Here is a 112,203-nt window from a genome sequence, read left to right as displayed (position 1 = left end):
CCATCGCTTTGATCGTCTCCAGACCGGCCCGCCCCCACCGCCGGGGCTCAGTGTCGACGACACAGATGGTGCCGAGCACCAGGCCCGTGCGGTCGATGAGCGGAGCGCCCATGTAGGAACGGATGCCGATCTCGTCGACCACCGGGTTGCCCGCGAACCGCGGATAGTCGCAGACGTCCTCCAGGACGAGCGCCTTGCGCCGGGCCACGACGTACGGGCAGTAGCCGTGGTCGCGGGCGAGGAACCGGCCGATCTTGCCCGCGGCGGCGACCGCCCCCAGGTCCGTACCGGTGTGCGTACCGGTCGGGGTGTGCAGACCGGCGAAGAACTGCCGGTTCTCATCAATGAAGTTGACCATCGAGTACGGGGCTCCGGTCACTTCCGCGAGCCGGTCGGCGAAGGTGTCGAATGCCGGTACGGCCCGGTCCCCGATGCCCAGTTGGAGGAGCCGTCGCACGCGGGCCGGCGCCTCACGGTCGACGGGAGTGAGCAGCAGATGACCGATCCTGTCGTACGTCATGTGGACGCTCCGTAGCTCGGCGAGGCCGGGGTGAGGGTGAGCAGGTGCCGGACCAGGGTGACCAGCGTCCGGATCCCGGAGCTGGCGATTCGGGCGTCGCAGATCACGACAGGGGTCTCCTGCCTGAGGTCCAGCGCGGCCCGTACCTCGTCCGGTTCGTAGCGGTGGGCGCCGTCGAACTCATTGACGGCGACGACGAATTCGATGCCGCGCCGCTCGAAGAAGTCCAGGGCTGAGAAGCAGTCCTGAAGGCGGCGGGTGTCGGTGAGCACAACGGCGCCGAGCGCCCCCTTGGAGAGCTCGTCCCACATGAACCAGAAGCGTTCCTGGCCGGGTGTGCCGAAGAGATAGAGGACATGGTGTTCGTCGAGGGTCATCCGGCCGAAGTCCATGGCGACGGTCGTGCTGGTCTTGTCCTCGATGCCCTCCAGACTGTCGGTACCCACGCTCACCTGGGTGAGCAGTTCTTCGGTACTCAGCGGTGCGATCTCGCTGACCGCCCCCACGAAGGTCGTCTTTCCGACCCCGAACCCACCGGCCACAAGGATCTTGAGAGCGGTGGGAAACAGATCAGAGCCGTCGTCGTAGGCCATCGAGGACTGCCTCCAGCAGGGAGAGGTCGGTGGGTTGGTCGTCGAAGCGGGGCGCGTGAGTGGTGATCGCCCCGCAGTCCAGCAGGTCGGACAGGAGCACCTTGGTGACGACGGCGGGGAGCTTCAGGTACGCCGCGATCTCCGCCACCGAGGTGGGTCTCTCGCACAGGTCAAGCGCCTGCAGATGCTCTGGACCGAGGTGCGGCTGGGCGGGCGTGCCCGTCGCCAGCACCATGGACAGCAGGTCGAGGACGGCCGTGGGGCGGGTGCGGCCGTCGATCACCGTGTACGGGCGGATCAGCCGGCCCGCCGCGTCGTCGAGCCATGGCCCGTCCTGCGGGGTCGGCACGCTCAGCGCCCCGGGGCGCCAGGTGCGCCTGCCCGCTGCCTCGCCGGTGTCATCAGGTACGGCCGGACGCTCTTGACGAGCATCGCCATTTCGTAGCCCAGCACCGCGGCGTCCGCCTCCCGCCCCGCGAGCACCGCCAGACAGGTGCCGGAGCCCGCGGTGGAGACGAAGAGGAGGGTGGAGTCGAGCTCCACCACCACCTGGCGGACCTCGCCGCCGTCGCCAAAGCGGGCCCCGGCGCTGCGGCCGAGTGAATACAGGCCGGAGGCCAGGGCGGCCATGTGGTCGGCGCTGTCGGTGTCGAGGCCGTGTACGGACTTCACCAGGCCGTCGGCGGAGAGCAGGACCGCGTGGCGCGTGAAGGGAACACGCTGGACCAAGCCGCTCAACAGCCAGTCGAGATCGGATACTTGATCGGTCGGCGCATCGCTCGCCATGGTGCATCTACTCCTTGGAGGTACTGCGGGACAGGGACGGGGCGGGGGCGGAGCAGGAGGGCAGGCATGCGTCAGCCTGCGTCGCCCTCCTGCCGCGAGGGCGTGGGTGTGCTCGGGAACCGCTGGGGAAAGGACTCGAAGGGCGCGAGCAGCTGGGCCACTTCCGATGCCTGGGGCGGTGTCAGCGACTCCAGGTACGGGTCGGGCTGGGCCTCCGCCAGACCGATGCCCCGCTGGAAGGCGGCCATCAGACCGGGGTCGTGGATGGCGGGGTGTTCCTCGTCCTCGCGCACGACAGGGGCTTCCCTGAGCTGCGGCGCCAGGTGTTCCTGACTGCGGCGCCTGGGCAGGAGGGGGCGGCTCGTGCTTCCGCGCACATATCCGTTCGCGCGCGGCTGGGTCAGGGAGTGCGCGGGGGGCTCGGCCGGCGGGTCGGACAGGGCGTCGCGGCCCGCCAGGTCCGCCTGGCCGTCGCTGTGGCCGTTCCCGACGCTGTGGCCGTTCCCGTCCGGGTGGCCGTTCCGGTCCGGGTGGCCGTGCCCGTCCGAGTGGCCGTGCCCGTCCGGGTAGCCGTCGGTGTGGCCGGCGTCGTCCTGCCCGGTGTAGCCGTTGTGGACGGCCGGGCCGGGCCGGCCGTTCCGTGCCGTCGCAACGATCTGCACCGTCGGAGCGGTCGGGATGTCCTGGCCGTTGGGTACGTGTCGGCCGTTCTGGCTGGTCGGGCCGATGCCCGGCCGGGCATCGGCCGGGGTGGACCGGTCTCCCTGCGCGCCGCGTACCGGCAGCGGCGGGGCGCCGCCGGTGGCGCCGGCCGGGGCAGCAGGCGCGGGTACCGGAGCGGCGGCGGGGGCGGGCGGGGGCTGCCGGTGCGCCGCAGTCTCCGGCTTGCCCAGACTGCCCTCGTCGCCGGTGCCGAGCAGTGCCTGCGGCAGTACGAGTACCGCCTGCACACCACCGTAGATGTTGGCCTGGAGCCGGACGTTGATGCCGTGTCTGCGGGCCAGCGCGGAGACCACGAAGAGGCCGATGCGCCCGTCCTGCAGAAGGTGACCGACGTTGACCTGGTCCGGGTCGCAGAGCAGGGCGTTCATCTTGTTCTGCTCGGTGAGGGACATGCCGAGCCCCCGGTCCTCGACCTCGATGGCGAGACCCGAGGTGACGCGCTGGGCGCGCAGCAGCACCGTGGTGTGCGGGGCGGAGAACACTGTGGCGTTCTCGACGAGCTCCGCGAGGAGATGGATGACGTCGGCGACCGCGTGGCCGCGCAGGGTGCCGTCGACCGGCGGCACCAGCTTGACGCGTGAGTACTGCTCGACCTCGGCGATCGAGGAGCGCAGCACTTCCGTCATGGTGACGGGGTTGCTCCACTGACGCCGGGAGATCGCACCGCCGAGAACGGCCAGGTTCTCGGCGTGCCTGCGGATGCGGGTGGCCAGGTGGTCGACGTGGAAGAGGCCCTTGAGCAGCTCGGGGTCCTCGACCTCGTTCTCCAGCTCGTCGAGCAGCTGGATCTCCCGGTGTACGAGCGACTGGAGGCGGCGGGCGAGATTGACGAAGACTTCGACCTTCTGGTCGGTGCCCGCACTGCTGGACAGCTGCGCCGCCTGCACGACGGCGCCCACGGCGGACTCGTGCGCCCGCCCCAGCTCCAGGGCGAGCAGATCGAACTCGTCACCGCCCTGGCTGCCGGTCGGCGGTGTGCGGCGGGCCGGCGGGCCCTCGCCCCGGCGCAGCTGCTCCACCACGCCCCGCAGGTCGGCCTGGCCGCGCGCGCTGGCCCTGCGCAGGGCGTTGCAGCGGTCGAGCACGGACTTGGCGGCGCGGTCGGCGCCCACGACGGCCGCCGCCAGCGAGACGACGGCCAGTGCGGCGGCCGCGGCGAGCGCCACCCATAAGTTCCGTGTCGGCGCGGTGGCGGTGGCGTGCAGGGTGAAGACCACCGCCCCGGCGCCGCTCAGCGCGACGACGACTGCGGGCAGCACCGCGGCGCGCAGGAGCTGGGGGCGTATATGGACTTCGGGCGTCGACTGCGCGGGGTGGGGGCGGGAGCCCGGCCGTCCGTGCCGCCCGCCTTCGCGGCGGTCTGCGCGCGCTGCGGGTGCTCGAAGTTGAGACATCAGCGTCCTTGGTACGTGGGGCCCCAGGCATCGGCGTGCTGCGTCCGTTCCGGACCTTGGTCGGCCAGGAATCGGGCTGGAGTCGGTCTGGGTTCAACTCGGGTGATGTGGCCCCATGTTGATCACCGGACACTCACAGTAGTCGGCAACCTTTCATGATCGACGGGCAGTTGCCAAACTTGCCCACGCAGCGTCCCGCTCTGGTATGACGTCTCGTACTGCAGACCGATATCCCGAGGGCTCCCCGGGCGCCCCGCGTCAGCCCTGGACGGCGGGCGCGGTCTCCGGCTCGCCGGAGGTGACGGGCCGCTCGGGCGGCGCCGGGCGGCCCGGGGCCGGGGTCACGGCGACGGGCGGCACCGCGACGGCGCGCCACCACGGCGCGACCGGGACGGCCTCCGAACCGGGCTCGAACGGCAGTCCGGGGTTCGGCAGTGCCAGGGCGACGCCTGCCTCACCGGCGGCCGTGAGGGTGCCCTCGCCCGGCTCGGACCACGGGTGGGGGGCGAGATTGAACGTGCCCCAGTGGATCGGCAGCATCGGGGCGCTCGACGGGCCGCCCTGAAGGTCGAGGTGGGCCCGGACGCCCTCGGCGGGGGTCATGTGGATGTCCGGCCAGTACTCGCTGTACGCGCCGATCTGGATCATCGTCGCGTCGAACGGCCCGTGCTCCGCCCCGATGTCCTTGAAACCGGGGAAGTAGCCCGTGTCACCGCTGTGGTAGACCCGGTGCTCCGGGCCCGCGACGGCCCAGGACGCCCAGAGGGTGTGCTGCTGGTTGCGCAGCCCGCGGCCGCAGAAGTGGCGGGCCGGGGTGGCGGTCAGGCTCAGGCCTGCCACCTTGACGGTCTCGTTCCAGTCCAGCTCGTGCACGCGCTCGGCGGGCACACCCCAGCGCTCCAGGTGGGCGCCGACGCCGAGCGGCACCGCGAAGACCGTGCGGGTGCTCGCGAGGGCGCGGATCGTGGGCATGTCGAGGTGGTCGTAGTGGTCGTGGGAGATCACCACGACGTCGACCGGGCCGAGCGAGCCGAGCGGCACCGGGACGGGGTGCAGTCGCTTGGGTCCCGCGAAGGCGAAGGGCGAGCAGCGGTTGCCCCAGACCGGGTCGAACAGCACCCGGCGGCCGTCGATCTCGGCGAGCACACTGGAGTGCCCCATCCAGGTGAGGCGCAGCCCCGTGGCGGGCGGTGCGGCAAGGTCGGCGAGGGTCGTGGCATGAACGGGCACGGTGCCCGAAGGGGCCCTGCGGAGGCGCTGCTCCTTGCGGAAGTAGATCTTCGCGAATTCGACCGTCGATCCGGACGGTCTGGTCCGCGCGCCCACCGGGTTCTGGAAGACACCGTCCACGAAGTTCGGGGAGCGGCGGATGCGCTCCATGCGCTCCCCCGCCGGATCGGCGCCGAAGGCGGCGGCCCTCAGCGCACGCGCCCGGGAGCGCAGCGATTGCAGTTGGTCGGCGCCGGTCACAGGACCTCCAGAAGCTCAGTGTCCCTTCCATTATGTGCGGCCGGTACGACAGCGCAGGAACGGGCTCGTTACGGAAGCGGTTACGGGGCCCGGCGACCCGGTGGACGGCTCCGCCGCGCCGTGTCCGGCCACCGGCCGGGCGGGCTGCTCCTTCCGGGGCAGCGGTCCGGCATCGTGCACCGCGCGCACGACCGGCGCCGCCCGCCCGTCGCCGCAGCGCACCCGGGGCCGGTATCGCGATTGACGGGGCCCCGCCGGGTCCAGATACTGACCGACGGTTCAGCCGAGACCCGGCAGGGCCGTCGGCACCGTTTCGGAGGAGACCACCGCATGAGCGCCCCCCTGATCTCGCTGAGCTGGACCGACCACGTCACGGGGCGGCAGGGTTTCCTGGTCGTCGACCGGCTCGTACGCGGCGTCTCCAGCGGTGGGCTGCGGATGCGTGCGGGCTGCACGCTGGACGAGGTCGCGGGCCTGGCCCGCGGCATGACGATGAAGGAAGCCCTGCACTACAACCCGGCGGGCCGTTACATCCCGCTGGGCGGCGCCAAGGGTGGCATCGACTGCGACCCGAGGGATCCGGAGGCGTACGACGTCCTGGTGCGCTACCTGCGCGCCGTGCGTCCGTACATCGAGAGTTTCTGGACCACCGGCGAGGACCTCGGCCTGACCCAGGACCTCGTCGACAGGGCGGCGGCCGAAGCCGGTCTCGTCTCCTCCGTCCAGGCCGTCCATCCGCTGCTCGACGACGAGGAGGCGGCGCGCCGGCGGCTCACCGACGCGTTCGCCGTCGAGGTCGACGGCATCGGGCTCGACGAGCTGGTCGGCGGCTGCGGAGTCGCCGAGTCCGTGCTCGCGGCGCTGGACCGCGCCGGGGTCGGCCACCGCGGGACGCGTGTCTCCCTGCAGGGCCTGGGCACCATGGGCGGGGCCACCGCGCGCTTCCTGTCCCGCGCCGGGCTGAGCGTCGTCGCCGTCGCCGATGTGCTGGGCACCGTCGCCAACGAGCAGGGGCTGGACGTCGACGCGCTGCTCGCCGCCCGGGACGCGTACGGGACCGTGGACCGCTCCGCGCTGCGCCCCGGCGACCGGCAGCTGCCTGCCGACGCCTGGCTGGCCGCCGACGTGGAGGTCCTGGTCCCGGCGGCCGTCTCGTACGCCGTCGACGCCGGCAACCAGCACCGCGTCACCGCCCGCTGGATCGTCGAGGCGGCGAACATGCCGGTGCTGCCCGACGCCGAGCTACTGCTGGCGGCCCGCGGGATCGTCGTCCTGCCGGACGTCGTCGTCAACTCCGGGACGAACGCCTGGTGGTGGTGGACCCTCTTCGGCGACATCGGGGCCGACGCGGACGAGGCGTTCGCGTACACCCGTCGCTCGATGCGCGCCCTGATCGACCAGGTCCTGGCGCGCGCCGAGGCCGAGGGGAGCACACCGCGGGCCGCGGCCCACGCCATCGTCGCCGATCGTCTGCCGGTCATCGCGGAGCGCTACGGCTGGTACCGGTAGCCACCGTGGGGGCAGCGCCCGCGGTCGGTCAGACCCCGGTCCTTGCGGTCACCAGCCGGTGGCCGTCGAGTACCGCGGAGAGTTCCGCGAGGAAGGCCCCGGCCAGCGGCGGCCAGTTCCAGAAGATGAGCCCCAGATGGGCGACCGCGATGGGCGGGTCGATCTTCCAGTCGAGGAAGTCGGCCTGCTCCCCGCAGCGCACACAGGCGGCCCCGCCGGGTCCCGTGCCGCCGAACCAGGCGTACAGCGCGTCGAGCAGCGGCGACCAGGTGTCGCTCCACATCTCGGCTCCGCTGTCGGGCGGTTCGGTCGTGGCGCCGCAGTGCGGGCAGGTGGCGGTCCACAGGTCGACGCACACATAGACGCGGCGCTCGACCTCCATCCCGACCCCGGACGTCAGCACATCCGCGACCTCGTCACCGGCGACGGCGCGTGCCGCGTGCGGGCCCGGCGCCCTACCCAGCTCGTCCCCGAGCAGGCACTGCGTCAACTCGCTCCGGACAACGCCCCGCCCCTCCAGCCAGTCCATGGCCCGGCCGGCCAGCACCGCGGCTTCCTCCGGCCGGGCGTCCACGTCGGCCACCCATACGTACGCATCGCCCATGCCGCGCACGCTATCCCGTGGACCGCTGTCGCGCTGTTGCCCCACTCGGCAAGATCACCGTTCCGGCCCTGGTCAGCCGACCCGTGTGTAGGGTTACCAGGTGGTCAGAGTCCGGTTGAGTGTGGCGGAACGGCGTGAGGACATGCTGCGTGCCGCCGTCCAGCAGATCGAGGCGCGGGGTGTGAGCGCCGTGCGTATCGCCGATGTCGCCTCGGCACTCGGCGTGAGCAACGCGCTGGTGCTCTACCACTTCTCGACCAAGGAGAAGCTCGTCGCCGCGGCCTTCCGATACGCCGCCGAGGGCGATCTCGCCCAGTTGCGCAAGCTGTTGGGCCGTCGTACCTCCGCCGTCCGCAGGCTGCGCGCAGCCGTCCGCTGGTACGCGCCGACCGGGGTGGCCAAGGGCTGGAAGCTCTGGATCGAGGGCTGGGCCGCCGCGCTGCGCGAGCCCGTGCTCCGCGAGGTGGCGGGCGACCTCGACCAGCAGTGGAAGGCGGCGCTGATCGAGGTCATCACGGAGGGGGTGGCGAGCGGGGAGTTCCGGTGCGAGGACCCGGTGTCCGCGGTCTGGCGGCTGACCGCCCTGCTGGACGGTCTCGCCGTCCAGATGTCGTCGTACCCGGGGACGCTCTCCCGTACCACCGTGCTGGAGTGGACCGATGACGCGCTCGCCCGCGAACTGGGCATCGAGCGCACGGCTCTGACGGCCGCCACCCGCTGATGACCGCCGGAACAGACCCACTTCGGGCCGGCAACGCTCAAGCCCGTTCGGACCATTTCACTTCAGGACGCCCAAGCCCCCTTCGGATTCAGCCCACTTCAGGAGGTCCGAGCACGTTCGGGATCAGTCCAGCTCGTATACGACCGTGACGGTGACCTGCTCCTGGACCTCGCCCGGCGCCACCGGCACCTTCGCGTCCGCCAAGGCGCTCGGCTGCACAGCGAGGGGGCTGTGCTGTCCGCCCGCATCCTCGGTCAGCGAGACCAGCCTCCCCAACTCGTGTCCGCTGAGCCGCACGTACTGTTCGGCCTTCTTCCGCGCGTCGGCGTAGGCGGCCTCGCGGGCCGCCGCGCGCAGGGCAGCCGGGTCGGAGACGTCGAAGGCGACGCCGTTGATCCGGCCGTCCTCGCCCGTCGCGTCCGTCACGGCCTTCAGGAGCGCGCCGGCCCGGTCGATGTCGCGGACCTTGATGGTGAAGGTCTGCCCGGCCTGATAGCCGGTCAGCTTGGCGGCGCCGCCCTCGTATTGGTGGACGGGGTTCAGGAAGATGCCCGCGGTCTGTACGTCGCGGTCGGCGACGCCCTGCTTCCGTACCGCGTCCAGCAGCTTCTTCGCCGCGGCGGACTGGCCGGCCATGGCGGCCTCGCCGGTGGGCCTCGTGACCTCCACACCCGCGTTGGCGACGGCCAGGTCGGGGGTCGCGGACGCGCTGCCCTCACCGGCGACCGAGACGGTGGACGCGGCGGGCGCGGGGGCGGAGAGCGGCGCGGTGGCCGCTGCGGTCGCGGGCGCCGCACCGGCGGCCAGCAGCCCGCCGGCCAGCACGGCCGCGGCGAACGACCTGGCCATGGTCGAAGTGGCGGGCGGCCCGGCCGGGGCCGAAGACGTATGTGCGGGCATGGGGGTGTTCCTTCCGGAAGTCGAAGGGCCATCCCAGCACCGACCGCCGCCGGACGAGTGACGCCACTCCCACCCTGGGCCATCTCCATGCGGCCATACTGAGGTTCGGGGGACACGAAAGGGGATGCCTTGACGCACCAACAGGCTGAGCACGAGGCGCATACGGGCCCCGCGCCGTACGACGTCCTGGTCGTGGGCGGCAGCGGCGTGGACACGGTGGTCCGCGTCGACTCGCTGCCGGTGCCGCTCGCCGATTCCGTCGGGGTGCCGCCCATTCGCGAGTGGCCGGGCCACACCGGCGGCAATGTCGCCCTGGGCTGCCGCGCCCTGGGGCTCGGCGTGAAATTCATCGACTTCATCGGCGACGACCGGATCGGCGAGCAGGTCCGTGAGCGGCTCACCAAGGGCGATGTCGACTTCGAGCCGCTGATCTCACCGGCGGGCACCCGCCGCGCGGTGAACCTGGTCGACGGCTCGACGGGCCGCCGCATGTCGTTCTACGACGCCCGCGACCCGGGGGACCTGCGGATGCCCCGCTCTTTCTACCTGCCGCACCTGCGGCGGGCCCGGCACGTGCATCTGTCCATCATGGATTTCTCCCGCCACCTCCTGGACGACATCGAGGAGCTCGGCGTGTCCGTCTCGACGGATCTGCACGACTGGGACGGACTCACCGACCACCACCGGGAGTTCGCGCTCCGCTGCGACCTGGTCTTCCTCAGCGCGGCGGGCGCGGGTGAGCGGATCGCCGATGTGATGCGCAAGATCCTGCGCGAGGGACGCGCCGGGACGGTGGTCGCCACGGCGGGCGCGGGCGGCTCGTACCTGATGACGCGGGGCGGCAGCCGCACCCCGCGACCGGTCCCGGCCACGGCGGTGCCGGGCCCCGTGGTGGACTCCAACGGCGCCGGGGACGCCTACGTCTGCGGTTTCCTGTACGGGCGGCTGGCCGGCCTGGCCCCCGACGAGTGCGCCCACCTGGGCGCGGTGGCGGGTGCCCACGCCTGCACGACCGAGGGCAACACGGACCCAATCCCCCTGAGCTCTCTGCTGCCCGCCCGGACCTGACCCGGCGCGGGCCCGGGAGGACAGGCCGGGCCGTCAGATCGGGTCGTCAGGTCACAGCGGGAGCAGATCGGGCCGCTTCGCCGCGGCGTGGTCCCCCGAGGACTCGCCGCGCAGCCGTCGGCCGATCCACGGCACCAGGTGTTCGCGCGCCCACTGGATGTTGTCCCGGCGGACACCCATCGTGCCGCGCGGCATCTGCGGCGGCCACTCCTGGTCCGGGTCGGCCGGTACGTCGAGGCCAAGCACCTGGCCGGCGCGCAGGGCCACCCTGGTGTGACCTTCCGCGGACAGGTGCAGCCGGTCGGTGTCCCAAGCACGCATGTCCTGGACGGACTTGAGCGACCACAGGTCGAGCACCGGGCAGTCGTACGTGTCGGCGATGGACCGTACATGCGCCGTGAACGTCGCGATCTTGCCCCGCAGATGGCGCAGCACCGGCATGTGCCGAGTGTCGAAGCCGGTCGTCACCAGGACGGTGCCGACCCTGCTGGTGAGGTCGGCGACGGCCCGCTCGTAGCGCTGGGCGACGTCGTCGGGGTCGCTGCCAGGCCGGAGGATGTCATTGCCGCCGGCGCAGAAGCTCACCAGGTCGGGGGCCAGTTCCATCGCCCTGGGGACCTGCTCGGCCACGATCTGGTCGAGGAGCCGGCCGCGCACGGCGAGGTTGGCATAGCGGAATGTGTGCTCGGGGACACGATCGTCGAGGAGTACGGCCAGCCGGTCCGCCCAGCCGATGTACGCACCGCCGGGTCCGGGGTCACCGACCCCCTCCGTGAAGCTGTCCCCAATCGCCGCGTACGACCCTATGGTCCCTGTCCTGAATGATCTCGCATCGTCTCCCACGTCGGCCCATGCTCCACTGGATCAAGTGACCTACGCCACCGTAGGGAGGGGGTTGACGCCGGTGAGAAAGGACACCGGTCAAGTTTGGGTCAACCCCGGAATATGCCTGGGCCGGCCTGGACGGACCTGGTTCAACGCGTACGCCCCCTTCCGCGGCCGGTGTGCGGCGCGGAAGGGGGCATACGAAGGCGATGCCCGTGGCCCGGAGAGAGGGCGTGTGTCAGACGGAGACGCCGTGACCGCGCAGGTAACCCAGCGGGTCTATGTCGGAGCCGTAGCTCGGGCCGGTCCTGATCTCGAAGTGCAGGTGCGGGCCCGTGGAGTTGCCGGTACTGCCGGAGAGACCGATCTGCGTGCCGCCGGTGACGCTCTGGCCGGACGAGACGGACAGCGAGGACAGGTGGGCGTACTGCGAGTAGCGGCCGTCGTTGTGCTGGATGACGACCTCGTTGCCGTACGAGCCGCTCCAGCCCGCGGAGACGACGGTGCCGGCGCCGACGGCCTTGACCGAGGTGCCGCTGGACGCGGAGAAGTCGACGCCCGTGTGGTAGCCGCTGGACCAGCTGCCGCCGGAGGCGCGGTAGGAGGTGGTGATGCCCGCGGAGACCGGGGCGGTGAAGCCGGAGGACGACGCCGTCGATGCGGAGCCGGCCGACTCGGACTTCTCCGATCCGCTCGCGGAGGAGGAGGACTGCGAGGAGGACGACTTCGGCTGCGCGGCGGGTGCGGCGGCCTTGGCCGACGACTGCGACGCGGACGACGGGGCGGAGCCGGCCGCCTTCGCGCCGATGCTGAGCTTCATGCCCGGCATGATCAGCCCGGGGTTGTCGCCGACGGTCGACCGGTTGTCCTCGTACAGCTTCTGCCAGCCGCCGCGCACGTTCTGCTGGTCGGCGATCTTCGACAGGTAGTCGCCGGAGACCACGGCGTACGTCTTGCTGCCGGCCTTCTTCGGCTGCTGCTTCTGCTGCGAGACGGCTGCGGCGGACGCGGCCTTCTCGGGGGCCACGGCGGGCGCGGCGGCCGGTGCGGCGTTCTCCGCGGCGTTCGCGCCGGTGGCGGCGATGAACGGAAGTGCGAGTGCGGCTCCGCCCGTTCCCGCGGCGACGAATCCACGGGTGATCGAGTTGGACCTCGGGCGGCGGTGCTTACCCTTTGCGGGCATGGCGAATTTCCTCTCCGGCGCCTACGAGGTGAGCTGTCGGGTTCGGGCTGGAGATGCCCGGCCGCGCAACCGCGCGACTTAACCCCGAGCCGGTCCGGAGTTCCGGATGACGGCGTACTACCTGGGTCCCCCGCTCCTGCCACACGTGAGTGTCGTGGGGTTTCCGGGCGGTGGCAGGATTCGGCGATCCACCCGGATTGACGGTGACCGTAAGCCGCCGAGGCGTCCTCGAACAAGCCGATCAGGACAATCGGCCATGGCTGATCATCGCTCTGCGGCAATCCCGTGGGGATTTGTCGTCACACTCCGTGGATTACCGATCTTCACGCCCCGCCCACGACCTGGTATTCGCTTCACGACTTCGCCACGCACCGTCACGAATATGATCCTGCTCACCAGCAAGCACACCATCCCCCTTGCCCACAAGGGGTGTTACCCACAAATAGCCCGATTCGCCCCAAGTGCTACTCGCCGCCCGAAGTCGGTGATCCTGACCTCCGCGCAGTCGACGACCAGGGCCCGCGCCGGACACCCGGAGCACCACCAGCTTGTACGCCGGCCCCACGCCAGGTCCGGCGAGGTGTCCGGATCATCGGCGCGCGGACCGGCGAAGGTGGTCACACCCGCCTCGGCCGGCTCGCCGCTCAGCCACTCCCCTGGTACGCGCCGCGCGTCCGAACAGTGGGGCCCCTCGGGTGCAGCCGGTAGCCGGCCAGGAACTCCCCGGTGAGGGCGACCGGGACACCGCGGTGGTCGGCCTTCCGCCCGGTGTACCGCGAGGCCCTCCAGTTGGCGCGCGGGGCGGTGGCGATGGTGGGGTCGGGCACGCGCCCCCCCTGGCCCCAATCGGCACACGGGGGCGTGGAGTTCATGGCCAGGTACGGGCAGCTCCCGCTCGGCCCGGGGCGACGGCCGCGCGTGCACGGCCGAGACAATTGCCTCAGGTACTCATGTCGTATCGTCGAACGGTGCCCAGATCGGCGAGCAACGCCGACGGCAGACACTTCAGGAGTCACCGTGACACAGCAGCTGCCGCAGGTCCCGTCGACAGAGCCCGACCTTGCCGGAGTGCGCAACTTCCGCGATGTGGGCGGCCTGCCGACCGTGGACGGCCGGCAGGTGCGGCACGGCGTGCTCTTCCGCAGCGGGCACCTGGCACACGCCACCGTCGCCGACGCGGTCTTTCTCGACTCCCTCGGCCTGCACACGATCTTCGACTTCCGCAATGAGGCGGACCAGAAGCTGGAGGGTCCGGACGTCGAGCTGGCGGGTGTACGCAATGTGAACCTGCCGCTGACCGACCCGGCCGACGGCGCGGTGTTCTGGAAGATGGTCCGCGACGGAAACCTCGACGAGCTGCGCGAGATTCTCGCGGACGGCAAGGCGGCGGGGCGGATGTCCGACACCTACCGCGAGATCATCAAGGAGCGCACCGGCGAGCACAGCCAGGTGCTGCACGCCTTGGCCGAGGACAGCGTCCCGGCGCTGATGCACTGCGCGGCGGGCAAGGATCGCGCGGGGCTCTCGATAGCGGTGTCGCTGCTGGCGGTCGGCGTCGAGCGCGAGGCCATCGTGGCCGACTACCTCAAGTCGAACGACCCGTCGCGCCGCTACAAGGTCAGCCGCAGCGACAACTCCCCCGTCGGCATGTCCCCCGAGGTCATGGAACTGCTCAGCCCGCTCTTCGAGGCCCGCGCCGAGTACCTCGACGCCGCCTTCGAGACCATCGAGGAGGTCTGGGGCGGCGCCGAGCGCTACCTCACGGAAGGCCTGCGGGTCACCCCCGAGACGCGCGAGCGGCTGCGGCTGCGGCTCCTCGACGATGCCTGAGCGACATCGCGGCCCGGGCCTGCTCCCGCACCCCGGGCCGGCCCCTCGCCCCGGCGCGCGGCGCGGTCAGCGCGCGTCGCCCAGCGTGAAGAGCAGATAGACGAAGGCCGCGAAGAGATGGCCGGCCACGACGTACACGAAGAGCCGGATCATCAGCCCCCTGGGGAACTTGTCCTCGACGATGCCGCGTCGGGCGGGCCTCACGTCCGCCTCTTCGCCGGCCTTTTCGCCGATCGTCTCGTCCGGCATGTCAGGTCTCCTGGGGTAGGCAGAGCCCGGCGGCGGCGCTCTGCAGCAGCGTATGGACGAACAGAAGATCGACCCCGTCCGCGGTGACGGCGGCGATGCGGTGCGGGGTCAGCGAGTCGAAGTGCGCGCTGTCCCCGGCGGCCAGCCGGTGCACGCTCTCGCCGAGCACCAGTCGCAGCTGCCCCGACAGCACATACAGCCACTCCTCACCGGGATGCACGCGCACCAGGTCGCCCTGTGCGCCGTGCGGCACATGCAGCCGCAGGGCCTGCATGGCACGGCCGGGCCCACCCGCCCGGTGGTACGTCCAGCCGTCGGCCTCCGTGGCCTGCGCCTCGCCGGCCCGCAGCACCGCGTCACGGTCGGGCGCGCTCTCCCCGAGCAGCGCGGAGACCGTCGTACCGTAGATGCGGGCCAGGGTGAGCAGCATCGGCAGCGAAGGCTGGCGGTGTCCGGTCTCCAGGCGGGACAGGTGCGCGGGCGAGAGCCCGGCGCGCCGGGCGGCGGCCTCCAGGGTGAGGGCACTGTGCCGCCGCAGGTCGCGCAGCTGCGGAGCGACCGACGGCAGCCCGTCGGGCGCGTCCTCTTCGAGGCGTGGGGTCATGCCGTCCATTGAGCCAGGCACCTTGCCTGAGAGGCAAATCTTTTGCCTCTCAGGCAAAAAGGGGGTTTCCGTCGCTCCGGCTACCGGTTGGCGACCGCCTGTTTCACCAGTGTCCTGCCGAAGTCCCACATGAGGCCCCCGCCGCTGTGCGCGTCGTCCATGACGGCGGTGAAGGCGTCGACGAAGCGGTCGACCTCCTTCTCCCCCACGGTCAGCGGCGGAATGAGTTTGATGACTTCGAGGTGGTCGCCGGAGACCTGAGTCAGGATGCGGTGCTTCTGGAACAGCGGTACGACGACCATCTGCGCGAAGAGTCCCTTGCGGGCCGCCTGCAGCATCGTCCAACGACTGCGCAGCTTCAGCGAGTTCGGCCGGCCGAACTCGATGCCGATCATCAGCCCCCGGCCGCGTACGTCGTGCAGCAGCTCGTAGCGGTCGACCAGGGCGGCCAGTCGCTCCCGCAGCAGATCACCGACGCGCCGGGCGTTCGCGACGGTCTCCTCGTCCTCCATCACCGACAGAACGGCGAGCCCCGCGGCCATGGCCTGGGCGTTGGAGCCGAAGCTGGCCGAGTGGACGAGCACCCGGTCCATCGACGAATAAACCTTCTTGAAGATCCAGTCCTTGCCGAGGGTGGCCCCCACCGGCACATAGCCTCCGGAGAGCGCCTTGGCGACGCACAGCAGGTCCGGCTCGACGCCCTCCTCGTGCTGGTACGCGTAGAAGTCGCCCGTCCTGCCCAGGCCCGTCTGGACCTCGTCGGCGATCAGCAGCGCCTTGTGCCGGCGCAGCAGCTGCTGCGCGGCGAGCAGGAACCCGGGCGGGGACGCGTGCACGCCCTTGCCCTGGATGGGCTCGACGACGAAGCCCGCGACGTCGCCGCGTTTCAACTCCCGCTCCAGGGCTGCCAGGTCGCCGAGCTCGATGGCGGTGTCGGGCAGCAGGGGCGCGAAGCCGTCGCGGAAGCCCGCCTCGCCGTTGACCGACAGCGAGCCGGTCGTCAGGCCGTGGAAGGCGTGCGTGCAGTAGAGAATTCTGGGTTTCCCCGTGGCGTACCGGGCGAACTTCAGCGCGGTCTCGACGGCCTCGGTGCCGCTGTTGCCGAAGAACACCCGGTCCAGGTGCGGGCTGTGCGTGAGCAGTTTCTCGGCGAGCAGTCCGGGCAGCGGCTGACAGTCGAAGCGGGTCAGGTCCGCGAGCGAGGCGTCGAGGACGTCGTGCAGCGCCTTGCGTACGACCGGATGGTGCCGGCCGAGGCCCATCACACCGAAGCCCGCGAGCATGTCGAGATAGTCGTTGCCGTCCGCGTCCCAGAAATACGCGCCCTCGGCCCGTTCGTAGACCTTGTCGAAGCCGATGGTGTGCAGCATGCGCGGCAGTTGGTGGTTGAGGTGCCGTGCGTGCAGCTCGTACCGTTCGGCGCCACGCTCGGCCAGGAGCGTCGCCAGATCGAACCCCTTGGGCCCGTCGTCCGTCATGGGCCGGTCTCCTTCACCAGTGGGGCCTCCTTGGTCGCCAGGGTGGCGCCGATGTGGCCCGCGATCTCTACGGCGGTGAGCCCGATGTCGGCCAGCACCTCGCCGCGTTTGGCGTGTGCCAGGAACTGCTCGGGGATGCCGTACGTCCGCAGGGGTACGTCCACGCCCGCGTCGCGGAGCGACTGCCCGACGGCCGAACCGACGCCGCCACTGCGGCTGTTGTCCTCGACTACCGCGACGAGGCGGTGGCGCGCGGCGAGGGGGGCGAGCTGTTCGTCGACGGGCTTGACCCAGCGCGGGTCGACGACGGTGCACCCGATGCCCCGGCCCGTCAGCAGGTCGGCCGCCTGGAGGCAGACCGGCGCCATGGCGCCGACGCAGACCAGCAGCACCTCGGGGTCCTCGGCCCGGTGCAGCACATCCATGCCGCCCACCCGGTCGATCGGCTCGATCGCGGGGCCCACCGACTCCTTGGGGAAGCGCAGCACGGTCGGGGCGTCGTCGACGTCGACGGCCTCGGGCCTCGTCCTGCTCGGCGGCGGCGTATCCGCGGCCCTTCTCGTCAATCTGACAACCCGAAGCCGTCAACTCCGCGATCTGCTGCAGCGTCGCCCCAATGTCCGACGTCCGCGTCGTCGTCATCGACTGCACCGAAACAGGCGCATCCCCGCCAACCGCCACCGACCCGACCTGGATGCGCCGCGAAGTGCGGCGCACCGCCAGCGGCCGGGCCGGCAGCTCGGGGAGCCCCAGTACGACGGGCTCACCAACGGTCATCACGTCACCCGCGGTTTCCCGAGACGGTCTCACGCACCGCACGCAGGGACTCCTTGAGCGAGCCCATCGTGGCGAGCACGGCCGTCGGCTCGTAGCCGCAGTGCGCCATGCAGTTGGCGCAGCGCGGGTCCTTGCCGCGGCCGTACTTGCTCCAGTCGGTGTCGTCGACGAGCTCCCGATAGGTGGGGACGTATCCGTCGCTCATCAGGTAGCAGGGCCGCTGCCACCCGAAGAGCGAGTAGTTGGGGATCGCCCACGCCGTGCACGGGAAGTCCGCCTTGCCCTCCAGGAAGTCCAGGAAGAGCGGCGAATGGTTCAGGCGCCAACGGCTCCTGTTGCCGCCCGAGAAGGCCTTCTTGAAGAGTTCGCGGGTCTGCTCCACGCCGAGGAAGTGCTCCTGGTCGGGAGCCTTCTCGTAGGCGTACGCGGGCGAGATCATCATCTCGTCCACGTGCAGGTCGTCATTGAGGTAGTTGAGGACCTCGATGATGGTCTGCGGAGTATCGGTGTTGAAGAAGGTGGAGTTGGTGGTGACCCGGAAGCCGAGCCTCTTGGCCTCCTTGATCGCCTCCACCGCCTCGTCGAACACCCCCTCCTTCGCCACGGATTCGTCGTGCCGCTCACGCAGCCCGTCGATGTGCACCGCGAAGGCGAAGTAGGGCGAGGGGGTGAATTTCTTGATCTTCTTGCGCAGCAGCACCGCGTTGGTGCAAAGGAACACGTACTTCCTCTTCGCCACCAACTGCCGCACGATCTCGTCGATCTGAGGATGCATCAGCGGCTCGCCACCCGCGATGGAAACCATCGGGGCGCCGGATTCCAGCACCGCGCCCACGGCCTGGGCCACAGGCATGCGCTGCTTCAGCACCCCGGCGGGGTGCTGGATCTTTCCGCAGCCCTCGCATGCGAGGTTGCACGCGTAGAGCGGTTCGAGCTCAACGATGAGCGGGAACTTCTCTCGCTTGCGGAGCTTCTGTTCAAAGAGGTATGTCCCGACCCTGATGGTCTGACGAAGCGGCATGGCCATCTAGCTCACCTCCTGGGGAGCAGCAAAGAACGGTGCCATTCATGAAAAGCCGGTAGGACGGCGCGGAGAACACGAAAGGCTGATATTCCACTCCGGACCGTCCCAATGCGGACGAGCTCATGCTCTGGAGCGTCCACGACCACCCGTACGGCCGCAACCGGGCGCGGCCCCGCGCGCAGAGCGCTCCACAGCGTCGCGGCGGATTCCATGTCCACCGCGATTGCTCCCGTGGCCCGCAGATCGGCCCGTTCCGCGCCGCGTACGACGTGGTCGGAGCCGACCAGCGGGCCGGTGTGTACGGTGCGCCCGGGCACCGCTCTGGCCAGTGCCTCCGCGAGCAGCGCATGGCCCGTGCAGGCCGTGCTGCCGCGGAAGTCTCGGGTCTCCTCGGCGACGATCAGGTCCCCGGGGTGCATCCCCGGCGCGAGACCGGCGCAGAAGCCCGCCGCGATGACGGCCGTGCCCCGGTCCTGGGAGCTGCCGAGCATCCGGGTGACGGCCGCTTCCGCGGCCCTGGGCCCCATGCCCGTACGGAGCACGGTCACGGGCCCCGGCGCGCCCCCGCGGTGGCCGCCGCGCAGGGCGAACCGCTCGATGCCCAGCGCGCAGGCGATCAGCAGGGGTGTGGGTGCGTGGGGCGCGCCGAGGTCGGTCATCGGCCCCCCTCGCGCAGGTCGCAGAAGGTGGGCTCCCCATGGACGTACCGCCCGAGAGCGGTGAGCGGGAAGACCTGCCGGTAGAGGTTGTAGTTGATGGAGAAGTCCCAGGGGAAGCCGGTGCCCGTGAAGTACGGCTCGTCCCAGGACCCGTCCTCGCGCTGGGTCTCGGCGAGCCAGCCGACGGCCCGCTCGACGGACTTGCCGTCCCGCTCCCCCGCCGCGAGCAGCGCGAGCAGCGCCCAGGCGGTCTGTGACGCGGTCGACGCGCCGCGCCCGGCCCACTCGCTCTCACGGTACGAGCGGAGGTCCTCGCCCCACCCCCCGTCGTCGTTCTGGACGGATTCGAGCCAGCCGATGGCGCGCCGGATCGCGGGGTGGGCCTCGGGCAGCCCGGCCGCGGTCAGCGCCGGCACCACCGACCCTGTCCCGTATACGTAGTTGACGCCCCAGCGGCCGAACCAGGAGCCGTTCGTCTCCTGGTTGGCGAGCAGCCATTCGATGCCGCGCCTGGTGCCCGGGTGGTGCGCCTGTCCCTCGATGGCCAGCATCTCCACCACATGCGCGGTGACGTCGGCGGACGGCGGGTCGATGACCTCGCCGAAGTCGCAGAAGGGCAACCGGTTGGGGAACGCGCTGGTGTTGTCCGCGTCGAAGGCCCCCCAGGCGCCGTTCTTGGACTGCATCCCGAGGTTCCAGCGGACCCCGCGGTCGATGGTCGCCTCCATCCGCGCACGGTCCGGGTGGGCGACGCGGCGCAGCGCGAGGACGACTTCCGCGGTGTCGTCGATGTCCGGGTAGTTGTCGTTGTGGAACTCGAACGCCCAGCCGCCCGGTTCGAGTCCGGGCCGGCGCACGGCCCAGTCGCCGGGGCGCACGATCTGCTCGGTCATCATCCAGTCGGCCGCCTTGACGAGCGCCGGGTGACCGGCGCCCACACCCGCGTCGGCGAGCGCGATGGTGGCCAGGCAGGTGTCCCAGACCGGCGACTGGCAGGCCTCGACCATGCGGGCGCCGTCCTCGCGCCATACCGCGAACCGGTCCAGGGACTCCAGGCCGGCGCGCATCACCGGGTGGTCCAGGTCGTACCCGAGGAGGTGCAGCGCGATCAACGAGTACACGGCGGGCGGCTGGATGCCGCCCCAGCAACCGTCGTTCTCCTGCCGCTCGACGATCCAGCGCGCCGCGCTCTTCATCGCCGCGCCGCGCAGCAGACGCGGAGCGAACCGGTGATAGACGTGCAGGACCTTGTCGAGCCGCTGGAACGCGCCGTCCCAACTGGTCGGCGGCGCAAGGCGCCTGGGCGGGTTGGGCACCCGCGGATTGGTGTGCAGCTCGTCGATCGCGAACGGCGCGGCCCGCACCGGGCGCTTGGCTGAGACGACCGTCAGCGGCACGATGGTCTGCCGGGCCCAGCAGCCGAAGTCATAGATGTTGAGCGGCACCCACTTGGGCAGCAGGATCAGCTCGGGCGGCAGCTCGGGCAGGTCGTCCCACTTCCACCAGCCGAACAGCGCCAGCCAGATCCGGGTGAAGACCCGGCTTGCCGCGATGCCGCCGTGCTGCCTGACCCAGGCGGCGGCGCGCGCCATGTGCGGGTCGTCCGGCAGGTCACCGGCCAGTCGCAGGGCGACGTACGCCTCGATGGTCGTGGAGAGTTCACCGGGACCGCCCTGGAACGTGGCCCAGGTGCCGTCCTCGCGCTGCTCGCCTCGGATGAACAACGCGGCGGCCTGGACGGTCTTCTCGTCCTGGATGCCGAGGAACTGACGGAGCAGCAGATCCTCGGCGTCCATCGTCACGTTGGTTTCGAGGTCGCCCTTCCACCACCCCTGGGCATCCTGCGCGGCGAGCAGATGCTCGACCGCCCGATCCGTGGCCCGCCGCGCGGCGTCAAGGACGTCCGCGGTGGCGGCGGGTTCGGTGGTGTGGCTGGCCGCGGCTGCCCCGGGCCCCATGGCCCCGGTGCTTCCGTCGGTCGTCGCTGTCATGGCTTCCCCTCCCTTGCAGTTGGTCATCTGCTGTGCTGGGGGTCCGGGAGGCTAGGCCCCGGAGAGAGCGGTTATGAGCCGGGGGGTCATCATCTCTTCCGTACGACGACGAAGTCCGCGAGCGCGGTGAGCTGCGCCCGTACCTGGTGCGGCATGTCGACGCCGTCGAGTGCCTCGATCGCGACGGCATGCTGCCTGCGGGCCTCCTGGGAGGTCCACCCCCGGCCGCCGGCCTCTTCGATGAGCGCCGCCCTGACGGCGAACTCCGCCTCGGAGAAGCTGTCGAAGTCGTTGCTCTTGGCGTCGGCGGCGAGCAGCTCACCGAGCTGCTCGGAGGCCGGGCCGCCCGCGGCGAGCGCGGCGACGACCGGCAGGGACTTCTTGCGCTGACGCAGGTCGCTCCAGGTCTGCTTGCCGGTGGCCACCGGGTCGCCCCAGATGCCGAGCAGGTCGTCGACGGCCTGGAAGGCGAGACCCAGGTGGTAGCCGTACGCCTCCAGGGTGTCGGCCGTCCTGTCGTCGGCGCCGCCGAGGACCGCGCCGATGGAGACCGCGCAGGCGAGCAGCGCGCCCGTCTTGTTGCCCTCCATCTCCAGGCATTCCTCGACGGTGACCCGCTCGCGGTGCTCGAAGGAGATGTCCTGCGCCTGGCCGTCGATCAGCTTGCGGCTCGCGGTGGTGAGCCGGCGCGTCGCGCGCCCCGCCTCGACGGTGCCGATCTCCAGGAGCACCTCGTTGGCGAGCGCGAAGAGCGCGTCGCCGACCAGGATCGCCTGGGCCGGGCCGTGCACCTTCCACACGGTGTCGCGGTGGCGGCGCTGCTCGTCGCCGTCCATCAGGTCGTCGTGCAGCAGGGAGAAGTTGTGTACGAGCTCCACCGCCACGGCGCCGGGCACACCGGTCTCGGGCGTCGCGCCCGCGGCCTCGGCGGAGAGCAGGGCGAGCGCCGGGCGCACGGCCTTGCCGCCGTCGCCGTCCGCGGGCCTGCCCTCCGCGTCGATCCACCCGAAGTGGTAGGCCGCGACGGTGTCCATGGGCGGCGCGAGCCGGTCCACGGCGGCCTTCAGCACCGGCGTGGACAGGGTGCGGCCGCGCTCCAGAAGCGCGGCGATGTCCACCGTGGTGTTGCCAGCCGGATTCACCGGGGTCACAGGCTCTCCTCTTGTTCCAATACCAGTGCTCATGCCGCCTCCTGCAGCGGATGTACATGGGGGCGGCCGAGTTCGGAGAGCGCTGCGCCCGCGGCACTGAAGCCACTGCGCACGGCGCTCTCCATGGTTGCGGGCCATCCGGTGTCGGTCCACGCGCCGGCCAGGTAGAGGCCGGGGGCGTGGGTACGGGCGCCGGGGCGCAGCCGTCCGACGCCGGGGGTGGGGGCGAACGTCGCTGTCCGCTCCCGGGTGACGAAGAAGTCGCGCACGCCGGCACCGCGGGCGGCGGGCAGCAGTCGCTCCAGCTCGGGGAGGTACCGGGCGCGCAGGGTGGCGACCGGCTCGTCGATCTCGTCCTGGGCGGCGGACTGCGACAGGGCGAGGTACTGGCCGCCGCCGCGCAGACCCGAGGCGTCCGTGCGGTCGAAGACCCACTGCACGGGGGTGCCGAGCGCGGCGAAGAAGGGCCGGCGCAGCACCTTGCGGTCGTATACGACATGGATGTTGAGGATCGGCGCGGTGTCGATGTCCAGCAGCTTGCCCGGGTCGTCGAGTGCGCCGTCGGGCAGCAGCGCGTGGGTCTCGTGCTGGGGTACGGCGAGGACGACGGTGTCGGCCTCCAGCTGCTCGCCCTCCGCCTCGACGGTCCAACGGCCGTCGCCGGTACGGGAGACGGCGCCGACCTTGGTGCGCAGTTCGGTGCGTACGCCCGCGGAGTCGAGTGCCTTGCGGGCGAGCGTGTCGTGCAGGTCGCCCAGTGGTACGTGCGACCAGCCGATGTCGGCGGCGCCGGGCTCGGAGAGCAGCCCGGTCTTGAAGACCATCGCGGCGAGCCCCATCGAGGCGTGCGGCGCCCGCGCGTTGAGCGTGGCGACGCCGACCAGGTCCCAGAGCGCTTCGATGGCCCGCTCGGACTGGCCGTGGCGGCCGAGCCAGGTCGCGAAGTCCACGCCGTCCAGCGCCGGATCGGCCGGGTCGAGCTGCTTGAGGGCGAGGGCGGCGCGGCCCACGCTCGCGCGTTCGGCGAGGGAGAGGTGCGGATACGTCGCGAGGCCGGCGGCCAGGTGCAGGGGGACGGGCAGATCGGTGCGGCGCAGGCGGCCCAGCCTGGGTCCGGAGGCCCGGCCGACGTCCAGTACCGGCACGTCGAGGCGTCGTTGCAGCGGGGCCAGCTCCGCTCCTTCGACGCGGTCGAGGAACCAGCGGTACGCGGTGCAGCAGCGCAGATAGACATGCTGCCCGTTGTCGACGGTGAGCTCGCCGCGGCGGAAGGAGAACGCGAGGCCGCCCAGGCGCGGGCGGCCCTCGAGCAGTGTCACGCGCATGCCGGCGTCGGCGAGCTGGAGCGCGGCCGTGACACCGGCCAGGCCCCCGCCGACGACGACGGCGTGGGCCGGCGCCCCTGCGGGCGCGGTCGGCCTGCTGTCTGTCATGCGCCCTCCCCCTGTGCCGCGCCGCCGGCGTACTCATGGCGGGCCGTCGCAGTCAGGGACGCGTCAGCGCACGGCAGGGTTGCGCGCCGCTTCTGCTCGTTCGTCCCTCTGGCCGCTTCGCAGCACATCAGACACGCCTCCTGGCGGTCTGCCGGGAAACGTTCCGGGCGTCGAGGCCGGAGAGGCCGCGCACCGCGACGTACGCCTTCTCGCGGCCGGGCAGCGAGACCCGTCCGCGCAGTACGGCCTCGGGGTCGCGCTCGATGCGGTCGAGGAGCCGCCGGTAGATGCCGGCCATGGCGGCGACACAGGCTCCGCTGCGCCGGTCGAGCAGGGGCAGCAGCCGGTAGCCCTCGGCGAACAGGGCGCGGGCCCGCCGGACCTCGAAGTGGATGAGGCCCGCGAAGTCGGAGCCCTCGGGGGGCGTCGAGCTGTGGAACCCGGCGGAGCAGCCGAACTTGGCGAGATCGTCGGCGGGCAGGTAGGTGCGCCCGTTGTCCGCGTCCTCGCGCACGTCCCTGAGGATGTTGGTGAGCTGGAGGGCGAGGCCCAGCGTATCGGCGTACTCGGGGGCGCGTTCCGCCCCGCGTGCGCCGGTCTGCGGGCCGAACACGCCCAGCGAGAGCCGCCCGATGGCGCCCGCGACGCACCGGCAGTAGACCTTGAGGTCGTCCCAGGTCTCATAGGTCTCGCCGCGAACGTCCATGAGGACGCCGTCGATGAGCTCGTCGAGGCCACCGAGCGGGAGCGGGAACCTCCGTGCGGCGTCGGCGAGCGCCACCGCCACGGGGTCGGTGTCGTCCTCGTCGACGGCATCCGACCGGACCCGTCCCAGCAGGGTCCGGGTGTCCTCCAGCCGCACCTGCTTGACCTCGGGCGCGAGCGGACCGTCGCCGATGTCGTCGACGCGCCGCGAGAACGCGTAGAGCGCCGACATCGCGTGCCGCTTGTCCGTGGGCAGCAGGCGGATGCCGTACGCGAAATTGCGCGCCTGTTGTCCCGTCACGGCCTCGCAGTAGCTGTATGCGGCGAGTACCGGTGCGGACACCTGTGCGGTTTCCTCCATGATCCGGCTCACCCCTCTCTTCGGTCTCATCGCCAGACAGCTCCCACTGCGCGCAGCAGGCTGAGCTTGGTGGGCTTGGGTGGTCCGGGCAGTACGTCGTAACCGGCGGCCGCGACCGCCGTGAGGGCGGCACGTCCGCCGGCCACGAAACCGGCGAGCAGCAGCTTGAGTCTGCCGTGGACGCTACCCACCAGGGGGGTGCCTTCATTCAGAAGGCACCCGGCGCGTTCGGCTTCGAATGCGACCAGAGCGCGCACCGATGCGCCGGCGCTCGGAGCGGCCAGGTCGGCCTCGGTGACGTGGAAGCGTGCCATGTCGTCGGCGGGGAGGTAGATCCGGTCGCGGCCGAGGTCCTCGCTGACGTCCTGGAGATGTTCGACGATCTGCAGCGCGGTGCAGACCGCGTCCGAGTGCCGGATGCGCTCGGGGCTCGAGGTGCCGGTGATCGCGAGGACCAGCCGGCCCACGGGGTTGGCGGACAGTGCGCAGTACGCGAGGAGTTCGTCGTACGTCGCGTAGCGCCGCACCACCTGGTCCTGCCGGTTGGCCTCGATGAGGCCGAGGAAGGGCTCGGGGGTGAGGTCGCAGCGCCGCACGGTGGGGACCAGCGCGCGCAGCAGCGGGTGGCGCGGGCCGTCCCCGGCCGTCGCGAAGACGCGGCGCAGGTCGGCCTCGAAGGCGTCGAGCATCACCGGGCGGTCGTCGGCCTGCGCGGCATCGAGGCCCAGCAGGCGGGCGTCGGCGCCGCCCGGTGCGAGATCGCCGTCGCCGATGTCGTCCACCAGGCGCGCGTAGCCGTACACGGCCATCAGGTCGTCGCGCCAGGCGCGCGGCAGGAAGAAGGGGGCCACCGGGAAGTTCTCGTCGGCTGCCTTGGAGAGGGTTTTGCGCGTGTGGGCGTCGGAGCGCCCGTGCCTGACTCCGGTCATCGCGGGCTGCCGGGCGCGGGAACGGCGGAGGCCTCGCGGAGCCGGAGGGATTCCATAGCCATTGCCGTCACAGCTCCCGTTCTACACTGCCGATCCAATACATCCCATTTCGGACACGCCGCCGGTCCTCGCGAGTGGCGGACCACCTCTCGACCGGGGCCCGAGGAGGTATCGCCCCACTTGCCGCGAATCAGCACCGTTACAGCTTACGTTGTACAACGCTCAGCACCATGTCGGGGTGGAGCGCGCATTACAAGACGGCACCGATCAGTCCCAACCTTCCCCAAGCGGGCCGGAGTTGATGATTCCGGGGCGTTACGCCGCGACGCGGGTGCTCGGCCGCCACGCCTGGTACGCGCCGCGCTCCCTGCGCAGGCTGCACGCGCGCGTCGGGCTCGATGAGGCCCCCGGCGCCCCAGGAGCGCTCGCACGCCGGGGTGTGAACGCGAGTGAGCCCCCGCCGGATGTGTTCGGCGGGGGCTCACTGCTGTGCGGGGAGGCGACCTAGCGGCCGGTCTCCTTCTCGTACGCCTTGATGACCTCGTCCGTGGGGCCGTCCATGAGCAGCTCGCCCTTCTCCAGCCACAGCACGCGGTCGCAGGTGTCCCTGATCGACTTGTTGCTGTGACTGACCAGGAAGACCGTGCCGGCCTCCTTGCGGAGCTCGCGGATGCGCTGCTCGGAGCGGATCTGGAACTTGCGGTCGCCGGTGGCGAGCGCCTCGTCGATCATCAGTACGTCGTGGTCCTTGGCCGCGGCGATCGAGAACCGGAGCCTCGCCGCCATGCCGGAGGAGTACGTGCGCATCGGCAGGGTGATGAAGTCGCCCTTCTCGTTGATCCCGGAGAAGTCGACAATCTGGTCGTAGCGCTCACGCACCTCCTCGCGCGTCATGCCCATCGCCAGGCCGCCGAGGATGACGTTGCGCTCACCGGTCAGGTCGTTCATCAGGGCGGCGTTCACGCCGAGCAGCGAGGGCTGGCCGTCCGTGTAGACCTTGCCCTGCTCGGTCGGGAGCAGGCCCGCGATGGCCCGCAGCAGGGTCGACTTGCCCGAGCCGTTCGACCCGATCAGGCCGATCGCCTCACCGCGGTAGGAGGTGAAGGAGACCCCGCGCACCGCGTGCACCTTGCGCACGCCGGGCGACTCGCGCTTCCCGCCGCGCACGATGCGGCTCAGCGCCGCCGTGGCGCTGCCCCGGCCACCGGCTCCGCCGTTGACGCGGTACACGATGTGCACGTCGTCGGCGATGACCGTGGGGATGCGTGCCGGATTCTTGTCGTTCGAGTCATCAGCCACGGCCGTAGCGCTCCTCAGCCTTCCAGAAATACACGAAGCCGACGACGCCGAGGACGATCGCCCAGCCCAGCGCGACCAGCCACACGTGCGGGGGCAGGTTCGAGCGGCCGTACCCGTCGATCAGAGCGAAGCGGATGAGGTCCATGTAGACCGCCGCCGGGTTCCACTGGAGCGCGTCCGTGACCCAGGGCGGTACGTCCTTGTCGGCCAGCATGATCGGGATGCTGAACATCACGCCGGACGCGTACATCCACGTACGCATCACGAAGGGCATCAGCTGGGCCAGGTCGGGCGTCTTGCTGCCGAGCCTGGCCATGATGAGGGCCAGGCCGATGTTGAAGACGAACTGCAGGGCCAGCGCGGGCAGGATCAGCAGCCAGGACAGCGAGGGATAGCTGCCGAACGCGACCACGATGATCAGCAGCACGATCATCGAGAACAGCAGCTGCTGGAGCTGCTGGAGGGCGAACGAGATGGGCAGCGAGGCCCTCGGGAAGTGCAGCGCTCTGACCAGCCCGAGGTTCCCGGAGATCGCCCGTACGCCGGCCATCACCGAGCTCTGAGTGAAGGTGAACACGAAGACGCCCGTCACCAGGAACGGGACGAAGACGTCGTGCGGAATACCTCGCTTGGAATCCAGCAGGATGCCGAAGATGAGGTAGTACACGAGCGCGTTCAGCAGGGGGGTGGCTACCTGCCACAGCTGGCCGAGCTTGGCCTGGCTGTACTGGGCGGTCAGCTTCGCCTGGGAGAAGGCGAGGATGAAGTGCCGCCTGCCCCAGAGCTGACGGACGTAGTCCATCAGCCCCGGTCGGGCGCCGCTCACCGACAGGCCGTACTTGACGGCGAGCTGCGCCGGGGTAAGTGCGTCGTCGGGAGACGGCGGGGCGCTGGTCGCGACCGCGCCGTCTTGGGTTGTCTCACTCACAAGTTGAAACTTTCGTGTTCAAGATGCGCAGGCAGTGGGGGCGCAGGCTCTGGCGGCAGTCCGCGTACGCCCAATGCTTTCAGACCCGAGCTTGTCAGACGACAGGAGGTCGTCCCAGCCGGGTCAGGCGCCAGACGGTACGCCACTTCATCGGACGGCGGGGTCCCGCGGAAGTCGTCCACCCTTCCTTGAAACCGCCGAACCATGCTTTCAGCGCGGGTCCCGAGGGCCGTCGCGCCAGCGTGAGCAGCAGCCACACGCCGAGGTAGACGGGGACCAGGGGGGCGGGCAGATTGCGACGCGCCAGCCAGACCCGGTTGCGGGCCACCATCCGGTGGTAGACGGCGTGCCGGGACGGCGCGGTCGTCGGGTGGTACAGGACCATGTCCGAGCGGTAGTCGATCAGCCAGCCGGCGTCGAGCGCCCGCCAGGCCAGGTCGGTCTCCTCATGGGCGTAGAAGAACTCGTCGGGCAACCCGCCGACCTCGGCGAAGACCTTCGTGCGCACGGCGTTGGCGCCGCCGAGGAAGGTCGTCACGCGCGAGGAGCGCATCGGGTCCGCGGCGCGCAGCCGCGGCACGTGGCGCCGCTGCGTCTCCCCGGTGTCCGGGTCGGCGATCCGGAAGCTGATGATGCCCAGCTCCGGGTCGGCGGCGAACGCCTGGCGGCACAGCTCGGCGGTGTCGTTGTTCGGCAGCAGACCGTCGTCGTCGAGGAAGAGCAGCACGTCGACGTCGGCGCCCGACGGACCGAACGCCTCGATGCCGACGTTACGGCCGCCGGGGATGCCCAGGTTCTCGGGCAGCTCGACGGTCCGCGCGCCCGCGGGGACGTCCGGCACGGGTGCGCCGTTGCCGACCACGACGACCTCGACACGGTCGCCGTCCTGCTTGGCCACCGAGTCCAGGAGGGCACGCAGCTCGTCGGGGCGGTTGCCCATGGTGATGATCACCGCGCCGACCTTCACCGGCGTGCTCACTTGAGCCTGCTCGACGCGAGGATGGACACGAGATGGAGCACCGACTGCAGGAGCGCGATGCCTGCCAGCACGGCGACACCGAGCCGGGAAAAGAACATGTCTTCCCTGACCGTGTCGAGGATCGCCAGGAGAAGGATCAGCAGGGTCGCCTCGATCCCCATGACGAGCCGGTGGAACTTCAGAGCTCCGGCGGCCTTGCGGGCCAGCGCCATGCCGGAGGTACGCGGTTCGGACGCCGTCTCCTTGACCGGAGGCATGCCCTGCTGATGTCGGGCGACACCGACGAGGTCGGTCTCCGACTTGATCATGATGGCGCCGAGGGCGGCGAGGGTGCCGAGGAAGGCCCACAGCCAGTCGATCCGCCCCGAGCCCCAGATGTCGGAGGCGCGCAGACCGAAGCCGACCAGGACCGCCGCGTCCAGCACATAGGCCGCGACACGGTCCACATAGACCCCGACCATCGAATACTGCTTCTTCCAGCGCGCGACCTCACCGTCGACGCAGTCGAGCAGCAGGTAGAGCTGGGCCATCACCACGCCGAGCAGGGCGCCCCAGATGCCGGGCACCAGCAGGACCGGGGCGGCGAGGGCAGCGGCGAGGGTCATCACGTAGGTCAGCTGATTGGGCGTGATCCGCGTGTTCACCAGGTGCCGGTCGACGCGCAGGGAGACCTCGCGCATGTAGAGGCGGCCTCCCCAGTGCTCGCCGCTCCGCCGGTCCTTGACGCCCGGAGGGTGCACGACCGGGCGGAGTTCAGCTACCGATGGCTTTTGCATAGTCGGCGTAAGCGTCCTTGATCTGGTCTGCGGACAGGTTGAGGTGCTCCAGGATCGTGAAGCGTCCCGGGCGGGTCTGCGGTGCGTACTCGACGGCCCGGACGAACTCGTCCACGCTGAAGCCGATCTCCTCGGGGAGCACCGGCAGGCCGTGCCTGCGCAGTACGTCGGCGAAGAGAGCGGCGTCGTCGTGTGCCCCGCGCAACTGCATCGCGAAGGCCGCGCCGAGACCGACCTGCTCACCGTGGCTCGCGGCCCGCTTGGGGTACAGCAGGTCGAAGGCGTGGCTGATCTCGTGACAGCCGCCCGACGACGGGCGGCTGTCACCACTGATCGACATCGCGATGCCGGACAGGACGAGCGACTCGGACAGGACCGTCAGGAAGTCGTCGGTGCCGACCCCACCGGGGTGGCGCAGCACGGCCTCTCCGGCGGTACGGGCCATGGCGGCGGCCAGTCCGTCGATCTGCTCGCCGGTGACGCGGTGGGACAGCTCCCAGTCCGCGATCGCCGAGATGTTGGAGATGGCGTCGCCGATGCCGGAACGGACGAAGCGGACCGGGGCGTCCCGGATCACATCGAGGTCGACGACCATGGCGATGGGCATGGGCACGCCGTAGGAGCCGCGGCCGTTGTCGTTGTCCAGGATGGACACCGGCGAGCAGATCCCGTCGTGCGCGAGGTTCGTCGCGACGGCGACCATCGGCAGGCCGACCCGCGCCGCCGCGTACTTCGCCACGTCGATGATCTTGCCGCCGCCGAGGCCGACCACGGCGTCGTACCGCTTGCCCTTGATGTCGTCGGCCAGCTTGACGGCGGAGTCGATGGTGCCGTCCGTGATGGCGAACCAGTCCGCGCCCGGCAGGACCGGCGCGAGCCTGTCGCGCAGGGCCAGACCGGAGCCGCCGCTGGTGGCGATGGCGAGCTTGCCGGACGCGGAGATCCGCTGGTCGGCCAGCAGGCCGGCCAGGTCGTCCATGGCGCCGCGGCTGATGTCGACGACGACCGGCGACGGGATGAGCCGGGTCAGTACTGGCACGCGATCTCCCGGCCCCTCGCGAGGTCGGCGTGGTTGTCGATCTCCACCCACGTCACTTCGCCGATGGGGGCCACGTCCACGGTGAACCCACGGTTCACGAGCTCCTGGTAGCCGTCCTCGTAGTAGAGGTCGGGGTCCCGCTCGAAGGTCGCCTTCAGCGCGTCGGCGAGCTCTTCGGCGGCCTCGGGCTCGATGAGGGTGACACCGATGTACTCACCGGTCGCGGTGGCCGGGTCCATCAGCTTGGTGATGCGCCGCACACCCTGGTCGCCGTCTGTGATGACCTTCATCTCCTCGTCGGCGAGGTTCTTCACCGTGTCGAGGGCAAGGATGATCTTCTGGCCCTCGCCACGGGCGGCGAGCAGGGTCTTCTCCACCGAGACCGGGTGCACGGTGTCGCCGTTGGCGAGGATCACACCCTGCTTGAGCACGTCGCGGGCGCACCACAGGGAGTAGGCGTTGTTCCACTCCTCGGCCTTGTCGTTGTCGACGAGGGTGAGCTTGAGGTTGTACTTCGCCTCGAACTCCTCCTTGCGTGCGTACACGGCTTCCTTGCGGTAGCCGACGACGATCGCGACCTCGGTCAGCCCGACCTCGGCGAAGTTGGCCAGCGTCAGGTCGAGGATCGTGATGTCCCCGTCGACGGGCACGAGGGCCTTCGGAAGCGTGTCGGTGTAGGGACGCAGACGCCGTCCGGCGCCGGCAGCCAGTACGAGGCCGATCATGCGAGTTCTCCTTCGTCGTGTACCGCGGGCGCTCCGGAGGACACCCAGAAACGGATGGACTCCGCGAGCACCACCAGCGCCACGGCCACAGCAAGGGCCGTCAGCGCCACGGTGAAGTGGTTCTGCGTCGAGAGCACGGCGGCGAGTACGGCCACCACCAGGGTCCGGCCTTCGTGGCCGCCGATGGTCCGCACCAGCCACTGGGGCGGCGCGCCGGTGCCGCCGCGAATGCGATACACCGTGTCGTAGTGATGGTAGGCGACCGCCGCGACGAGGCCGAAGGCCGCGGGCAGCGCCCCGTCCGCGTCGGTCCGGGCCGCCAGCACCAGGACAGTGCAGTACTCGGCGGCCCTGAACACCGGCGGGACGAGCCAGTCGAGGGGGCCTTTGAGGGGCCGCCCGACCGCGAGGCCCGAGGTGACGACGTACGCCAGGGCGGCCACGGCGGGCCAGAGCCCGCCGAAGGGGGCGTAGGCGGCGGTCGCGACGACGGCCGCGCCGCCGAGCACGGCGATCGCCAGGGGGACGTAGGTGGGAAACCGGCGCACCGCGCCCCTGGTGGCGGCTGCCACGCCCTGGGCGAGCGGTCCGCTGTCGGCGAGTTCGGCGAGCGCACGCGCGGCCCGGTCGGTGCGGCGCGCCTTGCGGGTCAGGGAGCGCAGGACGCGGCCGGCCGTCGTGTAGAGAGCGGCCAGCGCGCAGCCGACAAGCAGGGCGTAGAAGACGATCCTGGGCGTGGTCACGGCGGTCAGCACGGCGATCATGGCCCATCGCTCGCCGATCGGCAGCACGATCATCCGCCGCACCCAGACCGTCCAGCCGCGGCTGTCGAGCCGGTCGGAGAGGGCGGCGGTGGGGCTCGTGTTGGACTGCGCGTCGTGGTTCGCCTCATTGAAGGAGAAGTCCACGACATGGCGGGTGATCTGGAGCACCATCGCGCCGAGCGCCAGCTCCCATACGTCGTCCCCGCCCCGGGCGGCGCCGAGCGCCAGACCCGCGTAGTACGCGTACTCCTTGGCCCGGTCGAAGGTCGCGTCGAGCCAGGCGCCCATCGTCGAGTACTGCAGCGAGTAGCGGGCGAGCTGCCCGTCGGTGCAGTCCAGGACGAAGGAGAAGAGGAGGAGCAGACCGGCCGCGATGTATCCGCCGCGGGTACCGGTCGCCGCGCAGCCAGCCGCGATCAGCGCGGTGATCAGCGAGGCGGTGGTGACCTGGTTCGGGGTGAAGCCCCGGCGGGAGCACCAGCGGGCGAGGTGGCGCGAGTACGGGCTGATGAAGAAGGTGGTGAAGAAGCCGTCGCGGGACTTGACCGCGGTGCGCAGCCGTACGGCCTCCTCGTCGACGGCTTCGACCGCGACGCGGGCCCGGTCGCGTTCGGCGTCGTCCGTGGGGACGGCGGCGATCAGCGAGCCGAGCTCGATCCGCTGCACGGCGGTGCCCTCGGCGTCGAGCGCGGCGGCGACGGCGTCGGGCCCGGCGGGGGCGGTGCGCACGACGCGGGCCAGTGCGGCGCGGGCCTCGGGCTGCGCGGTGAGCGCGCCGGGGGCGGCGGCCGCGGCGAAGCGGGGGTCGGTCAGCGCGAGGCGCAGGGAGTGGACGTGGCCGACGAAACGCGGGTCGACGAGCGCGACGCGCTCACCGGTGGGCGTCGCGTCGAGCAGTAGAGCTGTCTCCGCCGCGTCGGCGGCGGACCGTACATCGAAACCCAGCGACCGGAGGTCGCCTTCGAGCGGCGATCCGGGTACCGGCGGGCCGATGAGGATGGCGGTCGACAGACGGACTCACTCCTTGGAACTGACCTGGGCGGCATGCGAGATTCCGGCCCGGTCACGGGCAGGGGGCATGTCGGCAGAGGCTATCGGATGAACGGAAGCGAGAATTCACGGCCCGTTCACGCCCCGATCGGACGGGTACGGGGCGCGGGCAACCCGCCGCGATCATCTTGGTCGATCAATGCCCCGGCCGACAAACCGTGTTCCCGCCGACCACCGCCCGGGGGCTGCGCCACGCAGGCTCTAGGGTGAGCGATATGACATGGCTGATCACAGGTGGTGCGGGTTATATCGGGGCGCATGTGGCGCGAACCATGGCGGCGGCCGGTGAGCAGGTCGTCGTACTCGACGACGTCTCGTCCGGCATCCCCGGCAGGCTGCCCCCCGGGGTGCCGCTGGTACGCGGTTCGGTGCTCGACCGTGAGCTGCTCGACCGCACGCTCGCCGAGCACGCCGTCACCGGTGTGCTGCATCTCGCGGCGAAGAAGCAGGTCGGAGAGTCCGTCGAGCAGCCGCTGCGCTACTACCGGGAGAACGTGCATGGCCTGACCGTGCTACTGGAGGCCGTCGTCAAGGCCGGGGTGCGGCGCTTCCTCTTCTCCTCCACCGCCGCCGTGTACGGAGTGCCCGAGGACGAGCTCATCTCCGAGGACACCCCGTGCAACCCGATCAACCCGTACGGCGAGACCAAGCTGGCCGGCGAGTGGCTGGTCAGGGCCGCGGGGCGGGCGCACGGCTTCTCGACCGCCTGTCTGCGGTACTTCAATGTGGCGGGCGCGGCCGAGCCGGAGCTGTCGGACATCGGTGTGTACAACATCATCCCGATGTTCTTCGACCGGATCACCCGCGGTGAGCCCATGCGCATCTTCGGGGCCGACTATCCGACCCCGGACGGCACCTGCGTACGTGACTACATTCATGTCGCCGATCTCGCCGACGCCCATCTGTCCGTCGCGCGGTCGCTGGCCACGCGGGACGGCGTCGGGGATCTCACGGTGAACATCGGCCGCGGCGAGGGTGTCTCGGTGCGTGAGCTCGCCGATCTGGTGAGCGAGGTCACCGGTTTCGACCAGCCGCCGGTGATCGAGGCGCGGCGCCCCGGTGATGCCGCGCGGGCCGTCGCGTCGTCGGAGCTGATCGCCAAGGAACTGGGCTGGACGGCCGGCATCGGGGTGCGCGAGATGGTGGAGTCCGCGTGGGAGGGCTGGCTGCTGCACCACCCGGACGCGGGCCGTAACTGATCTTGCCAAGGCTCTGACCTGCGGTCATTTCCGCAGGTCAGAGCACATGACAACGGTGTTCAGTCTCGTGTTGCCTCATACCCCCCACCAGTAGTTCACTGGCCCCCGTCAGACCATTCACGGATCCGGGAGGCGTCCCTCATGGGGGCTGGGCACGATCACGGACACACCCACGGACCACCGCCCACGGGCACGGCGGCCGCCGCCTACAAGGGACGGCTGCGCATCGCCCTGGGCATCACGCTGACCGTGATGACGGTCGAGATCATCGGTGGGCTGGTCTCCAACTCGCTGGCCCTGGTCGCGGACGCGGCCCACATGGCGACGGACGCCCTCGGGCTGGCCATGGCCCTGCTGGCGATTCACTTCGCCAACCGCCCGGCCCGCAAGAACGCCACCTTCGGCTATGCCAGGGCGGAGATACTCGCGGCGCTGGCCAACTGTCTGCTGCTGCTCGGGGTCGGCGGTTTCCTGCTGTTCGAGGCCGTCGAGCGGTTCATCACGCCGGCCGAGACCAAGAGCGGCACGGCGATCGTCTTCGCGCTGATCGGCCTCGTCGCCAACATGATCTCCCTCTCCCTGCTGGCCAAGGGGCAGAAGGACAGCCTCAATGTGCGCGGTGCCTTCCTGGAGGTGGTCGCGGACACGCTGGGATCGGTGACCGTGCTGATCTCGGCGGGCATCATCATGGCGACGGGCTGGCAGGCCGCGGACCCGATCGCCTCGCTGCTGATCGGCCTCATGATCGTGCCGCGCACCTGGAAGCTGCTGCGCGAGACGCTGACGGTTCTGCTGGAGGCCGCACCCAAGGGCGTGGACATGGACGAGGTGCGCGCGCACATCGTGGAGCTGCCCGGGGTGGAGGACGTACACGATCTGCACGCCTGGACGATCACCTCCGGGATGCCGGTCCTGTCCGCCCACGTCGTCGTCAGCCAGGACGCCCTCGACTCGGTGGGGCACGAGAAGATGCTGCACTCCCTGCAGAACTGCCTGGGAGACCACTTCGACGTGGAGCACTGCACGTTCCAGCTGGAGCCCAGCGGTCACGCCGAGCACGAGGCGAGACTCTGCCACTGACCCGGCGGGCCGGTGCTAGGTTTCCGAGGAGACATTCGGGTCTCGGGGACATCATGAGGGGAGCTGGGTCGATGACCGCCACGGTCGATGCTGCTGCGAGCAGTGTCCGGTTCATCCTCGGTTCCCGGGCTCTCGGCTGACCCTTTTCGCGCGTCGGCCGAAGCACGCACACACAAGGGTTTCTCACGTTGACCGACAACGCCTTTCCTGACGGCGCCGTTTCCGAAAGCGCCGCTTTTGAAGCATTCATGACCCTGCACCGCGGGCTCCCGCGGCAGGGCCCCGGCTCGGACGCCACCACTCGGCACCTGTTCTCCCTCGCCGGACCACTGCCGCCCCGCCCGCGCGTGCTCGACCTGGGCTGCGGTCCGGGCCGGGCCTCGCTCCTGCTGGCCGCCGAGTTCGACGCCGAGGTGACCGCGGTCGATCTGTACGAGCCGTTCCTCGCCGTACTGCGGCGGTCCGCCGAGGCTCGCGGGCTCGGTGGAGCGATCCGCACCGAGCAGGCCGACATGGGCGAACTCCCCCACCCCGACGGCTCGTTCGACCTGGTGTGGGCGGAGAGCTCGGCCTACAACCTCGGCTTCGACACCGCGCTGCGCGGCTGGCGGCGACTGCTGGCGCCCGGCGGGGCCGTCGTCCTCACCGAGGCCGAGTGGACGGTGGAGAAGCCGTCCGCGGGCGCGCGGGCCTTCTGGGACCAGCTGTACGCGCTGCGCTCCCGGGCCGAGAACGCCGCCGGGGCGATCGCGGCCGGGTACCACGTGCTCGGCTCGTACGGGCAGCCGCCGAGCGACTGGGACGAGTACTACGTCCCGCTCGGCGCACGCGCCGACGCGGCGGATCCCGCCGTGCCCGGCATGGAGCAGGCCGTCGCCGCCACCCGGGAGGAGATCGCGGTGCGCCGTGCGCACGGCGCCGAGTACGGATACACCGGCTATGTGCTGCGTCCCGTGGACGGCCGATGGCCGACCCGGCCGGAGACGGACGCCGACATCGCGGCCGTCCACGCGGTCAACGCCGCGGCCTTCGAGACTGGGGCCGAGGCCGATCTGGTGGACGCCCTGCGCGCCGATGCGGCCGCCTGGCTGCCGGGGCTGTCCTACGTCGCCACCGCGCCGGACGGCGAGGTGGCCGCGTACTCCCTGCTGACCCGGTGCCGGGTCGGGGACGCCCCCGCCCTGGCGCTCGCGCCGGTCGCGGTGGCCCCGGGGCATCAGCGCCGGGGCGCGGGCGCGGCGGTCGTCAGGGCGGTGCTCGACGCGGCACGCGCGCGTGGCGAGCGGCTCGTCCTGGTGCTCGGGCACCCGGAGTACTACCCGAGGTTCGGCTTCCGGCGTGCTTCGGCGTACGGGATCCGGCCCGGCTTCGACGTGCCCGACGAGGCCATGATGGCCCTGGTGCTCGATGATTCGGGGCTGGTCCCGCAGGGCACGATCCACTACCCGACGGCCTTCGGAGTCTGACGCACGGTCCGCCCCCGTCGCGTGCGCGCGGCGGGGGCGGACATGCGGCAGGCCGTCGAAGTACGGACAAGACGCTTTTGTGCGGCAGACTTGAGGCCGGGAATCGAAGCGAAGGATGGTTATGCCGACCACACCAGTCACCGCGGCGAACAGCTCGTCGAGCGGCACAGCGGAAGAGATCTTGCTTGAGCTGGTCGACGAGGACGGCAATACCATCGGCACCGCGGAGAAGCTCTCCGCCCACCAGGCTCCCGGCCGGCTGCACCGCGCTTTCTCCGTCTTCCTCTTCGACGAGGCGGGACGGCTGCTGATCCAGCGCCGCGCGCTCGGCAAGTACCACTCCCCCGGCGTCTGGTCCAACACCTGCTGCGGGCACCCGTACCCCGGGGAGTCGCCGTTCGCCGCCGCCGCCCGGCGTACGTACGAGGAGCTGGGGATCTCCCCGTCGCTGCTCGCCGAGGCGGGCACCGTCCGGTACAACCACCCGGACCCGGATTCGGGCCTGGTCGAGCAGGAGTACAACCACCTCTTCGTCGGGATGGCGCAGTCTTCGCTGCGGCCCGACCCGCAGGAGGTCGGCGAGACGGCCTTCGTCACCGCGGGAGAGCTGACCGAGCGGCATGCGCAGGCGCCGTTCTCCGCGTGGTTCCACACCGTGCTGGACGCGGCGCGCCCCGCGGTCAGAGAGCTGACGGGGCCTGCGGCGGGCTGGTGAAGGACCCGGCCAGCGGCAGGGTGACCCGGATGGCCTTGCCGCCGCTCGCGGTGTGCTCCATGGAGCACACCCCGCCGGCCTCCGCAGTGATCTCCCGTACGAGCAGCAGCCCCCGGCCGCCGGTCTGCGCGTAGTCCCTCTCCAGGGCCTTGGGCCGGTAGGGGTGGTCGTCCTCCACGGACACCCTGATCCAATCCGTGCCGATCGCGACCTCCACGGCCAGCTCGGGCGAGAGCAGAGCCGCGTGCCGTACGGCGTTGGTGACGAGCTCGGAGACGATGAGCAGGAGCCCCTGCACCAGCTCGTCGCGCGCCGGGATGCCCTGACGGTTCAACAGATCGCGGACGGCGTGTCGGGCCTGGGGAACCGATACGTCGACCGCCGGGGCCGTGAACCTCCAGACCCCTTCGTAGCCGGCCGGGGCAGTCGGGACTGCCGGGGCATGGTCGGTGGAACCGTGTTCGCTCATCACCACTCTTCGAGTGTTGGGCAACGAGCTGGTCCGGACCGGGGATCTGAACACAAGTCAGCAGCAATCGACGGAGTATGACCGATCCGCTGGCGAGAACGTCAGTTGTGTGGCTGTTCCTGATCTTCTCGTGGTTCGATCGGCGCACGGTCCCCCTGCGTCTCCGGCTTCTCCGTTGCTGCCGGTACCGTGGCGTCCGAAGTCATGCTGTCCGAGACCATGGTGACGATCCGGCGGCCACCCGTGCCGATGGCGACCAGGCCGAGCCCGTCGAAGAGCAACGCGAGCGAGAAGAAACAGCCCAGGACGTAGAGACTGCTGTGGGGCCAGTCGAAGAGCACCAGCAGGCCAAGCAGTACCCCGAAGGCGCCCTGCACGAGCGTCCAGCCGAACTGCGGGCCGCGCACGACCACGGAGCCGACCAGCCGGAAGACACCGCCGGTCAGGAACAGCAGCGCGGCGAACATCGTGAGCGCCTCCGCCGTCCCCTCGGGGTGCCGGATGACGACGATGCCGGCCGCGAGATTCAGCGCGGCGACCACCACGCCGAGCCAGAAGAAGTTCGAACCGCGCGACTGGACCGCCTGCAGCAGTCCGACGAGGCCGCCGATCAGCAGCAGCCAACCGAAGAGAAGCATCGAGGTCAGCGTGGCGACGCCCGTGTACACAAGGCCGACAAGGCCTCCCAGCACGAGGATCACCCCGAGCAGCGTCAGCCAGCCGAAGCCGCGCTTGAGCTTCTTGCCCTCACCTGTCGGACCGGCCATGACCACTCCTCAGACAGCTGCGTCCACTTCTCGGCCCCTCATCGATCATAGGTTCGTACCGGCCGGATAGCATCCGGCGCATGGAGCCGCATCTGAAGCACAGCGTCGTGGACGGCGTCGCCACCGTCGTCATCAGCCATGCGGCCAAGCGCAATGCCATGACCGCGCAGATGTGGCGGACGCTGCCGGTACTGCTGGAGCGGTTCGCCGGCGACCCGGAGGTACGGGCGCTGGTGCTGACCGGCGACGGGGACACCTTCTGCGCCGGCGCGGACATCTCCTCGCTGCGCGCGCCGGAGCGAGGCCCCGGGGACGGCCGGGCGCCGGACGAAGCCCCGCAGGATCTCGCGGTGCGGGCCGAGGAGTCCCTGGCCGCCTTCCCCAAACCGACACTCGCCGCCGTCCGCGGCTACTGCGTGGGCGGCGGCTGTCAGCTCGCCGCGGCCTGCGATCTGCGATTCGCCGAGGAGGGCGCCTCTTTCGGCGTCACTCCCGCGAAGCTCGGGATCGTCTACCCCGCGTCGTCCACCCGGCGGCTGGCAGCACTGGTGGGACCGTCGGCCGCCAAGTACCTGCTGTTCTCCGCCGAGTTGATCGACACAGAGCGGGCGCTGCGCACCGGCCTGGTCGACGAGGTGCTGCCCGCCGGGCAACTCGGCAAGCGCGTCGAGGAGTTCACCCGGGTGCTGGCCGGACGCTCGCAGCTCACCCAGGCCGCCGCGAAGGAGTTCGTCTCCGGCCGGGCCGGCCGGGAAGCCCACTGGGCCGAGGAGGCGCGCGGCAGCGGCGACACCGCGGAGGGGGTCGCCGCCTTCCTGGAGCGCCGCGCGCCCCGCTTCACCTGGACTACTTAGGAACGAAGCGGCTCCGCTCCCGCCACCACTGGACAATCTCGGCCGGCGCCTTCTCGGGCGACCCGGCGTCGTAGGGCGGCTGGGGGTCGTACTCCACCAGCAGCTGCACGGTCTGGGCGTGCCGGTCGCCAGCGATCCTGCCGCTCAGGGTGAGACCCATGTCGATGCCGGAGGAGACTCCCGCCGCGGTGACGTACTTCCCGTCGATGACGACCCGCTCCCCGGTCGGCTCGGCGCCGAGGGCCTTCAGGTCGTCGAGGGCGAGCCAGTGCGAGGTGGCCCGGCGGCCGGTGAGCAGCCCGGCCGCGGCGAGCAGCAGCGAACCCGTACAGACCGAGGTCGTCCAGGTGGTGGTGGCGTCGACGGCGCGCAGCCAGCCGAGCAGCGTCTCGTTCCCCATCTGGTCGCTCTGGCCGGGGCCGCCCGGTACGACGACGATGTCCGAGCTCGGGACGTCGGCGAAGGTGTGCGTCGCGACCAGCGCCAGCTCACCCCGGTCGTTGGACACCGGTCCGGTCCGTTCGGCGACGAAGACCACCTCGGCGTCCGGCAGACGGCAGAGGATCTCGTAGGGGCCGACGGCGTCCAGCGAGGTGAAGCGGTCGAAGAGCGGGATGGCGAACCGGGTCATGGGTTCTTTCTCCAGGGCTGGTCGGGGTGGTTCCGGTCGGTCGGCCGGCCGCGGAAGCGCCGGCGGTATTCGGCGGGCGCGGTGCCGAGCGATTTCACGAAGGCGCGGCGCATCGCTTCCGCGGTGCCGTAGCCGCAGGTGCGGGAGATCTCCTCGATGCCGTCCGCGCAGTCCTCCAGGAGCCGTCTGGCGTGCTCCAGGCGTACGCGCTCCACGTACCGGCCGGGGGTGCTGCCGGTCTCCGACCTGAAGGCGCGGGCGAAGTGCCGGGGTGAGAGGCGGGCACGGTCGGCCAGCGCCTCCACCGACAGATCACCCCCGGGGTGTTCGATGATCCACTGCTGAACCTCCCGCAAGGGTTCGCGCTGCGCCGTCTGGGCGGCGAGCTGGGCGCTGAACTGAGCCTGGTTTCCCGGGCGCCGCAGGAACACGACGAGATGGCGGGCGATGGTCAGCGCCATGTCCCTGCCCAGGTCCTCCTCGACCAGCGCGAGCGCGAGGTCGATCCCCGCGGTGACACCGGCGGAGGTCGCCACCCTGCCGTCCCGCACATAGATCGGGTCCGGGTCGACCTCGACGGCCGGGTAGGTGCGGGCGAGGTGGTCGCAGACCATCCAGTGGGTGGTCACCCTGAGCCCGTCGAGCAGCCCCGCCTCGGCGAGCAGCAGCGCGCCGGTGCAGACGGAGACCAGCCGCTCGGCGCCCGCGGCGTTCGCCCGCAGCCAGTCGGTCAGGCACGGGTCGGGGTCGCGGGTGCCCCACCCGCCCGGGACGACCAAGGTGTGCGGCGCGGGCTCGTCGGCGAGGCTGCCGTCGGGGACGATCGTGAGTCCGCTGGTGGTGCGGACCGGAGAGCCGTCGAGGGACGCGGTACGGATGCGGTACGCGGCCGATTCGCCCCCGGCGTGGGCGGCGCCGGCGAATACCTCAACCGGGCCGGTCACATCGAGGCTCTGGACGTCGTCGAAGAGCACGACGAGTACGGATCGCTGCGTCATGGGTTCCATCCTTCGGCGCTCCGCCGTTGTCCGCAATGACGAATACCCCTCCTTTGCTGCCATTGGGGCCCGCCACTTCCGGGCGTACCGACCAGTCGGTAACGTACGGGTATGACCTCTCTGCCCGCGCGCGCCGGCCGCCGCTGCCACAACGCCCTGAACCCACTGCACTCGACGGTGTACTTCTCCCCGGACTTCGCCAAGGAGCTCGCCGGAGTGGGCGTCGAGGACAACAACGCCGCCTACTTCGCGGGCCGCGCCGCCGCCATGGGCGCGGTCGGGCCCGGCGTGATCACCGCCACCTTCTACAACTTCAACCAAGAGCTCGTGGCCCGCCACGTCCCCGCGGTGTGGCGGACCGCCTCACCCGAGACCGTGCTCGCGGCGCGGCTGCGCGCCGCCGACAGCACGCTGCGGCGGCTGCTCGGCGAGGAGGCCGCGGCCTCCGACCTGATGGCCGAGGCGGCCGGGCTCGCCCTGCGGGCCGCCGAGGCCTGCACCCCGCACGCCCGCCCGCTGTACGCCGCGCACGCCGACCTGCCGGTGCCCGAGCAGCCCCACCTCGCGTACTGGCACGCCGCGACGCTGCTGCGCGAGCACCGCGGCGACGGTCACCTGGCCGCCCTCATCGGCGCCGGGCTCGACCCGCTGGAGGCCCTGGTCAGCCATACCGCGACGGGCAAGGGCATGTCTCCCCGCTGGATCCTGGCCACCCGCGGCTGGCGCCGGGCGGACTGGGACGCGGCGTCCGGGCGACTGCGGGGACGCGGACTGCTGGACGGCGAAGGCGCCCTGACCGAGGCCGGCGTAAAGCTGCGGCAGGAGCTGGAGGAGACGACGGACCGGCTCGACGCCGCCCCGTACGAGCACCTGGGCGCGGCGGGCGTCGAGCGGCTCACCGAGGTGGGACGCGTCTTTCTCGGAGCCGCGCTCGGGGCGGGCGCATTCCCCGCCGATCTGAACGGCTGACGACCCGGCCCGTGGCCGGGTAATGGGACAGTGCCATGTCGGGGGAGTTTGCGCGCCGCCACCGTCCCGGCAACCCGTACCGATGTCGGAAACGAGACACCGAGACTCCGAAATAACAGGAGGTCCAACGTGCTTCGTGCGACAGGAGACGGATTCCGTATGGCTGGCTCGGCCATCGCCACGGTGGTGACATCGCCCTTCCGGCTGGTGGCAAAGCTGTTCGGCGGCGCGTCGAGCACCGCGTCGCGCGGAGGGCGCCGGGCCTGACCGGCCGGTGGGCACGCGACAGAGGACCCGACAACCCTGCACAATGCAGGCTCAAGCACAGCCCGCAGGAGAAGGCGAGTCGGGAACATCGTGACGACGTCCATCGAAGGCAGTATCGCCGAGGAACTCGGCGTCAAGGAGCGGCAGGTCCGGGCCGCCGTCGAGTTGCTCGACGGCGGTTCGACCGTGCCGTTCATCGCTCGTTACCGCAAGGAAGCGACCGAGGAGCTCGACGATGCGCAGCTGCGCACCCTTGAGGAGCGGCTGCGGTATCTGCGCGAGCTGGAGGAGCGACGGGCCGCGGTCCTGGAGTCCGTACGCGAACAGGGCAAGCTGGACGAGGCCCTTGAGGCGCGGATCAGGGCCGCCGACACCAAGGCCCGACTGGAAGACATCTACCTGCCGTTCAAGCCCAAGCGCAGGACGAAGGCACAGATCGCGCGCGAGGCCGGACTGGAGCCGCTCGCCCGTGGCCTGCTCGGCGACCCGGGCCGCGACCCGCTGGCCGAGGCCGCCGCGTTCGTGGACGCCGACAAGGGCGTCGCGGACTCCGCAGCCGCGTTGGAGGGCGCGCGGGCGATCCTCACCGAGCACTTCTCGGAGGACGCCGACCTGATCGGCGAGGTCCGTGAGCGCATGTGGTCGCGCGGCCGGCTGGCCGCCAAGGTCCGGACGGGCCAGGAGGAGGCGGGCGCCAAGTTCGCCGACTACTTCGACTTCGCCGAACCCTTCACCGCCCTGCCGTCGCACCGGGTGCTGGCCATGCTCAGGGGCGAGAAGGAAGACGTACTCGACCTGGTCCTGGAGCCGGAGGAGCCCTCCGAGGAGCCCGGCCCTTCCACGTACGAGGCCATGGTCGCCCACCGCTTCGGGATCACCAACCAGGGCCGCCCCGGCGACAAGTGGCTCGGCGAGATCGTGCGCTGGGCGTGGCGAACCCGGATCCTGGTGCACCTCGGGATCGACCTGCGGCTGCGGCTGCGCACGGCCGCCGAGGACGAGGCGGTCAAGGTATTCGCGTCGAACCTGCGTGACCTGCTCCTCGCGGCCCCGGCGGGCAGCCGCGCCACGCTCGGACTCGACCCGGGCTTCCGCACGGGCGTGAAGGTCGCCGTCGTGGACGCGACCGGCAAGGTCGTCGCACAGGACGTGATCCACCCGCACGTCCCGCAGAACAAGTGGGACGAGTCCCTCACCAAGCTGGCGCGCATCGCCAAGGACCACAACGTCGAGCTGATCGCGATCGGCAACGGCACGGCGTCCCGCGAGACCGACAAGCTCGCCGGTGAACTGTGCGACAAGCACCCCGAGTTGAAGCTGACGAAGGTGATGGTGTCGGAGGCCGGCGCGTCCGTGTACTCGGCGTCCGCCTTCGCCTCGCAGGAGCTGCCGGACCTCGACGTCACGATCCGGGGCGCGGTATCGATCGCGCGCCGTCTCCAGGACCCGTTGGCCGAGCTGGTCAAGATCGACCCCAGGTCGATCGGTGTCGGCCAGTATCAGCACGACCTGTCCGAGGTGAAGCTGTCACGTTCACTCGACGCGGTCGTCGAGGACTGTGTGAACGGGGTGGGAGTGGACGTCAACACCGCGTCCGCGCCGCTGCTTTCGCGGGTTTCCGGCATCGGGTCCGGGCTCGCCGAGAACATCGTCTCGCACCGGGACGCCAACGGTCCATTCCGCTCCCGCAAGGGTCTCAAGGACGTGGCACGGCTCGGCCCGAAGGCGTACGAGCAGTGCGCGGGCTTCCTGCGGATCCAGGGCGGCGAGGACCCGCTCGACGCGTCGAGCGTGCACCCCGAGGCGTACCCCGTGGTGCGGGCGATGGTGAAGGCCGCGGGCAGCGGCGTCGGCACGCTCATCGGCAACGCGCCGGTGCTGCGCTCGCTGAAGCCGACCGACTACGTGAACGAGAAGTTCGGGCTGCCCACCGTCACGGACATCCTGCGGGAGCTGGAGAAGCCCGGTCGCGACCCGCGGCCCGCGTTCAAGACGGCGACCTTCAAGGAGGGCGTCGAGAAGCTCGGCGACCTGGCGCCCGGGATGGTGCTCGAAGGCGTTGTCACGAACGTCGCGGCGTTCGGTGCGTTCGTGGACGTCGGCGTCCACCAGGACGGCCTCGTGCATGTGTCGGCGCTGTCCAAGACCTTCGTCAAGGACCCGCGGGACGTCGTCAAGTCCGGCGACGTCGTGAAGGTCAAGGTCATGGACGTGGACATTCCGCGCAAGCGGATCTCGCTGACGCTGCGGCTGGACGACGACGCGTCGCAGCCGGGCGGTGGCGGTGGCGGCCAGAAGCGTGAGCGGAGCCCCGGCGGCTCGGGCGGCGGCCCGGCCGTCGGCGCCTCGGGTGGCAGGCCGCCGCAGCAGCGGCAGGGGCGCCCTCAGCAGCAGCGTAGCGGCGGGAGCGGCGGGAGCGGCGGAGGTGGCGGCGGCCGTCCGGCCCCTGCTCCGGCGAACAGCGCGATGGCGGACGCACTGCGCAAGGCGGGGCTCACGGACCCGAAGCGGGGCTGAGGCGAAGGCGGGGGCGGGGGCGGGCTTGTTTCCCACCCCGCCCCCGCCCGTGAGCCCGTACCCCTCAGTGGGGGCAAGTCTCCAGGCCCCCGGAGCGCCCTTCGGGCATGTCCTTGGGCGCGGTCCGAGGCGGGGCCCACGCTTCGGGAAGGGGCGGGTGAGGGACAGCGCCGCAGGCGACCCCACCCGTCAGTGCTCGTGCACCTTGCCGTCCGTGACCTCGACGCGTCGCGTCGTGCGGACCGCGTCCAGCATCCGGCGGTCGTGCGTGACCAGCAGCAGCGTGCCCGCGTAGGAGTCGAGAGCCGACTCCAGTTGCTCGATCGCCACCAGGTCCAGGTGGTTCGTCGGCTCGTCCAGGACGAGCAGGTTCACGCCCCGGCCCTGCAGCAGCGCCAGTGCCGCCCGGGTCCGCTCCCCCGGTGAGAGCGTCGTGGCGGGGCGCAGCACGTGATCCGCCCGGAGGCCGAACTTGGCCAGCAGCGTGCGCACCTCCGCCGGTTCGGTGTCCGGGACCGCCGCGCAGAACGCGGCGAGGAGCGTTTCCGTACCGTAGAAGAGACCACGGGCCTGGTCGACCTCGCCGACCACCACCCCGGGGCCGAGCGTCGCGTATCCCGCGTCCGGTGTCAGCCTGCCCAGCAGGACGGCGAGCAGCGTGGACTTGCCCGCGCCGTTGGCTCCGGTGATCGCGACCCGGTCCGCCCAGTCGATCTGCAGCGACGCCGGGCCGAAGGTGAAGTCGCCGCGGCGCACCTCGGCCTCGCGCAGGGTCGCCACGACCGCCCCGGAGCGCGGCGCCGTCGCGATCTCCATCTGCAGCTCCCACTCCTTGCGGGGCTCCTCGACCGTGTCCAGGCGCTCGATCATGCGCTGGGTCTGGCGGGCCTTCGCCGCCTGCTTCTCGCTGGCCTCGCTGCGGGCATTGCGGCCGAGCTTGTCTCCGTCGGTCGCCTTACGGCGGGCGTTCTTGACACCCTTGTCCATCCAGGAGCGCTGCATGTGGCCGCGCGCTTCGAGACCCGCCTTCTTGTCGGCGTACTCCTCGTACCCCTCACGGGCGTGCCTGCGGGCGGTCTCCCGCTCTTCGAGGTACGCCGTGTAGCCACCGCCGTAGAGCGTGATCTGCTGCTGGGCGAGGTCGAGCTCCAGGACCTTGGTGACCGTGCGGGTGAGGAACTCCCGGTCGTGGCTGATGACGACGGTGCCGGCGCGCAGTCCGGCGACGAAGCGCTCCAGGCGCTCCAGGCCGTCCAGGTCGAGGTCGTTGGTCGGCTCGTCGAGCAGGAAGACGTCGTAGCGCGACAGGAGCAGCGAGGCGAGGCCCGCACGGGCGGCCTGGCCACCGGAGAGCTCGGTCATCGGCCGGTCGAGACCGACGGTCAGACCGAGCGAGGCGGTGACCTCCTCGGCCCGCTCGTCGAGGTCGGCGGCGCCGAGGTCGAGCCAGCGCTCCAGGCTCGTGGAGTACGCGTCGTCCGCGCCCGGTGTCTCGTCGACGAGTGCCTGCGTCGCCTCGTCCAGCGCCAGCTGCGCGCCGGCGACGCCGGTGCGCCGGGCGAGGAAGGCCCGTACCGTCTCGCCCTCGCGGCGTTCGGGCTCCTGCGGGAGGTGACCGACGGTGGCGGTGGGCGGGGAGAGCCTCAGCTCGCCGCCCTCGGGGGTGTCGAGCCCGGCGAGGAGGCGCAGCAGCGTGGATTTCCCCGCACCGTTGACTCCGACGAGACCGATCACGTCGCCGGGTGCGACGACCAGGTCGAGGCCGGAGAAGAGCGAGCGGTCGCCGTGGCCCGCGGCGAGATCTTTGGCGACGAGAGTTGCAGTCATCAGGCCACGGATCCTATCGAACGGCCTCCGGGGCTCAGCGCACCATGGGGGCGACGAGCACCCCGCCCATCGTGCGCGCCACGATGAAGGACCGCCCTCTCGTCGCCTGCTCGTCCAGCGCGATCCGGTGTTTGCCGGGCTCCAGCTCGGCGTCGAAGACGTCATGGGTGTGGGCCCGGTGGAGCCGGTCCAGGCGGTACGAGATCAGCTGTACCCGGCAGGTCGAGGTGACCTCCACGCCGGCTTCGCCCTCGACGGCCACCAGCCGTGTCAGTCGGCGCTGCTCCGGTGGGCTGCGGTCCAGGGCCTGCTCGATCTGGGCGACGAGCAGCGGCACGATGGGCGCCAGCGCGTCGATGTAGGCGACGTCCGCACCGGCCCGCGCGAAGGCGGCCTGTACGGCGGTGCGTTCCTGCTCGTCGACCGACTGTCCGAAGGCGACCACGCCGTACTCCCGCAGCTCCTCGTCGGGGGCGTTCGCCGCGTCGTGGGTGATGTCCGCGCCGATGTTGATGGTCCGCAGGGCCGCGGCGAGCTTGGCCAGGAGCGCGACGCGTGCGCCGATCAGCAGGACGCGGCGGCGGGCGGGCGGCTCGTCGGCGCCGGTCGCCAGCCGTTGCAGAGCGGCGCGATACTGCTCGCCGTCGAAACGGAAGGGACCTATCCCGTGGTAGCCGTTCAGCTCCAGGTCGGCCACCTCGCTGGTCTGCCAGGCGAAGTCGCGCCAGACGAAGTCCTCCCCCGCCCGTTCGATCACGGCGGTGACCGCTCCGCACTCCAGACCCTCGCACTCGGGGCAGCCGTATATGATGTACCGGCCGTCGGCCAGGGGTGCGTCCGCTTCGAGCAGCAGGCTGCGCACGTGCTCGGTGAAGATGGCGGGCGGTACGTCGGAGGCGAGCGGGGAGACGGCGTCGAGGTCGGAGAGCCGGTAGAGCAAGGGGCGGCCGTCGACGACGAAGTCCATGAATTCACGGTGCACTTGGTAGGCGCCGTCGCTGAGGACTCCCCCGGCGCGCATCGCAGGAGCCAGCCCGAAGGTCGCGTACTCGGCAGACATGTCCTGAGTATCCCCACTGATGACGTGTCGTGAGCGTGCCATCACACATTCGATTGTCGGCCGCCCCCGGAGAGCGTCCGGGACAGCGCTTAGGGTCCGTCCATGGGCAGCGAAGTGATCGTGGTGGGTGGCGGGGTGATCGGGCTGACGACGGCCGTCACTCTCGCGGAGAGCGGAACTCCGGTACGGGTGTGGAGCAGGGAGCCGGTGGACGCGACGACGTCCGCGGTGGCGGGCGCGCTGTGGTGGCCGTATCGCATCGAGCCCGAGGAACGGGTGGGCGCCTGGTCGCTGGCCTCACTTCGAGTGTACGAGCGACTGGCCCGCTCCCCCGACGAGACGGGCGTGCGGCTGATGCCGGGGGTCATGGCGGGCACCGCACTGGCCGGTCTGGGGCCGTGGGCCGCCGCAGTACCGGGGCTGCGTGCGGATCCGCAGGGCCTGCGGGCCTCGCTCCCGCTGATCGACATGCCCACGCATCTGCGGTATCTGCGCCACCGGCTGGAGACGGCCGGAGGTGTGCTGGAGCTGCGCGCTGCCGAGCGCCTCGACGAGGCGGGTCCCCTCGTCGTCAACTGCACCGGCCTCGGGGCGCGCGAGCTGGTGCCGGATCCCGAAATGGGTTCGGTGCGCGGCCAGTTGGTGGTGGTCGAGAATCCGGGCGTCGACACCTGGTACGTGGCGGCCACGCACGGCGCGGAGTCGGTGTATCTCTTCCCGCAGCCGTACGGTCTGGTCCTGGGCGGCACCGCGCAGGAGGACGACTGGGTCACGGAACCCGATCCGGCTGTGGCGCGGGCGATCGTGGAGCGCTGTTCCCGGGTCCGGCCCGAGGTGGCGGGCGCCCGGATCCTGGAGCACCGCGTCGGGTTGCGTCCGGCGCGCGCGGGCGGGGTGCGGCTCGCCGCGGAGCGGTCGCCGTCCGGGGCGCTGTGTGTGCACAACTACGGGCACGGGGGCGCGGGCGTCACCGTCGCGTGGGGCTGCGCGCGGGATGCGGCCCGGCTGGTCGCGAGCTGAGGAGCGGTGGGACCGAGCTGAGAAGCGGTGCGACCGGGCGGGGCCGCCGGCCGCGCCGCGCGAGCGGCACTGCGCGGTCGGCGGCAACCGTCTCAGGGGCGCCCTACGGGCTCTTCCACCCCGGTCGTGCCCGATTCCCCGTTGGTGTCGGTGTCGCCGGTACCCGGGCCGATCTGCAGCTCGAAGTCACCGTCGTACTGCTCGTGGCCGGCGATCACGGCCGTCTCGATGGCTTCCAGGCCCTTCTCGCCGCGCACGATCAGCGGGTCCTTGTGCAGGTCGCGCATCAGCGCGAAGCACATCCCGATCATCACGACGGCGAATGGCGCCGCCACGAGGATCGTCAGATTCTGCAGTCCGGCCAGTGCGTCGCTCTCACCGTCGCCGATGAGCAGCATCACGGCCGCGACCGCGCCCGTCACCACACCCCAGAAGACGACCACGAACTTGCTGGGCTCGAAGGAGCCCTTCTGCGAGAGCGTGCCCATCACGATGGACGCCGCGTCGGCGCCCGAGACGAAGAAGATGCCCACCAGAATCATGACGAGCAGGCTCGTCGCGGTGGCGATGGGGTACTCCTGGAGTACACCGAAGAGCTGGCCCTCGGGGGTCGCCTCGTCGGAGAGCTTTCCGGCCACCTGCAGCTTCATGGCCGTGCCGCCGAAGACGGCGAACCAGAGCAGGCTGACGGTGCTCGGCACCAGGATGACGCCGCCGACGAACTGACGGATCGTACGGCCGCGGCTGATCCTGGCAATGAACATGCCGACGAACGGCGTCCAGGAGATCCACCAGGCCCAGTAGAAGACGGTCCAGCTGCCCAGCCAGTCCGCGACGTCCTTGCTGCCGGTCGCCTCGGTCCGGCCGATGAGTTGCGGCAGATCACCCAGATACGCGCCCAGGGAGGTCGGCAGCAGGTCGAGCATGAAGATGGTCGGGCCCACGATGAAGACGAACAGGACCAGGAGTCCGGCCAGCACCATGTTGATGTTGGACAGCCACTGAATGCCCTTCTCCACACCGGAGATGGCGGAAGCGACGAACGCGACCGTGAGCACGGCGATGATCGTGACGAGCAGGCCGGTGCCCACCGTCTTCTTCCAGTCCAGCTCCTGGACTCCGCTGCCGATCTGGAGGGCGCCGAGGCCCAGCGAGGCGGCGGAGCCGAAGAGCGTGGCAAAGATCGCGAGGATGTCAATCGCCCGGCCCACACCGCCGTTGGCGTGCTTCTCACCGATGAGCGGGGTGAAGACCGCGCTGATCGTCTGGCGCCTGCGGCGCCGGAAGGTGCTGTACGCGATGGCGAGACCGACCACCGCGTAGATCGCCCACGGGTGGAGCGTCCAGTGGAACAGAGTGGTGGCCATCGCCGTCTGCATGGCCTCCGCCGAGGTGGCGGGGTCGCTGCCGGGCGGGGGCGAGCTGAGGTGTGAGAGAGGCTCGCTGACGCCGAAGAACATCAGGCCGATACCCATGCCGGCGCTGAACATCATCGCCACCCAGGACACCGTGCGGAACTCGGGCTTCTCCCCCTCCTCACCGAGGGTGATCTTCCCGTAGCGACTGATGGCGAGCCACAGGGCGAAGACGACGAAGCCGGAGGCGGCGAGCATGAAGGCCCAACCGCCGTTGTGCATCAGCCCCTTCAGGAGCCTGCCCGAGACGCTTTCCAGCTGCTCGGTCGCCACGGCGCCCCAGACCACGAACGCCACCGTGAAGACGGCGGTGACGCCGAACACGATGCGGTCGGTCTGGGGAGCCGGGGTCAGATGAGGACTGCCGGGAAGGTGGACAGGTACTGACCCTGCCCCCTTCCCCGCGTCGCTCGTAGTTGGTCCGTCGTGCGTCACAGGCAGTACCTCTCACAGGGGTTCGTTTCAGTCACCGCTACCCCATACCACAAGTGCTGCACATCACAACTGTCTAACAGCGAGTGTCAGGCCGACCGATAGCGATGTGATACGCCGCACGCTCGTCCAGGAGCAGAACGACCAGGTCACGCAGAGTCTGACGCAACGAAACAAACGCCCCCGCGCCGTCACGCTCCGACACGACACCGTGCAGCTCCAGTTCATCCTTGATGTCCGCGTACTGCGCCCCGGTGAGCCGGTATCCGCAGGGCGGGTCCTGGATGATCTCGGCAGGCTCGGCCGGGTCGTTGTCCGCGCCACCGAGGTACACGGGACCGCGGTCGGCGAAGCCCGCCAGCCGCGCCAGGGTGGTGGCCGCCTCGATCCGGCCACGTCGTTCCTCGGCGAAGGTGAACGCGCCGTCGAGGGCGGCCAGGTGGGAGTCGACGCGGCGCCGGTTGTTGCGGGCCGGATCCTTCTTCTCCGCGTCGGTGAGTGCGTCGACCCGGGTCTCCACCAGGAGCCCCACGGAGTGCTTGGCGCCCGCCGTGTTGCGCAGGATGCGCTCCTGGCCGTCGCCCGCCACCTGCTCGATCGGCTCCCCCGTCTCCGGGTCGGTCCAGATCCCGTAGATGCCGGTGCTGAATCCGGCGTCCTCGGTCCCGGGGCGCACATACGACTCCGAGAGCGTACGGGCCTCCGTGTGCACCCGGTCGTCGGTGTTGAGGTTGCGTGGCCACAGCGCCAGCAGGTCCTTGTCGTAGTACGGCACGGTCGCGCCGTACTCGTGCAGGTCGTAGACGAGGTCCGGGCGGTGGTCCCGCAGGACGGCCGCCATCGCACGGCTCTCCGCGGTGCGCAGGGCGATGTGGTCCCTGTTGATGTCGACCCCGTCGGAATTGCCGCGGGTGTCGGCGGCCCGCCCGTCGGGGTTGGCGGTGGGGATGACCAGGACGGTGGTGCGCTTGAGGAAGTCGCGGGTCTGCTTGTCCTTGGCGTACGCGAGGTCGCGCACCGTCGTCAGACAGGCCTCGCGGCCGGAGGGTTCGTCACCGTGCTGGGAGCAGATCAGCAGCGCGGTGTTGGCGGTGCGGTGCGTGCCGATGCGTACGAGCTGGAGCGGGCGACCCTGTTTCGTGGCGCCGATCGCGGACATCGTGACGCGCTCGCTGCCGCGGTCGACTGCCTTCAGGAAGCTCTGCTCCTCGGGCTGGGTGGTCCAGCGCGCGCGGTCGCTGGTCTCGAACCCGCTGCGGGGCGGGGCGGGCGTCGCCTGCGCGGGCGCCGCGAGGAGCGGGGCCGCCATTGCGACGGCCGTGACTCCGAGCGCGAGGGCGCGGATACGGGCGGGCATCAGGGGGTGCCTCCCGGGATCGGACGGAGGGATCGCGGTTCGGCGACGCCGTCGAGGAGGGCGCCGGACGGAGTGTGCGCGCCGGAGCCCGCGGTGGCGCGGGCAAATGCCTTGTCGCCGCCGACGAACGGGAGCTTCGCAGCCGTGCGGTGCAGGTCGATGCCGAGGGTCGGGGTGGTGGACGGCGGGTCGATGAGCCCGGCGTCGGTGCCGCCGACGATCAGCGCGAGCCGGTGGCCGGCCGGCACGACGTGGTCGCTCGCGGCGAGGTCCAGGGTGATCGTGTACTGCTTGCCTGGAGTGAGCGGGCGGCCCTTGCCCGGGTCGGCGTAGGTGCCCAGGTCGGCCCAACCACGGCTGAAGACCGTGTAGTCGACGTCCGCCGTCTTGGCGGCGGCATCCTTGAAGCAGGAGCTGTCACCGGCGGTGCTCGGGCCCCAGCAGGTGCGCTCGAGGAGGGTGGTGATGCCTTCGCCCGCGTCGGCGTAGTCCCGGATGGTCGCGGGGCCCAGGTCGACGAGAACCGCGGAGAGGTGGGCGGTCGGCGTCGAGGGCGTCGCGGTGACCGTCACCTTGGAGGAGCCCGAAAGCCGCAGGTCGCGGGTGAGCGGCTGGGTGGTGAACCCGGCCTTGGACGGGGTGGAGCGGTCGATCTGCGCGGCCCAGTCGGTCTCGCTCAGCTTGGGGTCGTCGGTGAAGGTCTCGGTGGCGCCGGGCTTGGCGCGCTTGACGCCGAGGGTGCCGACGCCGGGCGCGGCGCCCTTGCCGGGGCGCACGGTGGTGGCGTCGGTGGAGCGGGGCGGCCAGACCTTGTCGGTGGACCACTGGTCGGGGGCGCGCTCGATGTCGGCCATCGGTTCGCGGTCGATGCCGTTGTCGTAGCCCAGGAGTTCATGGTCGAACCAGCGGTGCAGGGTCTTGACCCAGTCTCCGCGGCGGAATTCGAAGGGGTCGACGTGGCCGGTCTGGGACAGCCAGATCTTGCGGTCCACGCCCTCGTCGGCGAGGGCGTCCCACCACTGACCGAAGTGCTTGGTGCGGACGTTGAGGTCCTGCATGCCGTGGACGACGAAGACGCTCGCCTCGACCTTGTCCGCGTCCGGCACGTGATCGCGCTCGCTCCACAGCCGGGTCAGGTCACCGGTGCGCGGCGCCCCGTCGATCAGCTTCTGCTGGACGGCCTTGCAGCGTTCGCGGGCCTCGGGGCTCTCCACGTAGTCCGAGAGCCACTCGGGGCCGCTGTCGTAGAGCGGGGCGCCCTGGGCGAAGTAGTAGTCGTACCAGGAGGAGATCGCGCCGATCGGGACGATGGTCTTGAGGCCCTCGACGCCGGTCGCCGCGACGCCGTTGGCGACGGTGCCGTCGTAACTCTTGCCGATCATCCCGGTGTTGCCGTTGGTCCAGCCGGCCTTGGCGGGCGCGCCACCGGTGCGGGTGGTGTATGCCTTGCCGCGCCCGTTCAGCCAGTCGACAACGGCCTTGGCGGACTGGACGTCGGAGCGGCCTCCGACATCGACGCAACCGTCCGAGCGGCTGGTTCCGGCGAGGTCGACGGCGACGAAGCCGTAGCCGCGGGGCACGAAGTAGTTGTCGTAGTAGAGCGGGAACTGGACCGGTTTGCCGTTCGCGTCGTACGTCTTCTTCTGGCTCTCGTTGCCGCGCCCGCAGCATGCGTAGTAGGGGCTGGCATCCATGATCACCGGTATTTTGCGCCCCTGCTGGGCGGGTTCCCTGGGCCGGACGATATCGACGGCGACCCGGTCGGTCTTCCCGTCCGAGTCGCCGTCGATTCTGGTGTCCACCCATACGGATTCGCGTATCGCGTCGTCGTAGGAGTAGACGGGTTTGCTCTCCTTGGGTCCGGCCGCGGCGCCCTGGGCGCCCGCCGGGGAGATCATTACGGCCATCAGGGCGGCCGCGGCCACCGGTATGAGTCTGTGCCACTTCATTCGGGTGCCCCGCGCAGGTATCGGCATGGCCGGAAGGTACTCCGGTCAACTGCCGTGGAAAAGAGGGCAGCAGAGCACAGTGGGACGATCGCACACTCCTTAACCGGGCGAGAGGTGACATGTCGGCCACATGGCAGTCATGTGACAGGAGCGACCATGGACATGACTGGTGGCAGGGGGGCTGAATAGAGTGCGAACAGATCCTTCGGACTGACCACTTGGAGCATCCGTGCACCGCAGACTCATCGCCCCGAGCGCACTCGCTGCCTCTTTGCTGCTGGCGATCCCGGCATCGGCCGCAGCGAGGGGGCCTGGGGGAGTTTCCCCCGGAGAGCACAGCACTCCGGGCGCCCCGGGTATCGGCGACCCCTATTACCCGGCCAGCGGCAACGGCGGATACGACGTATCCCATTACGACCTGCGCCTGAAGTACCAGCCCAAAACGGACCTGCTGGAGGGTACGGCGACGATCCTCGCCACCACCAAGCAGAATCTTTCCCGTTTCAATCTCGACTTCGGCCTCAAGGTGAGCGAGGTTCGGGTCAACGGCAAGAAGGCGACGTTCGTCAAGGAGGGCGACCAGGAGCTGGTCGTCACCCCGGCGTCGCCGGTGGAGAAGAACAAGACACTTTCGGTCGTCGTCCGCTATGCCGGGAAGCCCTCCGAGCTCAAGATCGGCGGCTACACGGCCTGGCACCGCACCCCGGACGGCGGTGTCGCCGCCCAGGAGCCCGACTCGGCCGTGTGGTGGTTCCCGAGCAACGACCACCCGCTCGACAAGGCGACGTACGACGTGTCGGTCTCGGTGCCCGACGGCACCCAGGCGATCAGCAACGGCGTGCTCCAGTCGCAGAGCTCGAAGATCGGCTGGACGCGCTTCGCCTGGCGCTCGAACAAGCCGCAGGCCAGTTATCTCGCGACGCTCGCGGTCGGGAAGTTCGACATCACCACCGACAAGACCGAGAGCGGTCTGCCGGTGCTCAACGCGTACAGCAAGGACCTCGGTGACAACGCGGGTGCCGCACGCGCCAGCATCGAGCGCACCGGGGAGGTCGCCGACTGGCTGACTGAGGTCTTCGGCCCCTACCCCTTCAACGCGCTGGGCGGTTACGTCCCGAACGTGACCAGCGGATACGCCCTGGAGACCCAGACCCGGCCGTTCTACAGCCCGCGCCAGTTCGCGAACGGCTCGAACGTCTCGGTCGTCGTCCATGAGCTGGCCCACCAGTGGTACGGCGACAGCGTCTCGGTCAAGGGCTGGAAGGACATCTGGATCAACGAGGGCTTCGCCCGCTACAGCCAGTGGCTGTGGTCGGAGAAGGAGGGCGAGGGCACCGCGCAGGAGCTGGCGGACTATGTCTACGAGACGAACGCCGCCGACTCCCCGTTCTGGACGGTCAAGCCGGGCGACCCGGGTGCGGACAAGCAGTTCGACATCGCCGTGTACGACCGGGGCGCGCTCGCCGTGCAGGCGCTGCGCAACGAGGTCGGCGACGAGGACTTCTCCAAGATCCTCAAGGGCTGGACCGCCAAGTACGCCTACGGCAACGCGAATGTGGGCGACTTCGTGAAGTTCGCGGAGAAGACCTCGGGCAAGCCGCTCGCCGAGCTCTTCGACACCTGGCTGTACGAGCCCTCGAAGCCGGGCACTCCGGCCGCGGCCGACGCGCGGGTCGCCCGCGCGAGCGGAGCGGACGCGAAGCCGGCGCAGCCCAAGTCGTGGAAGAAGATCGCCGCGACCAACTCGGTCCATGACCATGGCCAGGGTCACGGGCACGGCCACCGCTGACCGGTGACAGCCCGCGCCGCCCCGCCGGGGTGGCGGCGCGGGCTGTCGTCGTGACACCCGCTCCCCGCCACGCACCCGGTACGCCCAGCCGCGTACCGTGGGCGGCAGGCTACTGAAAGCGCTCTCTGAAGATCCGCGCGACCCGGTAGCCTGCCATCCGGCAGCCCTCTCCCGCTGCCGCCCCGAGCAGCCGAGGAGCGTTCGCAGTGCCCGAGCAGTCCGCTGGGTCCCGCCCCACTCTGGAAGCCGTCGCGGCCCGTGCCGGTGTCTCCCGCGCCACGGCCTCCCGCGTCGTCAACGGCGGCGCCGGTGTGCGGCAGCCGCTGGTCGACAAGGTCCGCCGGGCCGTCGACGATCTGGGGTACGTCCCGAACCACGCGGCCCGTTCCCTGGTCACCCGGCGCAACGGCGCGGTCGCCGTGATCATCGCCGAGCCGGATTTCCGGATCTTCTCCGATCCGTTCTTCGAGCAGCAGCTGCGCGGGATCAGCAGGGAACTGACCGCACACGACTCACAGTTGGTGCTTCTGTGGGTCGAAGGCCCCGGCGACTACGACCGCATCGCCCGCTACCTCGGCGGCGGCCACGTCGACGGTGCGCTCGCCTTCTCGCTGCACAACGACGACGAACTGCCCGCCGTCATCCGCCGGGTGAAGCTCCCGACCGTCTTCGGTGGGCGCCCCGGCTGGTCGGGCACCGACTCCGAGCGCGCGGTCCCGTACGTCGACTGCGACAACCGCGGCGGCGCCCGGCAGGCCGTGCACCATCTCGTCGGCCTGGGCCGCGAGCGCATCGCGCACATCGCGGGCCCGCGCGACCAGACCTCCGCCCTCGATCGCATCGACGGCTACCGCGACGTGCTGCTCGACGCGGATCCGGGGCTGATCGCGCAGGGCGCCTTCACCGTGGAGAGCGGGGCCCTCGCCATGACGGAACTGCTGGAGCGACGCCCGGAGTTGGACGCGGTCTTTGCCGCCAATGACCTGATGGCCGCGGGCGCCCTGCGGGTGCTGCGCGAGCGGGGCCGGCGGGTGCCCGAGGATGTCGCGCTGGTCGGCTTCGACGACGTGCTGTCGCTCGCCGAGTCGGCGGATCCGCCACTGACGACGGTCCGTCAGGACATCGAGGGCATGGGCCGGTTGATGGTGAGGCTGCTGATGCGGGTACTGAGCGAGGACGGCGGCCCGGAATCGGGCGCGCCGGCCTCGGTGATCATGCCGACCGAACTGGTGCGGCGGGCCTCGGCCTGACGACCGGGACCCGCCGCGTGGCCCGCCACCGGTCACCGGACCGGCGGCGGACGGTTCACTCGTTCACCGATTCACTGATTTCACTGGAAGGGGATCACCAGGCTCGAACGGTCCGTGCCGGTAAGGACCTTGGCCGTTCCGTTGCCGATGGCGTTCCACACCTCCAGGCGTACGGTGCCGCCCTTGAGGGCGCCGAGTGTGCCGGTCGCCGACTTGAGGCCGCGGGACTGCCCGTACTCCTCCCAGCCCGCCACCGGATCGGTCGCGAAGTAGTTGTAGGTCTCTGTCCTTTCGAAGGTGCCGTCCCCCGTGAGGTCGTAGCTGATCCTGGCCTGCTGGCCGAGACCGACCGCGGAGCCCGCGTCCAGTTGGAGGCGGAACGAGGTGGACGCGCCCGACTTGACCGCGCCGGTGACGTTCTTGACCTCGTACCTCTGCGGGTTGTTCGGGGTGCCGTCGTGGTTGCCGCCGCCCGCGGAGGCGATGGTGTCGCTGCCCGCCGTGGTGCCGATCGCGGTGGTGAGAGCTCCTCCGGTGCGCAGCTGGAAGGTGTTGCCGGTGGGCGGGTCGGGATCCGGGTCCGGGTCGCCGCCACCGGTGCCGGTGCCGGTCGCCGTCGAGCGGGCCGCGACGGTGAGCTTGCCGCCGTCCGAGAAGGTCACCGTGCGGGCCGTGGAGCCGTGGTTGTGCGCGGCGTAGGTCCGTACCGTGCCCTTGGTGAAGACCGCGGAGGTCGGGATGTCCCCGGCCACCGACGCGTCGGGGGCGCCGAGCGTGTCGAGCGTGTTGATCCAGTGGTAGGTGTGCGCCTTGGACTCACCCTGCTCCGGGGTGTAACCCGCGTGGCCCGCGTCCCACTTGGTCTTCGCCGCTCCCGGGTCCGCGATCGACTCGAACTCCCAGAGGAGGTCGCGCCATTCGACGGCAGGGCCGCCGTTCTCGCGCTCCATCTCCGCGATATTGCGCTTGATCGCGTCCTTCTTACGACCGAGGTGCAGCGAACCGCCTGTCACCGGGAGGACGTTGATGCCGTGGATCTCCTCGGGGTTCGCGGTCCACCAGGTGGCGTACGCGGCTCCGCTGCCCCACACCATGCCGACCGTGTCGTGGCCGTAGGAGGACGGGAAGACCTGCTGGTCGGCGTCGAACCAATACTGCGAGATGGCCTCCGCCTCGGTGGTCAGCAGGAACGTCCCGAGGTCACGCAGCGAGGTGTCGCCGGTCGCGGCGCCCCACAGGACGAGTCCCGCGCTGAGGTTGGTGGACTCCGACGAGGACTCCTGGTTGTTGCCCGCCGCGAAGCCCTGGTGGCCCGAGGCCCAGCTGTGCCCGGCGTAGACGTCGAAGCCGCGCAGGAAGGGGAAAGTGGCATCGGTGCGGCTGGGGTTGGCGGCGTCGCGCACCAGGGTCTTGACCATGCCGCCCCAGGCGGAGTCGGCGGCCCAGGCCGGGTCGTACTGCGCGACGATCGCGGCCGCGTAGACGTAGTAGCTGTAGTGGAAGTGGTGGTCGTTGAGTTCGGTGTCGCTGCCGTACGACGCCGGGTAGCCGGTCAGCGTCTTCCAGTCCTTGTCGTAGCTGAACTCACTGACGCCACCTGCCGTGAACCAGTCCTGGAGGCGCCCCTTCATCAGCCCGAGCAGCTTGTCGCGGGTGGCGGTCTCGCCGATCTGGTCGGCCACGGGAACGAGTTGGGCGAGGCGACCGAGGGCCTTGCCGGTCCAGTAGGTGTCGGTGGCGCCGGAGAACGGGTCGGCCGCGTTCGCCACCTCGTTCAGATAGCCCCTGAGTCTGGCCGTGTCGACGCCGCTCGACTTCGGCAGCGCCGGCAGTACGCCCGAGGCCCGCTGGCTGGTGCTGAAGGAGGTGGCCTCGCGGACCTTCATCGTGCCCCGCGGTGACACGTAGGTGTACGGGGTGAGCGGGTCGGTGGTGTGCAGCCACTGGTGGCGGTAGAGGGCCTGCAGGGTGCCCCTCTCGGTGCCCTCCTTGGCCTCGGTGGTGAGGGCGTACGTCGCCTTGACCGTGCCGGCCTCCGAGCTCCACGTCGCCTTGGAGCCGGAGACGAAGCTGAAGGCGTACTTCTTGTACGTCGCGAGGGCGTCGGCGGACGGCAGCACGGCGAGCGAGAAGTAGTCCTTGGAACCGAGCCCGGCGGTGACGGTGGACCCCGATACGTTCCAGTCGCTGCCGGTCGGCGCGAACAGTGCGTAGTGGTGGCCCGCGACGGTGATGCCCAGGACATTGCCCTGGTCGGCGAAGACGGTGGGCGCGGCGGCAGTGGTGATCTGGGCGTTGCCGCCGGAGCCCTTGGCGTACACGTACGGCATGCCGTGGCCGATGGTGGTGCGCAGGGTGCGGGTCCCGTCGGACCAGTACGGCGTGACGGTCCAGTCGGACCAGTCGTCGGCCTTGGTGTCCGGGGAGTTGAGCCCGGTCAGGCCGAGGGTGAGGTCGGCCTTGTGCGCGAACTCGTACTGGCGGCCGTCACCGACGATGGCGGGGCTCGTCGGGTAGCCGACTTCGAGGCCGCCGCGGGTGGCCTGATAGGTGAGCGGATGCCCGTACATGGGTGTGGAGTGCGGATTGTCGCCGTAGCGCTGGAAGGCGAGGGAGGACCACCAGTCGTTGGTGGGCACCGGCTTGTCCTTCGCGGCCGGTGTCACCTTGGGTGTGACGGGTGCGCCGGTGTTGGTCGTGGGGCCCGAAGCGCCGGCGGGGCGCACATCGGAGTAACTGCCCGAACCGACAGGGATGGTGGCGGCTGCCGCGGGAGCGGCGGCGGAGCCCAGACCGACTGCGGCCAGAGCGGTTACCAGGATCAGCGCGGAGGCCGATCTGAGGCGGGGGGCTGGCATGGACGGCACCTCGAAATCGTGGAGGAACGGGCGTCCGAGAGCGCTCTCAGATGAGAGGGAACGTAAAACTCCTGTAATGGGAGTGTCAATACTTGTGACACAGACGCCAGTTGGGACTACCCGCCGTCGCCATGCGTTCGAGTCTTGACGCATCGAGGAACCTTGGCGGAGCGAGAGCAATCAGGGCACTCTCTGACGCAACCTCGTGAGAGCGCTCTCACACGCCAGGCCCTACGTTCTGCCCTGGGCCCTGAGCCCTTTTCGCCCGCCTACCGGTCGGCGCGGTACCGCGCCCTCGCCGCCCTGGCGCGCGGCAGATAACGCAACCGCTCGGGCAGCGACGGCACCACGACCCGCACGACGCGGCCGAACCGCCGAAGCCTGCGCTCCTGCGCGTCGCTCCACTCCAGGCCGATCGCCTCGCGGGCGTCCGGCGGCATGAAGCCGACGGTCACGAAGGACCTGAAGCGGGCGAGCGGCGGCAGCAGGTGCGGCCACAGGGCCCTCAGCAGCAGGCGCACCGGGAGGGGGCCCAGGGAGGGGGCGGGCACCGGGCTGTCGGGGGCAAGCAGTTCGCGTACCACCACGGTCGCTTCGATCTCCTCGGCCAGCATCTTGCGGTAGTACGGCCAGAACTCCTCGACGGTCTGCGGCATGTCCCGGTCGTGGATGCCGAGGATCCGGCCGACCCGGAGCCACTCCGCGTACAACTGCCGCTCCTGCGCGTCGGTGAGCGGGCGGGCGAGGTAGCGCAGCGCGTGCTGGTAACAGGGGAAGCCGGTGGCGTGGACCCAGGCGTAGTACTGCGGGTCGAGCGCGTGATAGCGGCGGCCGTGCGCGTCGGCGCCCCGGATGGACTTGTGCAGCTGCCGGAGCCTGCGGCCCTCGTCGGCGGCCGCCTCTCCCCCGTACACCCACAGCTGCACGGATCGCACGGATCGCTCGCCGCGCCCCCAGGGGTCCGTACGGAACACGGAGTGCTCGTCGACTCCGGCGCCGACGGCCGGGTGCGCGACCTGCATGGTCAGCGCTGCGGGGAGCATCAGCAGCGCGCGCACGTCACCCGCGACGCTCCACAGCACACCGCCGGGCGGGGGCGGCGCCGGATCCTGTCCACCGGGCTTCATCGGGTGACTCCAAGGGGTCGGCGGGCTTGTGATCCAGTATGCGATCACGGGGCGGCCCGGTGATCCGCGATATCGCCGCACCCGGGCGCGCCGGTCGCCCTCTCCCCCTCCCTGGCACCGGCCAGGGGCCCTGGCGAATGAGAGTTGGCTTGATCGTGGGCAACCGGCCGACCCGGTGGTGCCCAATGGCTACCGGGAAGTAACTCTGGCTGATTTGATGTGCGGCGCCGGTCCAACCCCCACACCAGCATCGGGAGATCCAGTGCCTCACTCCGCGCTCCGCCGTATTCCTGGCGCAGCCCTGGCCACCGCCCTCGCGGCCGTCACTCTGGCCGCGACCGGCCCGTCCGCCTCGGCGGCGCCCGAGACTCCCGCGGCCGACGCGCCTTCGCTGAAGGTGCTGACCTACAACACGTTCCTTTTCAGCAAGACTCTCTACCCCAACTGGGGCCAGGACCACCGGGCGAAGACGATTCCGGAGGCCTCCTTCTTCCAGGGCAACGACGTGGTGGTCGTGCAGGAGGCCTTCGACAACGGCGCCTCCGACGCGCTCAAGAGCAATGCCGCCGCGCAGTACCCGCACCAGACGCCCGTGATGGGCCGTAGCAAGGACGGTTGGGACGCGACCGGCGGGTCGTACTCCGCGACGACGCCCGAGGACGGTGGGGTCGCGATTCTCAGCAAGTGGCCGGTGGTGCGCAAGGAGCAGTACGTCTACCAGGACGCATGCGGTTCCGACTGGTACTCGAACAAGGGCTTCGTATACGCCGTCCTCAATGTGAACGGCGCCAAGGTGCACGTCGTCGGCACCCACACGCAGTCCACCGACCCGGGCTGCGGGGCGGGCGAGGCCGCGCAGATGCGCAGCCGACAGTTCAAGGCGATGGACGCCTTCCTCGACGCCAAGAACATCCCCGCCTCGGAGCAGGTCCTGGTCGCGGGCGACTTCAATGTCGACTCGCACAGCGCCGAGTACGCCTCGATGCTCGCCGACGCGGGCCTCACGGCCGCCGACTCACGCACCGGCCACCCGTACTCCTTCGACACCGCGGACAACTCGATCGCCGCGGAGCGCTACCCCGACGACCCGCGCGAGGACCTCGACTACGTCCTGCACCGGGCGGGCCACGCCAAGCCGGCCGGCTGGAAGAACGACGTGCTCAAGGAGCAGAGCGCTCCCTGGACGGTCTCCAGCTGGGGCAAGAAGTACACGTACACGAACCTGAGCGACCACTACCCGGTCATCGCGGGCGGTCGCTGACCGCACGGCGCGGGCCGACGCCACGACGCGCCCCGGCCCGCCCGTCCCGGGAGCAGGAGACCGGGACGGGCGGGCCGGGGGCCCGGGGCCGTGCCGATCACTCTTAGCGCTCGTAGACCGTCACCGATATGCCTCGTCTCACCAGCCGCTCCCCCACCAGCGGCTCGATCCGCGACCACTTGCCGCCCGCCAGCCCGCACCCGATGCGCGGCATGTGGACCGATGCGCCCAGATCGGCGGCTCGGCCCGCCACCGCCCCGAGAGCCCGGTCAATGGCCTCGTACCGCACGGGGACGCCCTTGCTCCCGGTGCGCATTCCGTGTTGTCCGACCATGTTGGCCACCCAGATGTACGGCTCCACCTGGACGCACTGCACAGCGCCGAGGCCGAATTCATTGGCGGCCCGCTCCCGGTGCCACCGCCGGTACGCCGTCTCCGGCTCGGGCCAGCGGCGCGACAGCGCCAGCACGAAGCCCTTGCCCCAGCCGCCCAGGTCGTTGCAGACATGCGCGATGATCTTGACGCCCTTGCCCTGCGGCGCGGTCGCGTCCCCCCGTACATAACCGATCTCCGACATGGCACCACCGTACGAGCCGCCACTGACAATCGGGCCCGTCCCGCGACCGTCCCGTCAGGCTCCGTCGTACAGCCCCTCGATGTCGTCCGCGTACCGGTCGCGGATCACCCGGCGGCGCATCTTCAGCGACGGGGTCAACTCGCCCGTCTCCGGGCCCCATTCCCTCGACAGCAGCCGGTAGCGCTTGATCTGCTCGGTGCGGTTGAGGCGGGCGTTGACCGCTACGACCGCGCGGTCGATCTCGGCCCGAACGGCGGGGTGCCCGGCCAGGGCCGCGAGGTCCCCCTCGCTCTCGATCCCCTGCCCGGCCGCCCATGCCGGGGCCGTCTCCGCGTCCAGGACCAGCAGTGCCACCAGGTAGGAGCGGCCGTCGCCGTGGGCCAGGGCCTGGCCGATCAGGGAGTGTTCCTTCAGGGCGTTCTCGACGAGCGCCGGCGAGACGTTCTTGCCGCTCGACGTGATGATCATTTCCTTCTTGCGGTCGGTGAGCCAGAGGTAGCCGTCCTCGTCGATCCGGCCGATGTCCCCCGTCGCGAACCAGCCGTCCGCGTCGAGGGCGCCCTCCACCGAGCCGTCCGCCCGCAGATATCCGTCGAACACCGTGTCCCCGCGCACCAGGATCTCGCCGTCCCGCGCGATCCGCAGTTCCAGGCCCTCCAGGGGGCGGCCCACCGAGCCGAGCCGGAAGGCGGACGGGCCGTTGGCCGTGCACACGCCGACCGTCTCGGTCAGACCCCAGGCGTCCATGATCACCACCCCGAACCCGGCCCAGAACCGCACCACGTCCTGCGGCATCGGCGCGGACGCGCTCGCGGTCCACCTCAGCCGGTCGAACCCGGCCAGGGCGAGGAGCGGATCGAGGATCTCCGCCTTCGCCCGCAGGTAAGCGGCGTCGAGGTCGGCGGGCGGGCGCTCGCCCCGCTCGCGGTACGCCACGTGTTCACGCGCCGTCCCCGCCGCCGCCTCGATCACGGCCCGCCGCTCCGCGGGCAGCGACGACAGCGCCGCCCGGACGGACGCGGCGAGCTTCTCCCACACCCGGGGTACGCCGAAGAACTGCGCCGGGCGCAGTTCGCGCGCCGTCGCCGCCACGGCGGCCGGATCGGTGCACAGATGGACGTGCGAGGCGCGGAACACCGGCAGATAGATGCCCAGCATGCGCTCGGCGACATGGGCGAACGGAAGGTAGCAGATGTGGTCGACGTGGTCGGGGAGTTCGACGACCCGGTCCAGGGCGAGTCCGTTGCGTACGACCATGCGGTGCGTGATCGGTACGCCCTTGGGGTCGCCGGTCGTGCCCGAGGTGTAGACGACGGTCAGCACGTCGTCGGCGCGCGTCTCGCGCCAGCCCTTCTCGAAGCCGTCCGCGTGGTGCAGGCGGCTGCCCGTGGCGTGCAGGGAGCCGTACGTGCGGTGGGTCCCGGCGGCAGCCGCCTCGACCACGACCAGCCGTTCCAGGGGCACCGACCTGTCCGCGAGCATCGGCTCCCACAGCTCCACCTCACGCAAGCCCTCGACGACCGCGAAGCGGGCGCGGCCGTGCCGGGCGATGTGCGCGATCTGCTCCGGCGCGGCCGTCCCGTACACCGTCACGGGGATCGCCCCGAGGTGGGTGAGGGCGAGGTCGGTGAGCCAGTGCTCGGGCCGGTTGCCCATCATCATCAGGACCTGCTCGCCGCGCCGCACCCCGAGCGCCGCGTAGCCGGCGGCCAGGACGGCGGTCTTGCGTCGCACCTCGCCCCAGGTGAGCGTGGTCCACCCGGCCGCCTCTCCCGCTCGCCCCGCGCCCGCCGTTCGCCAGGACAGCGCCGGAAGGTCGCCGTGATCCTGCGCATTGCGCAGCAGCAACGCGGGAAGGGTGAGTTCCGCGGGCTCATCGGGAAGTCGCAGGATCGTGGTCATGACCGGCTCCTGTCGCCATGGATTGGCCGGACGCTTTCACAACAGTGGTGAGACAGCAATACTGTTGCACCGCATTGGAGCACAGCGGCGACAGCGGCAGTGGAAGCGAGGCGCAGACATGACGACGGACACCGAGGAGCAGACGCTCACGGTTGACGAACTGGCCGCACGGGCCGGAGTCACGGTGCGTACGATCCGCTTCTACAGCACCCGCGGTCTGCTGCCGCCCCCCGCGATCGGAGCGCGCCGCGTTGGCCACTACGGCCACGCGCACCTCTCCAGGCTGGCGCTCATCGAGGAGCTCCAGCACCACGGCATGACGCTGGCCGCCATCGAGCGGTATCTGGAGCAGCTGCCGCCCGACCTGAGCGCCCACGACCTGGCGATCCACCGCGCCCTGGTGGCGTCCTGGGTCCCCGACACGGCCGAGGACGCGACCCGCGCGGAGCTGGAGCGCCGGGCCGGCCGCCCCCTGTCGGACGGGGACATCGACCGGCTCGCCGCGATGAACGTCCTGCGGCGCGCCGACACCCCCGACACCTTCCACGTCGACCCCGGGCTGCTGGCCCTCGGCGTGCAGCTCCTCGGCGTACCCATCGCGCAGGAGACGATTCTCGCCGCCCGCACGATCCTGCTGGAGCACACCCGGTCGGCGGCCCACGCGCTGACGCACCTCTTCAAGGACGAGGTGTGGGGGCCCTACCGGGAGCGCGAGTCGGACCCGGAGCATGTGGAGGCGATGAAGTCGCTGTCGGCCCATATGCAGCCGATGGTGCTCCAGGCGCTGGTCACGGCGTTCCAGCGGTCCCTCAAGGAAGAGCTGCGGGCCGCCTTCGTCGCGGAGTGAACGGCGGGCGGGCCACCGCCGCGGCCCGCCCGCCGTTTTGGCCACCGGCCGCATATATTCGTACGACACGTACTTGTTCGGCGTGCTAATTTCCGGCAACGTGGAAGCAATCACCGAACAAGAGATCCGTGCGTCCTTCGTCAACTGCTCCAAGGGCGAGGCACGCCGGATCAACCTGCCCCGGGATCTCGCCGATCAGCCCTGGGAACACCTCGACTTCCTCGGCTGGCGCGATCCGGGTGCGGCCGACCGCGGCTACCTGGTGATCGGGCGGCAGGACGGACTCGTCGGCCTCACGCTGCGCGCGGCGCCGGGCGGCCGGCGGTCACTGCTCAGGACCAGCCTGTGCTCGTTCTGTGTGACCTCGCACTCGGGGTCCGGCGTGGATCTGCTCAGCGCCCGCAAGGCCGGCCCTGCGGGGCGCAACGGCGACACGCTCGGCATCTACGTCTGCGCCGACCTGGCCTGCTCGCTGTATGTGCGCGGCCGGAAGAAGAACGCGCTGGCGAAGCGGCTGGAGGAGTCGCTGACCCCGGAGGAGCAGATCGCCCGCAACGTCGCCAATGTGCATGGCTTCGTGGACCAGGTCGTCGCCTGACCCGGCGTCGGTCCGGCCCGACGTGGCGGGCGGTGCCCCGCCCGCCACGTCGTACGCCGTCCGGGCCGGTCAGGTCCGGTCGGGGTCGCTGAACCTCTCGCCCCGTTCGGCCTTCTCCAGCAGCAGCGCGGGCGGGGTGAAGCGCTCGCCGTACTTCTCGGTGAGCTCACGCGCGCGTGCCACGAAGCCGGGCAGGCCGCCCTCGTAGCCGTTGATGTACTGGATCGCGCCGCCCGTCCAGGCGGGGAAGCCGATGCCCATGATCGAGCCGATGTTGGCGTCGGCGACCGAGGTCAGCACGCCCTCCTCGAAGCAGCGGACGGTGTCCAGCGCCTCGGAGAACAGCATCCGCTCCTTCATGTCGGAGAAGGGGATCTCGACGCCCGGCTTGCTGAAGTGCTCGCGCAGGCCCGGCCACAGCCGCGTGCGCTTCCCGTCCTCGTCGTACTCGTAGAAGCCCGCGCCACCGCTGCGCCCGGGGCGCCCGAACTCGTCGACCATCCGGTCGATGACCGCGTCCGACGGGTGCCCCGGCCAGCTGCCGCCCGCTTCCTCGACCGCCCGCTTCGTCTCGTTGCGGATCTTGCGCGGCAGGGTGAGGGTCAGCTCGTCCATCAGGGACAGGACCTTCGCCGGGTAGCCGGCCTGGGCGGCGGCCTGCTCGATCGAGGCAGGTTCGATGCCCTCGGCGACCATCGCCACGCCCTCGTTGATGAACTGGCCGATCACGCGCGAGGTGAAGAAGCCGCGCGAGTCGTTCACCACGATCGGCGTCTTGTTGATCTGACGCACCAGGTCGAAGGCGCGGGCCAGCGCCTCGTCGCCGCTCCGCTCGCCCTTGATGATCTCCACGAGCGGCATCTTGTCGACGGGCGAGAAGAAGTGCAGCCCGATGAAGTCGACGGGGCGCGACACCCCCTCGGCGAGGCCGGTGATGGGCAGGGTGGAGGTGTTGGAGCAGAGCAGCGCGTCGGGCTCGATGATGTCCTGGATCTCCTGGAACACCTTGTGCTTGAGCGCGGTGTCCTCGAAGACCGCCTCGATCACCGCGTCGCAGCCCGCGAGGGCGACGGGATCGGCGGTCGGCGTGATGCGGGCGAGGAGCTCGCCGCGCTTGGCCTCGGTCGTACGGCCGCGCGAGAGCGCCTTGTCGAGGAGCTTCTCGGAGTACGCCTTGCCCTTGGCCGCGGCCTCGACCGTCACGTCCTTGAGTACGACGTCGATGCCGGCGCGTGCACAGGTGTACGCGATGCCCGCGCCCATCATCCCGGCGCCCAGCACGGCGACCTTGCGGACCGGCCGCGGCTCGATGCCCTTCGGGCGGCTGACGCCCGCGTTGACGGCCTGCAGGTCGAAGAAGAACGCCTGGATCATGTTCTTGGAGATCTGCCCGGTGACCAGCTCGGTGAAGTACCGCGCCTCGATGGTCAGCGCGGTCTCGAAGTCGACCTGGGAGCCCTCCACCGCCGCGGCGAGGATGTTGCGCGGGGCAGGGTAGGGGGCGCCCGCGGTCTGCTTCCTGAGGTTGGCCGGGAAGGCGGGGAGGTTCGCCGCGAAGCGCGGGCTGGCGGGGGTGCCGCCGGGGATCTTGTAGCCCTTGATGTCCCAGGGCTGCTGGGACTCGGGGTTGGCCGCGATGAAGGCGTGCGCCTTGGCGAGCATCTCCTCGGGGGTCGCGGCCACCTCGTGGACGAGGCCGTTCTCCAGGGCGCGTCGCGGGTTGTACTGGGTGCCCTGCAGGAGCACCTTCAGCAGCGCGTCGGCGATGCCCATCAGCCGTACTGTGCGGGTGACTCCGCCGCCCGCCGGGAGGAGGCCGAGGGTGACCTCGGGCAGGCCGATCTTGGACCCGGGGGCGTCGAGCGCCACCCGGTGGTGGCAGGCCAGCGCGATCTCGTAACCGCCGCCGAGCGCCGCACCGTTGATCGCCGCGACGACCGGCTTGCCGAGGGTCTCGATGCGGCGCAGCGACCTCTTGATGGCGGTGCCGGTGTCGAAGGCCTGCTGGGCGTGCTCGGGACCGACCTTGATCATGTCCTTGAGGTCGCCGCCCGCGAAGAAGGTCTTCTTGGCCGAGGTGAAGATGATGCCGCGGATGGTGTCCTTCTCGGCCTCCGCGCGGTCGGCGATCGCCGCGATGGAGGCCTTGAAGGCCTGGTTCATGGTGTTGGCGGACTGGTTGGGATCGTCGAGGACGAGGGTGACGACACCGGTCTCGTCCTGTTCCCAGCGGATGGTGGTGGACTCGCTCATGTGGTGGCTACTCCGTGAGGGAAGGGACGGGATCAGAGACGCTCGATGACGGTGGCGATGCCCATGCCGCCGCCGACGCACAGGGTGGCGAGGCCGTACCGCTGGTCGCGGCGCTCCAGTTCGTCGATGAGCGTGCCCAGGATCATCGCGCCGGTGGCGCCCAGCGGGTGCCCCATGGCGATGGCGCCGCCATTGACATTGATCTTGTCCAGCGGGAGGTCCATGTCCCTGGCGAAGCGCAGGACGACGCCCGCGAAGGCCTCGTTGATCTCGACCAGGTCGATGTCACCGATCGTCAGGCCAGCCTTGGCGAGTGCCTTGCGGGTGGCGGGAGCGGGGCCCGTCAGCATGATGGTCGGCTCGGAGCCGGACACCGCGGCGGAGACGATGCGGGCGCGGGGCGTGAGGCCGTAGCGCTCGCCGACCGCGCCGGAGCCGATGGCGACCAGGGCCGCCCCGTCCACGATGCCCGAGGAGTTGCCCGCGTGGTGGACGTGGTCGATCTTCTCGACCCAGTGGTACTTCTGGAGCGCGACGGCGTCGAAGCCGCCGTGCTCGCCGATCATCGCGAAGGACGGCTTGAGCGCGCCGAGGGAGTCCGCGGTGGTGCCGGGGCGCATGTGCTCGTCGTGGTCGAGGACGGTGAGGCCGTTGCGGTCCTGCACCGGGACGACGGAGCGGTTGAAGCGTCCGTCCTTCCATGCCTCGGCGGCCCGCTCCTGGGAGAGCGCCGCGTACTCGTCGACGTCGCGGCGCGAGTATCCCTCGATGGTGGCGATGAGGTCGGCGCCGATGCCCTGCGGGACGAAGCCGGTCTCGTAGTTGGTCATCGGGTCGGCGAACCAGGCGCCGCCGTCCGAGGCCATCGGCACCCGCGACATGGACTCCACGCCACCCGCGAGGACCAGGTCCTCCCAGCCCGAACGGACCTTCATGGCAGCCATGTTGACGGCTTCCAGGCCGGAGGCACAGAAGCGGTTCTCCTGAACGCCCGCCACGGTGTCGGGCAGCCCCGCCGCGATGGCGGCGATCCGGGCGATGTCGGAGCCCTGGTCGCCGACCGGCCCCACGACGCCGAGCACGATGTCGTCGATGGCGGCGGGGTCCAGGTCGGGGAGCCTGCGGCGGATCTCGTGGATCAGACCGACGACGAGGTCGATCGGCTTGGTGCCGTGCAGGGCGCCATTGGCCTTCCCGCGACCGCGCGGGGTGCGGATCGCGTCGTACACGAACGCTTCGGTACTCAAGACAACTGCCTTTCGAGGGTGACGTACAAGAGAGGGGTGGCGGTCAGGCCAGCAGGGAACGGCCGATGATCTCCTTCATGATCTCGGTGGTACCGCCGTAGATCGTCTGGATACGGCCGTCCGTGAACGCCTTGGCGACGCGGTACTCGGTCATATAGCCGTAGCCGCCGTGCAGTTGGAGGCAGCGGTCCGCGACCCGCTTCTGCAGTTCGGTGGCCCACCACTTGGCCATCGACGCGTGTACCGCGTCGAGTTCCCCGTCCGAGTGATCGGCGATGCAGCGGTCGAGGAACGTACGTGTGACGGCGCACTCGGTGGCCATCTCCGCGATCTCGAAGCGGATGTGCTGGAGCTTGGACAGGGGTCGGCCGAACGCCTCGCGCTCCTTGACGTACCGCGTGGTGATCTCCAGGAGGTACTCGGCGGCGGCGATCCCGGCGACCGCGATGCCCATCCGCTCCTGCGCGAGATTGGTCATCAGATGGATGAAGGCGCCGTCGAGCTCGCCGAGCAGGTTCTCCTTGGGGACACGTACGTCGTTGAAGAACAACTCGGCGGTGTCCTGGGCCTTCTGGCCGATCTTGTCGAGGTTCCGGCCGCGCTCGAAGCCCTCCGCGCCGCGCTCGACCAGCAGCAGCGACAGGCCCTTCGCACCGCCCTCGGGGGTCGTTTTCGCCACCACGATCACCAGGTCGGCGAGGATGCCGTTGGAGATGAAGGTCTTGGATCCGTTGAGCAGCCAGTGATCGCCGCGGTCCTGCGCGGTCGTGCGGATGCCCTGGAGGTCGGAGCCCGCGCCCGGCTCCGTCATCGCGATGGCGGTGATGGTCTCGCCGCTGCAGAAACCCGGCAGCCAGCGCCGCTTCTGCTCCTCGGTGCCGAGCCCGGTGAGATAGGGCCCGATGATGTCGTTGTGCAGCCCGACCGCGAGCCCGGAGGCGCCCGCGCGGACGAACTCCTCGGCGAGTACGGCGCTGTAGCGGAAATCGGTGTTGCCGCCGCCTCCGTACTCCTCGGGCACGGCGAGCCCCAGCAGCCCCTGCCGACCGGCCGCCAGCCACACGTCACGGCTGACGATGCCGTCCTGCTCCCACTGCTCGTGGTGCGGTTCCACTTCCTTCGTCAGGAAGGTACGCACGGTCTCCCGGAAGGCCTCGTGCTCCGCGGTGAAGATCTGACGCTTCAACTCTGCCTCCTACAGCCAGCCCTTGACGGTTTCGATCAACTTGGCCGGCTCGGGGCCGACGGGAACGACATCGAGCATGGTGACGCCCGCCTCGCGGAAGGCCTCGATGCGTTCGCGTACGTACCCCTCGGGGCCGCACAGCGACATGAGTTCGCAGAACTCGTCGGGGACGGCGGCCTCGGCCTCCCTCTTCTTCCCGGCGAGGTAGAGGTCCTGGATCTTCGCCGCCGCTTCCTCGTAGCCGTAGGCGAGGTCGTTGTAGAAGTTCTTGCCCTTGGCACCCATGCCGCCGACGTACAGCGCGATCCGCGGGCGGGCGAGCTCCCGGAGCTGCTCGGTGTCCGCTCCGACGGCGAGCAGGCCGCCCGCGACGGTCTGCAGGGGCCCAGCGAGGGGTCGCGTCCGGCGGCGCCTTCGGCGAGGGCGCCGCCCCAGACCTGCTGGGCCTTCTCGGGGATGAAGAGCGTCGGCAGCCAGCCGTCGGCGATCTCGGCGGTGAGCTTCACATTGGCCGGGCCGAGGGAGGCGATGTGGATCGGGATCCTGTCACGCACCGGCCTGGTGAGGATCTTGAGCGGCTTGCCCAGCCTGCCGCCCTTCTCCTGCGGCAACGGCATGTCGGTGATGCCGTGGTGGTCGATGGCCTCGCGCTTCCAGATGCGACGGCACAGCTCGACGGTCTCGCGGGTGCGGCCGAGCGGCCTGTCGTACGGCTTGCCGTGCCAGCCCTCGACGACCTGCGGCCCGGAGGCGCCGAGCCCCAGCAGCGCCCGGCCGCCGGAGATCGCGTCGAGTCCGGCGGCGGTCTGGGCGATGAGCGCGGGCGTACGCGAGTAGACGTTGAGGATCGCGGCGCCGATCTTCATGCGCTCGGTGCGGGCGGCGAGGTAGCCCATGATGGTGGGCGAGTCGAAGCCGTACGCCTCGGCGACCCAGACGGCGTCCAGGCCCGCCGATTCCAGCGCGGCGATGCGGTCGCAGGCCTCGCGTGGGTCGTCCGCGTAGTTGAGGGCGGTGGAGATCTCCATCAGCCGACGCCGTCCTTGTCCCTGTCCTTGTCCGCGTCTGTCTCTGCCTCTGCCGTTCCGGGAGTGCCGATGCTCGGTACGTCCCAGTCGCGGGCCACTTCCGCGGTGTCGGCGCCGGGCTGAGCGGGCGGCAGGCGCACCGAGCCCGGTGTGGCGGAGAAGCGCGGCGCGGGCGCGGGCTGGGTGAGGCCGCCGTGCTCGACGAAGGTGCCGCGGGCCGCCAGGTGCGGGTGTGTGGGGGCTTCGCGCAACGACAGGACAGGGGCGACGCAGGCGTCCGAGCCCTCGAAGACCGCCGTCCATTCCTCGCGGGTCCGCTCCTTGAACCGGGCGGCGATCACACCGCGCAGCTCGTCCCAGCGGGTGAGGTCCTTGCGCGCCGGGGCCTGGTCCTCGATGCCGAGGAGCCGGACGAACTCGGTGTAGAACTGCTGCTCCAGCGCCCCCACCGCCATGTACCGGCCGTCCGACGTCTCGTAGTTGCCGTAGAAGGGGCAGCCGCCGTCGAGCAGGTTCGCTCCGCGCCGGTCCTGCCAGCCGCCCGCGGCCAGCATTCCGTGGATCATCGTGGCGAGGTGCGCGGCGCCGTCCACGATCGCCGCGTCGACCACCTGCCCCACGCCGTCCGGCCCCGCCGCGTGCCGCAGCGCCGCGAGTACGCCGACGACCAGGTAGAGCGAGCCGCCCGCGTAGTCGCCGACGAGGTTCGCCGGGACGGTCGGCGGCTCGTCGGGCCTGCCGAACATGCCGAGGGTTCCGGTGAGCGCGATGTACGCGATGTCGTGCCCGGCGCTCCGGGCGAGTGGCCCCTCCTGGCCCCAGCCGGTCATCCGCCCGTACACGAGCTTCGGATTGCGGGCCAGACACGCGTCGGGGCCGACGCCGAGCCGCTCGGCGACCCCCGGCCGGTAGCCCTCGATCAGGACGTCCGCACGCTCGACCAGGTCGAGGACCCGGGCCGGGCCGTCCGCGGACTTGAGGTCGACGAGGACCGAGCGCTTGTTGCGGTTGGTGAGGTCGTACGCCGGATCGATGGCCAGGCCTCCGCCGCCCGGCCGGTCCACCCGGACCACGTCCGCGCCCAGGTCGGCGAGGAGCATGGCGGCGAACGGCCCGGGGCCGATTCCCGCCAGCTCCACCACGCGCACCCCGGTGAGCGGGCCGTTCACTGTCGCTGCCATCAAGCCCCCAGCACTGTGACACAACCGATGTAACAGCAACGATGCTAAGAACGTGTTCCACTCTGCACAAGCCCTTCGGGCGAGCAAGCGCTTAGTTCTTTTTCCTCGCGGATCACGCTAGCCTCGGCGACCGACAGTGGCTCGGTACCGACTGCGGAGGCGTGCATGGGCGAGACAGTGCCAGCTGGATCAGGGCGTGCGAACGGTCGCGCGTACGACATCGTGCTCTTCGGGGCGACGAGCTTCGTCGGGGAGCTGACGGCGGAATATCTCGCGCGGCACGCCCCGTTGGACTGCCGGTGGGCGCTGGCCGGGCGCAGTAACGCGAAGTTGGAGAAGCTGCGCGAGCGGCTCACCGCGATCGACCCGGCCTGCGCGACGCTTCCCCTGCTGCGCGCCGATGTGTCCGACTCGGGATCGCTGCGTGAGCTCGCCGGGAGCACCCGGGTGCTGGCGACGACGGTCGGGCCCTACGTCTGGTACGGCGAGGGTGTGGTCGCCGCGTGCGCCGAGGCCGGGACGGACTACGCGGACCTGTCGGGCGAGTCCGAGTTCGCCGACCGGATGTACGTCGAGTACGACGCACGCGCCAGGGAGACCGGAGCGCGGATCGTGCACGCCTGCGGCTTCGACTCGATCCCGCACGACCTCGGCGTGTACTACACGGTGCAGCAGTTGCCCGAGGACGTAGCGCTGCGGATCGACGGATTCGTCCGCGCCGGCGCGATGTTCTCCGGCGGGACGCTCGCCTCGGCGCTCAACGCCTTCGCGCGCGGGCCGCAGATCCTGCGGGCCGCGAAGGAACGGCGGCAGCAGGAACCGCAGCCGGTGGGCCGTCGGGCGCGGGCGCCGTTCGCCGCGCCGCGGCGCAGCCGGGAGACCGGCACCTGGGCGCTGCCGCTGAGCACCCTGGACCCGCAGGTGGTGGCCCGCTCGGCGGCGGCGCTCGAACGCTACGGGCCCGACTTCCGCTACCGGCACTACGCGTCGGTGAAGTGGCTGCCGGTCGCGGGCGCGAGTGTGGCCGCGGTGGGCGCCCTGTTCGCGCTCGCGCAGATCCCGGCCGCGCGCAGCTGGCTGACGGGCCGATACGGAGCGGGCGCGGGGCCCGACGCGGAGCGCAGGGACCGGAGTTGGTTCTCGGTGCGGTTCGTGGGCGAGGGCGGCGGGCGGCGGGTGTTCACCGAGGTGTCCGGCGGCGACCCCGGGTACGACGAGACCGCGAAGATGCTCGCGGAGTCGGTGCTGTGCCTCGCCTTCGACGACCTGCCCAAGACGTCGGGACAGGTGACGACGGTGGAGGCGATGGGGGACGCGCTGCTTGAGCGGTTGCAGGGGGCGGGGATCCGGTTCCGGGTCGCGGATGTGCGTCAGGTGTAGGGGCGGGGGCGTGGGCCGCCGGGGTCAGGCCGTCACCTCGCGCAGGGCCTGCCTGCAGAGGGTGTCGGCTCTGCGGGTGGACTCCGGGATGCGGTAGTCGGGGGCCAGCCGCAGGGTGTGGGCGCAGGCGTTGTCCAGGCTCACCCGGTGGCCGACGGAGACAAAGACCGGTTTCACCGCGTCCTGGGTGCGCAGCGCGCGGCCCACTTCCTCGTCGTGGTCGAGCAGCGGGGACACGTCACCGCGCCGGGGGCCCGGTTGCTCGTACCGGAAGGTGAAGGGGTTCTTGGCGACGCCGATCGTCGGGAGTCCGGTGACCACGCCGAGGTGGCTGGCCAGGCCGAAACGGCGCGGGTGGGCCCGCCCGTAACCGTCGCAGACCACCAGGCCGGGGTCCGCCGACAGGGATTCGAGTGCGGCGAGCACCGTCGGCAGTTCCCGGAAAGCCAGCAGGCCCGGTACGTACGGGAAGGCGACCCGGCCGACGGCGGTGGCCTCGTCGAGCACGGTGAGCGTGGCGGCGTCGAGGACGACGGCCGCGGCGACGACGACGTCGCGCTCGTCGTCGTACGCGACGTCCACCCCCGTCACCCGGCCGGTGCCGGGCGGGGGTCCCGGTTGGTCGAGCACCACGCGGGTGCGCAGTGCGTCCTGGATCGCTCGGGCGGCGGCCTCGTCGGCGGGGGTTTCTATGGTCGTCATGGTGACGACCACCCTAGAACGGGCCGACGGTAACCTGACGATCATGTTCGTACTCGAATTGACCTACACCGAGCCCCTTGAGCGCGTCAACGAGCTGCTGGACGCGCACGTCGCGTGGCTGGACGCGCAGTACGCGGCGGGTGTCTTCATCGCTTCGGGGCGGAAGGTGCCGCGGGACGGCGGCGTGATCCTGGCCGTGGGGGTCGACCGGGCGCGGGTCGAACGGATCGCGGCGGAGGACCCCTTCACCGCGGCGGGGGTCTGCGTGTACCGGATCACGGAGTTCGTGGCGACGAAGACGGCGGCGGAACTGGCGGGATACCGGGAGCAGTTGCCTTCGTAGACGGGTGTGGGCGCGGGTGCGGGTGCGGGTGCGGGTGCGGGTGCGTCGACGCGGTGCGTGGGCGGGCGCGGGTGCGTCGACGCGGTGGTTGGGCGGGTGCGGGTCGGGTGCATCGCCTCGGTGCGTGGGCGGGCTGAATTGTCAGCCCGCCCACGAGAGTCATCCGCCGAAGCGGGCCACTCGCCCCTTCTCCCCCGACGCCCAGCATCCGAAGTCCCGGGTGCAGTCGACCGTGTCGTAGGACCCGCCGTCGATCGTGCGCCAGCTGCGGCCCCCGTCCATCGTCAGGTCCGTGCCCTCCGGGCCCACCGCGAGCGCCGCGTTCCTGCTGTGGGGCAGCCAGGCCACCCCCGAGCGGTAGGCGGGCGGCGGTGTCTTGGCCTGCCGCCAACTGCGGCCCGCGTCGCCGGTGATCGCCGCCGCCCTCGGGGAGGCCTGGCCCGTCCGGTAGTCACCGCCGACGGCGATGCCGTGGTGGCGGTCGCGGAAGGCGAGGCCGAAGACTCCCCTGGCCGGGTCGCCGGCCGGGATCGTCGACTGGGTGGCGGTCCAGGTCAGGCCGCGGTCGCCGGAGTGCAGCACGCGCGCGGTGGCCGCGCCGCCCGTGGCCAGCCATACGTCCCGCGCCCCCGAGCTGACCAGGCACTGCCCGCTCGCCGCGAACCCCGCCTCGCCGGGCTGCGCGGCCGGCATCCCCGCGTTCGGCAGCACCTTCCAGGACTTGCCGCCATCGCCGGTGGACAGCATGCGGTACTTGCCGTCCACCGGGTCGCTCATCGCCAGGCCGTGGCGGCTGTCGAAGAAGGTGAGGCAGTCGTAGAAGGCCTTCGGGTCGGTGTTGCGGAAGCTCTCGCTCCAGCTCACACCGCCGTCGTCGGTGCGAAAGACCCGCGACGCCTCGCCCTCCCCGATGGCCAGCACAACCGCGCGCCGCCCGTCGAACGCCTCGATGTCGCGGAACTCAAGCTCACCGGCGCCCGGCGGAGAGACGTTTCGCCAGCTGCGGCCACCGTCGCCGGTGCGCAGTACGGTGCCCTTCGAGCCGGCCACCCACGCGGTGTTCCTGCTGACCGCCGCCAGGCCCCTGAACCGCGCGTCCGTGCCGGTGTCCGTCAGCTGCCAGCCGAGCTTCGCCCCGGTCGCGGCGCCGGCGGAACCAGCGGATTGGGCAACGCCGTCCGGCCGCGCCTCGGCCGGCGTGACCAGCGCCGCGGTCACCGCCGCCGCACACAGTCCGGCCGACATCACGCGTCGCATTTTCCCCATGGGCCTCATGGCGCTGGAAACTAGCCCACCGCTCCCATGCCGTCCAGAGTGCGCCTCGCACGCGCGTTCCTAGAGTGAACCCTGGAGCGGGGCCGCGGTGGGGCCGCGCCGGACCGACGGGCAAGGAGCTCGTCATGGCAGTCACGGTCATCGACGCCCCTGCGGCGGACCGCTACGAGGCCCGGCTGGACGGCTCGGACTCCGTCGCCGGGTTCACGCAGTACATCCGTACGCACGAGCTGATCGCCTTCGTCCACACCGAGGTCGACCCGGCCCACGAGGGCCGTGGTGTCGGCTCCGCCCTCGCCCGGGAGTCCCTCGACGCGGCGCGCGCGGCGGGACTGCGCGTGCTGGCCGTGTGTCCGTTCTCCTCCCGCTACCTCGCCCGGCATCCGGAGTACGCGGATCTCGCCTACCAGAGCCGCAGCCGGGTCTCGGACTGAGCGGCAGGAAGGAGCGCCGCCATGAGCGCGGAGCCGGGAAAGGTCAAGGAGTACACGGGCAGGCTCGCCGACGTCACCTTCGAGCCCGGTCGGTGCCTGCACGCGGCGGAGTGCGTCAGGGGCCTGCCGCACGTCTTCGACCTGGAGAAACGCCCCTGGATCCAGCCCGAAGGCGGCCCGGCCGAGCTGGTCGCCGAGGTGGTCCGCCGCTGTCCGAGCGGCGCCCTGCAGGCCCGGTTCCCGGACGGCCCCGCCGAGGCCGCCGAGCATCCGGCCGTCGTCGGGCGCAATCCGGCGGGCCAACTCCTGCTGCGCGGCGAGCTCGTGGTGGACACGGCGCAGGGTGCCCGGCACGAGACTCGGGTGATGCTGTGGGGCTGCGGGGCGAGCGGGAATCAGCCGTGTTGCGATCACGCGGGCCCGTGTGGCGGGAAGTGACGCGGGCGGTGCGAGGGGCGCAAGTGGCCGGATTGGCGCCCTGACAGTCCGAATCGTGACGCAGCTCACGCACCCCCGGCATGCACGGAATCACGCGTTCCGTCGTCTGTCTCTGTGACAGGACGCATGAGAGGGAGCAGGCATTGGCGATCATGATCGAACAAGCAGTGCAGGCCCGCCTGGTGTCGTCCACTCCCCGGATGGAGAGCGTCCCCGCGACTCTGCGGTACGACCGCGAGGATCCCTTCGCCGTGCGCATGTGCTTCCCTCCGCCGGCGACGCTGGAGGGCATCGAGGTGTCCTGGGCCTTCGCCCGTGAGCTCCTGGAGGACGGCGTCGACGCGCGGGCCGGAGTGGGCGACGTACAGGTGCGGCCCTACGGGTACGGCAGGACCGTGCTGGAGTTCCACGCCGCCGAGGGCACCGCGATGGTCCATATCCGCACCTCCGACCTGCGCCATTTCCTCAAGCGCACCCACGAGATCGTCCCGGTGGGCGGCGAGCACCTGCACCTCGACGTGGATCACGACCTCGCCGAGCTGCTGCGCGACGCCGCCTGAAACCGCCGCCCCCCCGTCCGGCGGCGCACGGCCGTCGGACGCGCCGCGACCCGAGGCCCGTTAAATCGTTTCGCGCCTTCACCGCCGCGTTGTACTTTGATCCTGGCCCTGTTGTCGTCGATCGGAGTGGGACGTTGCGCGTCTGAGGTTCTGAGTCACCGTGCTGTACGGACCGACAAGTCCGTTCGCGCTGCGTGCGACCTCGACGCCTGAGCCGTCCCCATTCCCCCGCCCGGGGCCTTTTCGCTGTCGTCCTGTCGTGCCTGTCCACGGTGTCTCCACCCGTTGCCCCTGATCTTTTCTCAGCAACCGGGAGGCCCCTGTGTCTACCTTTCCCACTTCTCTCACCGCCTCGGCGCTCTCTTTCCGCTGGCCGGACGGTACGCCCGTGTTCGACGACTTCCAGCTGGCGGTCGGTCCCGGCAGGACCGGGCTCATCGGGCTCAACGGCTCAGGAAAATCAACCCTGTTGCGGCTGGTCGCTGGTGAACTCCGCCCCACCGGCGGCAAGATCCAGGTGTCCGGCGAGATCGGCTACCTGCCGCAGAACCTGGTCCTCGACACCGCGCTGCGCGTCGACGAGGCGCTGGGCGTCCGGGAGACCCGCGACGCGCTGCACGCCATCGAGGCGGGCGAGGCCACCGAGGCCAACTTCTCCGCGGTCGGCGACGACTGGGACGTCGAGGAGCGCGCCCGCGCCACCCTCGATCAGCTCGGGCTGACCGGGATCGGCCTGGACCGGACGATCGGGGAGCTGTCGGGCGGCGAGTCGGTGCTGCTGCGGTTCGCCGCCCTGCTGCTGGGCCGCCCCGACGTGCTGCTGCTCGACGAGCCGACCAACAATCTCGATCTGCACGCACGGCAGCACCTGTACGCCGCCGTCGAGGCCTGGTCGGGCGTGATGGACGTGGTCAGCCACGACCGTGAACTCCTTGAGCGGGTCGATCAGATCGCCGATCTGCGCGACGGCGAAGTCCACTGGTACGGCGGGAACCTCTCGGCGTACGAGGAGGCCCTGGCCGTGGAGCAGGAGGCGGCCGAGCGCATAGTGCGGGTCGCCGAGGCCGACGTGCACCGGCAGAAGAAGGAGCTGGCCGATGCCCAGGTGAAGCTGGCCCGCCGCAAGCGGTACGGGCAGAAGATGTTCGAGCAGAAGCGGGAGCCCAAGATCGTGATGGGCGCCCGCAAGCGCGCCGCGCAGGAGTCCGCGGGAAAGCACCGCATCATGCACACCGAGAAACTGGCCGAGGCCAGGGACCGGCTGAGCGATGCCGCCGACGCGGTGCGCGACGACGACGAGATCCGCGTCGAGCTGCCGTACACCACGGTCCCTCCGGGGCGCCGGGTGCTGACGCTGCGCGAGGTGGAACTGCGTTACGGGGCCGCGGTCGGCGGCGAGTTCGAGGTGCGCGGTCCTGAGCGGATCGCGCTGGTCGGGCGCAACGGGTCGGGCAAGACGACCCTGTTGCGCACGATCGCCGGGCAGTGGGAGCCGGTGTCGGGCGAGTCGGTGGCGCATGTGCCCCTACGGTTCCTGCCGCAGCGCCTCGACGTGCTGGACGACCGGCTGACCGTCGCCGAGAACGTGGCGCGGTTCGCGCCGTCGGCGACCAACAACGTCATCAGGGCGCGGCTCGCCCGCTTCCTCTTCAAGGGGGCGCGGGCCGATCAGCAGGCCGGGACGCTGTCGGGCGGCGAGCGCTTTCGCGCGACGCTGGCCGCGCTGCTGCTCGCGGAGCCCGCGCCGCAGCTACTGATGCTCGACGAGCCGACGAACAACCTGGACATGGCGAGCGTACGGCGGCTCACCCAGGCCCTGGAGTCGTACGAGGGGGCGCTGATCGTGGCGAGCCACGACGAGCCGTTCCTGGAGTCGATCGGCATCACCCGCCGGCTGGAGATGGGGGTGGTGGCGGACCCGGAGTGACGGAGCCGTGCAGGTCCGGGGCCACCTGCCCCGGGCCGGGGCGGGACGGTCCATGATGGGCGCCAGCCGTTGTCCCGTCGCCGATCCGCAGATGGAGAGACCGTCGTGCCCAGCAGCAAAGCCCTCGTCCGCCGCCCGAGCCCCCGCCTGGCCGAGGGGCTCGTCACCCACATCGGGCGCAGCCCGGTGGACCCGGATCTGGCCGTCGAGCAGTGGGGGGCGTACGTCGCGACGCTGCGCGCCCATGGCTGGGAGACCGTCGAGGTGGATCCTGCCGACGACTGCCCGGACGGCGTGTTCGTCGAGGACGCGGTGGTGATGTACCGGAACGTGGCCCTGATCGCCCGGCCGGGGGCCGAGTCGCGCAGGCCGGAGACCGGGGGCGTGGAGGAGGCGGCGGCCCGGCTGGGCTGCTCGGTGAACTGGGTGTGGGAGCCCGGCACCCTGGACGGCGGCGATGTCCTCAAGATCGGTGACACCGTGTACGTCGGGCGCGGGGGCCGCACGAACGCCGCCGGCGTGCTGCAGCTGCGGGAGGCCTTCGAGCCGCTCGGGGCACGGGTGGTGGCCGTGCCGATGAGCAAGGTGCTGCACCTGAAGTCCGCCGTCACCGCGCTGCCGGACGGCACGGTCATCGGTTACGAGCCGCTGGTGGACGCCCCCTCGCTGTTCCCCCGCTTTCTGCCGGTGCCGGAGGAGGCGGGGGCGCACGTGGTGCTGCTGGGCGGCGGGAAACTGCTGATGGCGGCGAGCGCGCCGAGGACGGCCGAGCTGTTCGCCGACCTCGGACACGAACCCGTTCTGGTGGAAATCAGCGAGTTCGAGAAGCTGGAAGGCTGCGTGACATGCCTCTCGGTACGCCTCCGTGACCTGTATGCATAACGGAACGTAGCGGGACATTACGCTCCGGGACTTGGCTCAGCTCTTACTGCGCGCTTAACCTACGGTCTCGTAACCTACGAAGCCGTAGGTACCCCTCGTCCCCGTCCCCAGGAGCACCCGTGACGATCACCTCTCCCCAACTCGGCAGTTCGGACGCGTGGAACGACGCCCGACTGCTGTTCGCACTGGAGGAGGTGGTGGAGAAGGAACTCAACCGCCATCTCAAGGTCGCCAAGGACTGGATGCCGCACGAGTACGTCCCGTTCACCGACGGCCGTAATTTCCCCGGTATCTTCGACGACGGCAAGGCCTGGGAGCCCGAGCAGTCCAAGGTCACCGAGATCGGCAAGATCGCGCTCGTCGTGAACCTGCTGACCGAGGACAATCTCCCGAGCTACCACCACGAGATCGCCTCCCTCTTCGGCCGCAACGGTGCCTGGGGCACCTGGGTGCACCGCTGGACCGCGGAGGAGGGCCGCCACGGCATCGTGATGCGCGACTACCTGCTCACCTCGCGGGCCGTCGACCCGGACAAGCTGGAGCAGTTCCGGATGGTGCACATGGCGGAGGGCTTCGAGTCCGACAACCGCCACTCGATGCTGCACTCGGTGGCGTACGTCGCCTTCCAGGAGCTCGCGACGCGCGTCTCGCACCGCAACACCGGACACCAGTCGGGCGACCCGGTCTGCGACCGCATGCTGGCGCGGATCGCGACCGACGAGAACCTGCACATGGTGTTCTACCGCAACCTGCTGGGCGCGGCCTTCGAGCTCGCCCCCGACCTGACGATGCAGTCCGTGCGCGACGTCGTCGTCGACTTCCGGATGCCCGGTCACGGCATGCCCGGCTTCGAGCGCGCCGCCGCCCAGATGGCGATCGGCGAGATCTACAACATGCGGATCCACCACGACGACGTGCTGCAGCCGGTCCTTCGCTACCTGAAGGTCATGGACATCGGCGGGCTCGGCCCGGACGGTCTCAAGGCGCAGGAGGAGCTCGGCCTGTACATGGGCGGGCTGGACGCGGAGGCGAGCAAGTTCGACGCGAAGCTGGCCGCGCGCAAGGAGCGGATGGCCGCGCGCGCCGCCGCGGCCTCCTGACCCGGAGCTCGCCCCGGACCCCTGGTCCTTCGAACGCCGGACAGGCTGGAACGTATCGCCTGTCCGGCGTTCGCGTGCGCGCGCGGGCACATCCCGCCCAGGCGTCCGTGCGGGCATCCTCACGGATGGGCTCGGCCGCCTTCTCGGCCGCTCGACGGCGTGCGAAGTCGGGGGCGAGGCGCGGGGCTCAGTGGCGGCCACGCCTGAGGCGCAGTCTCTCCTTCTCGGAGAGACCGCCCCAGACGCCGAACCGCTCGTCGTTCCTCATCGCGTAGTCCAGGCAGGCGACCCGCCCCGGGCAGGCCCCGCAGAGCTGTTTGGCCTCACGGGTGGAGCTGCCGGGGGCCGGGAAGAAGAAGTCGGGCCCTGTCTGGGCGCACAACGCTGTCTCCTGCCAGGAGAGTTCATGTTCGGTGGTGATGTTGATCGGCATGCCGGACACGCTGCCCCGGCGCGATCAACATCCGTTGAACGTCCTCTCAACGATCGCCTTCACCGGTGCTGGTTCAGTACGGAAGCACCCGCCCCGAAGGTGTGCGCAGATCAAGCTCGCGCACCTCCCTCGGACGGGGGGCCGTCGTCCTGGCGATACGGATACGCGTCACCTTCACCGCACCCACCCCCTCAGACCGTCGTGAGCAGTTGCCGGGGCGCGGGGCCGCCGGGCGGGAAGATACGGCCGTCGGGCAGGAGCTGCCCCAGGTCGTCGAAGACGATCGCACCGTTGCACAGCCGGCTCCAGCCCTGCTCGGGGTGGAACTCGACGGTACGCGCGGCGCCCCGGTCGATGCGGTCGGCGGACGGGCACGGGGGCTGGTGCTGACACATGCCGCACCTCCAATTCGATGGCCTCGTACAGGAGTACGTTCCTCTGCCTGTATTGACTCAACACGCGGGGAGAACTCATCGCAGTTCCTGATATGTTCAATACCCAGAAATGGGGCGCGTCAAGGTCCTTACGGGCTAGGAGTGTTCGTGCCCTGCCGGGTGGTGCGGCTCGTAGCCGGGAATCGTGCCGTCCGGCTTCGCGACGAGGAACAGTCCGGCCATTCCCATGTCCGAGTGGCTCTGGACGTGGCAGTGGTACATCCAGGCGCCCGCGCCCACGTGTTCACCGGCGATCATCTGGAAGCCGAAGGAGTCGGCCGGTCCGGTGATCTTGTTGTCGATGACCCGGCTGGGGTCGGCGGGGCCCTCCAGGAGACCGGTCCTGTTGTCCGCCCAGCGGTGACCGTGGATATGGAACGTGTGGTAATACTCGCCGTGCGTGATCATCACGATCTCGACCCGGTCGCCCACCGTGGCCGCGAAGTTGGGGCTCTGGTGGCCGGGCTTGTTGTTGATCGTCATGTCGTTGAAGACGATCGTGAAGGTCTTGTCCGGCAGGATGTCGCCCTTGCGGCGCACGATCAGCGGGCCGTAGAGCCCCTTGCGGATGCCGCCCGTCCCGTGGTCCGTGCCCACCACATGGTCGTGGTAGTGCCAATAGCCCGCGCTGCCCGGACGCCAGGTGCCGTCCTTGCGCTTGCCCGCGACATGCGTGCGCCAGGTGTACGTGCGGGTACCGCCCGGCTCCACATGGCTCTTGTTGAGCTTCGTGCCGTCGTTGGCCACGTCGTAGTCCACGCCGTGAACATGCAGGCTGGCGGGGACGTCCATGGTGTTCTCGAACTCGATGTGTACGGTGTCGCCCTCGATCAGCTCGATCATCGGGCCAGGGATCGACGCCTTGCCCTTCTCGAAGCCGTAGCCCATCTGACCGTCGGCGAGCTTCTCGGCGTACATCTTCAGGTGTTTCACCTGCCCACCGGCGGGCGCGGTGGGGGGCGGATTCTCCGCGGCCGGGGCCGATTCGGCGATGCCGGCCACTGACAACGATGTCACGCCGGTCGCGGCGGCCACGCCACCACCCACCAGCATGCGTCGGTTGAAACTGCGTCTGTCCATGCCGGACTCCCCACTGTGGAACGGAGATTGTGGCTTGCGCAGTGACCACGGTGACCACTGTGACGCCACACGGTAACCGGCCGATCTTCGTTTATCCACACCCAGGACAAAGTTGACGGGATCCCGGTCGTATCTATTGGCGGACCGCGAAAAGGGGTCTAGTTTCAGCGGCTGTTGCTGTGACCTGAGAGGGGTGGGTGAACGCATGCTCCGCACACCACAATCGCGGCCCAGACGGCCAATGCCTCGACGCGCCCTGGCGGCGGGCCTGTTGGCCTCCGCCGTAACCGCGTCCCTGCTCGGGGGGCTCGGCGGCACCACAGCCGCCGCCAGGCCCTATCCCGAGCCCAAGACAACGTTGTCCCTGCCGTCACCGCCCGGTGGCGACAATGTCCGGGTACTCGTCTTCCACGCCTCGGCCGACGAGGAGTCCCCCATCGTCAACGCGGGCATCGAGGCGATCGAGAAGATCGGCCAGTCCGGCCCCGCGGCGCAGCGCTTCCGCGTCGACGCCACCGACGACGCGTCCATATTCACCCAGGCCAAGCTCGGCAAGTTCAATGCGGTCGTGTTCCTGACCGGCGGCGGCGATGTCCTCGACCCGGAGCAGGAAGCGGGCCTGGAGAGCTACATGGAGGCCGGGGGCGGCTTCCTCGGGCTCCACGACGCGGCGCGCACCGAGCCGTACTCGGACTGGTTCACCGGTCTGATCGGCGCCCGGCCGGCCGCAGGCGGTCCCACGACCGCGCAGCGTGCGACCGTGGAGATCGGCGACCGGCAGCACCCGGCCACCAAGAGCCTGCCGCTGGAGTGGAAGCGGCCCGACAAGTGGCTGAACTGGACGAAGAATCCCTCCGGTGACGTGCACACCGTGGCCCGGGTCCGGGAGGCGACGTACCAGCCGGGGACCAGCGCCAACGGCGCGGACCACCCGGTCTCCTGGTGCCGCGACTACGACGGCGGCCGGTCCTTCTACACCGGCATGGGCGGCACGGTCGACTCCTTCCAGGAGACGGACTTCCGCGACCACCTGCGCGGCGCCCTCCAGTGGACGACGCGCCTGGCGCAGGCCGACTGCTCGGCCTCCATCAACGCCAACTACAAGGCGGAGCGCGTCACTTCACCCAACCAGCCGGGCCAGTCCGACCAGATCGGCGAGCCGCACGGCCTGGTGACCGCCAAGGACGGGCGGATCTTCTACATCGGACGCGGCGGCGGCGACAACAGCGCCCCCGTCGTCACCGACTGGAACAACCCCGACACCGGCAAGGGGCAGGGCCAGGTCCACGTCTACGACCCGAAGACCAAGAAGGTCACCCTCGCGGGTGCGTTGACCGTCTTCGGCAACAAGGGCGGCGGCGGCGAGCTGACCAAGAACGAGGAGGGGCTGCTCGGGATGGAGCTGGACCCCGACTACCTCACCAACGGATGGGTGTACCTGCACTACACCCCCCACTCGAAGATCAACCGCGATACGCACATGGCCGAGCGCCGCGTGTCGAGGTTCACTCTCGACCCGGCGACCAACAAGCTCGACCTCGCCTCCGAGAAGGTGCTGCTCGACTGGCCGGTCCAGATCCACAGCTGCTGCCACTCGGGCGGCGGACTGGCCTGGGACTCCAAGCAGAATCTCTACATCGCCACCGGTGACAACAACTCCTCGCAGTTCAGCGACGGTTACTCGGGCAACAACCCGGAGCCGAACTTCAAGGGCGTGTCCTTCGCGGACGCGCGCCGCACCGCGGGCAACACCAACAACCTCAACGGCAAGATCCTGCGCATCCACCCCGAGGACGACGGCACGTACACGCTGCCCGCGGGCAACCTCTTCACCGGCCAGGAGCCGGACGAGGGCGGCGGCAAGACGCGCGGCGAGATCTATGTGATGGGCGTACGCAACCCGGCCCGGATCTCGATCGACACCAAGACCGACACCCTGTACGCCGGTTGGGTCGGCCCGGACGCCGGGGCGCCCTCGACGACCTGGGGGCCGGCCAAGTACGACACGTTCGCGGCCATCACCAAGCCGGGCAACCACGGCTGGCCGTACTGCATGGGCAACAACCAGCCCTACCGCGACCGCAATCTGCCGGACCCGAGCAAGCCGCTCGGCTGGTACAACTGCGCCGCGCCCAAGAACGAGTCGCCCAACAACAACGGCCTGGTGAACCTGCCGCCCGTCACGCCCAACACCATCTGGTACTCGCCGCAGGGCGGCGGCCCCGACTACCCGCGCGACGCCAACGGCATCCCCAGCTACAAGGTGGAGGAGCAGAAGCTGCTCCTGCCGTGGCTCAAGGGCGGCGGCCAGGCCACGATGAACGGCCCGGTCTACCGCTTCGACGCGGCCACCGCGAGCGCGCAGAAGTGGCCCTCGTACTGGGACGGCAAGTGGTTCGTCGGCGACTTCTACGACGCCGACCAGCCGCGGCACGCGGTGCTCACCGATCCCAAGACCGTCGGCAAGGGCGGACTGCCCACGCACGCCGAGAACCTGAAGAAGATCATCCCGGTGGGTGAGGCCGGTATCCGCAACCTCATGGACTGGAAATTCGCGCCCGACGGCTCGCTCTATGTCCTGGACTACGGGCGTGGCTTCTTCACCTCGGACTCCAAGTCGGCGCTGTGGCACGTGACGTACAAGGGTGGCGGGCCGACCCCGGCCGCCAAGGACCTGGCCAGGAAGGCGGAGTAGGCAGTGAGGCGAAGAAGCCCACGATCAGCACCACGATCATTCCCCGGTACCGGCTCGGCTCCCCGGCTGTGGACGGCGCTCGCCGCCGCCCTGCTGATGGTTCTCGGACTGACGTCGACCTCGGCGTACGGGCGTGACGACGAAGCTGGGGCCCCGCAGGCCGCGGCGCAGACGCTCAACTGGACCGCCGGCGACCCCATCGACCACTATCTGAGCTTCCCGACGACGGCGGTCGCCGGGGAGACGACGATCGTCTTCGAGAACAGCAGGGCGACCGGCAACACGACCGGGATGCCGCACACGCTGACCTTCGACGTGTCCGACCCCGAGTACAACAACGACGTACAGCTCAACCTGCTCGCCAACCCGAGCGACGACCAGGCGGGCAAGCACAGCGCCACGGTCACGCTCAAGCCCGGCAGGTACCGCTACTACTGCACCATCCCGGGCCACGGTTCGATGGAGGGCATCCTCACCGTCACCGAGGGCGGCGGCGAGGACACCGCGGCGCCGGAGACCTCCGCGAAGGTCGAGGGCGAGAAGAACGCCGACGGCGCGTACATCGGGCACGCCTCGGTGACCGTGTCGGCGACCGACGCGGGCTCCGGTGTGGACAAGGTCGAGTACGCGATCGGGGCGGCCGGTGCCTGGCAGCCGTACACCGCAACCGTCATGGTCCACGAGGTCGGGACGCACAAGATCCGCTACCGGGCCTCCGACAAGGCGGGCAATGTCGCCGCGGAGAAGGCCGTCGACTTCACCGTCGTCGCACCGCCGACGGACGACAAGACACCGCCGGAGACCTCGGCCACCGTCAGCGGCGAGAAGAATCCGCAGGGTGAGTACCTGGGCATGGCGACGGTCACGGTGACCGCGTCCGACACCGGGTCGGGTGTCAACACCATCGAGTACGCGATCGGGGCGGCGGGCGCCTGGCAGCCGTACACCGCACCCGTCATGGTCCACCAGGTCGGCGTGCAGAAGGTCCGCTACCGGGCCACCGACAAGGCGGGCAACGCCGCCGCGGAGAAGGCCGTCGACTTCACCGTCGTCGCACCGCCGACCGAGGACAAGACACCGCCGGAGACCACGGCCACCGTCACCGGGACCAAGAACTCCAACGGCGCGTACATCACCAGCGCGAAGGTGGCGCTCGCCGCGACGGACGCGGGCTCGGGCGTGGACAAGGTCGAGTACTCGCTCGACGGCGGCCCGTATCTCGCTTACACGGTGCCCGTGATCGTCGACCGCGTGGGACGGCACACCGTCGCCCACCGTGCGACGGACAAGGCCGGCAACACGTCAACGGCCAAGCAGGTGGCGTTCACCGTCGCCGAGGGCGGTGGCGTGCCGGCGCCCAACTGCGCCGAGCACGACGAGCGGTTGACGGTCGTCGTCGGCACGGTCGACACCGGTGTGCCGAACCGCATCACGCGCAGCCGGTGCACCGTCAACGAGCTCATCGAGGACGAGAAGGAGTGGACCTCCCACGCCCTGTTCCTCAAGCACGTCGACACGGTGCTCGACAAGCTGCTCGCCGACGGTGTCGTCGACGCCCGCGAGCACAAGAAGATCTACAAGGCGGCCAAGCAGTCCGGCATCGGTAAGCCCGGCCAGACCGAGGGCTACCGGGATCTCTTCGACGGCAGCCAGTCGTCGTTCGACAAGTGGCAGCATGTGGGCGGAGGTTCGTTCGGTCTCAACCCCGACGGATCGATGACCAGCAGCACCACGGTCGCCGGCATGGGCATGCTGTGGTTCCCGGAGCGCAAGTACGAGGACTTCTCCCTGAAGCTGCGGTGGCGGGACGACGCCCCGGCCACCGGAAACGCCAACGGCGGTGTCTTCGTACGCTTCCCGCAGGTCCACGACCACCCGGAGGAGTCGCGTCCGGAGTGGGTCGCCATCAAGTACGGCCACGAGGTGCAGATCCTCGACCGTCCCGACGGCGACATGTACAAGACCGGCTCGCTCTACGGTTTCGACCGGGTGGGTCTGGGCGGCGCGGGTGTCACGCCCAAGGGCACCTGGAACGACTACGAGATCCGGGTGGAGGGTCAGCACTATTCGATCTTCCGCAACGGCGTCCTGATCAATGAGTTCGAGAACGCCGGCGGGCAGAGCTTCACCCCGCCGCGCGGCGACGACCCGGGAACGGACGGCCGGCGGTACGCCTCCGGTTATGTCGGGCTCCAGGTCCACGGGACCACCGATGTGATCTCGTACCGCGACATCCGCATCAAGCAGCTCTAGCTGTAGGCGGGTTGACGAGGCCCCCACCCTGCGAGTGCAGGGCGGGGGCCTCGTGCGGTTCAGCCCGCGGGCGCCACCGCGTGGGCGACCGCGTGGGCGGGTGCGCGCTCCCGGCCGCCGGGGTGGCGGTGGCGCCAGACCCAGAACACCGTGCAGGACACCAGCGCCCACCCGGCCAGCACCAGGAACGGCAAGAGGTGCTGATGGCCCTGGAAGTACACGGCCGTGTGCTGCGCGTTCACCGAGGCGCCGGGCGGCAGCCAGCGGCCGATGTGCCCGAGCGCGGAGGGCAGCAGCGGCCACGACACCGCGCCGCCCGAGGACGGGTTGCCCAGCAGCACCATCAGTCCCCAGGTGGGGATCATCGCCCAGCGGCCCATCAGGGTGTTGAACATGGTGAAGACCATGCCGGACGTGAACATGGTGAGCGCGAGGATCAGCCAGGACTCGACGAACGGCAGGTCCAGGGCGCCAAGCTGCCAGTCGACCACCGCCGCGATCGCGAACGCCCCGAGCAGTGCGTACGCCACAGTGAAGCCGATGCGCTCCGCCGGATTGAGACCCCGGGCGTGCACGCTCAGCTGAATGGCGCCGACGAAGCCGATGATCACTGCGGCGAGCGAGATGTAGAAGAGGGCGAGGCCGCGCGGATCGCCTTTCTGCAAGGGCTTGATGTCCTTGATCTGTACGGGAACACCGACCGCCTTGCCGACCTTCGCGCCGCTCTCGGCGAGGACCTGCGCGACCGTGGCTCCCGAGGCGCCCGCCACGTCGAGCTCCACACCGGGACCCTTGATCCGCAGGACCGCGAACTCCGTCTGCTCGTCGACGGCCTCGCGCGCCTGCGTGACCGTGTCGTACCGGGTCAGGTCCATGGAGGCGTTCAGGGCCTTCTCCATGCCCTGGACAAAGGCCTTGCCGCGCGGGCTCTGCGCGTCGCCGACCACGGCGGTGGGGATCCGGTGCGGGGTCGGGTTGGCCATCGTGTACGTGTAGGAACCGGCGAACAGCCCGGCCGCCACGGCCAGGATGAACACCAGGACGATGGCGGGCAGGAACGGCGACTCCTTGAAGGCCGTCCACTTCTCCCCCCTGCTCAGCGGCCTGCCGTGGGCGCCGTGCGGGGGCCGTTGCCCACTGCCGCGCGGGGCCTCACCGTCGGGTGACGGCTCGTTGGTGTGCGAGGGCTCGTTGGTCTGCGGCTGTTCGCCCACGTCCGGCGCCTCGTCCGCTCCCGGTTGCTCGCTCATGCCCGATTGCCCGCTCATGCGTCGTCGTGCTTCGCCCGGCTGGGCGCGACCCGTTTGGGCTCGCCCGGCATCTTCGGATAGTCCGGCGGATACGGCATGTCACCGAGCCCGTGGTCCCGCTCGGCGCGGTCGGCCAGCTCCAGCAGCCCGTCCAGTGAGAAGGCGTGCTCGTCCATGTCCGCGTGCACGTCGCCCAGTTCGGCGAACCGGGTGGGCATGGTGACCAGGTCGAAGTCCTGGGGCTCCGCGTCGTCGAGTTCGTCCCAGCCCAACGGCGCGGAGACGGGCGCGTGCGGGTGCGGCCGTACGGAGTAGGCGGAGGCCATGGTGCGGTCGCGCGCGGTCTGGTTGTAGTCGACGAAGATCCGCTCACCGCGCTCCTCCTTCCACCAGGCGGTGGTGACCCGCTGCGGCATCCGCCGCTCCAGTTCACGGCCGACCGCGATGGCGGCGCGGCGTACCTCCGTGAAGGTCCAGCGGGGTTCGATCGGGACGAAGACATGCAGCCCCCGGCCGCCGGAAGTCTTGGGCCATCCGCGCAGCCCCTGCTCGTCCAGCAGGGTGTGCAGTTCGTGGGCGGTCCTGACCGCGTCCCCGAAGTCCGTTCCCGGCTGCGGGTCCAGGTCGATGCGCAGTTCGTCGGGGTGGTCGGTGTCTCCCCGGCGCACCGGCCAGGGGTGGAAGGTGAGAGAGCCGAGGTTCGCCGCCCACAGGACGGCGGCGGGCTCGGTGGGGCAGACCTCGTCGGCCTCCCGGCCGCTGGGGAAGGCGATCCTGGCGGTGGGGATCCAGTCGGGCAGGTTCTTGGGGGCACGCTTCTGGTAGAAGGACTCGCCCCCGATGCCGTCGGGGAACCGTTCGAGCGTGGTCGGGCGGTCGCGCAGGGCGCGGGTGATGCCCTCCCCCACGGCCAGGTAGTACTGCGCCACGTCCCACTTGGTGTAGCCGCGCGCGGGGAAGTAGATCTTGTCGGGGCTGGACAGTCTTACGGTCCGCCCGCCGGCCTGCAGTTCCACCGCGTCACCCATGTCCGCCAGGGTAGGCCGGGCGGGCTTTTGGCGCATACCGGGCATGCGGCCGGAGCGGCATACCGGGCGCTTCTGCGCGAATGGTCGCAGACTCGGACCATGGATCTCCCGGTGATGCCACCCGTGAAACCGATGCTGGCCAAGGCAGTGGCCAAGATTCCGCCCGGCCCGGACATGCAGTACGAGGCCAAGTGGGACGGCTTCCGGGCGATCGTCCACCGGGACGGCGACGAGCTGGTGATTGGCAGCCGGTCGGGCAAGCCGCTGACCCGGTACTTCCCCGAGCTGGCCGCGTCGCTGCTCGAAGCGCTGCCGGTCCGCTGTGTGATGGACGGCGAGATCGTGATCGCCCACGACGGCAGGCTCGACTTCGACCGGCTCACCGAGCGCATCCACCCCGCGGAGTCCCGGGTGCGGATGCTGGCGGAGCGGACGCCCTCCAGCTTCGTCGCGTTCGATCTGCTGGCCCTGGGGGACGAGGCGCTGCTCGACGCCCCGCTGTGCTACCGCCGCGAGGCCTTGTCCGAGGCGCTCGACGGTGTGCCGGCCCCGGTCCATCTGGCTCCGGCGACCACCGACATCGAGGTGGCCCGCCATTGGTTCGAACGCTACGAGGGCGCCGGGCTCGACGGCGTGATCGCCAAGCCGCTGGCCATTCCGTACCGCCAGGACACCCGTCTGATGTACAAGATCAAGCACGAGCGGACGGCGGACTGCGTCGTCGCCGGCTACCGGCTGCACAAGAGCGGCCCGATCGTCGGCTCGCTGCTGCTGGGCCTCTACGACGACGCCGGAGTACTCCAGCACGTCGGGGTGTGCGCGGCGTTCACCATGAGCAGGCGCGCGGAGCTGGTGGCAGAGCTGGAGCCGCTGCGCATGGAGTCGCCGGAGACCGAGGGGCATCCCTGGGCCGCGTGGGCGGACGCGTCGGCCCACGAGCAGTCCCGGATGCCGGGTACGCCGAGCCGCTGGTCCGGCAAGAAGGACGTGTCGTGGGTGGCGCTGCGTCCAGAGACGGTGTGCGAGGTCGCGTACGACCACATGGAGGGCGACCGGTTCCGGCACACCGCCCGCTTCCGACGCCGGCGCGACGACCGGACCCCGGAGAGCTGTACGTACGCCCAGTTGGAGGAGCCCGTGGGCTACGACCTCGCGGACGTGTTCGGGACCTCATGAGCGTGCCCATCGCCCCGGACGCCGGGTGGTGGTGCGGGCCGCCTGAATGGGCCCGCACCACATGCGCCCCACCGCGCCCGGTGTGAGGGTGCAAGGGTGACCACCACCAGCGGGACCCGCCCGGCCGCGCCGCCCGCGGAGCCGCCCGTGCTCGACAGACGGCAGCGCAATATCGTCTTTGGGACGATCATGCTCGGGATGCTGCTGGCCGCGCTCGACCAGACCATCGTGGGCACCGCGCTGCCGACGATCGTCTCGGAGCTCGGCGGCGCGGCGCACATGTCGTGGGTGGTCACCGCGTATCTGCTGGCCGAGACCGTCGCCACCGTCCTGGTCGGCAAGTTCGGTGATCTCTTCGGCCGGAAGGTGGTCTTCCAGGTCTCGGCGATCATCTTCATCACCGGTTCATTCCTGTGCGGCCTGTCGGGCAACATGACGATGCTGATCGCCTGGCGGGCGATGCAGGGCATCGGCGCGGGCGGCCTGATGGTCACCTCGATGGCGCTGATCGCCGATGTGATCCCGCTGCGCGAACGCGGCAAGTACCAGGGCGCGATCGGAGCGGTATTCGGTATCGCCACGGTGATCGGCCCGCTGCTCGGCGGTCTCTTCACGGACCATCTGACCTGGCGCTGGGCGTTCTACGTCAATGTGCCGATCGCGATCGTCGTGGTGATCGCCGCCGCCCGCAACATCCCCGCCGTCCGCTCCGCCGCGAAACCCGTCATCGACTATCTGGGCATCGCACTCGTCGCGGTCGGCGCCAGCGCGTTGATTCTGGCGACGAGTTGGGGCGGCAACGAGTACGCGTGGGGCTCGGGCGTCATCATCGGCCTGTTCGCGGGCGGGCTCATCTCGCTCGCCCTGTTCTGCGTCGTCGAGACGCGCGCCGCCGAACCGATGCTGCCGATGCGGCTGTTCTCCAATCCGGTCTTCACGGTCTGCTCGGTCCTCAGCTTCGTCGTGGGCTTCGCGATGCTCGGCGCCATGACGTTCCTGCCGACCTTCCTGCAGTACGTCGACGGCGACTCGGCGACGATCTCCGGCGTACGCATGCTCCCGATGGTCCTCGGTCTGCTCATCGCGTCGATCTTCAGCGGCAATGTGGTCAGCAAGACGGGCCAGTACCGGATCTTCCCGATCGTCGGCTCGCTGGTGATGGGCGTCGGCCTGTATCTGCTCTCGCTGATGGGCGCGGAGTCCAGTGCCTGGCTGGAGTCGCTCTACATGTTCGTGCTCGGTGTCGGTATCGGCCTGTGCATGCAGGTGCTGACGATCGCCGTGCAGAACACCGTGGAGTACACCGACCTCGGCACGGCGACCTCCGGCGTGACCTTCTTCCGTACGCTCGGCAGCTCGTTCGGGACCGCCGTGTTCGGCACGATCTACGCCAACTCCCTCGCGCCCAACCTCAAGGAGGGAGTCGCTGAAGCCGCGCGGGTGGGCGGCGGGGCGGACCCAGCCGCCGTGGCCAAGGCCGCCCAGAGCCCGGCGGGGCTGCATACGCTGCCGGGCGCCCAGGCCGAGCCGATCATCTCGGCGTACGCCGACTCGCTGCACACCGTCTTCCTGTGGACGGTTCCCGTCGCCATCGTGGGTTTCCTGGTCGCGTTGTTCCTCAAGCAGGTCAAGCTGCGCGACACCGCCCGCGCGGGTTCCACGAACATGGGTGAGGGTTTCGCCTCGCCGAGTTCGGGTGATTCGTCGAAGCTTCTCGAACTGTCCGTCGCGAAGATCCTGCAGAAGAAGGGCGACCACACGGCGCGGCGCGTCATCAACGCGTCCGACACCAGGCTGGACATCGCGGGGGCCTGGGCGGTCATGCAGGTCACCCTGTTCACCCGGCTGGTCGGACACGCCAGCCTCGGCCTGATCGCGACCCGCCGCAGTATCCCGCCCGAGGTACTGCTCCCGGTCTTCGACCGGATGGTGGACGAGGGCTACCTCACCCGTGACGGGAACCTGCTGTCGCACACGGCGGCCGGAGAGCGCGAGGCCGAACTGATCGCGAAGGCCTGGGCCCAGTGGCTCGGCGAGCAGTTGGAGCAGGACGGCGGGCGGCCCGGCGGCACGGAACTGCTGGCCGCCGTCGACGCGATCGCCAAGCGGCTGCTCGCGGAGGACCTCGCGCACTGGGTGCCTGCCGGGCGCTGAACGGCCGGCCCTCAGACCGACTAACCGACCCCGGCACCGCGGGCCGGATCCTCAGTCGCCGGGGGCGCGGCGCGCAGCACCGGGCCTTCGAGCTCCATCCGGTCGGCCAGTTCAAGGGCGCCGACCGCCTCTTCGTACGAGTGGACCACGCCGCCCGCGCCCGGCTGCGCACGGCCGATCACGACCCGGCCGTCGTCGGTGGCCGCGTGTGCCTGCTTGGCGAGGTGGGCCAGCACATCGGCCTGGTCGCCGGGCACGATGCGGATCAGCCGGCCGTCCTTGGTGGCGAGCAGGGTGCGTCGGTCGGCGAAGCGGCCGATGAGCTCGCCGTCCACCCGGCGGGTCACGGCGTCGGTGTCCTCGTACGCCTCGTCGCCCTCGGCCACCGCGACGGCGTGCTCCTGCGAGAGCCGCAGGCCGAAGCGCTCGGCGCGAGCGGCGAGGCTGCCCAGGTCGCTGCGCCCGTGCGGCAGGTCGTCAATGAACTCCCGCCGGGCGGCCTCCTCCTGACGCACCGCCATACGCTGCGCCCGCTCGTATCCCTCGGCGAAGGCGTCGACCGCCTGCTCCACGGCGGCCAGCACACACTGTCGGCCGAGGCGGCGGCTCCCGGCCAGGCAGCCCGGGTGGCGGCCAGATGCTTGATGACCAGGGCGCGCGGTCCGTGCCCGGCGTCGGCGGCCTGTTCCCCGAGGGCACGGCGCGAATCCAGCTCGTCCCTGGTCAGGCGGCGGTCGGTGACGGCGACCTCCGTCAGCATGCGGGCATAGCCGTCCAGGTACTCGTCGGACACTTCTCGTGCTGCCACGCGCTCCCCCGGATCTTGCCGCACTCCTGACCCGAGCATAAAGACAGCCGGAATCCGGCCAGGTGGGCGGGTTCGTCCGCCCACGGGACGCGGGGCCCGGGAGGAAGCGGTCGGGCCCGGGTCGGTCGCGGGCCGGTTTCGGGTCGGTCGCGGTTCGGATTCTGGGCGAATTCGGGAATGGCCGGGCCCCGCCGGACGGTTGGGACTGTCGGACCCCACGCTCCCGCCGGTGGCCGAAGACGCATGCGCCACCCTCTGGACCGCACGCCGACGAGCGTGGTCCGGAGCTGCCGTACAGGGGTCGGCAGCTCCGGACCACCGCGCGGGATCAGAGCGCCCCCGCGCCGGGCTGCGGAACCGGCCGCCCGCCCAGGACCTCGGCGAGGCCGCGGCGGGTGGCGGCGAGGACGACCCGGTCCTCGGGGCGCAGTACGTAGCCGGGGTGCAGGTCCCAGATCAGGCGGGGCGGGGTCCGACTGGCACCGGCGCCTTCGCCGTCGTCGGCGCGGGCCGCGCTCAGGTCGGTGCGCCGGTCGTCGGGGGTCGCGGTATCCAGGGCGAGCAGCCGCCACGCACCGGAGCTGAAGGCCTCGGCGACCGTACGCCCCTCCAACTGCGGCAGGCCCGCCACCTCGACGGCGGCGAACAGCAGGACCCGGCGCTCCACCGGTATGGCGCCCAGGATCTGGCGCCCCATCATGGCTCCGGCGAAGGCGGGCGCCGCGAGGTGGGAGACGCTGCGGCTGCGGGTCAGGGCGCGCGGGTGGGCGGCGCGCAGGGTGCGGTAGACGGCGGTGGCGAAGTCGTCGTCGTACAGCCGCAGGGCCACGCGCAGGTCGGGCTTGACGGAGCGGCCGTACAGGGCCGCTTCGAGGTTGGTGGTGTCGATGCTGGTGAGGGCGAGCATGGAGTGCGCGCGGTGGATCTTCGCGGCCTCCAGTACGCCCTCCTGGGTGACGTCGCCGATCACGGTCGGCACCCGCAGCCGGCGAGCCAGCGCGATACCGCGCGCCTCCGGGTCCTCCTCCACGCACACCACCGGGATGTCGAGTTCGCGCAGCCGGGCCAGTACGCGGGTGCCGACCTTGCCGAGCCCGAGCAGGACGACATGGCCGGACATGCCGCGCGGTGGGCGGCGTAGCCCGGAGGCGCTGCGCAGGGCGCCCAGCGCTTGGAGGACGGCGGCGAAGAGCACCGGGAGCAGCAGCATCCCGGCCAGTCCGGCGAGGAGTTGCAGGAGCTGACGGTCGAGCGGTTCACCGACGGCGGGGTCACCGATGCCGAACAGGTCGAGCAGGGTGATGTAGGCGGCGTGCACCGGGACCTCGTCGGAGGTGGCCCAGGAGGCGACGGCCAGGCCGAGGACGGCGGCGGCGAGGCCGCCGAGCGCCCACAGGAGACGGCGGGAGAGGAGGGAGGCGATCGGTACCCCGCGGCCCGCGAGCGGCCCGGACAGCGGTGCGGTGGTCGTGTGGGAGACGGCTTCGAGGACGATGGTGCCCCGGCCCGTCGCTGCGGCGACACTGCGGTCGTCGGGCAGCAGCTGCGGCCCGTCGCCGCTGCGCTCGGAGCCCTCGCTGCCCGCCGGGTCGGTGGTGGTGGAGGACAGCAGCGCCAGGGTGCACAGCCCTGGGTCGGCGACCTCGCCGCGCGCGGGCGGGTTGCGTTCGACGGCGCGCAGCAGCAGCCCGTCGGCCTGGACGATCTTGCTGGTGCCGGCGACGGCGGTGGCGGCCAACGCGGGCGCGGCGGTGTCCGCATCGGACAGGACGGTGGTGGAGGCGTCCAGGTCGGCGATGTCGAGGCCGGGCGCGGCGACCGCCGCGGCCTGGTCGAGCAGGTCCTCCAGGTGCTGGCCGAGCTTGCGGTTGTAGAGCCGGATGACCAGGCGCAGCCGGGGGTTGAGGCGGCGGGCGGTCAGTGCGGCGCGGATATTGGTCTCGTCGTCGTCATGGACGAGGGCGAGCGCGGTGGCCCGTTGCACTCCCGCGTCGGCCAGGACGGTGTCGTCCACGACGAAGGCCTCCATGAGCCGTACCGGGTCCGGCGGTTCGCCGTCCCCGTCCGGAGTCGGGGCTGTTCGGTTCATGGCGGCGGACACCCGTCCGAAGAGCGCGGAGGTGCGGCCGGGCACCCGGCCGGTGACCGGGTCCGGGGGGTTGCGCAGGTCCCGGGCGGGTGGCACGACGAGGGTGACCCGCGCCCGGTACACCTCGGACAGCTCGGCTGCCAGCCGGTGGGCAAGCGCGTCGTCGCCACTGACAATCATGTGGTGCTCGCGGGGGCCTTGTTGGCCCTGATGGGGAAGTGAGGACACGCCCCCAGGGTGCCCTGTCGGTCAAGGCGCGCGGAACCCGCGTCGATCACCGGGCGGGACGGGAGGACGGGGTGCGCGGGCCCGGCCGAGTGCCCGCCCTCCGGCCCGGTACCACTCGCCCACCAGGGCGAAGGCCAGGGCCACTTCGATCACGTCCCCGCCGTAGTACATGACCTGCGAGGCGACACGCAGATCGGCCGACCCGTACGCCGTCCCGGGCGGCCCGGCGGCGTACAGCGACTTGGCGAGCACGGCGTGCGCGGCCGAAGCGGCGACCAGGGTCACCGCGCGCAGCGGGAATCCGGCGCGGTGACGCACCGGGTCGAGGGCGAGCACGGCGAAGGTGAACAGGGCCCCGGAGGCGAAGAGGTGGGCGTGCAGCAGGGGGCCGTGGTGGATGTACGGCGGGACGGGGGCCCGGTAGAGCAGCCACAGCCCGCCGACGTTGACCAGCGCCGCGACCGGTGGCCACGCCAGCGCCCCGGCGGGCCGGGACCGAGTCAGTGCCAGCAGTTGGCGCCGGGGCGCGGGCGGCAGCGTGCGCAGTGCCAGCGTGACGGGCCTGCCGAGGGCGACGAGCAGGGGCGCGGCCATGCCCGAGCCGAGATGGCCCGCCATGTGTCCGGTGAACGGCGGCCAGTCCGTGGCCCGGGGCGCGCCGAGCGCCGCGATCATGACCAGGCCGCCCGCGCAGAAGGCGACATCGCGCGAGCGCGGCCAGCTGTCCCCGCGCCCGCGCAGCCGCGCGGCCCCGGCCAGGTGGCCGAGGCAGCCGACCAGTACCGCGGCGATCAGGACCGTGGTCAACGCCGGTCCATCCGGCGCGACTTGACCAGCAGTGTCGCGCCGGCCGCCAGGAACAGTACGGCGACGACATTCCAGGTCCAGTCGTACGGAGCGACATCGACGCCGTACCTGATCTGATGGATCTCCAGGACCTTGTGCTGGAGCGTGCCGTCGTACAGCTGGAACCCGCCGAGCCCCAGGCACACTCCGCCCCACCAACCCGGCCGTACCAGGGCGTCCCGGCGGCGCAGGTCGGCGTAGAGGAAGAGCCCGGCGACGACGGCGAACCAGCCGCCGGCGTGGAAGATCCCGTCGGAGACCAGGCCCATGTCCGGGGTGGATCTGTCGTAGAAGTGGTGCCAGTGCAGGAGTTGGTGGAACACCGTCTCGTCGATGAACGCGGCGATGCCCACCCCGGTCAGCGCACCGCCGGGCACCGATCGCCGCCCGGTCGTCCTGGCGTTGCCCATCTCCGGCACGGGACCCACCTCCGCTCGCGTGGTCGGGCTCAGGCCAGTACCCCGGGCGGAGCGGACCGTAACGCGGCGGTGCGCGAGTTGGCTCAGTTGGTGAAGACGGCGTCCAGATACACCCATGCGCCTTCGTGGCGCACGAAGCGGCTCTGCTCGTGGAGTTCGCCGGTTTCGCCCTGGCGGGCGTAGTGGGCGCGGAAGGTGACCGTTCCGGTGGTGTGGAAGGCGCTGCCGTCGGTCGTGGCCAGGATCTCCAGGCCCGTCCAGCGCGTGACGGTGTCCAGGTCGAGGGCGGCGGGCCTGGTGTCGGGGTGCCAGGTGCGCAGCAGGTACGTCGCGTCCTGGGCGGCGAACGCGCTGTAGCGGGAGCGCATCAGCAGCTCGGCGGTGCGCGCGGCCGTGGCGCCCGCGTGCAACCGGCCGCAGCATTCGCCGTACGTGGCCGGGAGCCCGCAGGGGCACGGCGAGGCAGCGGTGAGGGGCGGGCGGCGTGGGCTGCTGCGTCGGGGCATGCCCCTATTCTGCCCGCGGCACGCGGGGCCTTTTCGCGCCAATGTGCGGGTGGGCCCGCACGCGCCTTCCGGGTCTGCGGGGGCGGCCGTATGCTCCTGCGCCTGACGCGGCTGTTACCGAGGGTAAGGGGGGCGCGGCATGGACCGGGCCGAGCACGGCGGGATCACGGACAGCAGGACGGGCACGGGCAGCACCCCGGTGAGCGCCGATCACTACATCTCGGCTCTGCCCGTCGAACACGCGCGGCCGACCTGGAGCGCCGCGATGCGGGCGGCGGACCCGCAGTTGGCGCGCTGCGACCGGCTCCAGACGGACTGGATGACGGGCATGCAGTTCCACCTGACCGAGCGCACCCCCATCCTGCACGGCCATCTGAACTGCATCGACTCCCCCTGGTCCCTGACCGCCATCGCACAGGCCCAGCACTGGCCCGGCCGCGACTTCCCCGTCGACTACGGCGACGGCACGGTCGCGGACTGCCTGTCGGTGGACATCTCCGAATGGGACAAGCGCGGGATCCTGTACGGCAAGACCGCCAAGCAGTGCACCCGTGAGGAGGTGGCGCGCGAGGTGTGGGCACAGCTGAAGGCCGCGATCAACGACACGGGCGAGGTCGTGCTGCGGGATGCCACGCTGCACTCGTGGTTCCTCGACCCGGGGGTGGACGGAATCGGCACGCCGAACCCCACCAACGAGGACGAGTTGCTCATCCACCCGGTGGGTACGCTGCACAACCGCCCGGCGGCGGCGACCAGGATCCCCAACTTCTATCTCGCGGGCGACTATGTGTCCGTGTCCATCGACCTGGCGACGATGGAGGGGGCGAACGCGTCGGCCCGCGCGGCGGTCAACGCCCCGCTGGAGCGGGCCGGTTCGACGGAGGCACGGTGCACCATCACGCCCCTTTTCCGGCCTCCGGCGATCGAGTTCCTGAAGCGGCACGACCGGACGCGGTACCGGCTGGGGCTGCGGAACGCGCTCGACCTGGGATGAGGGTCAGACGGGGCCGGGCCGGCCGGGGGCGTGACGGCGGGCCAGGTCTGCCACCCTGGCCCGGACTTGCGGCGGGACCGCCCGCACATCGTCGTCGGACATCCGGTCCATCAGCCCGAGGATCTGCGCGCCGAACAGTTCAAGCGCCCAGCCCGACCCCCCGCTCTCGGCCCAGAGAGCCAGCACCAGGGCGGGGGACTCCATCTCCAGTGCGTCGATGCTCCGCCGCCAGTAGCTGAGGAGCAGAGTGCGGTACTCGCCGGACGCACCGGAGTTCAGCGCCGCCACCGTGACCCGAGCGACCAGTTGCAGGCCTCTTGCGTCAAAGAAGTTGTCCGCGAACAGGACCCCCAGCAGATCCGTCACCACCGCCTCCGGGAGCGCGGGCGCTTCGGTGACCAGTTGCCCGAGGACCAGCAGGATCGCGGACCGCCGCGTCTCCATGTCCATGACCCCCCTGAGATGGAGGAAGGGCAGGCAACGTTCGTACAGAGCCACCAGTTCTTCGTCCCGGACGCCCAGCCGACTGCCCAGCCACAGCGACGTCAGACTGTGGGCGAGGGAGGTGGCGGTGCCGGTCTGCGAAGAGCCGACGAAGCTGGTGACGGCAGGACCCAGCCATTGGAAGAGCGGGTCGACGGCGTGCATCACCACGGCGTCGTTGGTGCCCCCGGACACCGCCATCTTGTGCCGGATCTGATCCGGATAGGGCCGTGACCAGCCGGTGCTGCCGCCCCGGTCGGCGTGACCCGGCGGTCGGCCGTACAGCCAGTAGGCGTCGACCGGCTCCGGGGAATCGAGGCCGTCCTCGGCCGGCCGGATGTCGAGCTCGCGACGGTCGCCGTTCCAGGTGTGGCGGATGCTCAGAGCCATCGCGAAGTCCGTCCACTCCGGTTCGGTGAACGCGGCTCGCCACAGCAGTACCCGGCGGTGCCAGATCTGCGCCGGGTTGGTCTCCTCGGGAAACACTTCGCTCGCTTTGACGCCGCCGGTGACCAGCAGGGTCAGCATCATCAGATTCGCGCCGTACAGGCCGTGCCGCGACGACGTCGCCCGGACACTGGGCCGGTACTCGGCGAACCGGTGCTCGGTCCGGTTGCGGTGGTCGGCCATCACGGTGACGAGGAGCTCACCGAGGCGCCGCCTGTCCTGCGGGGCGATGAGGCGGATACGGGCGCCGACGAAGCGGAGCATCTGGCGGGACGAGAGCGGCGCGTAGGACAGCAGGACGTACAGCAGGTCGTCGTCGACACCGACACGGCTGAGAGTCAGCGCGGGACGCTGGTCGAGCAGTCCTTCGAGGAGCTGCACGGCGAGGCGGGCGGCCAGGTACTCGCCGAAGGTGGCATGCAGGAACTCGTACGTCGCCAGCCGCTGGTCGTCCCGCAGCGCCTGCGCCCGCTGGACGAAGAAGAACCGGCCGAGTGCGATCTCGGCAGGGCCGAGCCGCGCCCGGAAGTCGGTCGTGGCGGGTTCGCTGCGGCCGAGGAGCGCGACGAGGTCCAGTTCGAGCTCGGCCGAAGTGATCCACTGGCGACGGCGGTTGAGCATGCCGAAGGAGATCAGGGAGAGACGTTGGAGCTCCTGCTCCACCCGGGCGGCGAGCTGACGCCCACTCAACGTCCTTTCGGACTTCCCCACTTCACGCACGGCGAAGGAGGCGAGCAGCTGCTCGTACAGTTCCGCCTCACCCAGCGGCTCGTCCCCCTCGGCCCCGCACTGCAGCGCGTTCGCGCCGGCGTCGTACAGGGCCAGCATCAGCAGGAGCAGCGGCTGGGAGGCGAGCGCCTGGTGGCGGGCGGCGACGGCGGCCGACAGGGGACGCAGCCCGTTCGACGTCAGATAGGGCTCGTTGAGCCGGTTCCACCGGTCGAGCCAGCGCTCGATCTGCTGCTGCCTGAAGGGTTCCAGGCGCAGCGCCACCACGCCTTCCGGGTAGCGCGCGCGGTCCGCGACGGCGGTGCGGCTGGTGACCACGGCGAGCACCGGGCGCCCCTGGTCCGCCTCACGCTGCTGGAAGCGGGCCACCGACAGGAGGTAGTCGGACTGGCTGACGCCGGTGGCCTGGAGCAGTTCGTCGAAGCCATCGAAGAGCAGGACGGGAACGGCTCCTTCCGCCGACCGGATCAGCTCCGGCCAGGAGGCGCGTTCACCGGTCAGGGCCCGGACGGCGTACTCGATCTGATCCTGTACGTCGGCGTCCGCGGGCACTTCACGCAGAACGATCCGCACGGGCAGGAACCCGGCCGCGGGCAACCGGGCGGCGAGGATCTTGGTCAGGACGGACTTGCCGGCGCCGGGCTGGCCGAGGACGACCAGGGGCGCGGTGGTGGAGGCTGGCGAGGTGAGGGCGCCCGCCAGGTATTCGGTGAGGTCGGACCGTACGGGCACGTCCTCCCACCACTCCTCCGCGGCGGGCGTATGGGCACCTTCGCTCACGGCCCGGACCCGGAAGTCGGGGTCGACGTACCCCTCGCCCAGGGTGGGGAAGCAGACTCCGGTGGGGGCGTCGCCCTCGGTGAGGATCGGCTTGAGGAGAGCCGCCCGGTAACCGGCGGCGAGACCGGCCGACACATGGGTGAGCGGGCGGACGGCGGTCAGGCCCGCCAGGGCCGTCTCGATTCCGGTGAGCGCCTGCCGGAGGCCGTCCCGGGTGGCCTGGTGCTCGACCTGGCCGGACCAGAATCCGAACTCCGGTACCTCCAAGGCCAGTTGTGCGTACAGCTCCTGGTATCGCCGGACGGCCGCCGCACACACCCGGTCCAGCAGCACCGCGACGACCGCGCCACTCTCCGTCTCGTCCATCCGGTCCCAGGCCGCCAGCCCCCGCATGAATCGGACCAGTGTCATGGCGAGTGTCATGTACCAGCTGTGCAGCTCGCCGATGATCTGCTCGGTCGGCAGATGAGGGGCGGGCTGCGGAATGCCGCTGGCCGCCAGGGCGAGGACGAAGCCGTTCGCGCCGTCCGATCCGCCGGCCAGTCCGATCTGCTCACGGCGGGTGAGGCCCATATCCGCCAACTCGAAGGGCAGTTCGGCCTCGCCCAGGGCTTCGAAGTAGGCGGTGACGACCAGCACGGCGTGCGCCGCCGCGAGCCGTTCGGTGCGCTCGGCGCGCTCCGACGATCCAAGCCTCTCCCGCAGCCCCGCCGTCAGGTCACGGCCCAGCCGTAGCACTCTCCCTTGCGCATTGGCCAGGTTGAGCACCGCGTCACTGACCCCGCCCGTCGCCATCGACAGCGCTCCGCCGAGCGCCTGGTCGGCCGCGGCCAGTCCGGCGCTGTCACCGCCGAGAATCGCCACCGCGTCGCCGTAGCTGAGAAGTTGTCGCCCCCGCACCGCGTTCCCCCTGCTCGTGTGCCGTGTCGCGGATACGGTCTACCACGCGCCCCCGCTCCCCCGGGGCCCGTTTCAGCTCCCGGCGGCAAACCGCTCGCGGTACGCGCTGGGGGTGAGCCCGGTGCGCCGCCGCAGCTGCGCGCGCAGGTTGGCCGCCGTCCCGAGCCCGCTCGCCCGCGCCACCGCCTCGGTGCCCAGCTCGCCACGCTCCATCAGGCGGCAGGCCAGCACGACGCGCTCCGCGGTGAGCCAGGCCAGTGGAGTGGTGCCGAGCTGCGCACGGAACCGGCGGTGCAGGGTGGCCGGGCTGACCGCCGCCCGTACGGCCAGACCCGTCACGGTCAGCGGCGTGCCGAGCCGCGCCCTGGCCCACTCCAGCAGCGGGCCGAGCGTGGTGTCCGGGGCGGTGGGCAGCGGGTGCTCGACGAACTGGCGCTGGCCGCCGTCGCGGTGGACGGCGAAGACCAGTCGGCGGCTCACGGCGGCGGCCACCTCGGCGCCGTGGTCGCGGCGCACGACGTGCAGTCCGAGGTCGAGGGCGGCGGCGCTGCCCGCCGCGGTGAGGAGGTCGCCGTCGTCCACGAACAGCACGTCCTCTTCGAACCGGACGGCGGGAAAGCGGGCCCGGAAGGCGTCCGCCCACTGCCAGTGCGCGGTCGCCCGGCGCCCGTCGAGTACCCCGGCCTCGGCGAGCGTGAAGGCGCCGCTGCAGAAGCCCACCAGGCGGGCACCTCGGGCGTGCGCGCGGCGGATCGCGGCGAGCACGGCCGGGCGGCGCGGCACTTCGGTGTCCGGCCGGTTGGGCACGATCAGCGTGTCCGCCGTGTCGACCTCCTCCAGACCGGCGACACCGCCCAGCGTGAAGAAGCCGTCCCGCATCAGGGTGCGCGGCTCCGGAGAGCACAGGGCGAAGTCGTACAGCTCACGTCCGAGCTCGGGCCTGCGCAGGCCGAAGACCTCGGTGGCGCAGCCGAGCTCGAAGGGGTTCGAGTTCTCGTCGACGATCACGACGACCCGGTGCGAGGAATCTTGCGGCATGTGCGATTCCTAGCACTCACGCGCGGTGTGCGCCAGGTCCGAGGATGAGGTCATGAACACCGAGGCAACGCACCAGCCGGCCGACCCGATCGCCCTCACCGACGCACTGGGCTCCTTCGACGCCCTCTGGAGCCCGCGCATCGTGACCCGTGTCAATGACTACGACGTCCGCGTGGCGAAGGTCGCGGGTGAGCACATTTGGCACGTGCACGCTGACACGGACGAGTTCTTCCAGGTCATCGATGGCGAGCTGACCATCGGCCTGCGCGAGGAGGGCGGGGAGCGGTCCGTGGTGCTGCCCGCCGGGTCGGTGTTCGTCGTCCCGCGCGGCACCGAGCACAGGCCGTCGTCGGCGCACGGTGCGTCGATCCTGCTGTTCGAGCCGACGGGCACATCGACGGTCGGCGACCGCCACGACCCGGTGCCGGCGCACGTGGACGCGACGACGGGCCACCAGCTCTGAGGGCGGCCGTCGGCCTCCCCACCCCCGCAGCGCCCTACGCCTCCCACGCCACCCGACGCTCCCCGTCCGGGTCCTCCGCCACCTCGGGCCGCGCCCCCATCAGCATCACTGCCCGCCGGTCCGTATCGTAGCCCGGCCAGCCCGCCCGCCCGGTCCGGACCAACTCCACAACCGCGTCCTGAAGCGCGGCGGACGCCGCCCGGTCCTCGTCGCGCATCGGCATGAAACCGTCCGCCGGCTCACCGCCCAGCGAGCAGAGGTCGAAGTCGGGCTCGCGGCTCGACAGGCAGGGGATGTCGGCGGCGTGTGTCGGCCCCAGGACGTCGTACGGAGCCATCGGCGGCGCGTGGTCGAAGCGGTGCATCCACACCTCGCCGCCCGCGCCCAGCTGTGTCTCGGCGAGCCGGACGGACTGCCTGCCGGTCGTGCGGCCAGATGTTTACACGTGTCAGCGCACACCCTACGCCGTTGCGGACGCCGACCCACCGAACCGGCCCAGGTCCACCGTCGACCAGCCGGTTTGGGGGCGGAAGACGATCTTCAATAGGATCCGGCGATGATCACAAGAAAACGGCTGGCGGCCGGGGCTCTCACCCTGCTCGCCGCCCTGGCCGCCGGGCTCGCCCCGGTCGGCACCGCCGCTGCCGCCGACGAACCGGCCCAGCAGGAGTCCCCCAAGGTCGAGTTGGTTCTCGACGTCAGTGGTTCGATGAAGGCACGGGACATCGACGGCAGGTCCCGGATGGCCGCCGCGAAGCAGGCGTTCAACGAGGTGATCGACTCGGTGCCCGACGACGTACGCCTCGGCATACGCACGCTCGGCGCCAACTACCCCGGCGACGACAGGAAGATCGGCTGCAAGGACACCAAGCAGCTGTATCCGGTCGGCCCGTTGGACAGGACCGAGGCGAAGACCGCCGTGGCCACCCTGGCTCCGACCGGTTTCACGCCGATCGGGCCGGCGCTGCTCGGCGCGGCCGACGATCTCGAAGGCGGGGACGCCACCCGCAGGATCGTGCTCATCACCGACGGCGAGGACACCTGCGGTCCGCTGGACCCGTGCGAGGTGGCGCGCGAGATCGCCGCCAAGGGAACCCACCTGGTCGTCGACACGCTCGGCCTCGTCCCGAACGCGAAGATCCGCCAGCAGCTGACGTGTATCGCGGAGGCCACCGGCGGTACGTACACGGCGGTCCAGCACACCGATGAACTGTCGGGCCGGGTAAAGCAGTTGGTGGACCGCGCCGCCGAGCCCGTGGTCACTCCGGTGGCGACCGAGGGCGCTGCCGAGTGCGCGCAGGCCCCGCAGCTCAAGCCGGGGCTCTACACCGACCGCGAGAAGTTCTCCGAGCACCGCTGGTACCGGGTGGATGTGCCGCCGGGTCAGGAACTGCGGGCCTCGGTGAGCATCGGCGCCGACCGCGCGGTCGACCGCGACTACGGCGTACTGCTGCGGGCGGTGACCACGCACGGCCGGGAGATCGTGCGCGGCTCCGAGGCCGGTGACGGTCGTACGGATGTCATCTCGACCGGACTGCGCTATCCCAAGCCGCCGCTCGAAGACTCCGACGAGGGGGTCGAGCCCCCGCCGGAGAGCGTGTGCCTTCAGGTCAGCAACTCCTTCGCGGCGCCCGCCTCGGTCAAGACCACGCCCGGCCTGCCCATCGAGTTGACCGTCGACCTGGTCGACGGGCCCGACGAAGCGGCGGACGTGGCGTCCTTCGGCCTCGGCAACGGCTGGTGGCTGCTCGGTGTGCTCACGCTCACCGGTCTCGCGGCCGGCCTGCTGTGGGGCTGGATCTCACGCTGGCGCTTCGCTGCTTGGAGGACCAACTGATGGGCACGAAACATGCGTTGACGGGCGCGCTCATTGCCGTCACGGCACTGCTCACCGCGACACCGGTCGCACTGGCCCAGTCTCCCGCTCCTTCGCCGAGCGAGAGCGGAAGCGGAAGCGGTGAAGAGGCCGCGCCGACCGAGGCGGGCACCGGCTTTCGTACCGCGACGAGGATCCGGCACGACCAGCGGGCCACCGCCGACGCGTCCACCGGCGACTACCTGTACTGGGTGTTCTCCGCCGAGGCGGGCAGGTCGGCCACCGTCCGGGCCACGGTGAAGCTGCCGGACCCCGCCGCCCGGCACGGCGCGGTCAACTGGCGGCTCGACGTCTACGACGGCCTGCGCCGCCGCCAGGCCTGCACCTACGGCAGCAACTCCAGGTCGGCGCCCAAGGAGGCCGAGTCGGTCGAGCTGACCTGCCATCTGCGTACGGTCCGCGCCTGGGCCGAGCCGTGGGCCAACGACCCGCTGCCGGGCAACTACTACCTGCGGCTGACGGTCGGTGAGCTTCCTCAGGAGGACCTCGGCCTGCCGGTGCGCGCCGAGGTCGAGGCGACCACGACGGACGCGGGCGGCTCGCACGCGGTGGACGGCGCGCTGTCGGTCCCGCTGGTGCCCGGCGCGTCCGACGAGAAGGTCGCCGAGGCGGCCGGATCCGCGTCCGACCGGTGGTCGTCACGCTGGCTGTGGACCGTGGGCGGCGGCGTGCTCGGAGCGATCGCCGCGCTCGCCGGATACAGCCTGACGCGCGGCTCGGGCCGCCCTTCGCGGGTCCCGCGAGCCGTCTGACCGCGCACGCGCGCGTGCTGCCCGCTCACCGGACCGGCCGAATTCCGGACCGGTCCGGTGAGCGGGAGCCGGTCCGGTGATTGACTGCCGGTCCCGTGATCGGAAGCCGGTCCGGTGATTGGCTGCCCGTCCCGTGGTCGGGAGCCGGTCCGGGATTGGGCGCCGGCCCCGTGGCCGGGTGCCGGGCCGGTGATTGGCCGCCCGTCCGGTGATTGGGAAGGAACGCCTGCTGGAAGCCTCTCGCCATGGTCACTCCCGCGCCCGCGCCGACTCAGCCACCCCGACCGCGCCGAGCGCTGGCGGCGGGATCCGTGGGCAACTTCATCGAGTGGTACGAATTCGGCGTCTACGGGTACTTCGCGACCATCATCGCGACGCACTTCTTCACCCCCGAGGGCGGCAGCGACGTCGAGGGGCTCGTCAAGACCTACGCGTCCTTCGCCCTGGCGTTCTTCTTCCGCCCCGTCGGCGCCGCGGTCTTCGGGCGGGTCGGCGACCGGATCGGCAGGCGCCCCACGCTCATCCTGGTCATCTGCCTGATGACCGGCGCCACGACCCTGATCGGCGTGCTGCCGACGTACGCCACCATCGGCGCCGCCGCCCCCTGGCTGCTCACCCTCCTGCGCATCCTCCAAGGCCTCTCCGCGGGCGGGGAGTTCGGCGGGGCGGTGTCCCTCATGACGGAGTTCGCCCCGCCTGGGCGGCGCGGCAGGTATGGGGCATGGCAGTCGTTCACGGTGGCGCTCGGACTGCTCGGCGGCGCGGGCATGGCGGCACTGCTGGCGACCGCGCTGAGCGAGGAGCGGCTGAACGACTGGGGCTGGCGGGTGCCGTTCCTGCTGACTCTGCCGCTCGGACTCGTCGCCCTGTGGCTGCGGCTGCGCCTGGACGAGACCCCCGCCTTCACGGCGGCGGCCGGTGGCCGAAGCGTGCCGGTGCGGCCCCCCGTGGGCGAGACGGCCCGGGCCATCGCACTGGGCGCGGGGCGGCTCATGGGCTGGTCGGCCGCGGGCTACACGTTCCTCGTCGTCCTCCCGTCGTACCTCCAGAGCTCCCTGGACGCGACGTTCCAGGAGGCTCTGATCGCCACCGTGCTGGCCAATCTCGGCTTCGCGGCCTCGATCCTGCCCGCCGGCCTGGTCAGTGACCGGATCGGGCGGCGCAAGGTGATGGTGGCGGGCGCGGCCCTGGTCGCCGTGCTCGCGCTGCCGCTGCTGAATCTGGTGCAGGACCCCGGCGCCCCGACGCTCGCCAAGGGCGCGGCCCTGTTCGGCGCGGGCGCCGCCGTGGGGCTGATGGCGGGTCCTGGCCCCGCGATGCTCGCCGAGATGTTCCCGACGACCGTCCGCTACACCGGGCTCGGCCTGGCGTACTCGCTGTCCAACGCGGTCTTCTCCGGGTGCGCCGGGCTCATCATCACCGAGGTGGTCAAACGGACCGGCGATGTCGACATCCCCGCCTACTACGCGGCTGCGACCTGCGCGATCAGCGTCCTGGCCCTGCTCACCCTGCGCGGCGACGACCACAAGAAGGCACTGCGATGAGCGCGACGAACGGCAGGAGCGGGACGGACAGGACGGGCACCATGCGGGTGATCGGGCTGATGTCGGGGACGTCGTACGACGCGATCGACGCGGCGGCGGCGGATCTGCGGCTCGACGGCGACACCCTGGTCCTGACTCCGCTCGGGATGCTCAGTGCGCCGTACGAGGGCGATCTCCGTGCGGGGCTGGCCGCCGCGCTGCCGCCCGCGCCGACCAGCATGGCGCAGGTGTGCTGGCTGGACACGCTCATCGGTCAGGCCTTCGCCGCGCTCGCCGTGCGCGCGGAGCGTGAACTGTGCGGCGCACAAGCCGACTTGATCGCCTCACATGGGCAGACCGTCTACCACTGGATCGAGAGCGGGCGGGCCCGCGGCACTCTCCAGATCGGGCAGCCCGACTGGATCGCCGAGGCCACCGGGCGCCCCGTCGTCTCCGGCTTCCGGACCCGCGATGTCGCCGCCGGCGGCCAGGGCGCGCCGCTGGTGAGCATCTTCGACGTCATGTGGCTGCGCGGACGGCCCGGCGTGCCGGTCGCGCTGAATCTCGGCGGCATCGCCAATGTCACCGTGGCCGCCGGCAGTGGTGACCCGCTCGCCTTCGACACCGGGCCCGCCAACGCGCTGATCGACGCGGCCGTCCAGGACCTGACGGGTGGGCGTCTCGCGTACGACGTGGACGGCGGCCTCGCCGCTCGCGGGAGCGTCCATGAGCCGCTGCTGCGCCGGTTGCTGGCGGAGCCCTACTACGCGCGGGCCGCACCCAAGACGACCGGCAAGGAGCTGTTCCATCTACCGTACCTGCGGGCCGCCCTGGCCGGTTTCGACCCGCTGCCGGCCGAGGTCGTCGTCGCCACGCTCACCCGGCTGACAGCGCGCACCGTCGCCGACGCCGTCCGCGCGGCCGGGGCGAGCGAGGTGATCGCGTCGGGCGGCGGCACCCTCAATCCGACGCTGATGGCCATGCTGCGCACCGAGTTGGGCGCGGGGCCGGGTCCCGGCGGCGCGGCGGTCCTGCGGACGTCGGACGTGCTCGGCCTGCCCTCGGCCGCCAAGGAGGCGTACGCGTTCGCCGTGCTGGGCTGGCTGACCGCGCACGGCCTGGCCGGTACCGTCCCGTCGTGCACCGGCGCCCATCGCCCGAGCATCCTGGGCTCGCTGACCCCGGGCCGCGACGGCCTGCGCCTCCCCGAGCCGGCGGCCATGGCCCCCACCCGGCTCACGATCTCTCCCGGCGCACCCCGGTCCACGACGACCCAGGACTGACGTCCGGCGGGCGCCCCGCCTCGCGCTCAGATCTTGCGTGCCACGCCCGCGTACCCGGGGATCGGGGCGTCGCCGGTGACCGGCACGACTTCGCCGAGCGCCGGAAGCCAGTCGGCGGCCAGCGAGACACCGGGCTCCACCAACTCGAAGCCCTCGAAGAACTGGGCGAACTCGTCGCGGGTTCGGGGGCGCAGGGTGAGGCCCTTGGCGCGGTAGAGCTCCCTGGCCTTGACCGCGCCCTCAGGGGAGAAGTCCCCGGTGACGTGCGAAAGGACGAGGTAACTGCCGGAGGGCAGGGGGTCCATGAGGGAGGCCACCAGTTCGTGCGCGCCGTCCTCGTCGTCCACGAAGTGCAGCAGCGCGACGAGCGACAGCGCGACGGGCTGTGTGAAGTCGAGTGTCTTCCCGGCCCGCTCCAGGATGGCGGCCGGTTCGCGCGCGTCGGCCTGGATGTACTCGGTGGCACCCTGCGGGGTGCTGCGCAGGAGTGCCTCCGCGTGGGCGAGCACGATCGGGTCGTTGTCGCAGTAGACGATGCGCGCGTCCGGGGCCGTCTGCTGGGCGATCTGGTGCAGGTTCGGTTCGGTGGGTATGCCCGTGCCGATGTCGAGGAACTGCCGGATGCCGCTCTCGGCGAGCCAGCGCGTCGCCCGGTGCATGAACGCGCGGTTGACCCGCGCCATGTCGCGGCCCCGCGAGTCGAGCGCCAGGAGTTGCTTCGCCATCTCCTCGTCAACGGGGTAGTTGTCCTTGCCGCCCAGAAACCAGTCGTACATGCGCGCGGGGTGCGGCTTGCTGGTGTCGATCACGACAGCGGTGGGGTCCGGCCCGGTCATACGACGCTCCATGGGGTCTCGGTGAGCAGCAGGAGTCAACAGGATCAGGTACTCGGGTCAGGTGAGCAAGAAGTCGGCCTGGCCGGCCTTGGCTCCCTGGATGAAGGCGGCGATCTCACCGTTGGTGTAGATCAGTGCGGGGCCGTCGGGGTCGGCGGACTGGCGGACCGCGACCCGACCGTCGGCCAGCTTCATGGCCTCGACGCAGTTGCCGCCGTTGCCGCCGCTCCATGGCTTGTACCAGCCTTCGGAGGGCAGTTCGGCCGCCGGCATGCCGTTGTATATGGGGTCCATCAGAGCTCCTTGCGGAGATTCTTCAGAATCTCCTTCGTGCGATGTGCGGTGGCGGCCTGTGCCGCCATGCGGTCCATGACTTCGAGGTGGGCTGCCACCTCGGGGCGCGCGTCGAGATACACGGCGCCGGTCAGGTACTCGCTGTAGACCATGTCCGGGAGTTCAGGGACGGCGAAGCGGAAGAGGACGAAGGGCCCGTACGTACCGGGGTGATGGCCGGTC

99 protein-coding genes, 4 pseudogenes and 1 riboswitch (2 of these 104 only partly in view) are annotated in these 112,203 nt (G+C 70.8%); of the genes and pseudogenes, 38 read left to right on the top strand and 65 right to left on the bottom strand.

The genetic code is table 11. From position 1 onward, the window contains the following. From ACLLJJ_RS38220 to ACLLJJ_RS38195, 6 genes are all read right to left on the bottom strand, one after another. Positions 1-520 carry the 5' portion of a GAF domain-containing protein gene (locus ACLLJJ_RS38220; RefSeq protein WP_434599317.1) on the bottom strand. The gene continues 50 nt to the left of window position 1, outside the view, so 520 of the gene's 570 nt are visible here — the first part of the coding sequence; it begins with the start codon at positions 518-520; its stop codon lies off the left edge, out of view. Continuing rightward, a complete protein-coding gene (locus tag ACLLJJ_RS38215) occupies positions 517-1,113 on the bottom strand; it encodes a GTP-binding protein (RefSeq protein ID WP_347123171.1) in 597 nt (198 codons plus the stop codon). Before ACLLJJ_RS38215 ends, ACLLJJ_RS38220 begins: the two co-directional genes overlap by 4 nt. Then, positions 1,091-1,462, bottom strand: a complete 372-nt coding sequence (locus ACLLJJ_RS38210; RefSeq protein ID WP_434599315.1) for a DUF742 domain-containing protein — start codon at positions 1,460-1,462, stop codon at positions 1,091-1,093. Before ACLLJJ_RS38210 ends, ACLLJJ_RS38215 begins: the two co-directional genes overlap by 23 nt. A 2-nt stretch (positions 1,463-1,464) precedes the next feature. Then, positions 1,465-1,899 (bottom strand): roadblock/LC7 domain-containing protein, encoded by a 435-nt coding sequence (locus tag ACLLJJ_RS38205; protein WP_434599314.1) that lies wholly within the window; start codon positions 1,897-1,899, stop codon positions 1,465-1,467. A 71-nt stretch (positions 1,900-1,970) separates the two neighbouring features. Further along, positions 1,971-4,016, bottom strand: coding sequence for a sensor histidine kinase (locus ACLLJJ_RS38200; protein ID WP_434599313.1), 2,046 nt, complete (start codon positions 4,014-4,016; stop codon positions 1,971-1,973). 258 nt (positions 4,017-4,274) lie between these two features. Beyond that, complete coding sequence (locus tag ACLLJJ_RS38195; RefSeq protein ID WP_434599312.1) at positions 4,275-5,486, bottom strand: MBL fold metallo-hydrolase; 1,212 nt, start codon at positions 5,484-5,486, stop codon at positions 4,275-4,277. Positions 5,487-5,816: 330 nt separating this feature from the next. Between ACLLJJ_RS38195 and ACLLJJ_RS38190 the strand changes: the two genes are divergently transcribed. Beyond that, positions 5,817-6,995, top strand: a complete 1,179-nt coding sequence (locus ACLLJJ_RS38190; RefSeq protein WP_434599311.1) for a Glu/Leu/Phe/Val dehydrogenase dimerization domain-containing protein — start codon at positions 5,817-5,819, stop codon at positions 6,993-6,995. Between the two features lie 28 nt (positions 6,996-7,023). Here the strand turns inward: ACLLJJ_RS38190 and ACLLJJ_RS38185 are convergent, their stop codons facing one another. Next, positions 7,024-7,599 carry a hypothetical protein gene (locus tag ACLLJJ_RS38185; protein ID WP_434599309.1) on the bottom strand — a complete coding sequence of 192 codons (576 nt, stop codon included), beginning with the start codon at positions 7,597-7,599 and terminating at the stop codon, positions 7,024-7,026. A gap of 100 nt (positions 7,600-7,699) precedes the next feature. On the opposite strand from ACLLJJ_RS38185, the gene ACLLJJ_RS38180 reads away from it, so the two are divergent. Beyond that, the gene (locus ACLLJJ_RS38180) at positions 7,700-8,320 is read left to right on the top strand and encodes a TetR/AcrR family transcriptional regulator (protein WP_434599308.1); all 621 of its coding nucleotides are present in this window, start codon (positions 7,700-7,702) and stop codon (positions 8,318-8,320) included. Between the two features lie 123 nt (positions 8,321-8,443). Here ACLLJJ_RS38180 and ACLLJJ_RS38175 read toward each other — a convergent pair whose 3' ends face one another. Next, complete coding sequence (locus ACLLJJ_RS38175) at positions 8,444-9,220, bottom strand: SIMPL domain-containing protein (RefSeq protein ID WP_434599307.1); 777 nt, start codon at positions 9,218-9,220, stop codon at positions 8,444-8,446. A gap of 129 nt (positions 9,221-9,349) precedes the next feature. Here ACLLJJ_RS38175 and ACLLJJ_RS38170 point away from each other — a divergent pair, with 129 nt between their 5' ends. Continuing rightward, complete coding sequence (locus ACLLJJ_RS38170; RefSeq protein WP_434599306.1) at positions 9,350-10,288, top strand: carbohydrate kinase family protein; 939 nt, start codon at positions 9,350-9,352, stop codon at positions 10,286-10,288. A gap of 51 nt (positions 10,289-10,339) precedes the next feature. Here ACLLJJ_RS38170 and ACLLJJ_RS38165 read toward each other — a convergent pair whose 3' ends face one another. The 3 genes from ACLLJJ_RS38165 to ACLLJJ_RS38155 all read right to left on the bottom strand — a co-directional run bounded on the left by ACLLJJ_RS38165 (position 10,340) and on the right by ACLLJJ_RS38155 (position 13,123). Then, entirely contained in the window at positions 10,340-11,131 is a 792-nt protein-coding gene (locus ACLLJJ_RS38165; protein ID WP_434599305.1) for an SGNH/GDSL hydrolase family protein, read from the bottom strand. A gap of 220 nt (positions 11,132-11,351) precedes the next feature. Further along, complete coding sequence (locus tag ACLLJJ_RS38160; protein WP_434599304.1) at positions 11,352-12,296, bottom strand: M23 family metallopeptidase; 945 nt, start codon at positions 12,294-12,296, stop codon at positions 11,352-11,354. Positions 12,297-12,299: 3 nt separating this feature from the next. Continuing rightward, a riboswitch (cyclic di-AMP (ydaO/yuaA leader) is annotated at positions 12,300-12,476 on the bottom strand. Positions 12,477-12,940: 464 nt separating this feature from the next. Next, positions 12,941-13,123, bottom strand: a complete 183-nt coding sequence (locus ACLLJJ_RS38155; protein ID WP_434599303.1) for a hypothetical protein — start codon at positions 13,121-13,123, stop codon at positions 12,941-12,943. Between the two features lie 190 nt (positions 13,124-13,313). Here ACLLJJ_RS38155 and ACLLJJ_RS38150 point away from each other — a divergent pair, with 190 nt between their 5' ends. Next, positions 13,314-14,126, top strand: a complete 813-nt coding sequence (locus ACLLJJ_RS38150) for a tyrosine-protein phosphatase (protein WP_434599302.1) — start codon at positions 13,314-13,316, stop codon at positions 14,124-14,126. 66 nt (positions 14,127-14,192) lie between these two features. Here the strand turns inward: ACLLJJ_RS38150 and ACLLJJ_RS38145 are convergent, their stop codons facing one another. From ACLLJJ_RS38145 to hpnC, 11 genes and pseudogenes are all read right to left on the bottom strand, one after another. Continuing rightward, positions 14,193-14,375, bottom strand: a complete 183-nt coding sequence (locus ACLLJJ_RS38145; protein WP_434599301.1) for a DUF6126 family protein — start codon at positions 14,373-14,375, stop codon at positions 14,193-14,195. A gap of 1 nt (position 14,376) precedes the next feature. Beyond that, positions 14,377-14,988, bottom strand: a complete 612-nt coding sequence (locus tag ACLLJJ_RS38140; protein ID WP_434599299.1) for a helix-turn-helix domain-containing protein — start codon at positions 14,986-14,988, stop codon at positions 14,377-14,379. Positions 14,989-15,059: 71 nt separating this feature from the next. Next, positions 15,060-16,457, bottom strand: coding sequence for an aspartate aminotransferase family protein (locus ACLLJJ_RS38135; protein ID WP_434600638.1), 1,398 nt, complete (start codon positions 16,455-16,457; stop codon positions 15,060-15,062). Further along, positions 16,454-16,975: pseudogene (locus tag ACLLJJ_RS38130) on the bottom strand (transketolase C-terminal domain-containing protein); the annotation flags it as partial. The gene ACLLJJ_RS38135 and the pseudogene ACLLJJ_RS38130, both read right to left, overlap by 4 nt. Before the next feature lie 263 nt (positions 16,976-17,238). Further along, positions 17,239-18,261: an adenosyl-hopene transferase HpnH gene (hpnH, locus tag ACLLJJ_RS38125; protein ID WP_434599297.1), complete on the bottom strand. Its 1,023-nt coding sequence runs from the start codon at positions 18,259-18,261 to the stop codon at positions 17,239-17,241. 5 nt (positions 18,262-18,266) lie between these two features. Further along, positions 18,267-18,917, bottom strand: a complete 651-nt coding sequence (locus ACLLJJ_RS38120) for a 1-hydroxy-2-methyl-2-butenyl 4-diphosphate reductase (RefSeq protein WP_434599296.1) — start codon at positions 18,915-18,917, stop codon at positions 18,267-18,269. Continuing rightward, positions 18,914-20,908: a squalene--hopene cyclase gene (shc, locus tag ACLLJJ_RS38115; protein ID WP_434599294.1), complete on the bottom strand. Its 1,995-nt coding sequence runs from the start codon at positions 20,906-20,908 to the stop codon at positions 18,914-18,916. Before shc ends, ACLLJJ_RS38120 begins: the two co-directional genes overlap by 4 nt. 89 nt (positions 20,909-20,997) lie before the next feature. Beyond that, positions 20,998-22,092: a polyprenyl synthetase family protein gene (locus ACLLJJ_RS38110; protein WP_434599293.1), complete on the bottom strand. Its 1,095-nt coding sequence runs from the start codon at positions 22,090-22,092 to the stop codon at positions 20,998-21,000. Next, positions 22,089-23,492: a hydroxysqualene dehydroxylase HpnE gene (hpnE, locus tag ACLLJJ_RS38105; RefSeq protein ID WP_434599292.1), complete on the bottom strand. Its 1,404-nt coding sequence runs from the start codon at positions 23,490-23,492 to the stop codon at positions 22,089-22,091. Before hpnE ends, ACLLJJ_RS38110 begins: the two co-directional genes overlap by 4 nt. A gap of 127 nt (positions 23,493-23,619) precedes the next feature. Continuing rightward, positions 23,620-24,558, bottom strand: coding sequence for a presqualene diphosphate synthase HpnD (gene hpnD / locus ACLLJJ_RS38100; RefSeq protein WP_434599291.1), 939 nt, complete (start codon positions 24,556-24,558; stop codon positions 23,620-23,622). 26 nt (positions 24,559-24,584) lie between these two features. After that, complete coding sequence (hpnC, locus tag ACLLJJ_RS38095; RefSeq protein ID WP_434599290.1) at positions 24,585-25,487, bottom strand: squalene synthase HpnC; 903 nt, start codon at positions 25,485-25,487, stop codon at positions 24,585-24,587. A gap of 301 nt (positions 25,488-25,788) precedes the next feature. Here hpnC and ACLLJJ_RS38090 point away from each other — a divergent pair, with 301 nt between their 5' ends. Continuing rightward, positions 25,789-25,995 carry a hypothetical protein gene (locus tag ACLLJJ_RS38090; RefSeq protein ID WP_434599288.1) on the top strand — a complete coding sequence of 69 codons (207 nt, stop codon included), beginning with the start codon at positions 25,789-25,791 and terminating at the stop codon, positions 25,993-25,995. Here ACLLJJ_RS38090 and ACLLJJ_RS38085 read toward each other — a convergent pair. The 7 genes from ACLLJJ_RS38085 to ACLLJJ_RS38055 all read right to left on the bottom strand — a co-directional run bounded on the left by ACLLJJ_RS38085 (position 25,992) and on the right by ACLLJJ_RS38055 (position 33,008). Beyond that, on the bottom strand, positions 25,992-26,786 hold the full coding sequence (locus ACLLJJ_RS38085) for an ABC transporter ATP-binding protein (protein WP_434599287.1): 795 nt from the start codon (positions 26,784-26,786) through the stop codon (positions 25,992-25,994). The genes ACLLJJ_RS38090 and ACLLJJ_RS38085 overlap by 4 nt on opposite strands. Beyond that, entirely contained in the window at positions 26,779-27,714 is a 936-nt protein-coding gene (locus ACLLJJ_RS38080) for an ABC transporter permease (RefSeq protein ID WP_434599285.1), read from the bottom strand. Before ACLLJJ_RS38080 ends, ACLLJJ_RS38085 begins: the two co-directional genes overlap by 8 nt. Positions 27,715-27,808: 94 nt before the next feature. After that, complete coding sequence (locus ACLLJJ_RS38075; RefSeq protein ID WP_434600637.1) at positions 27,809-28,654, bottom strand: glycosyltransferase family 2 protein; 846 nt, start codon at positions 28,652-28,654, stop codon at positions 27,809-27,811. 35 nt (positions 28,655-28,689) lie between these two features. Beyond that, a complete protein-coding gene (locus ACLLJJ_RS38070; RefSeq protein ID WP_434599284.1) occupies positions 28,690-29,469 on the bottom strand; it encodes a CDP-alcohol phosphatidyltransferase family protein in 780 nt (259 codons plus the stop codon). Next, complete coding sequence (locus ACLLJJ_RS38065; RefSeq protein ID WP_434599283.1) at positions 29,447-30,508, bottom strand: iron-containing alcohol dehydrogenase family protein; 1,062 nt, start codon at positions 30,506-30,508, stop codon at positions 29,447-29,449. The genes ACLLJJ_RS38070 and ACLLJJ_RS38065 overlap by 23 nt, the downstream gene beginning before the upstream one ends. Next, positions 30,496-31,233, bottom strand: coding sequence for a sugar phosphate nucleotidyltransferase (locus tag ACLLJJ_RS38060; protein ID WP_434599282.1), 738 nt, complete (start codon positions 31,231-31,233; stop codon positions 30,496-30,498). The genes ACLLJJ_RS38065 and ACLLJJ_RS38060 overlap by 13 nt, the downstream gene beginning before the upstream one ends. After that, positions 31,230-33,008 (bottom strand): DUF5941 domain-containing protein, encoded by a 1,779-nt coding sequence (locus ACLLJJ_RS38055; RefSeq protein ID WP_434600636.1) that lies wholly within the window; start codon positions 33,006-33,008, stop codon positions 31,230-31,232. The genes ACLLJJ_RS38060 and ACLLJJ_RS38055 overlap by 4 nt, the downstream gene beginning before the upstream one ends. Before the next feature lie 254 nt (positions 33,009-33,262). Between ACLLJJ_RS38055 and galE the strand changes: the two genes are divergently transcribed. The 4 genes from galE to idi all read left to right on the top strand — a co-directional run bounded on the left by galE (position 33,263) and on the right by idi (position 37,507). Then, on the top strand, positions 33,263-34,246 hold the full coding sequence (galE, locus tag ACLLJJ_RS38050) for a UDP-glucose 4-epimerase GalE (RefSeq protein ID WP_434599281.1): 984 nt from the start codon (positions 33,263-33,265) through the stop codon (positions 34,244-34,246). Between the two features lie 141 nt (positions 34,247-34,387). Further along, a complete protein-coding gene (locus ACLLJJ_RS38045; RefSeq protein WP_434599279.1) occupies positions 34,388-35,326 on the top strand; it encodes a cation diffusion facilitator family transporter in 939 nt (312 codons plus the stop codon). A gap of 248 nt (positions 35,327-35,574) precedes the next feature. Then, on the top strand, positions 35,575-36,792 hold the full coding sequence (locus ACLLJJ_RS38040) for a bifunctional class I SAM-dependent methyltransferase/N-acetyltransferase (protein ID WP_434599278.1): 1,218 nt from the start codon (positions 35,575-35,577) through the stop codon (positions 36,790-36,792). Between the two features lie 121 nt (positions 36,793-36,913). Then, a complete protein-coding gene (idi, locus tag ACLLJJ_RS38035; RefSeq protein ID WP_434599277.1) occupies positions 36,914-37,507 on the top strand; it encodes an isopentenyl-diphosphate Delta-isomerase in 594 nt (197 codons plus the stop codon). Here the strand turns inward: idi and ACLLJJ_RS38030 are convergent. Together ACLLJJ_RS38030 and ACLLJJ_RS38025 are read right to left on the bottom strand one after the other, a co-directional pair. After that, the gene (locus ACLLJJ_RS38030) at positions 37,473-37,976 is read right to left on the bottom strand and encodes an ATP-binding protein (RefSeq protein ID WP_434599275.1); all 504 of its coding nucleotides are present in this window, start codon (positions 37,974-37,976) and stop codon (positions 37,473-37,475) included. The two genes, idi and ACLLJJ_RS38030, sit on opposite strands and share 35 nt — an antisense overlap. Before the next feature lie 101 nt (positions 37,977-38,077). Further along, on the bottom strand, positions 38,078-38,743 hold the full coding sequence (locus ACLLJJ_RS38025; protein ID WP_434599274.1) for an HdeD family acid-resistance protein: 666 nt from the start codon (positions 38,741-38,743) through the stop codon (positions 38,078-38,080). 80 nt (positions 38,744-38,823) lie between these two features. Here ACLLJJ_RS38025 and ACLLJJ_RS38020 point away from each other — a divergent pair, with 80 nt between their 5' ends. Next, positions 38,824-39,597: an enoyl-CoA hydratase/isomerase family protein gene (locus ACLLJJ_RS38020; protein WP_434599273.1), complete on the top strand. Its 774-nt coding sequence runs from the start codon at positions 38,824-38,826 to the stop codon at positions 39,595-39,597. Here the strand turns inward: ACLLJJ_RS38020 and ACLLJJ_RS38015 are convergent. Both ACLLJJ_RS38015 and ACLLJJ_RS38010 read right to left on the bottom strand, forming a co-directional pair. Beyond that, positions 39,590-40,228: a DJ-1/PfpI family protein gene (locus ACLLJJ_RS38015; RefSeq protein WP_434599272.1), complete on the bottom strand. Its 639-nt coding sequence runs from the start codon at positions 40,226-40,228 to the stop codon at positions 39,590-39,592. The genes ACLLJJ_RS38020 and ACLLJJ_RS38015 overlap by 8 nt on opposite strands. Next, entirely contained in the window at positions 40,225-41,226 is a 1,002-nt protein-coding gene (locus ACLLJJ_RS38010; RefSeq protein WP_434599271.1) for a GlxA family transcriptional regulator, read from the bottom strand. The genes ACLLJJ_RS38015 and ACLLJJ_RS38010 overlap by 4 nt, the downstream gene beginning before the upstream one ends. A 111-nt stretch (positions 41,227-41,337) precedes the next feature. On the opposite strand from ACLLJJ_RS38010, the gene ACLLJJ_RS38005 reads away from it, so the two are divergent. From ACLLJJ_RS38005 to ACLLJJ_RS37995, 3 genes are all read left to right on the top strand, one after another. Continuing rightward, entirely contained in the window at positions 41,338-42,195 is an 858-nt protein-coding gene (locus ACLLJJ_RS38005) for an SCO6745 family protein (protein WP_434599270.1), read from the top strand. Positions 42,196-42,324: 129 nt separating this feature from the next. Further along, positions 42,325-42,462 (top strand): LPFR motif small protein, encoded by a 138-nt coding sequence (locus ACLLJJ_RS38000; protein WP_434599269.1) that lies wholly within the window; start codon positions 42,325-42,327, stop codon positions 42,460-42,462. A gap of 90 nt (positions 42,463-42,552) precedes the next feature. Then, entirely contained in the window at positions 42,553-44,979 is a 2,427-nt protein-coding gene (locus ACLLJJ_RS37995) for a Tex family protein (protein WP_434599268.1), read from the top strand. A 189-nt stretch (positions 44,980-45,168) separates the two neighbouring features. Here ACLLJJ_RS37995 and ACLLJJ_RS37990 read toward each other — a convergent pair whose 3' ends face one another. Then, complete coding sequence (locus ACLLJJ_RS37990; RefSeq protein WP_434599267.1) at positions 45,169-46,806, bottom strand: ABC-F family ATP-binding cassette domain-containing protein; 1,638 nt, start codon at positions 46,804-46,806, stop codon at positions 45,169-45,171. Between the two features lie 34 nt (positions 46,807-46,840). Further along, complete coding sequence (locus ACLLJJ_RS37985; protein WP_434599266.1) at positions 46,841-47,866, bottom strand: oxidoreductase; 1,026 nt, start codon at positions 47,864-47,866, stop codon at positions 46,841-46,843. A gap of 102 nt (positions 47,867-47,968) precedes the next feature. Between ACLLJJ_RS37985 and ACLLJJ_RS37980 the strand changes: the two genes are divergently transcribed. Further along, entirely contained in the window at positions 47,969-48,886 is a 918-nt protein-coding gene (locus tag ACLLJJ_RS37980; RefSeq protein WP_434599264.1) for an FAD-dependent oxidoreductase, read from the top strand. A 92-nt stretch (positions 48,887-48,978) separates the two neighbouring features. On the opposite strand, the gene ACLLJJ_RS37975 is transcribed toward ACLLJJ_RS37980, so the two are convergent. The 3 genes from ACLLJJ_RS37975 to ACLLJJ_RS37965 all read right to left on the bottom strand — a co-directional run bounded on the left by ACLLJJ_RS37975 (position 48,979) and on the right by ACLLJJ_RS37965 (position 54,039). Beyond that, entirely contained in the window at positions 48,979-50,736 is a 1,758-nt protein-coding gene (locus ACLLJJ_RS37975) for a BCCT family transporter (protein WP_434599263.1), read from the bottom strand. A 73-nt stretch (positions 50,737-50,809) separates the two neighbouring features. Further along, entirely contained in the window at positions 50,810-52,090 is a 1,281-nt protein-coding gene (locus tag ACLLJJ_RS37970) for a M14 family metallopeptidase (protein ID WP_434599262.1), read from the bottom strand. Next, a complete protein-coding gene (locus tag ACLLJJ_RS37965) occupies positions 52,090-54,039 on the bottom strand; it encodes a Xaa-Pro dipeptidyl-peptidase (RefSeq protein WP_434599260.1) in 1,950 nt (649 codons plus the stop codon). The genes ACLLJJ_RS37970 and ACLLJJ_RS37965 overlap by 1 nt, the downstream gene beginning before the upstream one ends. Before the next feature lie 229 nt (positions 54,040-54,268). Here ACLLJJ_RS37965 and ACLLJJ_RS37960 point away from each other — a divergent pair, with 229 nt between their 5' ends. Both ACLLJJ_RS37960 and ACLLJJ_RS37955 read left to right on the top strand, forming a co-directional pair. Beyond that, entirely contained in the window at positions 54,269-55,828 is a 1,560-nt protein-coding gene (locus tag ACLLJJ_RS37960; RefSeq protein ID WP_434599258.1) for a M1 family metallopeptidase, read from the top strand. Positions 55,829-56,034: 206 nt separating this feature from the next. Next, positions 56,035-57,078 (top strand): LacI family DNA-binding transcriptional regulator, encoded by a 1,044-nt coding sequence (locus ACLLJJ_RS37955; RefSeq protein ID WP_434599257.1) that lies wholly within the window; start codon positions 56,035-56,037, stop codon positions 57,076-57,078. Between the two features lie 80 nt (positions 57,079-57,158). On the opposite strand, the gene ACLLJJ_RS37950 is transcribed toward ACLLJJ_RS37955, so the two are convergent. Next, positions 57,159-59,936 carry a glycosyl hydrolase gene (locus ACLLJJ_RS37950; RefSeq protein WP_434599256.1) on the bottom strand — a complete coding sequence of 926 codons (2,778 nt, stop codon included), beginning with the start codon at positions 59,934-59,936 and terminating at the stop codon, positions 57,159-57,161. 269 nt (positions 59,937-60,205) lie between these two features. Then, a complete protein-coding gene (locus ACLLJJ_RS37945; RefSeq protein ID WP_434599255.1) occupies positions 60,206-61,063 on the bottom strand; it encodes an oxygenase MpaB family protein in 858 nt (285 codons plus the stop codon). Between the two features lie 262 nt (positions 61,064-61,325). On the opposite strand from ACLLJJ_RS37945, the gene sph reads away from it, so the two are divergent. Continuing rightward, positions 61,326-62,324: a sphingomyelin phosphodiesterase gene (gene sph / locus ACLLJJ_RS37940; protein ID WP_434599253.1), complete on the top strand. Its 999-nt coding sequence runs from the start codon at positions 61,326-61,328 to the stop codon at positions 62,322-62,324. Positions 62,325-62,427: 103 nt separating this feature from the next. On the opposite strand, the gene ACLLJJ_RS37935 is transcribed toward sph, so the two are convergent. Next, positions 62,428-62,901, bottom strand: coding sequence for a macro domain-containing protein (locus ACLLJJ_RS37935; protein ID WP_434599252.1), 474 nt, complete (start codon positions 62,899-62,901; stop codon positions 62,428-62,430). 54 nt (positions 62,902-62,955) lie between these two features. After that, positions 62,956-64,803: an AMP-dependent synthetase/ligase gene (locus ACLLJJ_RS37930; RefSeq protein ID WP_434599251.1), complete on the bottom strand. Its 1,848-nt coding sequence runs from the start codon at positions 64,801-64,803 to the stop codon at positions 62,956-62,958. Positions 64,804-64,921: 118 nt separating this feature from the next. Here ACLLJJ_RS37930 and ACLLJJ_RS37925 point away from each other — a divergent pair, with 118 nt between their 5' ends. Together ACLLJJ_RS37925 and ACLLJJ_RS37920 are read left to right on the top strand one after the other, a co-directional pair. Beyond that, positions 64,922-65,650, top strand: coding sequence for a MerR family transcriptional regulator (locus ACLLJJ_RS37925; RefSeq protein ID WP_434599250.1), 729 nt, complete (start codon positions 64,922-64,924; stop codon positions 65,648-65,650). Positions 65,651-65,750: 100 nt separating this feature from the next. Further along, a complete protein-coding gene (locus ACLLJJ_RS37920) occupies positions 65,751-66,248 on the top strand; it encodes an FBP domain-containing protein (RefSeq protein ID WP_434599248.1) in 498 nt (165 codons plus the stop codon). 69 nt (positions 66,249-66,317) lie between these two features. Here ACLLJJ_RS37920 and ACLLJJ_RS37915 read toward each other — a convergent pair whose 3' ends face one another. The 5 genes and pseudogenes from ACLLJJ_RS37915 to ACLLJJ_RS37895 all read right to left on the bottom strand — a co-directional run bounded on the left by ACLLJJ_RS37915 (position 66,318) and on the right by ACLLJJ_RS37895 (position 73,143). Then, positions 66,318-68,501 (bottom strand): 3-hydroxyacyl-CoA dehydrogenase NAD-binding domain-containing protein, encoded by a 2,184-nt coding sequence (locus ACLLJJ_RS37915; protein WP_434599247.1) that lies wholly within the window; start codon positions 68,499-68,501, stop codon positions 66,318-66,320. A 32-nt stretch (positions 68,502-68,533) separates the two neighbouring features. Then, positions 68,534-69,748, bottom strand: coding sequence for an acetyl-CoA C-acetyltransferase (locus tag ACLLJJ_RS37910; RefSeq protein WP_434599246.1), 1,215 nt, complete (start codon positions 69,746-69,748; stop codon positions 68,534-68,536). A 43-nt stretch (positions 69,749-69,791) separates the two neighbouring features. Continuing rightward, positions 69,792-70,934 carry an acyl-CoA dehydrogenase family protein gene (locus ACLLJJ_RS37905; RefSeq protein WP_434599245.1) on the bottom strand — a complete coding sequence of 381 codons (1,143 nt, stop codon included), beginning with the start codon at positions 70,932-70,934 and terminating at the stop codon, positions 69,792-69,794. Between the two features lie 9 nt (positions 70,935-70,943). Next, positions 70,944-71,896: pseudogene (locus ACLLJJ_RS37900) on the bottom strand (LLM class F420-dependent oxidoreductase). A gap of 65 nt (positions 71,897-71,961) precedes the next feature. Further along, positions 71,962-73,143 (bottom strand): CaiB/BaiF CoA transferase family protein, encoded by a 1,182-nt coding sequence (locus ACLLJJ_RS37895; RefSeq protein WP_434599244.1) that lies wholly within the window; start codon positions 73,141-73,143, stop codon positions 71,962-71,964. A gap of 165 nt (positions 73,144-73,308) precedes the next feature. Between ACLLJJ_RS37895 and ACLLJJ_RS37890 the strand changes: the two genes are divergently transcribed. Next, positions 73,309-74,523: a saccharopine dehydrogenase family protein gene (locus ACLLJJ_RS37890; RefSeq protein ID WP_434599243.1), complete on the top strand. Its 1,215-nt coding sequence runs from the start codon at positions 73,309-73,311 to the stop codon at positions 74,521-74,523. Positions 74,524-74,547: 24 nt separating this feature from the next. On the opposite strand, the gene ACLLJJ_RS37885 is transcribed toward ACLLJJ_RS37890, so the two are convergent. Then, complete coding sequence (locus ACLLJJ_RS37885; protein WP_434599242.1) at positions 74,548-75,225, bottom strand: endonuclease V; 678 nt, start codon at positions 75,223-75,225, stop codon at positions 74,548-74,550. A 43-nt stretch (positions 75,226-75,268) separates the two neighbouring features. On the opposite strand from ACLLJJ_RS37885, the gene ACLLJJ_RS37880 reads away from it, so the two are divergent. Continuing rightward, a complete protein-coding gene (locus tag ACLLJJ_RS37880) occupies positions 75,269-75,568 on the top strand; it encodes a YciI family protein (RefSeq protein WP_434600635.1) in 300 nt (99 codons plus the stop codon). Between the two features lie 159 nt (positions 75,569-75,727). On the opposite strand, the gene ACLLJJ_RS37875 is transcribed toward ACLLJJ_RS37880, so the two are convergent. Beyond that, a complete protein-coding gene (locus ACLLJJ_RS37875; RefSeq protein WP_434600634.1) occupies positions 75,728-76,813 on the bottom strand; it encodes a WD40/YVTN/BNR-like repeat-containing protein in 1,086 nt (361 codons plus the stop codon). A gap of 155 nt (positions 76,814-76,968) precedes the next feature. Between ACLLJJ_RS37875 and ACLLJJ_RS37870 the strand changes: the two genes are divergently transcribed. The 6 genes from ACLLJJ_RS37870 to ACLLJJ_RS37845 all read left to right on the top strand — a co-directional run bounded on the left by ACLLJJ_RS37870 (position 76,969) and on the right by ACLLJJ_RS37845 (position 82,184). After that, positions 76,969-77,277, top strand: a complete 309-nt coding sequence (locus ACLLJJ_RS37870) for a GNAT family N-acetyltransferase (RefSeq protein ID WP_434599241.1) — start codon at positions 76,969-76,971, stop codon at positions 77,275-77,277. Between the two features lie 21 nt (positions 77,278-77,298). Next, positions 77,299-77,715 carry a (4Fe-4S)-binding protein gene (locus ACLLJJ_RS37865; RefSeq protein ID WP_434599240.1) on the top strand — a complete coding sequence of 139 codons (417 nt, stop codon included), beginning with the start codon at positions 77,299-77,301 and terminating at the stop codon, positions 77,713-77,715. 143 nt (positions 77,716-77,858) lie between these two features. Then, on the top strand, positions 77,859-78,275 hold the full coding sequence (locus ACLLJJ_RS37860; protein WP_434599239.1) for an SsgA family sporulation/cell division regulator: 417 nt from the start codon (positions 77,859-77,861) through the stop codon (positions 78,273-78,275). Positions 78,276-78,597: 322 nt separating this feature from the next. Then, positions 78,598-80,202: an ABC-F family ATP-binding cassette domain-containing protein gene (locus ACLLJJ_RS37855; protein WP_434599237.1), complete on the top strand. Its 1,605-nt coding sequence runs from the start codon at positions 78,598-78,600 to the stop codon at positions 80,200-80,202. Positions 80,203-80,307: 105 nt separating this feature from the next. Beyond that, positions 80,308-81,084 (top strand): dimethylargininase, encoded by a 777-nt coding sequence (gene ddaH, locus ACLLJJ_RS37850; RefSeq protein WP_434599236.1) that lies wholly within the window; start codon positions 80,308-80,310, stop codon positions 81,082-81,084. A gap of 119 nt (positions 81,085-81,203) precedes the next feature. Further along, complete coding sequence (locus ACLLJJ_RS37845) at positions 81,204-82,184, top strand: acyl-ACP desaturase (RefSeq protein ID WP_434599235.1); 981 nt, start codon at positions 81,204-81,206, stop codon at positions 82,182-82,184. A gap of 187 nt (positions 82,185-82,371) precedes the next feature. On the opposite strand, the gene ACLLJJ_RS37840 is transcribed toward ACLLJJ_RS37845, so the two are convergent. From ACLLJJ_RS37840 to ACLLJJ_RS37830, 3 genes are all read right to left on the bottom strand, one after another. Beyond that, the gene (locus ACLLJJ_RS37840) at positions 82,372-82,617 is read right to left on the bottom strand and encodes a WhiB family transcriptional regulator (protein ID WP_434599234.1); all 246 of its coding nucleotides are present in this window, start codon (positions 82,615-82,617) and stop codon (positions 82,372-82,374) included. Between the two features lie 191 nt (positions 82,618-82,808). Next, positions 82,809-83,012: a DUF5999 family protein gene (locus ACLLJJ_RS37835; protein WP_434599233.1), complete on the bottom strand. Its 204-nt coding sequence runs from the start codon at positions 83,010-83,012 to the stop codon at positions 82,809-82,811. Positions 83,013-83,147: 135 nt separating this feature from the next. Beyond that, a complete protein-coding gene (locus ACLLJJ_RS37830; RefSeq protein WP_434599232.1) occupies positions 83,148-84,131 on the bottom strand; it encodes a multicopper oxidase domain-containing protein in 984 nt (327 codons plus the stop codon). Positions 84,132-84,372: 241 nt separating this feature from the next. Between ACLLJJ_RS37830 and ACLLJJ_RS37825 the strand changes: the two genes are divergently transcribed. Further along, complete coding sequence (locus ACLLJJ_RS37825) at positions 84,373-86,826, top strand: ThuA domain-containing protein (protein WP_434599231.1); 2,454 nt, start codon at positions 84,373-84,375, stop codon at positions 86,824-86,826. Positions 86,827-86,922: 96 nt separating this feature from the next. Then, complete coding sequence (locus tag ACLLJJ_RS37820) at positions 86,923-89,079, top strand: OmpL47-type beta-barrel domain-containing protein (RefSeq protein ID WP_434599229.1); 2,157 nt, start codon at positions 86,923-86,925, stop codon at positions 89,077-89,079. 59 nt (positions 89,080-89,138) lie between these two features. Here ACLLJJ_RS37820 and ACLLJJ_RS37815 read toward each other — a convergent pair whose 3' ends face one another. After that, on the bottom strand, positions 89,139-90,329 hold the full coding sequence (locus tag ACLLJJ_RS37815) for an ABC transporter permease (RefSeq protein WP_434599228.1): 1,191 nt from the start codon (positions 90,327-90,329) through the stop codon (positions 89,139-89,141). 14 nt (positions 90,330-90,343) lie between these two features. Next, positions 90,344-91,357 carry a non-homologous end-joining DNA ligase gene (ligD, locus tag ACLLJJ_RS37810; RefSeq protein ID WP_434599226.1) on the bottom strand — a complete coding sequence of 338 codons (1,014 nt, stop codon included), beginning with the start codon at positions 91,355-91,357 and terminating at the stop codon, positions 90,344-90,346. 99 nt (positions 91,358-91,456) lie between these two features. Here ligD and ACLLJJ_RS37805 point away from each other — a divergent pair, with 99 nt between their 5' ends. Together ACLLJJ_RS37805 and ACLLJJ_RS37800 are read left to right on the top strand one after the other, a co-directional pair. After that, complete coding sequence (locus tag ACLLJJ_RS37805; protein WP_434599225.1) at positions 91,457-92,533, top strand: ATP-dependent DNA ligase; 1,077 nt, start codon at positions 91,457-91,459, stop codon at positions 92,531-92,533. A 96-nt stretch (positions 92,534-92,629) separates the two neighbouring features. Then, complete coding sequence (locus ACLLJJ_RS37800) at positions 92,630-94,687, top strand: MDR family MFS transporter (RefSeq protein ID WP_434599224.1); 2,058 nt, start codon at positions 92,630-92,632, stop codon at positions 94,685-94,687. Positions 94,688-94,752: 65 nt separating this feature from the next. On the opposite strand, the pseudogene ACLLJJ_RS37795 reads toward ACLLJJ_RS37800, so the two are convergent. After that, a pseudogene (locus ACLLJJ_RS37795) lies at positions 94,753-95,414 on the bottom strand (PucR family transcriptional regulator); the annotation flags it as partial. Here ACLLJJ_RS37795 and ACLLJJ_RS37790 point away from each other — a divergent pair. Continuing rightward, complete coding sequence (locus ACLLJJ_RS37790; protein WP_434600705.1) at positions 95,325-95,525, top strand: hypothetical protein; 201 nt, start codon at positions 95,325-95,327, stop codon at positions 95,523-95,525. The pseudogene ACLLJJ_RS37795 and the gene ACLLJJ_RS37790 overlap by 90 nt on opposite strands. Positions 95,526-95,823: 298 nt before the next feature. On the opposite strand, the gene ACLLJJ_RS37785 is transcribed toward ACLLJJ_RS37790, so the two are convergent. The 4 genes from ACLLJJ_RS37785 to ACLLJJ_RS37770 all read right to left on the bottom strand — a co-directional run bounded on the left by ACLLJJ_RS37785 (position 95,824) and on the right by ACLLJJ_RS37770 (position 99,583). Further along, complete coding sequence (locus ACLLJJ_RS37785) at positions 95,824-97,764, bottom strand: NAD-binding protein (protein ID WP_434600633.1); 1,941 nt, start codon at positions 97,762-97,764, stop codon at positions 95,824-95,826. Positions 97,765-97,833: 69 nt separating this feature from the next. Continuing rightward, positions 97,834-98,619, bottom strand: coding sequence for a cytochrome c oxidase assembly protein (locus ACLLJJ_RS37780; protein ID WP_434599223.1), 786 nt, complete (start codon positions 98,617-98,619; stop codon positions 97,834-97,836). Next, on the bottom strand, positions 98,616-99,068 hold the full coding sequence (locus ACLLJJ_RS37775) for a DUF2243 domain-containing protein (RefSeq protein WP_434600632.1): 453 nt from the start codon (positions 99,066-99,068) through the stop codon (positions 98,616-98,618). The genes ACLLJJ_RS37780 and ACLLJJ_RS37775 overlap by 4 nt, the downstream gene beginning before the upstream one ends. 92 nt (positions 99,069-99,160) lie before the next feature. Then, a complete protein-coding gene (locus tag ACLLJJ_RS37770) occupies positions 99,161-99,583 on the bottom strand; it encodes a YchJ family protein (protein ID WP_434599222.1) in 423 nt (140 codons plus the stop codon). Between the two features lie 199 nt (positions 99,584-99,782). Between ACLLJJ_RS37770 and ACLLJJ_RS37765 the strand changes: the two are divergent. Next, positions 99,783-100,577: pseudogene (locus tag ACLLJJ_RS37765) on the top strand (FAD-dependent oxidoreductase); the annotation flags it as partial. Positions 100,578-100,580: 3 nt separating this feature from the next. Here ACLLJJ_RS37765 and ACLLJJ_RS37760 read toward each other — a convergent pair. Both ACLLJJ_RS37760 and ACLLJJ_RS37755 read right to left on the bottom strand, forming a co-directional pair. Next, the gene (locus ACLLJJ_RS37760) at positions 100,581-103,880 is read right to left on the bottom strand and encodes an NACHT domain-containing protein (protein ID WP_434599221.1); all 3,300 of its coding nucleotides are present in this window, start codon (positions 103,878-103,880) and stop codon (positions 100,581-100,583) included. Positions 103,881-103,988: 108 nt separating this feature from the next. Then, positions 103,989-104,954: a helix-turn-helix domain-containing protein gene (locus ACLLJJ_RS37755; RefSeq protein ID WP_434599220.1), complete on the bottom strand. Its 966-nt coding sequence runs from the start codon at positions 104,952-104,954 to the stop codon at positions 103,989-103,991. 52 nt (positions 104,955-105,006) lie between these two features. On the opposite strand from ACLLJJ_RS37755, the gene ACLLJJ_RS37750 reads away from it, so the two are divergent. Further along, positions 105,007-105,417 (top strand): cupin domain-containing protein, encoded by a 411-nt coding sequence (locus ACLLJJ_RS37750; RefSeq protein ID WP_434599219.1) that lies wholly within the window; start codon positions 105,007-105,009, stop codon positions 105,415-105,417. A gap of 34 nt (positions 105,418-105,451) precedes the next feature. On the opposite strand, the gene ACLLJJ_RS37745 is transcribed toward ACLLJJ_RS37750, so the two are convergent. Continuing rightward, positions 105,452-105,781 carry a hypothetical protein gene (locus ACLLJJ_RS37745; protein ID WP_434599218.1) on the bottom strand — a complete coding sequence of 110 codons (330 nt, stop codon included), beginning with the start codon at positions 105,779-105,781 and terminating at the stop codon, positions 105,452-105,454. Positions 105,782-105,973: 192 nt separating this feature from the next. On the opposite strand from ACLLJJ_RS37745, the gene ACLLJJ_RS37740 reads away from it, so the two are divergent. The 4 genes from ACLLJJ_RS37740 to ACLLJJ_RS37725 all read left to right on the top strand — a co-directional run bounded on the left by ACLLJJ_RS37740 (position 105,974) and on the right by ACLLJJ_RS37725 (position 110,851). Then, positions 105,974-107,254, top strand: a complete 1,281-nt coding sequence (locus tag ACLLJJ_RS37740) for a VWA domain-containing protein (RefSeq protein ID WP_434599217.1) — start codon at positions 105,974-105,976, stop codon at positions 107,252-107,254. After that, positions 107,254-108,045 carry a hypothetical protein gene (locus tag ACLLJJ_RS37735; protein WP_434599216.1) on the top strand — a complete coding sequence of 264 codons (792 nt, stop codon included), beginning with the start codon at positions 107,254-107,256 and terminating at the stop codon, positions 108,043-108,045. Before ACLLJJ_RS37740 ends, ACLLJJ_RS37735 begins: the two co-directional genes overlap by 1 nt. A gap of 245 nt (positions 108,046-108,290) precedes the next feature. After that, positions 108,291-109,589, top strand: a complete 1,299-nt coding sequence (locus ACLLJJ_RS37730; protein WP_434599215.1) for an MFS transporter — start codon at positions 108,291-108,293, stop codon at positions 109,587-109,589. A gap of 41 nt (positions 109,590-109,630) precedes the next feature. After that, positions 109,631-110,851: an anhydro-N-acetylmuramic acid kinase gene (locus ACLLJJ_RS37725; RefSeq protein WP_434600631.1), complete on the top strand. Its 1,221-nt coding sequence runs from the start codon at positions 109,631-109,633 to the stop codon at positions 110,849-110,851. Positions 110,852-110,877: 26 nt separating this feature from the next. Here ACLLJJ_RS37725 and ACLLJJ_RS37720 read toward each other — a convergent pair whose 3' ends face one another. The 3 genes in view from ACLLJJ_RS37720 to ACLLJJ_RS37710 are tightly spaced (at most 57 nt apart) and all read right to left on the bottom strand, a layout consistent with a single transcriptional unit that may run on beyond the window. After that, entirely contained in the window at positions 110,878-111,687 is an 810-nt protein-coding gene (locus ACLLJJ_RS37720) for an SAM-dependent methyltransferase (protein WP_434599213.1), read from the bottom strand. A 57-nt stretch (positions 111,688-111,744) separates the two neighbouring features. Then, on the bottom strand, positions 111,745-111,981 hold the full coding sequence (locus ACLLJJ_RS37715; RefSeq protein WP_434599212.1) for a DUF397 domain-containing protein: 237 nt from the start codon (positions 111,979-111,981) through the stop codon (positions 111,745-111,747). Beyond that, positions 111,981-112,203, bottom strand: partial view of a helix-turn-helix domain-containing protein gene (locus ACLLJJ_RS37710; protein ID WP_434599211.1) — the 3' end only. It continues 638 nt past the right edge of the window; 223 of the gene's 861 nt are visible here — the last part of the coding sequence; its start codon lies off the right edge, out of view; its stop codon occupies positions 111,981-111,983. The genes ACLLJJ_RS37715 and ACLLJJ_RS37710 overlap by 1 nt, the downstream gene beginning before the upstream one ends.

This window comes from Streptomyces sp. A5-4 (genome assembly GCF_051131715.1).
Classification (GTDB): domain Bacteria; phylum Actinomycetota; class Actinomycetes; order Streptomycetales; family Streptomycetaceae; genus Streptomyces.
Note: the sequence above shows the minus strand (reverse complement) of the source record. Positions and strands in the feature narration are given on the sequence as shown.

Bases quoted from the DNA above. Each gene is read 5' to 3' on its own strand.
- ACLLJJ_RS37980 (WP_434599264.1), top strand. From the start codon at position 47,969: ATGGGCAGCGAAGTGATCGTGGTGGGTGGCGGGGTGATCGGGCTGACG.
- ACLLJJ_RS37745 (WP_434599218.1), bottom strand. From the start codon at position 105,781: ATGCACCGCTTCGACCACGCGCCGCCGATGGCTCCGTACGACGTCCTG.
- ACLLJJ_RS37785 (WP_434600633.1), bottom strand. From the start codon at position 97,764: ATGATTGTCAGTGGCGACGACGCGCTTGCCCACCGGCTGGCAGCCGAG.
- ACLLJJ_RS38045 (WP_434599279.1), top strand. From the start codon at position 34,388: ATGGGGGCTGGGCACGATCACGGACACACCCACGGACCACCGCCCACG.
- ACLLJJ_RS37965 (WP_434599260.1), bottom strand. From the start codon at position 54,039: ATGAAGTGGCACAGACTCATACCGGTGGCCGCGGCCGCCCTGATGGCC.
- ACLLJJ_RS38030 (WP_434599275.1), bottom strand. From the start codon at position 37,976: ATGAGCGAACACGGTTCCACCGACCATGCCCCGGCAGTCCCGACTGCC.
- ACLLJJ_RS38140 (WP_434599299.1), bottom strand. From the start codon at position 14,988: ATGGACGGCATGACCCCACGCCTCGAAGAGGACGCGCCCGACGGGCTG.
- ACLLJJ_RS37865 (WP_434599240.1), top strand. From the start codon at position 77,299: ATGAGCGCGGAGCCGGGAAAGGTCAAGGAGTACACGGGCAGGCTCGCC.
- ACLLJJ_RS37925 (WP_434599250.1), top strand. From the start codon at position 64,922: ATGACGACGGACACCGAGGAGCAGACGCTCACGGTTGACGAACTGGCC.
- ACLLJJ_RS38015 (WP_434599272.1), bottom strand. From the start codon at position 40,228: ATGACCCGGTTCGCCATCCCGCTCTTCGACCGCTTCACCTCGCTGGAC.
- ACLLJJ_RS37830 (WP_434599232.1), bottom strand. From the start codon at position 84,131: ATGGACAGACGCAGTTTCAACCGACGCATGCTGGTGGGTGGTGGCGTG.
- ACLLJJ_RS38135 (WP_434600638.1), bottom strand. From the start codon at position 16,457: ATGACGGACGACGGGCCCAAGGGGTTCGATCTGGCGACGCTCCTGGCC.
- ACLLJJ_RS38200 (WP_434599313.1), bottom strand. From the start codon at position 4,016: ATGTCTCAACTTCGAGCACCCGCAGCGCGCGCAGACCGCCGCGAAGGC.
- ACLLJJ_RS38040 (WP_434599278.1), top strand. From the start codon at position 35,575: ATGACCCTGCACCGCGGGCTCCCGCGGCAGGGCCCCGGCTCGGACGCC.
- ACLLJJ_RS37820 (WP_434599229.1), top strand. From the start codon at position 86,923: ATGGTTCTCGGACTGACGTCGACCTCGGCGTACGGGCGTGACGACGAA.
- ACLLJJ_RS38020 (WP_434599273.1), top strand. From the start codon at position 38,824: ATGGAGCCGCATCTGAAGCACAGCGTCGTGGACGGCGTCGCCACCGTC.
- ACLLJJ_RS37895 (WP_434599244.1), bottom strand. From the start codon at position 73,143: ATGGCAGCGACAGTGAACGGCCCGCTCACCGGGGTGCGCGTGGTGGAG.
- ACLLJJ_RS37775 (WP_434600632.1), bottom strand. From the start codon at position 99,068: ATGGGCAACGCCAGGACGACCGGGCGGCGATCGGTGCCCGGCGGTGCG.
- ACLLJJ_RS37985 (WP_434599266.1), bottom strand. From the start codon at position 47,866: ATGTCTGCCGAGTACGCGACCTTCGGGCTGGCTCCTGCGATGCGCGCC.
- ACLLJJ_RS37740 (WP_434599217.1), top strand. From the start codon at position 105,974: ATGATCACAAGAAAACGGCTGGCGGCCGGGGCTCTCACCCTGCTCGCC.
- idi (WP_434599277.1), top strand. From the start codon at position 36,914: ATGCCGACCACACCAGTCACCGCGGCGAACAGCTCGTCGAGCGGCACA.
- ACLLJJ_RS37730 (WP_434599215.1), top strand. From the start codon at position 108,291: ATGGTCACTCCCGCGCCCGCGCCGACTCAGCCACCCCGACCGCGCCGA.
- ACLLJJ_RS37950 (WP_434599256.1), bottom strand. From the start codon at position 59,936: ATGCCAGCCCCCCGCCTCAGATCGGCCTCCGCGCTGATCCTGGTAACC.
- ACLLJJ_RS37970 (WP_434599262.1), bottom strand. From the start codon at position 52,090: ATGCCCGCCCGTATCCGCGCCCTCGCGCTCGGAGTCACGGCCGTCGCA.
- ACLLJJ_RS38145 (WP_434599301.1), bottom strand. From the start codon at position 14,375: ATGCCGGACGAGACGATCGGCGAAAAGGCCGGCGAAGAGGCGGACGTG.
- hpnD (WP_434599291.1), bottom strand. From the start codon at position 24,558: ATGGAGGAAACCGCACAGGTGTCCGCACCGGTACTCGCCGCATACAGC.
- ACLLJJ_RS37725 (WP_434600631.1), top strand. From the start codon at position 109,631: ATGCGGGTGATCGGGCTGATGTCGGGGACGTCGTACGACGCGATCGAC.
- ACLLJJ_RS37840 (WP_434599234.1), bottom strand. From the start codon at position 82,617: ATGCCGATCAACATCACCACCGAACATGAACTCTCCTGGCAGGAGACA.
- ACLLJJ_RS37930 (WP_434599251.1), bottom strand. From the start codon at position 64,803: ATGACCACGATCCTGCGACTTCCCGATGAGCCCGCGGAACTCACCCTT.
- ACLLJJ_RS37835 (WP_434599233.1), bottom strand. From the start codon at position 83,012: ATGTGTCAGCACCAGCCCCCGTGCCCGTCCGCCGACCGCATCGACCGG.
- hpnE (WP_434599292.1), bottom strand. From the start codon at position 23,492: ATGACAGACAGCAGGCCGACCGCGCCCGCAGGGGCGCCGGCCCACGCC.
- ACLLJJ_RS38190 (WP_434599311.1), top strand. From the start codon at position 5,817: ATGAGCGCCCCCCTGATCTCGCTGAGCTGGACCGACCACGTCACGGGG.
- ACLLJJ_RS38120 (WP_434599296.1), bottom strand. From the start codon at position 18,917: ATGACCGACCTCGGCGCGCCCCACGCACCCACACCCCTGCTGATCGCC.
- ACLLJJ_RS37720 (WP_434599213.1), bottom strand. From the start codon at position 111,687: ATGACCGGGCCGGACCCCACCGCTGTCGTGATCGACACCAGCAAGCCG.
- ACLLJJ_RS38005 (WP_434599270.1), top strand. From the start codon at position 41,338: ATGACCTCTCTGCCCGCGCGCGCCGGCCGCCGCTGCCACAACGCCCTG.
- ACLLJJ_RS37715 (WP_434599212.1), bottom strand. From the start codon at position 111,981: ATGGACCCCATATACAACGGCATGCCGGCGGCCGAACTGCCCTCCGAA.
- ACLLJJ_RS38175 (WP_434599307.1), bottom strand. From the start codon at position 9,220: ATGCCCGCACATACGTCTTCGGCCCCGGCCGGGCCGCCCGCCACTTCG.
- galE (WP_434599281.1), top strand. From the start codon at position 33,263: ATGACATGGCTGATCACAGGTGGTGCGGGTTATATCGGGGCGCATGTG.
- ACLLJJ_RS37825 (WP_434599231.1), top strand. From the start codon at position 84,373: ATGCCTCGACGCGCCCTGGCGGCGGGCCTGTTGGCCTCCGCCGTAACC.
- ACLLJJ_RS37915 (WP_434599247.1), bottom strand. From the start codon at position 68,501: ATGAGCGAGTCCACCACCATCCGCTGGGAACAGGACGAGACCGGTGTC.
- ACLLJJ_RS38205 (WP_434599314.1), bottom strand. From the start codon at position 1,899: ATGGCGAGCGATGCGCCGACCGATCAAGTATCCGATCTCGACTGGCTG.
- ACLLJJ_RS37935 (WP_434599252.1), bottom strand. From the start codon at position 62,901: ATGTCGGAGATCGGTTATGTACGGGGGGACGCGACCGCGCCGCAGGGC.
- ACLLJJ_RS37945 (WP_434599255.1), bottom strand. From the start codon at position 61,063: ATGAAGCCCGGTGGACAGGATCCGGCGCCGCCCCCGCCCGGCGGTGTG.
- ACLLJJ_RS37735 (WP_434599216.1), top strand. From the start codon at position 107,254: ATGGGCACGAAACATGCGTTGACGGGCGCGCTCATTGCCGTCACGGCA.
- ACLLJJ_RS37880 (WP_434600635.1), top strand. From the start codon at position 75,269: ATGTTCGTACTCGAATTGACCTACACCGAGCCCCTTGAGCGCGTCAAC.
- ACLLJJ_RS37885 (WP_434599242.1), bottom strand. From the start codon at position 75,225: ATGACGACCATAGAAACCCCCGCCGACGAGGCCGCCGCCCGAGCGATC.
- ACLLJJ_RS37815 (WP_434599228.1), bottom strand. From the start codon at position 90,329: ATGAGCGAGCAACCGGGAGCGGACGAGGCGCCGGACGTGGGCGAACAG.
- ACLLJJ_RS37750 (WP_434599219.1), top strand. From the start codon at position 105,007: ATGAACACCGAGGCAACGCACCAGCCGGCCGACCCGATCGCCCTCACC.
- ACLLJJ_RS38075 (WP_434600637.1), bottom strand. From the start codon at position 28,654: ATGGGCAACCGCCCCGACGAGCTGCGTGCCCTCCTGGACTCGGTGGCC.
- shc (WP_434599294.1), bottom strand. From the start codon at position 20,908: ATGACAGCGACGACCGACGGAAGCACCGGGGCCATGGGGCCCGGGGCA.
- ACLLJJ_RS37990 (WP_434599267.1), bottom strand. From the start codon at position 46,806: ATGACTGCAACTCTCGTCGCCAAAGATCTCGCCGCGGGCCACGGCGAC.
- ACLLJJ_RS38215 (WP_347123171.1), bottom strand. From the start codon at position 1,113: ATGGCCTACGACGACGGCTCTGATCTGTTTCCCACCGCTCTCAAGATC.
- hpnH (WP_434599297.1), bottom strand. From the start codon at position 18,261: ATGGCCATGCCGCTTCGTCAGACCATCAGGGTCGGGACATACCTCTTT.
- ACLLJJ_RS38010 (WP_434599271.1), bottom strand. From the start codon at position 41,226: ATGACGCAGCGATCCGTACTCGTCGTGCTCTTCGACGACGTCCAGAGC.
- ACLLJJ_RS37870 (WP_434599241.1), top strand. From the start codon at position 76,969: ATGGCAGTCACGGTCATCGACGCCCCTGCGGCGGACCGCTACGAGGCC.
- ACLLJJ_RS38070 (WP_434599284.1), bottom strand. From the start codon at position 29,469: ATGCAAAAGCCATCGGTAGCTGAACTCCGCCCGGTCGTGCACCCTCCG.
- ACLLJJ_RS38060 (WP_434599282.1), bottom strand. From the start codon at position 31,233: ATGATCGGCCTCGTACTGGCTGCCGGCGCCGGACGGCGTCTGCGTCCC.
- ligD (WP_434599226.1), bottom strand. From the start codon at position 91,357: ATGGGTGACGCGGTGGAACTGCAGGCCGGCGGGCGGACCGTAAGACTG.
- ACLLJJ_RS38090 (WP_434599288.1), top strand. From the start codon at position 25,789: ATGATTCCGGGGCGTTACGCCGCGACGCGGGTGCTCGGCCGCCACGCC.
- ACLLJJ_RS37770 (WP_434599222.1), bottom strand. From the start codon at position 99,583: ATGCCCCGACGCAGCAGCCCACGCCGCCCGCCCCTCACCGCTGCCTCG.
- ACLLJJ_RS37890 (WP_434599243.1), top strand. From the start codon at position 73,309: ATGGGCGAGACAGTGCCAGCTGGATCAGGGCGTGCGAACGGTCGCGCG.
- ACLLJJ_RS37805 (WP_434599225.1), top strand. From the start codon at position 91,457: ATGGATCTCCCGGTGATGCCACCCGTGAAACCGATGCTGGCCAAGGCA.
- ACLLJJ_RS38110 (WP_434599293.1), bottom strand. From the start codon at position 22,092: ATGAGCACTGGTATTGGAACAAGAGGAGAGCCTGTGACCCCGGTGAAT.
- ACLLJJ_RS38025 (WP_434599274.1), bottom strand. From the start codon at position 38,743: ATGGCCGGTCCGACAGGTGAGGGCAAGAAGCTCAAGCGCGGCTTCGGC.
- ACLLJJ_RS37875 (WP_434600634.1), bottom strand. From the start codon at position 76,813: ATGTCGGCCGGACTGTGTGCGGCGGCGGTGACCGCGGCGCTGGTCACG.
- ACLLJJ_RS38185 (WP_434599309.1), bottom strand. From the start codon at position 7,599: ATGGGCGATGCGTACGTATGGGTGGCCGACGTGGACGCCCGGCCGGAG.
- ACLLJJ_RS38160 (WP_434599304.1), bottom strand. From the start codon at position 12,296: ATGCCCGCAAAGGGTAAGCACCGCCGCCCGAGGTCCAACTCGATCACC.
- ACLLJJ_RS37755 (WP_434599220.1), bottom strand. From the start codon at position 104,954: ATGCCGCAAGATTCCTCGCACCGGGTCGTCGTGATCGTCGACGAGAAC.
- ACLLJJ_RS37790 (WP_434600705.1), top strand. From the start codon at position 95,325: ATGCTTGATGACCAGGGCGCGCGGTCCGTGCCCGGCGTCGGCGGCCTG.
- hpnC (WP_434599290.1), bottom strand. From the start codon at position 25,487: ATGACCGGAGTCAGGCACGGGCGCTCCGACGCCCACACGCGCAAAACC.